This is a genomic window from Marinobacterium marinum, assembly GCF_013868415.1.
In the GTDB taxonomy this organism is placed as follows: Bacteria; Pseudomonadota; Gammaproteobacteria; order Pseudomonadales; family Balneatricaceae; genus Marinobacterium; species Marinobacterium marinum.
The window spans coordinates 115,344-230,686 of sequence record NZ_JACEMT010000049.1 but is presented as its reverse complement, the minus strand read 5'-3'; the positions used below and the strand labels follow the sequence as shown (position 1 = coordinate 230,686).

The 115,343-nt window shown below is 56.4% G+C and carries 97 protein-coding genes and 1 tRNA gene (2 of these 98 cut by a window edge); 37 read left to right on the top strand and 61 right to left on the bottom strand.

The window, feature by feature from the left end:
* Window positions 1-865 carry the 5' portion of a CoA-acylating methylmalonate-semialdehyde dehydrogenase gene (locus H1S06_RS10160; protein WP_181739800.1) on the bottom strand. It extends 629 nt beyond the left edge of the window, so the window shows 865 of its 1,494 coding nt (coding positions 1-865); its start codon is at window positions 863-865; its stop codon lies beyond the left edge, outside the window.
* Window positions 866-1,070: 205 nt separating this feature from the next.
* Here H1S06_RS10160 and H1S06_RS10155 point away from each other — a divergent pair, with 205 nt between their 5' ends.
* On the top strand, window positions 1,071-1,979 hold the full coding sequence (locus H1S06_RS10155) for an AraC family transcriptional regulator (RefSeq protein WP_181739798.1): 909 nt from the start codon (window positions 1,071-1,073) through the stop codon (window positions 1,977-1,979).
* Here H1S06_RS10155 and H1S06_RS10150 read toward each other — a convergent pair.
* From H1S06_RS10150 to H1S06_RS10120, 7 genes are all read right to left on the bottom strand, one after another.
* Window positions 1,964-3,247 carry a sensor domain-containing diguanylate cyclase gene (locus H1S06_RS10150; protein WP_181739796.1) on the bottom strand — a complete coding sequence of 428 codons (1,284 nt, stop codon included), beginning with the start codon at window positions 3,245-3,247 and terminating at the stop codon, window positions 1,964-1,966. The genes H1S06_RS10155 and H1S06_RS10150 overlap by 16 nt on opposite strands.
* Window positions 3,248-3,335: 88 nt before the next feature.
* Window positions 3,336-4,421: a ferrochelatase gene (gene hemH / locus H1S06_RS10145; RefSeq protein WP_181739794.1), complete on the bottom strand. Its 1,086-nt coding sequence runs from the start codon at window positions 4,419-4,421 to the stop codon at window positions 3,336-3,338.
* 145 nt (window positions 4,422-4,566) lie between these two features.
* Entirely contained in the window at window positions 4,567-5,493 is a 927-nt protein-coding gene (locus H1S06_RS10140; RefSeq protein ID WP_181739792.1) for a branched-chain amino acid ABC transporter permease, read from the bottom strand.
* A gap of 10 nt (window positions 5,494-5,503) precedes the next feature.
* Window positions 5,504-6,391, bottom strand: coding sequence for a branched-chain amino acid ABC transporter permease (locus H1S06_RS10135; protein WP_181739789.1), 888 nt, complete (start codon window positions 6,389-6,391; stop codon window positions 5,504-5,506).
* A 107-nt stretch (window positions 6,392-6,498) separates the two neighbouring features.
* The gene (locus tag H1S06_RS10130) at window positions 6,499-7,698 is read right to left on the bottom strand and encodes an ABC transporter substrate-binding protein (RefSeq protein WP_181739787.1); all 1,200 of its coding nucleotides are present in this window, start codon (window positions 7,696-7,698) and stop codon (window positions 6,499-6,501) included.
* Window positions 7,699-7,747: 49 nt separating this feature from the next.
* Window positions 7,748-8,458, bottom strand: a complete 711-nt coding sequence (locus H1S06_RS10125) for an ABC transporter ATP-binding protein (protein ID WP_181739785.1) — start codon at window positions 8,456-8,458, stop codon at window positions 7,748-7,750.
* Window positions 8,455-9,273 carry an ABC transporter ATP-binding protein gene (locus H1S06_RS10120; protein ID WP_181739783.1) on the bottom strand — a complete coding sequence of 273 codons (819 nt, stop codon included), beginning with the start codon at window positions 9,271-9,273 and terminating at the stop codon, window positions 8,455-8,457. The genes H1S06_RS10125 and H1S06_RS10120 overlap by 4 nt, the downstream gene beginning before the upstream one ends.
* A gap of 296 nt (window positions 9,274-9,569) precedes the next feature.
* Between H1S06_RS10120 and H1S06_RS10115 the strand changes: the two genes are divergently transcribed.
* The 12 genes from H1S06_RS10115 to H1S06_RS10065 all read left to right on the top strand — a co-directional run bounded on the left by H1S06_RS10115 (window position 9,570) and on the right by H1S06_RS10065 (window position 21,087).
* Window positions 9,570-9,974 (top strand): MerR family transcriptional regulator, encoded by a 405-nt coding sequence (locus H1S06_RS10115; RefSeq protein ID WP_181739865.1) that lies wholly within the window; start codon window positions 9,570-9,572, stop codon window positions 9,972-9,974.
* Window positions 9,975-10,016: 42 nt separating this feature from the next.
* Entirely contained in the window at window positions 10,017-11,183 is a 1,167-nt protein-coding gene (locus H1S06_RS10110) for an isovaleryl-CoA dehydrogenase (RefSeq protein ID WP_181739781.1), read from the top strand.
* 52 nt (window positions 11,184-11,235) lie between these two features.
* Window positions 11,236-12,846, top strand: coding sequence for a carboxyl transferase domain-containing protein (locus H1S06_RS10105; protein ID WP_181739779.1), 1,611 nt, complete (start codon window positions 11,236-11,238; stop codon window positions 12,844-12,846).
* A gap of 39 nt (window positions 12,847-12,885) precedes the next feature.
* A complete protein-coding gene (locus H1S06_RS10100; RefSeq protein WP_181739777.1) occupies window positions 12,886-13,686 on the top strand; it encodes an enoyl-CoA hydratase/isomerase family protein in 801 nt (266 codons plus the stop codon).
* A gap of 6 nt (window positions 13,687-13,692) precedes the next feature.
* Complete coding sequence (locus tag H1S06_RS15585; protein ID WP_255482999.1) at window positions 13,693-13,821, top strand: hypothetical protein; 129 nt, start codon at window positions 13,693-13,695, stop codon at window positions 13,819-13,821.
* Window positions 13,814-15,808, top strand: a complete 1,995-nt coding sequence (locus H1S06_RS10095; RefSeq protein ID WP_181739775.1) for an acetyl/propionyl/methylcrotonyl-CoA carboxylase subunit alpha — start codon at window positions 13,814-13,816, stop codon at window positions 15,806-15,808. The genes H1S06_RS15585 and H1S06_RS10095 overlap by 8 nt, the downstream gene beginning before the upstream one ends.
* Window positions 15,808-16,719: a hydroxymethylglutaryl-CoA lyase gene (locus H1S06_RS10090; RefSeq protein WP_181739773.1), complete on the top strand. Its 912-nt coding sequence runs from the start codon at window positions 15,808-15,810 to the stop codon at window positions 16,717-16,719. Before H1S06_RS10095 ends, H1S06_RS10090 begins: the two co-directional genes overlap by 1 nt.
* 22 nt (window positions 16,720-16,741) lie before the next feature.
* Window positions 16,742-17,320, top strand: a complete 579-nt coding sequence (locus tag H1S06_RS10085; protein WP_181739771.1) for a peroxidase-related enzyme — start codon at window positions 16,742-16,744, stop codon at window positions 17,318-17,320.
* 58 nt (window positions 17,321-17,378) lie between these two features.
* Window positions 17,379-19,067, top strand: a complete 1,689-nt coding sequence (locus H1S06_RS10080) for an AMP-binding protein (RefSeq protein WP_181739769.1) — start codon at window positions 17,379-17,381, stop codon at window positions 19,065-19,067.
* Window positions 19,068-19,120: 53 nt separating this feature from the next.
* Window positions 19,121-19,939, top strand: coding sequence for a class I SAM-dependent methyltransferase (locus tag H1S06_RS10075; RefSeq protein ID WP_181739767.1), 819 nt, complete (start codon window positions 19,121-19,123; stop codon window positions 19,937-19,939).
* A gap of 99 nt (window positions 19,940-20,038) precedes the next feature.
* Window positions 20,039-20,362: a potassium channel family protein gene (locus H1S06_RS10070; RefSeq protein WP_181739765.1), complete on the top strand. Its 324-nt coding sequence runs from the start codon at window positions 20,039-20,041 to the stop codon at window positions 20,360-20,362.
* A gap of 197 nt (window positions 20,363-20,559) precedes the next feature.
* Complete coding sequence (locus H1S06_RS10065; protein ID WP_181739763.1) at window positions 20,560-21,087, top strand: hypothetical protein; 528 nt, start codon at window positions 20,560-20,562, stop codon at window positions 21,085-21,087.
* Window positions 21,088-21,156: 69 nt separating this feature from the next.
* On the opposite strand, the gene H1S06_RS10060 is transcribed toward H1S06_RS10065, so the two are convergent.
* Both H1S06_RS10060 and H1S06_RS10055 read right to left on the bottom strand, forming a co-directional pair.
* On the bottom strand, window positions 21,157-22,137 hold the full coding sequence (locus tag H1S06_RS10060; RefSeq protein WP_181739761.1) for an OmpA family protein: 981 nt from the start codon (window positions 22,135-22,137) through the stop codon (window positions 21,157-21,159).
* A 260-nt stretch (window positions 22,138-22,397) separates the two neighbouring features.
* On the bottom strand, window positions 22,398-23,198 hold the full coding sequence (locus H1S06_RS10055; protein WP_181739759.1) for a sulfite exporter TauE/SafE family protein: 801 nt from the start codon (window positions 23,196-23,198) through the stop codon (window positions 22,398-22,400).
* Between the two features lie 426 nt (window positions 23,199-23,624).
* Here H1S06_RS10055 and H1S06_RS10050 point away from each other — a divergent pair, with 426 nt between their 5' ends.
* A complete protein-coding gene (locus H1S06_RS10050) occupies window positions 23,625-24,602 on the top strand; it encodes a DUF1852 domain-containing protein (protein WP_181739757.1) in 978 nt (325 codons plus the stop codon).
* A 27-nt stretch (window positions 24,603-24,629) separates the two neighbouring features.
* On the top strand, window positions 24,630-25,664 hold the full coding sequence (locus H1S06_RS10045; RefSeq protein ID WP_181739755.1) for a methionine synthase: 1,035 nt from the start codon (window positions 24,630-24,632) through the stop codon (window positions 25,662-25,664).
* A 186-nt stretch (window positions 25,665-25,850) separates the two neighbouring features.
* Here H1S06_RS10045 and fabV read toward each other — a convergent pair whose 3' ends face one another.
* Complete coding sequence (gene fabV / locus H1S06_RS10040; protein WP_181739753.1) at window positions 25,851-27,047, bottom strand: enoyl-ACP reductase FabV; 1,197 nt, start codon at window positions 27,045-27,047, stop codon at window positions 25,851-25,853.
* A gap of 85 nt (window positions 27,048-27,132) precedes the next feature.
* Window positions 27,133-27,777 carry a TetR/AcrR family transcriptional regulator gene (locus H1S06_RS10035; protein ID WP_181739751.1) on the bottom strand — a complete coding sequence of 215 codons (645 nt, stop codon included), beginning with the start codon at window positions 27,775-27,777 and terminating at the stop codon, window positions 27,133-27,135.
* Window positions 27,778-27,992: 215 nt separating this feature from the next.
* On the opposite strand from H1S06_RS10035, the gene H1S06_RS10030 reads away from it, so the two are divergent.
* Window positions 27,993-29,207 carry a multidrug effflux MFS transporter gene (locus H1S06_RS10030; protein ID WP_181739749.1) on the top strand — a complete coding sequence of 405 codons (1,215 nt, stop codon included), beginning with the start codon at window positions 27,993-27,995 and terminating at the stop codon, window positions 29,205-29,207.
* On the opposite strand, the gene pbpC is transcribed toward H1S06_RS10030, so the two are convergent.
* The 5 genes from pbpC to H1S06_RS10005 form a co-directional block, all read right to left on the bottom strand.
* Entirely contained in the window at window positions 29,176-31,506 is a 2,331-nt protein-coding gene (pbpC, locus tag H1S06_RS10025) for a penicillin-binding protein 1C (RefSeq protein ID WP_181739747.1), read from the bottom strand. The genes H1S06_RS10030 and pbpC overlap by 32 nt on opposite strands.
* 6 nt (window positions 31,507-31,512) lie before the next feature.
* Window positions 31,513-36,405 carry an alpha-2-macroglobulin family protein gene (locus tag H1S06_RS10020; protein WP_181739745.1) on the bottom strand — a complete coding sequence of 1,631 codons (4,893 nt, stop codon included), beginning with the start codon at window positions 36,403-36,405 and terminating at the stop codon, window positions 31,513-31,515.
* Between the two features lie 88 nt (window positions 36,406-36,493).
* Entirely contained in the window at window positions 36,494-37,708 is a 1,215-nt protein-coding gene (locus H1S06_RS10015) for a YbfB/YjiJ family MFS transporter (RefSeq protein ID WP_181739743.1), read from the bottom strand.
* 100 nt (window positions 37,709-37,808) lie between these two features.
* Window positions 37,809-38,216, bottom strand: a complete 408-nt coding sequence (locus H1S06_RS10010) for a MarR family winged helix-turn-helix transcriptional regulator (RefSeq protein WP_181739741.1) — start codon at window positions 38,214-38,216, stop codon at window positions 37,809-37,811.
* An 81-nt stretch (window positions 38,217-38,297) separates the two neighbouring features.
* Complete coding sequence (locus H1S06_RS10005) at window positions 38,298-40,076, bottom strand: acyl-CoA dehydrogenase C-terminal domain-containing protein (protein WP_181739739.1); 1,779 nt, start codon at window positions 40,074-40,076, stop codon at window positions 38,298-38,300.
* A gap of 194 nt (window positions 40,077-40,270) precedes the next feature.
* Here H1S06_RS10005 and H1S06_RS10000 point away from each other — a divergent pair, with 194 nt between their 5' ends.
* Window positions 40,271-40,702 (top strand): MaoC family dehydratase, encoded by a 432-nt coding sequence (locus tag H1S06_RS10000; protein WP_181739737.1) that lies wholly within the window; start codon window positions 40,271-40,273, stop codon window positions 40,700-40,702.
* Between the two features lie 50 nt (window positions 40,703-40,752).
* On the opposite strand, the gene H1S06_RS09995 is transcribed toward H1S06_RS10000, so the two are convergent.
* The gene (locus H1S06_RS09995; RefSeq protein WP_181739735.1) at window positions 40,753-42,699 is read right to left on the bottom strand and encodes an FAD-dependent monooxygenase; all 1,947 of its coding nucleotides are present in this window, start codon (window positions 42,697-42,699) and stop codon (window positions 40,753-40,755) included.
* Window positions 42,700-42,941: 242 nt separating this feature from the next.
* On the opposite strand from H1S06_RS09995, the gene ypfH reads away from it, so the two are divergent.
* Window positions 42,942-43,583 (top strand): esterase, encoded by a 642-nt coding sequence (gene ypfH / locus H1S06_RS09990; protein WP_181739733.1) that lies wholly within the window; start codon window positions 42,942-42,944, stop codon window positions 43,581-43,583.
* Between the two features lie 550 nt (window positions 43,584-44,133).
* On the top strand, window positions 44,134-44,562 hold the full coding sequence (locus H1S06_RS09985; RefSeq protein WP_181739731.1) for an N-acetyltransferase: 429 nt from the start codon (window positions 44,134-44,136) through the stop codon (window positions 44,560-44,562).
* A 315-nt stretch (window positions 44,563-44,877) separates the two neighbouring features.
* Here the strand turns inward: H1S06_RS09985 and H1S06_RS09980 are convergent.
* Window positions 44,878-44,965 (bottom strand) — tRNA-Ser (locus H1S06_RS09980).
* A 201-nt stretch (window positions 44,966-45,166) separates the two neighbouring features.
* Between H1S06_RS09980 and H1S06_RS09975 the strand changes: the two genes are divergently transcribed.
* Window positions 45,167-46,141 carry a calcium/sodium antiporter gene (locus H1S06_RS09975; protein WP_181739729.1) on the top strand — a complete coding sequence of 325 codons (975 nt, stop codon included), beginning with the start codon at window positions 45,167-45,169 and terminating at the stop codon, window positions 46,139-46,141.
* A 22-nt stretch (window positions 46,142-46,163) separates the two neighbouring features.
* On the top strand, window positions 46,164-47,114 hold the full coding sequence (gene corA / locus H1S06_RS09970; protein ID WP_181739727.1) for a magnesium/cobalt transporter CorA: 951 nt from the start codon (window positions 46,164-46,166) through the stop codon (window positions 47,112-47,114).
* 19 nt (window positions 47,115-47,133) lie between these two features.
* Here corA and H1S06_RS09965 read toward each other — a convergent pair whose 3' ends face one another.
* Together H1S06_RS09965 and H1S06_RS09960 are read right to left on the bottom strand one after the other, a co-directional pair.
* On the bottom strand, window positions 47,134-49,986 hold the full coding sequence (locus tag H1S06_RS09965) for a bifunctional diguanylate cyclase/phosphodiesterase (RefSeq protein ID WP_181739725.1): 2,853 nt from the start codon (window positions 49,984-49,986) through the stop codon (window positions 47,134-47,136).
* A gap of 122 nt (window positions 49,987-50,108) precedes the next feature.
* Window positions 50,109-50,576, bottom strand: a complete 468-nt coding sequence (locus H1S06_RS09960; RefSeq protein WP_181739723.1) for an Lrp/AsnC family transcriptional regulator — start codon at window positions 50,574-50,576, stop codon at window positions 50,109-50,111.
* A 212-nt stretch (window positions 50,577-50,788) separates the two neighbouring features.
* On the opposite strand from H1S06_RS09960, the gene H1S06_RS09955 reads away from it, so the two are divergent.
* The 4 genes from H1S06_RS09955 to H1S06_RS09940 all read left to right on the top strand — a co-directional run bounded on the left by H1S06_RS09955 (window position 50,789) and on the right by H1S06_RS09940 (window position 58,509).
* Window positions 50,789-54,322 (top strand): indolepyruvate ferredoxin oxidoreductase family protein, encoded by a 3,534-nt coding sequence (locus H1S06_RS09955; RefSeq protein WP_181739721.1) that lies wholly within the window; start codon window positions 50,789-50,791, stop codon window positions 54,320-54,322.
* The gene (locus H1S06_RS09950; protein ID WP_181739719.1) at window positions 54,315-55,508 is read left to right on the top strand and encodes an amino acid aminotransferase; all 1,194 of its coding nucleotides are present in this window, start codon (window positions 54,315-54,317) and stop codon (window positions 55,506-55,508) included. The genes H1S06_RS09955 and H1S06_RS09950 overlap by 8 nt, the downstream gene beginning before the upstream one ends.
* 89 nt (window positions 55,509-55,597) lie before the next feature.
* On the top strand, window positions 55,598-56,983 hold the full coding sequence (locus tag H1S06_RS09945; protein ID WP_181739717.1) for a sodium-dependent transporter: 1,386 nt from the start codon (window positions 55,598-55,600) through the stop codon (window positions 56,981-56,983).
* 116 nt (window positions 56,984-57,099) lie between these two features.
* Entirely contained in the window at window positions 57,100-58,509 is a 1,410-nt protein-coding gene (locus H1S06_RS09940) for an MFS transporter (RefSeq protein WP_181739715.1), read from the top strand.
* Window positions 58,510-58,599: 90 nt separating this feature from the next.
* On the opposite strand, the gene H1S06_RS09935 is transcribed toward H1S06_RS09940, so the two are convergent.
* Window positions 58,600-60,015, bottom strand: a complete 1,416-nt coding sequence (locus H1S06_RS09935; RefSeq protein ID WP_181739714.1) for an aldehyde dehydrogenase family protein — start codon at window positions 60,013-60,015, stop codon at window positions 58,600-58,602.
* A gap of 69 nt (window positions 60,016-60,084) precedes the next feature.
* Complete coding sequence (locus H1S06_RS09930) at window positions 60,085-61,410, bottom strand: alginate export family protein (protein WP_181739712.1); 1,326 nt, start codon at window positions 61,408-61,410, stop codon at window positions 60,085-60,087.
* Window positions 61,411-61,641: 231 nt separating this feature from the next.
* Here H1S06_RS09930 and H1S06_RS09925 point away from each other — a divergent pair, with 231 nt between their 5' ends.
* Window positions 61,642-62,160, top strand: coding sequence for a Slp family lipoprotein (locus H1S06_RS09925; RefSeq protein ID WP_181739709.1), 519 nt, complete (start codon window positions 61,642-61,644; stop codon window positions 62,158-62,160).
* A gap of 33 nt (window positions 62,161-62,193) precedes the next feature.
* Here the strand turns inward: H1S06_RS09925 and H1S06_RS09920 are convergent, their stop codons facing one another.
* The 8 genes from H1S06_RS09920 to H1S06_RS09885 form a co-directional block, all read right to left on the bottom strand.
* The gene (locus tag H1S06_RS09920; RefSeq protein ID WP_181739708.1) at window positions 62,194-62,901 is read right to left on the bottom strand and encodes a GNAT family N-acetyltransferase; all 708 of its coding nucleotides are present in this window, start codon (window positions 62,899-62,901) and stop codon (window positions 62,194-62,196) included.
* 18 nt (window positions 62,902-62,919) lie between these two features.
* Window positions 62,920-63,363, bottom strand: a complete 444-nt coding sequence (locus H1S06_RS09915) for a DMT family transporter (RefSeq protein ID WP_181739705.1) — start codon at window positions 63,361-63,363, stop codon at window positions 62,920-62,922.
* Complete coding sequence (locus H1S06_RS09910) at window positions 63,360-63,989, bottom strand: NAD(P)H-dependent oxidoreductase (protein WP_181739703.1); 630 nt, start codon at window positions 63,987-63,989, stop codon at window positions 63,360-63,362. The genes H1S06_RS09915 and H1S06_RS09910 overlap by 4 nt, the downstream gene beginning before the upstream one ends.
* 98 nt (window positions 63,990-64,087) lie before the next feature.
* Window positions 64,088-64,675, bottom strand: coding sequence for a Crp/Fnr family transcriptional regulator (locus H1S06_RS09905; protein WP_181739701.1), 588 nt, complete (start codon window positions 64,673-64,675; stop codon window positions 64,088-64,090).
* Window positions 64,676-64,729: 54 nt separating this feature from the next.
* A complete protein-coding gene (locus H1S06_RS09900) occupies window positions 64,730-66,391 on the bottom strand; it encodes a sensor domain-containing diguanylate cyclase (protein ID WP_181739699.1) in 1,662 nt (553 codons plus the stop codon).
* Between the two features lie 13 nt (window positions 66,392-66,404).
* On the bottom strand, window positions 66,405-67,424 hold the full coding sequence (locus H1S06_RS09895; RefSeq protein ID WP_255482992.1) for an amino acid ABC transporter substrate-binding protein: 1,020 nt from the start codon (window positions 67,422-67,424) through the stop codon (window positions 66,405-66,407).
* Between the two features lie 116 nt (window positions 67,425-67,540).
* Window positions 67,541-68,173: a LysE family translocator gene (locus H1S06_RS09890; RefSeq protein ID WP_181739696.1), complete on the bottom strand. Its 633-nt coding sequence runs from the start codon at window positions 68,171-68,173 to the stop codon at window positions 67,541-67,543.
* 16 nt (window positions 68,174-68,189) lie between these two features.
* On the bottom strand, window positions 68,190-69,194 hold the full coding sequence (locus tag H1S06_RS09885) for a GlxA family transcriptional regulator (RefSeq protein WP_181739694.1): 1,005 nt from the start codon (window positions 69,192-69,194) through the stop codon (window positions 68,190-68,192).
* 93 nt (window positions 69,195-69,287) lie between these two features.
* On the opposite strand from H1S06_RS09885, the gene H1S06_RS09880 reads away from it, so the two are divergent.
* Complete coding sequence (locus tag H1S06_RS09880; protein WP_181739692.1) at window positions 69,288-69,839, top strand: cysteine hydrolase family protein; 552 nt, start codon at window positions 69,288-69,290, stop codon at window positions 69,837-69,839.
* 42 nt (window positions 69,840-69,881) lie between these two features.
* Here the strand turns inward: H1S06_RS09880 and H1S06_RS09875 are convergent, their stop codons facing one another.
* The 7 genes from H1S06_RS09875 to H1S06_RS09845 form a co-directional block, all read right to left on the bottom strand.
* Window positions 69,882-71,024, bottom strand: a complete 1,143-nt coding sequence (locus H1S06_RS09875) for a sterol desaturase family protein (protein WP_181739690.1) — start codon at window positions 71,022-71,024, stop codon at window positions 69,882-69,884.
* Between the two features lie 101 nt (window positions 71,025-71,125).
* A complete protein-coding gene (gene map, locus H1S06_RS09870) occupies window positions 71,126-71,902 on the bottom strand; it encodes a type I methionyl aminopeptidase (RefSeq protein ID WP_181739688.1) in 777 nt (258 codons plus the stop codon).
* Window positions 71,890-72,102, bottom strand: coding sequence for a ParD-like family protein (locus H1S06_RS09865; RefSeq protein WP_181739686.1), 213 nt, complete (start codon window positions 72,100-72,102; stop codon window positions 71,890-71,892). Before H1S06_RS09865 ends, map begins: the two co-directional genes overlap by 13 nt.
* Window positions 72,103-72,177: 75 nt before the next feature.
* Complete coding sequence (gene sfsA, locus H1S06_RS09860) at window positions 72,178-72,900, bottom strand: DNA/RNA nuclease SfsA (RefSeq protein WP_181739684.1); 723 nt, start codon at window positions 72,898-72,900, stop codon at window positions 72,178-72,180.
* A gap of 1 nt (window position 72,901) precedes the next feature.
* The gene (locus H1S06_RS09855; RefSeq protein WP_181739682.1) at window positions 72,902-73,333 is read right to left on the bottom strand and encodes a hypothetical protein; all 432 of its coding nucleotides are present in this window, start codon (window positions 73,331-73,333) and stop codon (window positions 72,902-72,904) included.
* Between the two features lie 12 nt (window positions 73,334-73,345).
* Window positions 73,346-73,792: a hypothetical protein gene (locus tag H1S06_RS09850; RefSeq protein WP_181739680.1), complete on the bottom strand. Its 447-nt coding sequence runs from the start codon at window positions 73,790-73,792 to the stop codon at window positions 73,346-73,348.
* A gap of 111 nt (window positions 73,793-73,903) precedes the next feature.
* Window positions 73,904-74,473: a TetR/AcrR family transcriptional regulator gene (locus H1S06_RS09845; RefSeq protein ID WP_181739678.1), complete on the bottom strand. Its 570-nt coding sequence runs from the start codon at window positions 74,471-74,473 to the stop codon at window positions 73,904-73,906.
* A gap of 96 nt (window positions 74,474-74,569) precedes the next feature.
* On the opposite strand from H1S06_RS09845, the gene H1S06_RS09840 reads away from it, so the two are divergent.
* The gene (locus H1S06_RS09840) at window positions 74,570-75,052 is read left to right on the top strand and encodes an HPP family protein (protein ID WP_181739676.1); all 483 of its coding nucleotides are present in this window, start codon (window positions 74,570-74,572) and stop codon (window positions 75,050-75,052) included.
* Window positions 75,053-75,054: 2 nt separating this feature from the next.
* On the opposite strand, the gene qhpG is transcribed toward H1S06_RS09840, so the two are convergent.
* The 7 genes from qhpG to peaA form a co-directional block, all read right to left on the bottom strand.
* A complete protein-coding gene (gene qhpG / locus H1S06_RS09835) occupies window positions 75,055-76,383 on the bottom strand; it encodes a flavin-dependent monooxygenase QhpG (protein ID WP_181739675.1) in 1,329 nt (442 codons plus the stop codon).
* Window positions 76,376-77,062, bottom strand: a complete 687-nt coding sequence (qhpE, locus tag H1S06_RS09830; protein ID WP_181739673.1) for a subtilisin-like serine protease QhpE — start codon at window positions 77,060-77,062, stop codon at window positions 76,376-76,378. The genes qhpG and qhpE overlap by 8 nt, the downstream gene beginning before the upstream one ends.
* Window positions 77,052-78,779 carry an ABC transporter ATP-binding protein gene (locus tag H1S06_RS09825; protein WP_181739671.1) on the bottom strand — a complete coding sequence of 576 codons (1,728 nt, stop codon included), beginning with the start codon at window positions 78,777-78,779 and terminating at the stop codon, window positions 77,052-77,054. The genes qhpE and H1S06_RS09825 overlap by 11 nt, the downstream gene beginning before the upstream one ends.
* Window positions 78,780-78,895: 116 nt before the next feature.
* A complete protein-coding gene (gene peaD, locus H1S06_RS09820) occupies window positions 78,896-80,014 on the bottom strand; it encodes a quinohemoprotein amine dehydrogenase subunit beta (RefSeq protein ID WP_181739669.1) in 1,119 nt (372 codons plus the stop codon).
* A gap of 13 nt (window positions 80,015-80,027) precedes the next feature.
* Window positions 80,028-80,351, bottom strand: a complete 324-nt coding sequence (qhpC, locus tag H1S06_RS09815) for a quinohemoprotein amine dehydrogenase subunit gamma (RefSeq protein ID WP_181739667.1) — start codon at window positions 80,349-80,351, stop codon at window positions 80,028-80,030.
* On the bottom strand, window positions 80,348-81,781 hold the full coding sequence (gene peaB, locus H1S06_RS09810) for a quinohemoprotein amine dehydrogenase maturation protein (RefSeq protein ID WP_181739665.1): 1,434 nt from the start codon (window positions 81,779-81,781) through the stop codon (window positions 80,348-80,350). The genes qhpC and peaB overlap by 4 nt, the downstream gene beginning before the upstream one ends.
* A 53-nt stretch (window positions 81,782-81,834) precedes the next feature.
* Window positions 81,835-83,439, bottom strand: a complete 1,605-nt coding sequence (gene peaA, locus H1S06_RS09805; RefSeq protein WP_181739663.1) for a quinohemoprotein amine dehydrogenase subunit alpha — start codon at window positions 83,437-83,439, stop codon at window positions 81,835-81,837.
* Between the two features lie 247 nt (window positions 83,440-83,686).
* Between peaA and H1S06_RS09800 the strand changes: the two genes are divergently transcribed.
* Window positions 83,687-84,421 (top strand): response regulator, encoded by a 735-nt coding sequence (locus tag H1S06_RS09800; RefSeq protein WP_181739661.1) that lies wholly within the window; start codon window positions 83,687-83,689, stop codon window positions 84,419-84,421.
* On the top strand, window positions 84,418-90,771 hold the full coding sequence (locus H1S06_RS09795) for an AAA family ATPase (RefSeq protein ID WP_181739659.1): 6,354 nt from the start codon (window positions 84,418-84,420) through the stop codon (window positions 90,769-90,771). Before H1S06_RS09800 ends, H1S06_RS09795 begins: the two co-directional genes overlap by 4 nt.
* Here the strand turns inward: H1S06_RS09795 and H1S06_RS09790 are convergent.
* The 3 genes from H1S06_RS09790 to H1S06_RS09780 all read right to left on the bottom strand — a co-directional run bounded on the left by H1S06_RS09790 (window position 90,729) and on the right by H1S06_RS09780 (window position 94,264).
* Window positions 90,729-93,050, bottom strand: coding sequence for a putative bifunctional diguanylate cyclase/phosphodiesterase (locus H1S06_RS09790; RefSeq protein WP_181739657.1), 2,322 nt, complete (start codon window positions 93,048-93,050; stop codon window positions 90,729-90,731). The genes H1S06_RS09795 and H1S06_RS09790 overlap by 43 nt on opposite strands.
* A gap of 148 nt (window positions 93,051-93,198) precedes the next feature.
* Window positions 93,199-93,621 (bottom strand): hypothetical protein, encoded by a 423-nt coding sequence (locus H1S06_RS09785; RefSeq protein WP_181739655.1) that lies wholly within the window; start codon window positions 93,619-93,621, stop codon window positions 93,199-93,201.
* Between the two features lie 85 nt (window positions 93,622-93,706).
* A complete protein-coding gene (locus tag H1S06_RS09780) occupies window positions 93,707-94,264 on the bottom strand; it encodes a TMEM165/GDT1 family protein (RefSeq protein WP_181739653.1) in 558 nt (185 codons plus the stop codon).
* Between the two features lie 302 nt (window positions 94,265-94,566).
* Between H1S06_RS09780 and H1S06_RS09775 the strand changes: the two genes are divergently transcribed.
* A complete protein-coding gene (locus H1S06_RS09775) occupies window positions 94,567-95,112 on the top strand; it encodes a hypothetical protein (protein ID WP_181739651.1) in 546 nt (181 codons plus the stop codon).
* A 111-nt stretch (window positions 95,113-95,223) separates the two neighbouring features.
* On the opposite strand, the gene H1S06_RS09770 is transcribed toward H1S06_RS09775, so the two are convergent.
* Entirely contained in the window at window positions 95,224-96,528 is a 1,305-nt protein-coding gene (locus H1S06_RS09770) for a DUF2252 domain-containing protein (RefSeq protein WP_181739649.1), read from the bottom strand.
* Window positions 96,529-96,682: 154 nt separating this feature from the next.
* Between H1S06_RS09770 and H1S06_RS09765 the strand changes: the two genes are divergently transcribed.
* A complete protein-coding gene (locus H1S06_RS09765; protein ID WP_181739647.1) occupies window positions 96,683-97,822 on the top strand; it encodes a cytochrome-c peroxidase in 1,140 nt (379 codons plus the stop codon).
* Window positions 97,823-97,933: 111 nt separating this feature from the next.
* A complete protein-coding gene (locus H1S06_RS09760) occupies window positions 97,934-99,037 on the top strand; it encodes a phosphoribosylaminoimidazolesuccinocarboxamide synthase (protein WP_181739645.1) in 1,104 nt (367 codons plus the stop codon).
* Window positions 99,038-99,097: 60 nt separating this feature from the next.
* On the opposite strand, the gene H1S06_RS09755 is transcribed toward H1S06_RS09760, so the two are convergent.
* Window positions 99,098-99,919: a M48 family metallopeptidase gene (locus H1S06_RS09755; RefSeq protein ID WP_181739643.1), complete on the bottom strand. Its 822-nt coding sequence runs from the start codon at window positions 99,917-99,919 to the stop codon at window positions 99,098-99,100.
* A 107-nt stretch (window positions 99,920-100,026) separates the two neighbouring features.
* Here H1S06_RS09755 and H1S06_RS09750 point away from each other — a divergent pair, with 107 nt between their 5' ends.
* Entirely contained in the window at window positions 100,027-100,338 is a 312-nt protein-coding gene (locus H1S06_RS09750; protein ID WP_181739641.1) for a monooxygenase, read from the top strand.
* 96 nt (window positions 100,339-100,434) lie between these two features.
* On the opposite strand, the gene H1S06_RS09745 is transcribed toward H1S06_RS09750, so the two are convergent.
* From H1S06_RS09745 to H1S06_RS09735, 3 genes are all read right to left on the bottom strand, one after another.
* Window positions 100,435-101,364, bottom strand: a complete 930-nt coding sequence (locus tag H1S06_RS09745) for an electron transfer flavoprotein subunit alpha/FixB family protein (RefSeq protein ID WP_181739639.1) — start codon at window positions 101,362-101,364, stop codon at window positions 100,435-100,437.
* Window positions 101,361-102,113 (bottom strand): electron transfer flavoprotein subunit beta/FixA family protein, encoded by a 753-nt coding sequence (locus H1S06_RS09740; RefSeq protein WP_181739637.1) that lies wholly within the window; start codon window positions 102,111-102,113, stop codon window positions 101,361-101,363. Before H1S06_RS09740 ends, H1S06_RS09745 begins: the two co-directional genes overlap by 4 nt.
* Window positions 102,114-102,203: 90 nt before the next feature.
* On the bottom strand, window positions 102,204-103,856 hold the full coding sequence (locus H1S06_RS09735; RefSeq protein WP_181739635.1) for an AMP-binding protein: 1,653 nt from the start codon (window positions 103,854-103,856) through the stop codon (window positions 102,204-102,206).
* A gap of 241 nt (window positions 103,857-104,097) precedes the next feature.
* On the opposite strand from H1S06_RS09735, the gene H1S06_RS09730 reads away from it, so the two are divergent.
* Window positions 104,098-105,102, top strand: a complete 1,005-nt coding sequence (locus tag H1S06_RS09730; RefSeq protein WP_181739633.1) for an AraC family transcriptional regulator — start codon at window positions 104,098-104,100, stop codon at window positions 105,100-105,102.
* A gap of 6 nt (window positions 105,103-105,108) precedes the next feature.
* Here the strand turns inward: H1S06_RS09730 and H1S06_RS09725 are convergent, their stop codons facing one another.
* Entirely contained in the window at window positions 105,109-105,873 is a 765-nt protein-coding gene (locus H1S06_RS09725; protein ID WP_181739631.1) for a nucleotidyltransferase domain-containing protein, read from the bottom strand.
* Between the two features lie 161 nt (window positions 105,874-106,034).
* On the opposite strand from H1S06_RS09725, the gene H1S06_RS09720 reads away from it, so the two are divergent.
* Entirely contained in the window at window positions 106,035-108,323 is a 2,289-nt protein-coding gene (locus tag H1S06_RS09720; protein WP_181739630.1) for an EAL domain-containing protein, read from the top strand.
* Window positions 108,324-108,332: 9 nt separating this feature from the next.
* Here H1S06_RS09720 and H1S06_RS09715 read toward each other — a convergent pair whose 3' ends face one another.
* The 6 genes from H1S06_RS09715 to H1S06_RS09690 are packed head-to-tail and all read right to left on the bottom strand — an operon-like array spanning window position 108,333 to window position 114,106.
* Complete coding sequence (locus H1S06_RS09715; protein ID WP_181739628.1) at window positions 108,333-108,788, bottom strand: phosphatase domain-containing protein; 456 nt, start codon at window positions 108,786-108,788, stop codon at window positions 108,333-108,335.
* A complete protein-coding gene (locus tag H1S06_RS09710; RefSeq protein WP_181739626.1) occupies window positions 108,775-109,344 on the bottom strand; it encodes a histidine phosphatase family protein in 570 nt (189 codons plus the stop codon). Before H1S06_RS09710 ends, H1S06_RS09715 begins: the two co-directional genes overlap by 14 nt.
* Window positions 109,345-109,351: 7 nt before the next feature.
* Window positions 109,352-110,407 (bottom strand): MBL fold metallo-hydrolase, encoded by a 1,056-nt coding sequence (locus H1S06_RS09705; RefSeq protein ID WP_181739624.1) that lies wholly within the window; start codon window positions 110,405-110,407, stop codon window positions 109,352-109,354.
* Entirely contained in the window at window positions 110,404-111,432 is a 1,029-nt protein-coding gene (locus H1S06_RS09700) for an ABC transporter ATP-binding protein (RefSeq protein ID WP_181739622.1), read from the bottom strand. Before H1S06_RS09700 ends, H1S06_RS09705 begins: the two co-directional genes overlap by 4 nt.
* Window positions 111,420-113,123 carry an ABC transporter permease gene (locus H1S06_RS09695; RefSeq protein WP_181739621.1) on the bottom strand — a complete coding sequence of 568 codons (1,704 nt, stop codon included), beginning with the start codon at window positions 113,121-113,123 and terminating at the stop codon, window positions 111,420-111,422. The genes H1S06_RS09700 and H1S06_RS09695 overlap by 13 nt, the downstream gene beginning before the upstream one ends.
* 2 nt (window positions 113,124-113,125) lie before the next feature.
* Complete coding sequence (locus tag H1S06_RS09690; RefSeq protein ID WP_181739619.1) at window positions 113,126-114,106, bottom strand: ABC transporter substrate-binding protein; 981 nt, start codon at window positions 114,104-114,106, stop codon at window positions 113,126-113,128.
* Window positions 114,107-114,250: 144 nt separating this feature from the next.
* On the opposite strand from H1S06_RS09690, the gene H1S06_RS09685 reads away from it, so the two are divergent.
* Entirely contained in the window at window positions 114,251-115,000 is a 750-nt protein-coding gene (locus tag H1S06_RS09685) for a DeoR/GlpR family DNA-binding transcription regulator (protein ID WP_181739617.1), read from the top strand.
* 46 nt (window positions 115,001-115,046) lie between these two features.
* Here the strand turns inward: H1S06_RS09685 and H1S06_RS09680 are convergent, their stop codons facing one another.
* On the bottom strand, window positions 115,047-115,343 hold the 3' portion of the coding sequence (locus tag H1S06_RS09680; RefSeq protein ID WP_181739615.1) for a cupin domain-containing protein. Its footprint extends 54 nt past the window's final position; the window shows 297 of its 351 coding nt (coding positions 55-351); its start codon lies beyond the right edge, outside the window; the stop codon is at window positions 115,047-115,049.

Sequence of the window (115,343 nt, the reverse complement as noted above, 5' to 3'; positions counted from 1 at the left end):
CGGCAACCGAAATCGCCATGCAACGCTGACCACCGGCCCCCACAGACGCACCGGCAATGTTGTTGATAACCTGGTTTTTCGACGCATCCGGCATGACAACCATATGGTTCTTGGCGCCGGCAAAAGCCTGAACACGCTTCATATGATCGGTACCGGTGCGGTAGATGTGCTCACCCACGTTAACGGAACCGACGAATGAAATAGCCGGTGTATCCTTGTGCGTCAGCAGCTGATTGACGACATCCTTGGTACCGTGAAGCACCTGAAGTACACCATCGGGAGCGCCCGCTTCCTTGAACAGTTCAGCCAGACGCATGGGTGTCAGAGGGTCTTGTTCGGAAGGTTTCAGGACAAAGGTGTTGCCGCAGGCAATAGCCATCGGGAACATCCACAGCGGAATCATGGCCGGGAAGTTGAACGGCGTAATACCGACACATACACCCAGTGGCTGGGTGATGCTGTAGCAGTCGATTTTGCGGGCCACATTCTCGACCGTTTCCCCCATACTCAGGGAGGCGATATTACAGGCATGCTCCACCACCTCAATACCGCGCCATACATCACCTTTGGCATCATCGAAAGTCTTGCCGGTTTCCTGCGCCAGCAGTTCAGCCAGCTCGTCATGATGCTCCTTCAGCAACGCCTGGTAACGCAGCATCAAACGCGCACGGTCACCAACAGACGTTTCCTTCCAGGTTTCGAATGCCGCTTTGGCGGATTCCACCGCACGCTCGACCTCTTCCTCCGTGGCACAGGGCACCTGGGCCAGTACATCCTGGGTCGCGGGATTGGTCACCGGCAACCACTGAGCGGTTTCACTCTGGACAAATTCGCCACCGATCATGAGTGGTACATGCTGAGTCATTCGTTTCACCTTCACTGTCGTCAATTTTTGTTGTTATGCGTATCAGCCCTAATGGCTATTCGTTTACGTCAACGTCATCTGTATGACCATTTTGTAACACAGCCCCCGTATACTCAGGATTGATAATGTTGCTCAGATGATGGACTATATTGCTTAACACTAAGGGTTTTCACTGAAACATCTACCACCAAGGTCTGAGTGACATATGAGCTCCCCCTCCAGCTGGCCACTCCTGCCCGAAAGCATCCGCTTCGTGCTGCCACGACGTATGGTCTCCCGGCTCGCCGAGCACCCGCTGAGTGAGCAGCTGTATCCATTGGGAATCGGTTATTACCAGTTGGCCCGAGGCCATGAGATGGAGCGGGAGCAGCACGACGATTTCCTGCTGATCTATTGTCTGGAAGGCAGCGGGCGGGTGGAATTTGGCGCACGCAATAAACGCCGCATAATAAGGCCTGGTGACCTGCTGGTATTACCGAGAGGAACGCCTCATCATTACTGGACTGAGCAGAAGAACCCCTGGAGCATTTACTGGATTCATTTTGACGGTTCACTCAGCCAGAACTTCGTCGACCAGCTGAATCTGGCACCCCAGTCGCCGCTGTTACGCCTGGGAATTCACTCTCGCCTGGTAGCGGATTTCGAGGCTTTGCTGGACACCCGACAGGCACGTCATCATCTTGAGTCCTACCTCCACAGCGCCAACCAGCTGCGACAATTAATGACACATATTGCGCTGCTTCGACCTTTGGCCAGCCTACAGCAGGATGACACCCTGGATCTGGAAAAAATACACAGCCTGATGCAGGCACGCCTGCATGAACAGATTGACGTCGACACACTGGCTGCAGCCGTGAGCCTGTCAAAATTCCACTTCATCAAGAAATACAAGGCATTGACCGGCAGTACTCCGATCAACCACTTCATCCAAATGAAGATCGAGCGGGCCTGCCATCTGCTGGATGTCACGAACAAGGGCGTAAAGGAAATTGCCTGGGCCGTGGGCTATGAAGATGCCTACTATTTTTCACGCATCTTCCGTAAAACGATGGGGATTTCACCCAGCCAATACCGCGCCATTAGGATGGGGCGCTCATCCTATACGGCCGACTGAGTTCCTGACAGCGGGGCCTCATGCAACACCATCCGGTTTTTGCCCTGTTGTTTGGCCTGATACAGTGCCGAATCGGCACGAGCCGTCAGATTGACCAAGTCTTCGGCATGATCGGGGAAAACGGCAACGCCTGCGCTAATGGTCAATCGATAACCTGCCAAACGGCCTTCAAACGTCAGGCACGCGATGCCACGACAAAGCTTGGTAACCAGCTCCTGCATCCCTTCGATACCTGTATCCGGACAGGCCAGCACAAACTCTTCGCCGCCCCAGCGAAACAGCAGATCGGAGCGACGCACAAAATTCACGATATAATCCGCCACTCGGCGCAAGGCCTGGTCACCCGCCAGATGACCGTGCATGTCATTGATCTGTTTGAAGTCGTCAAGATCAATCACACATAACCCGAGCTGCCCCCCCTGGCGCCGCATCAGCGCTAATTGATGCTCGACACAGGCTTCACCCCGACGCCTGTTCATCAGGCCGGTCAGTACATCGAAATCCGCCTGCCGCTGAAGCTCCTGCTCCATCAGCTTCAAATCGGTGATATTGTTGACCAGGCCAACCATCTGCAACGGTTGCTGATCGGACGAGCGTATGCGCACCTGGCCACGGTCACGAATCCAGAGATAATGACCATTGCGGTTGCGCAAACGGTACTCAGCTTCATACAGATGCCGCACACCTCTGAGATGCTCATCCAGCACCCGAAGCACCCGCGGCGTGTCTTCGGGATGAATAATGTCCTTCCAGCTCTCCATGCAGGGCCGCATTTCCTCGGGCCCATATCCCAACAGGCGCTTGAGGCCCTTGCTGAAATACAGCATCCCCGTGGCCAGTTCCCACTCCCATACACCCTCGGCAATATCGTGCAGACCCTGCCACTCCTCAGCCTCATAGCTCCGACGACGATTCATCCCGTCAAAACGACTGCTGATGTCTCGGGCCACTGAAATCAGGTATTCTCGGCCACTGTTCACCAGCAGATTGGAGCTTACTTCAACCGGATAAAGGCTATTGTCCGGGCGTCGGTGGTGACCGGTAAACAAATAGCCCGGCTGCCGGCGCACAGTGTCCAGCAGCGAACGCCAATGCTCAAGATCTTCCACATCCTCCTGAATCTGCACCACCGTCATGGCCGTCAGCTCGGCACGCGACACCCGCATATCCTCACAGGCACGCTCATTCGCATCAATGATGGCGGCCGTTTCGGGGTCAATCACCAAAACGGCGTCGGGAAGATAAAACAGCTGTCGCGCCAAATCCATTTACACAGGGCTCCTTGCCTGACATTCACTCAGCAGTGGTTCACCGCAGTTTAATCCCTCGCTGGCAGATGGGAAGACAATTGTGCGACTATTGCGTGGCCCCTTGAGCCTGAGCAAGGCTTTGACGTACCTTGCCATCGACGACCTCATCCAGCAACCAGCCCTGTAAATGGGTCATGATCAGCTGCTCCAGCGCATCAATATGCAGGGGCTCCGCATTCAGTGCCGGAATATACTCGTAACGCTCCCCTCCGGATTCGAGGAAATAGTCACGATTTTCCTCACCGATTTCCTCAATGGTTTCCAGACAATCCGCCGAAAACCCGGGGCATATCATCTGCACCGACTTCACTCCCTGACCAGGCAGCGATTTGAGGGTTGCATCCGTGTAGGGTTTCAACCATTCCTCCCGACCAAATCGAGACTGGAATGTGGTCAACCACTCATCATCGGCCAACCCCAGACGCTCGGCCAGCAAGCGGCTGGTTTTGTGGCATTCACAGAAATACGGGTCCCCCTTGCGCAGGTAGCGTTCGGGCACGCCATGATATGACATGAGCAACCTGTCCGCTCGTCCACTGTGCTGCCAGTGTGCCTCTACGGAGGCGGCCAGGGCCTCAATATATGCCGGAAAGTCATGATAGTGGTTTACCATGCGCAACTCGGGCAACCAGCGACGTTGCCGGAAATCTTCCGCCACCGCATCAAATGTGGAAGCCGTTGTGGCGCCAGAGTACTGGGGGTATAAGGGCACCACCAGCAAGCGTCGCACACCGGCCTGCTGCAAGCGCTCAATGGCACTGCCGATGGAGGGATTGCCATAACGCATGGCGAACTCGACTCGCACCTGCCCCCCGAACCGCTGCTGCAGCCGATCATCGAGCTGACGCGCCTGCTCCCGGGTGTGAAACATCAACGGAGAGCCCGCTTCGGTCCAGATGCCGCGATAGGCAGCAGCAGAGCGGCGCGGGCGGATATTCAAAATGACACCATTGAGAATGCACCACCAGATGGGGCGCGGGACTTCAACTACTCGTGGGTCCCAGAGAAACTCTTTCAGATAACGCCGCAATGCCGATGTTGTCGGAGCATCCGGTGTTCCCAGATTCGTTACCAGTACACCGGTCAAATCCTGCTGACTGTGATTAAAATCCTCGACCCCGCGAAATGCCATTATCACTCCTCATCCGAATCAGACACTATTATCCCTGTGGCGCATCCTAGTTGATCCCACAACGGGGGCCAAGCCTTCATGAAAAACAAACAAAAAACGCCCGCCGGGGGCATCTCCGGCAGGCGAATGGCTCGACGATAAATCCTTAGCCGAAATTGCGTTTCCAGACCTTCTGCAACTCTCCCACGATCCCGCTGCGGAAGGCCAGCACGCAGATCACGAAAATCAGCCCCATAATAATGTGCAGATAGTTGCCCAGCTCACCACTGGACAGGTAATTCTGCATCGTAACGATCACCCCCGCCCCAACAACAGGTCCCAGGATGGTACCGACCCCTCCGACCAGCGTCATCAACACCACTTCACCGGACATGTGCCAATGAACATCCGTCAGCGATGCCAGCTGGAACACCAGCGTCTTGGTGGAACCGGCCAGCCCTGCCAGCGCAGCTGAAATGGTAAAGGCCACCCACTTATAGTCGTTGACGTTATAACCCAGCGAGGTCGCCCGTGGCTCATTTTCACGAATGGCTTTCAGCACCTGTCCAAAGGGAGAATGAACCGTGCGATGAATCAGCCAAAACCCGAACAGGAAGATCGCCAGCACGAAATAGTACATGCTGATGTTGTCGGACAGATCGATAACACCAAACAACTTGCCACGCGGCACGCCCTGCATACCATCCTCACCACCGGTGAAGGGAGCCTGCAGATAGATGAAAAACACCAACTGAGACAGAGCCAGGGTCACCATCGCGAAATAAATGCCTTCACGCTTGACCGACAGCTTACCGTACAGTGCCCCCAGTGCCCCGGCTGTCAAGGTGCCCAACAAAATCGCCAGCTCGGGCGTCAGCCCCGAATTCATCATCAGCCAGCCCGTGACATAACCGCCGGTTCCCAAAAAGGCGGCATGTCCAAATGACAACAGCCCGACGTAGCCCAGCATCAAGTTGAATGCACAGGCAAAGAGCGCAAAGCACAGCAGTTTGGCCAGAAACACCGGGTACAAGAAAAAGGGAGCAACCAGAGCCAACAATAGCAAAACCAGATAAAGTTTATTGATTTTCATACTTTTCTCCTCAGGCTTCCTTGCCGAACAGACCGGCTGGCTTAAGCAGCAACACGATCACCATGACCAGAAAGATCACCGTATTGGAAGCCTCTGGGTAAAAATACTTGGTCAGCCCTTCAATGACGCCCATCCCCAGCCCGGTAAGAATGGCACCGCCGATCGACCCCATGCCACCGATCACCACAATGGCGAACACCACGATCAACAGGTTAGATCCCATATCGGGTGATACCGAATAGATGGGGGCCGCCATAACACCAGCCAGCCCGGCCAGCCCGACGCCAAAACCGAATGTCAGCGTCACGATCAGAGGCACGTTAATGCCGAAGGCCTGCATCAACTGGGGATTCTCGGTACCCGCACGCAAGTAAGCGCCCAGCTTGGTTTTTTCGATCATCCACCAGGTCAGGCCACAGACCACCACGGATGCCAGGATAATCCAGGCACGGTAGTCCGGCAGATACATGAACGGTAACTTGGTACCGCCACGTAAGGCCTCGGGAATGGCATAGGATTGGCCGGATGAACCATACACATGCGTAAAGAACCCCTGCACCATCAGCGCCAGACCAAAGGTCAGCAACAGGCTGTACAAGTGATCCTCGTTGGCGATCGGGCGAATCAGAAAGCGCTCCATCAGTACGCCGACAAAACCTACCGCCAAGGGCACCAGTATCAGCGCCGCCCAGTAGTTGATCCCCAGATAACTCAGTGCCAGCCAGGCCGAGAAGGCCCCCAGCATATACATAGCTCCTTGCGCAAAGTTGATAATCTTCAGCAAGCCGAAAATGATCGCCAGGCCCAAACTGAGCAATGCATAAAAAGATCCGTTAATCAGCCCGACCAGTAGCTGGCCGAACAAGCCAAACAGGTTAATGCCTAGAAATGTCGCCATAGCCTTGTCCCACTCCCCCGCCTGCCGCCCCTTTCGGACGGCGGTTCCCGCACCGCTGTCATACCTCGACAGCGGCGGGACCCGTCACAGCGGTTTAACGCTTATTGTTATTTGAAGTTGCACTCGGGCAGGATCGGCGCGTACGCCTTGTCGCCCGGAATAACGCTGAGGACTTTGAAGATGTCATCGCCGTCACGACGTTCTTCCGGCTTTTTGATCTCAACATAATACATGTCGTGTACCATTCGGCCGTCCGCACGCAGCGTCGCGTTGCGGGAGAAGAAATCATCCGGTTTCATTTCCTTCATTTTCTTGATGACTGCATCCGAGTCATCCGTACCGGCCGCTTCAACCGCTTTCAGGTAATGCATAGTCATGGAGTAAGCACCAGCATGCCCCATAGCCGGGATGGAACCGTGACGTTCCATGAAACGCTTGCTCCACTCACGAGTCTGCTCATCCAGGTCCCAGTAAAAACCGGTAGTGGTACGCATGCCACCCGCTACATTCGGATCCATCGCCTGCGCGTTCGGCGTAAACACCAGCAGGCCGGCCACACTCATCATCTCCGTCAGCCCGAACTCGGAAGCCGCCTTCAGTGCATTCACGGTATCATTACCGGCATTCGCCAAAGCCACTACATCCGCACCGGACGACTGCGCCTGAAGAATATAGGATGAGAAGTCAGTGGTACTCAGTGGGGCTCGGGCAACGCCGACAACCTCACCACCGTTTTCCTTGATTACCTTGGTCGCGACATCTTCCAGCGCATGACCAAAAGCGTAGTCCGCCGTAATGAAGAACCATTTTTTATTACCGGCATCCACCATGGGCTGAACCGTACCGTTCGCCAGGGCCGCCACGTTATAGGTCCAGTGAACATTGTACGGCGAGCATTGCTTGGTCGTGAACGCGTTGGAAGCCGCTGTCGAAATCAGCGCGATTTTCTTGGCATCAGTCAGTACCTTGGTCGCTGCACCGACAACCGCCGAAGACACCAGCCCTCCGACCACATCCACCTGCTCATCTTCCACCCATTTGCGGACGATGGCAGATCCCACATCCGGCTTCAGCTGGTCATCGGCACTGATCACCTCAATCGGCATCCCCAGCACCTTGCCACCAAAGTCCTCGACCGCCATTTCCGTTGCCGTCACACAGCCCTGGCCACAGATATCGGCATACACACCGCCCATATCCGCCAGCACGCCAATTTTGAGCTTGCCGTCCGATATATCGGCCATAGCAGCGGAAGAAGCGAGAGCGGCCACGGATGCAGCCAGCAGGGTTTTCTTCATCATTTTCATCAGTACTCTCCTGTCGAGCATTTTTATTTTTATTTCTCACACACAGACGTCAGACGCCCAGATAGGTATTCAGGAGCTCTGTCTTGGTTTCAAGCTCGTGGGCTTGAACCTCCTCGACAATATGACCGTGCTCCATAACATAGTGACGGTCGGCAATCGGGGCAGCAAAACGGAAATTCTGCTCCACCAGCAGGATGGTCAAACCACGCTCCTTCAGTTTGACCAGCACTTCACCCAGTTTCTGTACGATCACCGGCGCCAATCCTTCGGTGATTTCATCCAGCAGCAGAATATTGGCGCCCGATCTCAGAATACGGGCCAGCGCCAGCATCTGTTGTTCGCCGCCTGACAACCGCGTGCCTTGGCTATAACGGCGCTCGTACAGATTGGGGAACATTTCATACAATTCCTCGACACTCATGCCATCAGAGCGTACCGAAGGCGGTAGCAGCAGGTTTTCTTCCACATTCAGGCTGGAAAAAATCCCTCGCTCTTCCGGGCAATATCCCAGCCCCAAATGCGCGATTTTGTGCGCCGGCATGCCAATGGTCTCAGTCCCATTGATATTGATCGAACCGGTGCGGCGCCCCACCATATTCATGATGGCCCTCAGTGTCGTGCTGCGACCGGCACCGTTGCGTCCCAGCAACGTCACCAGTTCACCCTGCCTGACATGCATGTCGATACCATGCAAAATGTGGGACTCGCCATAAAACGCATGCAAGTCATCAATACGCAATTTTTCGCGATGGGTACTCATGCGTCCACTTCCTCCTGCCGCTCGGCCTGGGCCGCTTCCGCGTTGATACGGTCCTGCTCTGCACTGGCTGCTGTCCCCATATAGGCCTCACGGACACGCGGATCAGCCGATACGGTAGCGTAGTCCCCCTCCGTCAATATGGCGCCACGCTGTAATACCGTAATACGGTCGGCCAGCTTGGACACGACATGAAGGTTATGCTCAACCATCAGAATGGTACGGCCGACCGACACCTTTTTGATCAGGTCGGCCACCAGCCCCACATCTTCATGCCCCATCCCCTGCGTCGGCTCGTCAAGCAGCATCAACTCAGGTTCCAAAGCAAGAGTGGTCGCAATCTCCAACGCTCGCTTGCGACCATATGACAGGTCAACCGTCTGCGCCGAGGCAAACTCAGCCAGCCCTACGGCATCAAGCAGCTCAATTGCACGATCATTCAGCTTGTTCAGCACGGATTGAGGGCGCCAGAAGTGGAAGCTGTTGCCTTCCTTGCGTTGCAGCGCGATACGCACATTCTCCAGCACCGTCAGATGCGGAAAAACAGCGGATATCTGGAAAGAACGCACCACTCCCGCACGGGCGATGGCAGCTGGCTTCATGGCCGTTATATCGGTGCCATTGAATAGGATCCGACCTTCGGTGGGGGTCAGAAATTTGGTTAGCAGGTTGAATACGGTTGTCTTGCCGGCCCCGTTCGGACCGATCAAGGCGTGTATATGGCCGCGTGTCACCTGGAGATTGACATCGTCGACCGCAGTGAAACCCTTGAACGCTTTGATAAGGTTACGGGTTTCGAGAACATAGTCTGCACTCATGTGTAAACCAAGCCTCTTGTTGTTTTTATGCTGGCTTTTCGCACTTGGCGTCGAATGGTGACCTTGGCGTAAGGTACGGGAAAAAACTAGCAATTTACCTTACGGGAATACAATTACTACTTTAGTCTAATGCAACACTATGTTGCCAAAAACATAGCCAAAAACACCAACCCAATCATGGCCTTATAAATTTTATTGAACTTTTGGCTTAGGCAAAAAGAAATATTTTACCCTTTACGTAAACGTCAACTTGTTTTAGCCTCGATGGAAAGTGGCTATCGGAACACACCGTGACAATGTGCAAAAATTTTTCAATCAGCGAATTATCGGCCGAGTTTGACGTAACGACGCGCAGCATCCGTTTCTATGAAGACCAGGGGCTGCTGCACCCCTCTCGTCGCGGTCAGACACGTATCTACAGCACCAAGGATCGGGTTCGGCTAAAACTGATCCTGCGTGGCAAACGGCTCGGTTTTTCTCTGGCTGAAACCCGAGAGCTGTTCGACCTTTGGGATGAAACCCTGAGCGGCAGTGAAAAGCAGCTGAAGCTGCTGCTGAAAACCATTGCCGGCAAACGTGCCGAGTTGGAACAGCAACTACAAGATATCGCAATGGTTCAGCTGGAACTGGACAACGCCGAGACGCGCTGTCTGGAAACACTGAACGAACTCGAACAGAAAAAGATGACGGCTGTCGACTAAGCCCCCACGGCGATCGGCACAATAACAATAAAGGTGGACTAGATGATCTCTGCATATTCTGAACTGAACTTTGGACTGGGCGACACCCTCGACATGCTGCGCGATCAGATCAACAGTTTCGCAGCTCAGGAGATTGCCCCTCGTGCGGAAGCGATCGACCGGGACAATGCTTTTCCCAACGATCTCTGGCGCAAATTTGGTGACATGGGCCTGCTTGGCATTACCGTCAAGGAACAGTGGGGCGGTGTCGAAATGGGCTATCTGGCCCATGTCATCGCCATGGAAGAGATCAGCCGAGCCTCCGCGTCGGTTGGCCTCTCCTACGGTGCGCATTCCAACCTGTGCGTCAACCAGATTCATCGCAACGGTAACGACGAACAGCGTGCCAAGTACCTGCCCAAGCTGATCAGCGGCGAACATATCGGCGCACTGGCCATGTCCGAACCCAATGCCGGTTCCGACGTAGTGTCCATGAAGCTGACCGCCCGCGATGCCGGGGATCATTATGTGCTGAACGGCAACAAAATGTGGATCACCAACGGCCCGGACGCCAACGTCTATGTCATTTACGCCAAGACCAATCCGGCGGCCGGCCCCAAAGGCATCACTGCCTTTATCGTCGAGCGTGACACCGAGGGCTTCACTCAGGCGCAGAAGCTGGACAAGCTGGGCATGCGCGGCTCCAACACCTGTGAACTGGTGTTCCAGGATGCCAAGGTACCCAAGGAAAACATTCTGGGCGAGCTGAATGGCGGCGTGAAGGTCCTGATGAGCGGTCTGGACTACGAACGCCTGGTCCTGTCCGGTGGACCTCTGGGTATTATGCAGGCCGCCATGGATATCGTGGTGCCCTACATCCGTGACCGCAAACAGTTCGGCCAGGCCATCGGCGAGTTCGAACTGGTACAGGGCAAGGTTGCCGACATGTACACCCAGATGAACGCTGCCAAGTCTTACGTCTATATGGCTGCCATGGCGGCTGACCGAGGCGAAACGTCGCGCAAGGATGCCGCCGGTGCCATCCTCTACTCTGCCGAAATGGCCACCAAAGTGGCGCTGGATGCCATCCAACTGCTGGGCGGCAATGGCTATATCAACGAATTCCCCACCGGTCGTCTGCTGCGTGATGCCAAGCTGTACGAGATCGGTGCAGGTACTTCCGAGATCCGCCGCATGCTGATCGGCCGCGAGCTGTTCCTCAATAAATAAGAATAATCGAACGCTCCCGGGCAGTCTGCCCGGTGCAGCGAGGAGCCTTTCGATGACTCAACTGCATAGCAAAGTAAATCCGCGTTCTGACGAATTCCGCGCCAACCAGGACGCCATGGAAGCCGCTGTCGGCGACCTGCGTGACAAGGTCGCCCAGATCGAACAGGGCGGTGGCACCAAATACCAGGAACGTCACCTGTCTCGTGGCAAACTGCTGCCGCGTGATCGTATCAACACCCTGATCGATGAAGGCTCTCCTTTCCTCGAGCTGTCACAGATGGCTGCATACAACGTGTACGGCGAAGATGTACCCGCTGCCGGCATCATCACCGGCATTGGGCGAATCAACGGCGTTGAGTGCATGATTGTGGCCAACGACGCCACCGTAAAGGGCGGCTCCTACTACCCGATTACCGTCAAAAAGCACCTCCGTGCCCAGGAGATCGCCGAGCAGAACCACCTGCCCTGTATCTACCTGGTGGACTCCGGCGGCGCCAACCTGCCGCGTCAGGATGATGTTTTCCCGGACCGCGACCACTTCGGTCGTATCTTCTTCAACCAGGCCCGCATGTCCTCCAAGGGCATCCCGCAGATCGCCGTGGTCATGGGTCTGTGTACGGCCGGTGGTGCCTATGTTCCCGCCATGGCCGACGAATCGATCATCGTGCGCAACCAGGGCACCATCTTCCTGGCCGGCCCGCCGCTGGTGAAAGCCGCCACCGGAGAGGTGGTCAGCGCCGAAGACCTGGGTGGCGCCGATGTGCACTGCAAAATATCCGGCGTCGCCGACCACTATGCCGAGAACGATCAGCATGCACTGCAGATCGCCCGCGACTGCGTGAAAAACCTGAACCACCGCAAGCAGCTGACCGATCTCAACCTGCGCAAGCCCGAAGCCCCGCTCTACTCCGCCGACGAGCTGTACGGCATCGTCGGTACCGACCTGCGCAAGCCGTTCGACGTGCGCGAAGTGATCGCCCGTATCGTTGACGGTTCCGAGTTCGACGAGTTCAAGAAGTACTACGGCACCACCCTGGTCACCGGCTTTGCCCATATCCACGGCTACCCGGTCGGCATCGTCGCCAATAACGGCATTCTGTTTGCCGATTCCGCGCAGAAAGGTGCCCACTTCATCGAGCTGTGCTGTCAGCGCAAAATCCCGCTGCTGTTCCTGCAAAACATCACCGGCTTCATGGTAGGCCAGAAGGCCGAATCCGAAGGGATCGCCAAGCACGGTGCCAAAATGGTAACCGCCGTGGCCTGTGCCAACGTCCCCAAGCTGACCGTCCTGATCGGCGGCAGCTTCGGCGCCGGCAACTACGGCATGTGCGGCCGCGCCTACAGCCCCAATTTCCTGTGGATGTGGCCCAATGCCCGCATCTCAGTGATGGGTGGCGAACAGGCCGCCGGCGTACTGGCCACGGTCAAGCGTGACGGTATGGAGCGCGCGGGCGAGGAATGGCCGGCCGACGAAGAGAAAGCCTTCAAACAGCCGATCATCGACACCTATGAGCATCAGGGCCACCCGTACTACGCCAGTGCCCGCCTGTGGGATGACGGCGTCATCGACCCGGCCCAGACTCGCGATGTGATCGGCATGGGCCTGTCGGCCGCGCTGAACAAGCCGATCGACGAAACCCGCTTCGGCGTCTTCCGCATGTAAGCCCACGTTGGCCAAGACAGGTATATAAAGGAAAGCGCTATGGACAATAACAATAACACCGTGCTGCTGGAGATCTCCGCCGAGGGTGTTGCTACGCTGACGCTGAATCGACCGGAGGTCCACAACGCCTTTGACGACAGCATCATCGCAGCACTGATCGAGGCCTTGGAAGCCACCGACCACAACCCCGAAGCACGGGTGCTGGTACTGCGCTCCAACGGTCGCAACTTTTCTGCCGGTGCCGATCTGGGCTGGATGAAGCGGATGGCGCAGAACAGCCATCAGGAAAACCTCGAAGATGCCGGCCAGCTGGCGCGCCTGATGGAGGCACTCAACACCCTCAGCAAGCCGACCATCGGTCTGATACAGGGTGCCGCCTATGGCGGTGCTGTTGGCCTGGCGGCCTGCTGCGATATTGTCATCGCTACCGAACAGAGCCAGTTCTGCCTCAGTGAAGTCAAAATTGGCCTGATTCCGGCCGTGATCAGCCCTTACGTGGTACGAGCCATCGGCGAGCGTCTGTCCCGCCGCTACTTCCTGACCGCCGAGCCGTTCAGCGCCAAAATTGCTGCGGATGCCGGCCTGGTGCATGAAGTGGTACCACATGCGGAACTGCTTGATGAGGCCTGTAACCGCTTTATCAAAGCCTTGCGTCGCAACAGCCCCCAGGCGATGAACGCCGCCAAGGCGCTGATCTTCGCCGTCAGCCAGAAACCCATTGACCCGTCGGTCATCGATGACACGGCTCACCGTATTGCCGATATCCGTGTCAGCGAAGAAGGTCAGGAAGGGCTCAGCGCCTTCCTAGGCAAGCGCACACCGAACTGGATCGAGGAATAATTTGCCATGTTTAACAAAATTCTGATTGCGAACCAGGGCGACCAGTTGCATCAGCAACTGGCGGCGAAGCCAAATTGCATGCCGATGCGCGCAGCGCATGCAGGCGATCTCGACACGGAGACCTCCCATGTTTAATAAAATCCTTATTGCGAACCGTGGCGAGATCGCCTGCCGAGTGATCCAGACTGCTCACCGTCTGGGCATCCGCTGTGTCGCCGTCTATTCTGAAGCCGACCGTCACTCCCGACATGTTGCCATGGCCGATGAAGCCTTCCTGTTGGGCCCGGCGCCGAGCAGCGAAAGCTACCTGCGTGCCGACAAGATCATCGAGGTGGCCAAGGCCAGTGGCGCCCAGGCGATCCACCCGGGTTACGGCTTCCTGTCCGAGAACACCGATTTCGCAAAGGCGTGTGAAGCCAACGACATCGTGTTCATCGGCCCGCCCGCCTCGGCCATTGCCTCCATGGGCTCCAAGTCTGCCGCCAAGGCGATCATGCAGGATGCCGGCGTACCGCTGGTGCCGGGTTACCACGGTGACGACCAGTCCCCCGACCTACTGCGCGCCGAAGCCGAGAAGTGCGGTTTCCCGCTGCTGCTCAAGGCGGTGGCCGGTGGTGGCGGTAAGGGCATGCGCGTCGTTGAAGCCATGTCTGAATTTGACGAAGCCTTGGCTGCCGCCCAGCGTGAAGCCAAAAACGCTTTCGGCAACCCGGACATGCTGATCGAGAAATACCTGACTCAGCCGCGTCATGTGGAGATTCAGGTGTTCTGTGACAGCAAGGGTAACGGCGTTTACCTCGCTGAGCGTGACTGCTCGGTCCAGCGCCGTCACCAAAAGGTCATCGAGGAAGCCCCGGCACCGGGGCTGAGCGATGAAACCCGCAAGGCGATGGGTGAATCCGCGGTGCGTGCCGCCCAGGCGATCGACTACGTCGGTGCCGGTACCGTCGAGTTCCTCTACGACGTGGATGGCTCCTTCTACTTCATGGAGATGAACACCCGCCTGCAGGTGGAGCACCCGGTCACCGAAATGATCACCGGCCAGGATCTGGTCGAATGGCAGCTGCGCATCGCCAACGGCGAAGCCCTGCCGCTGCAGCAGGATCAGATCCGTCTGCGTGGTCATGCACTGGAAGCCCGTATCTACGCGGAAGATCCTGACAACGACTTCCTGCCCGCTACCGGCACCCTGCGCTACCTGCGTACGCCGGACGAAAACGCTCATGTGCGTGTCGACACTGGCGTGGTCGAGGGTGACGAGGTCAGCATCCATTACGACCCGATGATCGCCAAGCTGATCGTCTGGGACGACAACCGCGAGCGTGCCATCAACCGCATGGTGCAGGCGCTTGAGGAATACCGCATCAGCGGCGTGAAGACCAACATCCGCTTCCTGCATGCGCTGGCCGATGCCGCGCCCTTCCGCAACGAGGAGCTGGACACCGGTTTCATCAGCAAGCATGAAGACCTGCTGTTCCCGCCCGCTCAGCTGGACGAGAACCTGGGCCTGGTACTGAGCGCCTGCTTCTTCCTGCTGCGCAGCAAGGCGGAACAGACATTGCCGGCCGATCCGTTCTCACCCTTCGCACGTCAGAACAGCTGGCGCCTGAATTCGCAGTACGCCCGCCCGATGACCCTGCTCAGCGATGATGTACAGCATCAGCTCAGCATTCTGGAGCAGGATGATCGCTATGAAATCCGCATCGGTGACAGTTGCTACGACGTTCGCGCCAACCTGAATGACGACCGTCTGCAGGCTACCGTCAATGGCCACCGCTTCAGCATCTGTGGCGACCTGCATCAGGACCAGGTGGTGCTGTTCCATGAAGGCGAAACTTTCCACTGTGCCCAGCACCGCGAGCAGTACGGCATGGAAGACCAGGCCAGCGAAGGCGGTCTGCAGGCACCGATGAACGGCTCAGTAGTGGCGGTACTGGTCAAGCCCGGTGATACCGTCGAAGCCGGTCAAACACTGCTCATCATGGAAGCAATGAAGATGGAACACTCCATCAAGGCCCCAGCCGCCGGTACCGTCAGCGAGATTTTCTTCGCCGAAGGTGATCTGGTGTCCGAAGGCGCCGAACTGATTTCGGTCGAGCTGGATTCAGAGGAGGCTGCCTGATGGCTTTTCCGCAACAGGTACGCATCGTCGAAGTCGGCCCTCGTGATGGTTTGCAGAATGAGCCGGGGCCGATCATTCCGACCGAAATCAAGGTTGAACTGATCGACCGCCTGGCAGCAGCCGGTCTGCAACATATCGAGGCTGCCAGCTTTGTATCACCGAAATGGGTACCACAAATGGGCGATGCCGCCGCCGTCATGGCCGGCATCCAGCGCCGCCCCGGCGTAACCTACTCGGCTCTAACCCCCAACCTGAAGGGGCTGGAAGGCGCCATTGCCGCCAACACGCCCGAAGTCGCGGTGTTTGCTGCAGCCTCGGAAGCGTTTTCGCAGAAGAACATCAACTGCTCCATTGCCGAGAGTCTGGAGCGCTTTCAGCCTCTGATGGAACAGGCTCAGGCCGCCGGCATTCGCGTGCGTGGTTATGTCTCCACGGTGCTCGGCTGCCCCTATCAGGGCGAGATCGATCCGGCCCAGGTAGCCGCCGTCAGTCGCGCCTTACTGGACATGGGCTGCTACGAGATTTCGCTGGGCGACACTATTGGCAAAGGCACGCCATTGCAAGCCAAGAAGATGCTGGAAGCCGTGGCCAGAGAAGTCCCGATGTCGCAGCTGGCCGCACACTTCCACGATACTTACGGCCAGGCGCTGGCGAACCTCTACGCAGTACTGGAGGAAGGGCTAGCCGTCATCGACAGTTCCACAGCCGGACTGGGCGGTTGCCCCTATGCCAAGGGCGCCTCCGGCAATGTGGCTACCGAAGATGTCCTCTATCTGCTGGAAGGGCTGAATATCAGTACCGGTGTCGACCTCCGAGCAGTCGTCAAAACCGGCCACTGGATCACCCGCGAGCTGGGACGACACAACGGCTCCAAAGTGGCTCAGGCCATAGGCCCTTGCGGTTCAGACTAACGTTTATCGAGGAGTAATCAGGATGTCTCAGCCAACACACATCACGGCACTGGGTCTGCCGATTCCGGACCGTCATCAGTTGCCGGAAGAGGTACAAAAGTACTTCGGAAAATGCGACAAAAAACTGGGCATGGTCCCCAACGTACTGACCGCTTACAGCCAGAACATGGCCCAATTCGAGGTTTTTACCCGTTTTTACAACGAGCTCATGTTCGGCGATAGCGAACTGACGCCTCTGGAGCGCGAGATGATCGCCGTGGTCGTTTCTTCAGAGAATCATTGCTATTACTGCTTGACCGCTCACGGTGCCGCCGTACGCGAATACTCCGAAAATCCGGTACTGGGCGAGCTAATGGTGATGAATTATCGCGTCGCCGAGCTGGACGGACGCCAGCGCGCCATGCTCGACTTCGCTCATAAACTGACGGTCACGCCTGCCGAAATTGGAGAGTCCGATCGCCAGACTTTACGTGATGCCGGTTTCAGTGAGCGCGGCATCTGGGATATTGCCAACATTGCCGGGTTCTACAACATGACCAACCGTGTGGCCAGCGCGGTAGACATGCAACCCAACCCGGAATACCACGGACGTTTTCGTTAAGGCCAGCTGAGCACACATTTCATCTGACCGGATAACAACAAAAATCGGAGTCATAACGATGAGCAAACCCCTACCAAGCTACACCAGCAGCACCGCCGACAAGCCGCTGATCGGCATGACCATCGGCGACAAGTTCGACGAAATCGCCAACCGCTACCCGGACAACGATGCCCTGATCGTTCTGCATCAGGACATCCACTGGACCTACCTTGAATTACAGCAACAGGTCAACCAGTGCGCCCGCGCCCTGTTGGCACTGGGTGTACGCAAGGGTGACCGTATCGGCGTCTGGTCACCTAACTGTTCGGAGTGGACTGTCAGCCAGTTCGCGACCGCCAAGATCGGTGCCATTCTGGTCAATATCAACCCGGCCTATCGTACCCATGAACTGGAATACGCTCTGAACCAGTCCGGCGCCCGGTTCCTGATCACTGCTGACAGCTTCAAGACCTCAGACTACCGCGGCATGCTGTACGAACTGGCACCTGAACTGAAAGCGTCTGCCGAAGGCAAGCTCAAATCACAAAAACTGCCGGAGCTGGAGTGCGTCATCAATCTGGACAGCGAGAAGCATCCGGGCATGTGGCGCTGGTCCGACATGCTGGAACAGGCAGAACAAACCAGTGAGCAAGACCTGATCGACCTGCAATCAACACTTCAGTTCGATGAAGCGATCAATATTCAGTACACTTCGGGCACAACCGGGTTCCCCAAAGGCGCTACCCTGTCACACCACAACATTCTCAATAACGGCTTCTTTGTTGCCGAAAGCATGGGCTTTACCAGCGAAGACCGTCTGGTGATTCCGGTACCACTGTACCACTGCTTCGGCATGGTGATGGGGAATTTGGGCTGTGTTACCCACGGCGCAACCATGATTTATCCGGATGAAGGCTTTGAACCAACATCGGTACTCAAGGCCGTCCATTCGCAGAAAGCCACGGCGTTGTACGGTGTTCCCACCATGTTCATCGCCGAACTGGATCATCCGGACTTTGCCAGCTTCGATCTCTCGACACTGCGTACCGGCATTATGGCTGGCTCCATCTGCCCCACCGAAGTGATGAAGCAGGTGATCAACAAAATGAACATGTCGGAAGTACAGATCGCCTACGGCATGACCGAGACCAGCCCTGTTTCCACTCAGACCGGTGCCAATGACAGCATCGAAAAACGGGTCTCCACGGTCGGGCGTACCCAGCCTCATCTGGAAAGCAAAATTGTCGATCCGGGTACTGGTCGTATCGTGCCTCGCGGTGAAATCGGCGAACTCTGCACCCGCGGCTATAGCGTGATGATGAAGTACTGGAACAACGAACACGCCACAGCCGAAGCCATCGACAATGCAGGATGGATGCATACCGGTGACCTGGCCACCATGGACGACGAGGGATATATCCAGATCGTCGGCCGCATCAAGGACATGGTGATCCGTGGCGGCGAGAACGTCTACCCGAAAGAAATCGAGGAGTTCCTGTACACCCACCCGGCGGTGTCTGAGGTTCAGGTCACCGGTGTACCGGACAAGAAATACGGCGAGGAACTGATCGCATGGATCAAGCTCCACCCTCATGCCGACAACGTGACTGACGACGACTTGCGTACCTTCTGTAAAGGCAAAATCACACACTTCAAGATTCCACGATACTTCAAGTTTGTCGACGCCTTCCCGATGACGGTGACCGGCAAAATCCAGAAGTTTAAAATGCGTGAAATTTCAATAGAAGAGCTCGGGCTGGATGACTGATCCTGACCCGGCCTGGAGCCTGCAACGCCGGCCTCGCGTCGGCGTTTTTCACTATGACAATTGATCTGCACTATCAACAACAGTTGGACACTCCCTCTCTGCTGGAACAGGTGCGCACATGCTACCCCAGCGGGGCCGATCTATATCAACTGGCCCCGCTGGATCAACTGCATATCGGAGGCATCAAGGCTTCTGAACGCCTGCTGCGCCACCTGGATCACGCACACCACCAGTACGTACTGGATGTCGGCTCGGGTGCCGGCGGCCTGATGCGCCAGGCCTCGGCTCGCGGCGTCAACATGATCGGACTGGATATTACCCATGACCTCAACCGCCTCAACAAAGGCCTGAACCGCCTCTACTCCGAACCGGTCGACAACCCGATTCTGACCGGTGACGCACACCACCTTCCTTTCTCCCGCCACAGTCTCGACCTGATTCTGTTCCAACACAGTTTTCTCAACATGCCTGATGCCCTTCAGGTACTCAGAGAATGCCACCGGGTACTGAAGCCGGACGGGCAGCTGATCATGCATGAGGTGGTACTTGGCAGCCATGCTGACGCCATGCGCTTCCCCGTCCCCTGGGCTGATGATCCTCAACATTCGCACCTGTTGTCGAAACAGGCTCTGGTCAGGCTTCTTCAGGAAGCCGGTTTTTCCTCGGTGCAGACCGATGACTGGAGTGATGAAGCACAGGCCTGGCGCCGCCGACAACACGCCAAAGAGACAGCCGGTGCCCCCGCACAAGCTCCCCTATCTCCCGCCATGATACTCGGCAACCGCTTTCGCACCATGGGCAGCAATGTCATGCTAAATCTGGAAGCCGATGCCATCCGCGTACTCGAAGTCCTCGCCACCCCTGTCTCCTGAGCGCTGAGGTCGGTCATGGGGCTGCCCATGACCGGCACTTCGCGATAACATACCGGCCCTATTTACAGCCTATCCAGACGTCACCCTATACGGACTACCATGGAATACACCTTTACCTTTCTGGCCAATTTTTCCAATGGCCTGGCACTGATTTCCCCGCTTATCCTGTTCCTTCTGATGGTGATCGCCGGCCTGGCGACACTAGTGGGCAAGCTGGAACAGTGGAGTCTGCTTGATGCCCTTTACTGGGGCTTCATTACCGCACTGACAGTGGGCTACGGTGATATGAAACCGACCCGAAAGCCCGCCAAGTTACTGGCAATTCTGATCGCGATGCACGGCATCATCATGACCGGCATCATCGGAGCCCTGTCGGTAGAAGCCACCATAAGAGCCTTCGGCAACCACTTCCCCCACGCCTGATCACGCGGTCGGCATAGGGTATATATCCGCAATAGTGTGTTTGGTACAGCAGGTACATGATCACGCTTTTGATATGCCATACTGCTCCCGACAACATGCGTTGGTCACGCCAAACCGCTACAACTTGGCCGCCTGCAACACGCATGCGTGTTTCTGAGCACGCCGCCCATAATAAAGATCAAGATCAGGAGGAAGTCATGGCAAGGACGTTGTTCTCAGACAATATCAGTCTGTTTTACGGTCAGTTCTATATCGATATTCTGGATATGGACGATAGTGACCATTTTGACATGGACTCGGCCTTCAAATATCAGGCCAATGGTTTATGCGGCACGGCACATGAGGGAAAACTGTTTTTTGTGGCCGGTCCGCAGGACGGCACCGCCAAGATCACCATCGAGCTGCATGACTCCGAGCCGGTACTGAACTCGGACTGTCAGAATGTTGTGGAGGGCAACTTTTCGGCACTCTCCGACAGGCTTTACCTGTGCGAATGGGCCCATGAAAACACCTTTCTACTGAACCTGCCCTGCGATCACTACATCGTGCGATACAGTATCAGGCACATGGATCGTGACTACGATGAACAGGACGACTGGGACCTCCCTGTCGATGGACAGGAATACATCATTCAGTTCTGGCCCGGTCACCTGGACACCGATCGTATCGTCCGGGCCGACAGCGACATGGGCCAATATTGGCACCGGGAGCTGGGCAAGATCTAACACATCCTCCCGGCTGCACCTGAGAAGGGTGCAGGGGGGCCCATACCACGACCTCACCCTGCACACCTGTCAGTCGGCAAGCACCAGCTCGACACGTCGGTTGTTACTACGGCCAGCATCAGTGCCATTGCTCGACACCGGGCTGACCGGTCCGACACCAATCGGCGTCAAACGCCCCGTATCAATACCATGCTCCTGCTGCAAGGCCTGAGCCACGGTTGTCGCTCGATCCTTGCTCAATTTCATATTGAAATTGAAGTCACCCTGGCTGTCGGTGTGACCTACCACGTAGAAGGACTGCGCCTCATTCTGCTGCAGATAATCAGCAATGATTGCTACGGCTTCGGCAGATTCGGTTTTCAGGGTTGCCTTGGCAGTATCAAAGAACACACCTTCGAGTTCAACCTTACCGGTTTCTGCCAGCGCCTTACTCATGCCATCCAAATCGATACTGATGCGATCATCATCCAAAGATTCGATTTCACCGATATCAAGAACCGCTATGGTTGGTGAATCGCCGCCGCTGTATTGAGAGACCAACAAGGTTGCATACACCTCTTTACCCTGCACATCAGCCTTGCCACTCCAGTAGAAATACTTATATCGACTGCCATGCAAATTTGGAGCATTGAGCCCTCTATCACGACCTTGGCGAGCCGAGTTGCCATACCAGTAGAGCTTGTTTACAAAGAAAGGGCCACATTCATCATCGCTGCGGCAGGTGAAAATCGGCGTAAATCCGGCCTTGGCAAAGGCTTTTTCATAATTCCGGTATATTTGCAGCGCTGAATATTTAAGTTCATTCGCTTCATAACCCAGTGTCGTGACCTTACCCTCAAGGCGCAACACTGGCGGCAGCTCCTGATCGGTACGAGGGCCTGTCGCAACAAGAAACTCATTATATTCGCTGGTGTAATAACTGTTGATATGAGTATCAGGGAAGCGGGAAAGCAGTGGATGATCTTCAGATCCTTTAACGTCTCCTTTAGCGGCCAAAACAGGTATTGCAACCAGGAAACTCAGGACCAGGGCGGGCAATTGCTTGAGCATTCAGTAAAACTCCATTATCTATCTGATGCGGGAAGAGGAACAACATTATTGTCATTTCATGCAGTGACAACACCAAAAAATTGCCTCCCTGACAATTTTATTGCTCCCGGAGTCTAATCAGATTCCAGGGTGCCCATACTGAATTAAGTACAGATAAAACCCTGTATAAGCCATTCAAGATCACCCGCCAGCCTTCATTTTCTATGCCGATAACCAGGTCACGGATACTCACCATGACCATAGACCTGCCATCGGCACCCTTATCCCAGATTGGAGAAAATGAAACGCCCCGCTACCACAACCAGAAATACGGCAAAGACCTTTTTCAACACCGGCTGCGATAACCTGTGGGCTAACTTCGCCCCTAAAGGGGCTGTGAACGCACTGGTCAAAACGATACCGGCAAAGGCCGGCAAGTAAACATATCCCAGGCTCCACTGCGGCAATTCAGGCTCACCCCAACCCATCCAGATATTGGTCAAGGCCCCCATAATAGCAATGGGAAGACCACAGGCCGCCGAGGTAGCTACTGCCTGCTGCATCACCACCCGACGCCAGCTAAGATAGGGCACACTGAGGCTACCGCCACCGATCCCGAAAATGGATGAAGCCCAGCCGATGAGCCCGCCTGCAATTCCCAGCTCCACTTTTGACGCAACCTGCTCCCCCGCCCCAGGCTTCAGGTTGAGAGCCATCTGTACTGCTACCATCAGGGCAAACACCCCAAGCGCAACCTGCAGCACTCCACCCGGTAGCTGCACAGCCGTGTTCACACCGAGTACAGCACCCAACAGAATCCCGGCCGCCAGCGGCTTGAACAGCTCCCAGCGCACGGCTCCGTGCTGATGGTGCGCCCGCACAGAACTGACCGAAGTCACCACGATGGTCGCCAACGAAGTGGCCACCGCCATATGTGTCAGCACCTCAGGCGATACGCCCTGCAGCTGGAAAGAAAAAATCAATACCGGCACGATCAGCAACCCGCCGCCAATGCCGAAAAGACCTGCCGCCACGCCCGCAAACGCGCCCAACACCATATAGAGAAGCAGAGTTGTTAACATTCCACATTCACTCGCAAAGAAAAGCGAACCATCTTAGAGCCTCAACTCGATAATTGAAACAACATCCGTCTGACCGCTGTTTTCCTCGGAGGGCCAAACATACGAGTCTTGATCCCCCTGATACCGTCAACCTCCCAAGGCGCGCCGGCTTCAACCTGATCCACAACCCCAAACCTCAAGACTCATGAGTAAAAATCATATATCAACCAAATAAAATCAATATAGTTCATTACTTAGATCGCGTATAAAACCCTCTGTGCTCTTAACGCTAGACAACCTTGCAGTTGGTTCATACTTGGCCCTTGCCCAGCAATCAGGAAGTTGCGAAGCGATAGACCGGATAAGTCAGAATATAAAATTGGCAAGCCCATAAAGAGCAGGCTAAAGATTAAATTCCAAATTTAGATAAAAGAATATCCAGCTACCATGAATAAAGACTTCACATTTACCCTTAAGAGCATTTGTTTCGATGAAAATTATCGACCATCGGACAATACACGTATCACGACAAATTTTGCCAACTTGGCGCGAGGAAAAAGGCGCCAAGAAAATCTACGCGATACTTTAAGCATGATTAATAATCGTTTTAATGACCTGGCCTCCTGGGACAACCCTAATGGAGATCGATACTCGGTCCAACTTGAGATTGTCTCCGTTGACCTGGATATTAAAGGTGACGGTCATAAATTTCCGACGATTGAAATACTGAAAACGAACATTTTTGATAACAAAACCAAAAAACATGTAGAAGGCATGGTAGGAAATAATTTCTCCTCCTATGTACGAGATTATGATTTTAGCGTATTGCTGCTGGATCATAACAAGGGAAAAGATAACTTTACTGTCCCCGAAAATTTTGGCGACCTACACGGAAAACTATTCAAATATTTCGTAAGCTCGAACATATATAAAAATAATTTCAATAAACTTCCAGTCATATGTCTGAGCGTTTCAGATAATAAAATATATTATCGAACGGAAAATCAACACCCGGTATTGGGCTTTGAATACGAGCCTAATGAACCTTCATTGACCGAACAATATTTCAAGAAAATGGGCCTGCAGGTTCGCTATTTCATGCCCCGTAACAGTGCCGCGCCTTTGGCCTTTTATTTCTTTGGCGATCTACTCAACGATTACACGAGCCTCGAGCTTATCAGTACCATTAGCACCATGGAAACTTTCCAGAAAATTTACCGGCCCGAGATTTACAATGCCAATACAGTGGCAGGAAAGTGCTATCAACCGAGTCTCCAGCATCAGGACCACTCATTAACCCGAATTGATTACGATAGAGAAGAACGTGGTCAGTTGGCTATCAAGCAGGGCCACTTTACTAAAGAGCATTTCATCAAGCCCTATCAGAAAATGCTTGAACAATGGTCTGCCAATTACACTCTATAACCCAACAAAGCATACGAAGTTGTGATCATGAAAAAACTGTTACCCACATCAACAGCTGGCAGCCTGCCAAAACCCTCTTGGCTGGCAGAGCCGGAGACTCTCTGGTCACCCTGGAAACTACAGGATGAACAGTTGATTGAAGGCAAACAGGATGCCTTGCGCGTGTCGTTGCAAGAGCAACTACACGCCAGTATCGACATCATCAGCGATGGCGAGCAAACGCGCCAGCATTTTGTTACGACATTTATTGAACACTTGAGTGGCGTTGACTTTGAAAATCGCAAGACCGTCAAGATTCGTGATCGCTATGACGCAAGCGTACCGACGGTTGTTGATGCTGTAGCCCGACAAAAGCCCGTGTTTGTAAAAGATGCCCAGTTTCTGCGTCAGCAAACCAGCCAGCCTATCAAGTGGGCTCTGCCCGGCCCCATGACTATGATCGATACGCTGTATGACGATCATTATAAAAGTCGTGAAAAACTGGCCTGGGAATTCGCCAAAATACTCAACCAGGAAGCCAGAGAACTGGAGGCCGCCGGGGTTGATATTATCCAGTTCGACGAGCCTGCGTTTAACGTCTTCTTTGACGAAGTCAATGATTGGGGCATCGCGGCTCTGGAAAAGGCCGTTGAAGGGCTCAAGTGTGAAACGGCCGTACATATTTGTTATGGCTACGGCATCAAGGCCAATACGGACTGGAAAAAAACACTGGGGAGCGAGTGGAGACAATACGAAGAGGTGTTTCCCAGACTTCAGAAGTCCAGTCTCGACATGATATCACTGGAATGCCACAACTCTCGCGTGCCCATGGAGTTGATCGAACTCATTCGAGGCAAAAAAGTCATGGTCGGCGCCATTGATGTCGCCACCAACACCATCGAGACACCGGAGGAGGTCGCCAGCACTCTGCGCAAGGCCCTGCAGTTTGTTGATGCCGATAAACTCTATCCTTGCACCAACTGCGGCATGGCTCCTCTGTCTCGTCCAGTGGCAAGGGGCAAGTTGAATGCCTTGAGTGCAGGCGCGGAGATTGTCCGCAAAGAACTCTCGGCATCAAACTGAGCTGTCAAAGCACCGTACACCCGAGTGACCTTTTCAGGTTTGATCGAACGCATCCCCCAAGATCAAACCGGGTCACCAGCCTCGTATTATTCCCCTCGTTGTCATTGACAAAAGCACAGTTTCCGAATCGAAAAGGCCCCGCACGGTTCAACACCGAGCAGGGCCTTGCCAACATCGATCTGATCGTCAGATATCGATCACATCAAACTGTACATCCGGGTTCACGTCTGCTTCGTAATCAACGCCGTCAATGCCAAAACCAAACAGTTTCAGGAATTCATCCTTGTACAGCTGGTAGTCGGTGACGTCGAACAGGTTCTCACTGGTTACCTGGGGCCAAAGCTCACGACAGGCTTTCTGCACATCATCACGCAGCTCCCAATCATCCATACGGAAACGGTTGCCATCATCCATCTCGGCAGTAGTGCCATACAGGCCAGTCTTGAACAGGCGATGTACCTGCTCCATGCAACCTTCGTGAATACCCTGCTCGCGCATCACCTTGAATACCATGGACAGGTACAAAGGCATCACCGGAATGGCAGAGCTGGCCTGAGTTACGACAGACTTGAGAACAGCCACGTTAGCCTGGCCGTTATGCGCACCGGACAGCTTGTCATTCAAATCGCCCGCTGCGCGGTCCAGATCCTGCTTGGCCTTGCCCAATGCACCGTGCCAGTAGATTGGCCAAGTGATATCGGTACCAATATAACTGTAGGCCACGGTCTTGCAGTCGTCGGCCAGCACACCGGCGTCTTCCAGCGCGTTGATCCAGAGTTCCCAGTCTTCACCGCCCATAACGGTAACGGTGTTGGCCACTTCTTCTTCCGTCGCCGGTTCGATCTCGGCTTCGGTAATCACGTCCTTGTTGGTATCAATCGCAGTTGAACGGTAGGGTTCGCCGATCGGTTTCAGTGCTGACCGCACGACTTCACCCGTATCCGGCATTTTGCGCACGGGAGAAGCAAGCGAGTACACGACCAGATCAATCTGGCCCAGATCTTCTTGGATCAGCTCGATAGTTTTCTGCTTGGCATCATGGGAAAAGGCATCCCCGTTCAGACTCTTGGCGTACAGCCCGGCTTCCTTGGCACACTTGTCAAAGGCAGCAGCGTTATACCATCCGGCCGTGCCCGGCTTACGCTCAGTGCCCGGCTTTTCGAAAAAGACACCGATGGTGGCAGCATCACTGCCGAAAGCGGCGGCGATGCGTGAAGACAGACCGTAACCGCTGGATGCGCCGATCACCAGCACACGTTTGGGGCCGTTTTCAATCTTGCCCTGGGCCTGGGTGTAGGCGATCTGTTCACGGACATTCGCTTCACAACCTACGGGGTGCGTGGTCGTACAGATAAAGCCACGAATTTTCGGTTTGATAATCATATTCGATTCGGTGCCATTCTATTCAGGTACAAAGCCGCCTAAGATACCGTATTTGAAGCGCTGACAACAGCGCGCCAAGCAGTGCCTAACGCCGAGTTGCACCATACAGAAAAAGTTCGACGGCCTGCTCGACCGCCCGCTCACGTTCACTCTCGGGAATTTCCATGCCCATCATGGCACGCAACTGAAAATTGCCCTTGACCATTTCCAGAAACTGAAAGGCCGCCAACTCCGTATCCTGAATCTGCATGCCGCCCTGCTCAACCTGAGTCTGCAGATAAGCGCTCAGTTTGCCGTTGAGGCGCTTGGGCCCCTGTTCGTAAAACAGAGCCTGAATACGATCTCTTTCACTGCTGCAATCCGTTGTCACCAGACGGTATAAACCAACGGCCTCCTGGCTTAAAACCCGCTCCAGCATCAGGCGACCATAATGTTTCAATGCCTGTTCAGGGGAGTCTCCCCGCCGGGCGGCACACTCTACTGCTTCGAAGGCGGCAAACACCCGGTTGGAGGTTTGCGTCATCATCGCCTCGAACAGCCCCAATTTGTTACCGAACAGACGGTACAGCGTACTGAGCGAGCCGCCGGCACGACACATGATTTCGTTGATACTGGCGTTATCGTAACCCTGTTCCAGAAACACATCACGGGCAGCATCCAGAATTCGCTTCTGTCGCTCCAGCCCCTTTGGGGTCAGGCCACAGGGTTTGGCATTCGGTTCAGGTTGCACGTTACTCTTCAACTTAATTTACAGACTCGACTGCTACCATTATATCAGCGCCATTGGGCGATGATATCGGCTTGCATCAATGGAATACTCATATTAATGTAACGTATGTTACATTACACTATTGTTTATCTTCAGCTTCCCTTCCGCAACATAATCAACACTGAATGTTACTCGGGCAGCCTGCTGCAATTCCACCGGCCAGACGAGGCGCAACCATGACCGCTAAGCAGATTCCCATACCCGGCCTGATTCTGATGTTGGCCGGCCTGACGGCGCTGGGCCCACTTTCTACCGATGCCTATCTGCCGGCCATCCCTACAATAGCCGGTGAGCTTGGTATCTCCATCCACCAGGTTGAACTGTCGGTCAGTCTGTTCCTGGCCGGCTTCGCTCTAGGCCAGCTGACGGGAGGCCCTTTTTCCGACCGTTTCGGTCGCCGCCGTGCTATTTTCAGCGGTCTTGGCCTGTTCCTGCTGGGAGCCATCGGCGCCATGTTGGCCAACTCGATCGACACCCTGCTGGCCGCCCGTATTCTGCAGGGGTTCGGCGGCGGCATGAGCGTAGTCAACTCGGCAGCCGTCATTCGCGACCGTTTCACCGGACGTGACAGTGCCCAAGCCATGAGCCGCATGGCCAGCATCCTGATGACCGCCCCACTACTGGCCCCCGTACTCGGTACAGTCCTGCTTGAAGTCGCCAACTGGAGAGCCATTTTTCTGTTTCTCGGTGTCTACACCCTGCTGATCATGCTGATACTTTTCTGGCGTCTGCCCGAAACACATACGCGACCGGAAGGCCCCATGCCCAACCCCCTGCGCAGCTACGCATCCGTTCTGAAACACCGTACGGCACTGGGCTATCTGTTCTCTATTGCAGCCAGCTATGCCGGCATGTTTGCCTTCATTACCGGTTCCGCCGGCAGCTACATTCACTACTATGGTGCTTCACCCAGTCTGTACACGATCCTGTTTGGTCTGAATATTCTAACCCTGCTGGCCTGTAACCGGATCAATATCCGCCTGCTGCACCGATTCAGCTCTCGACAACTGCTACAAAGCGCGCAACGTGTGCAATTGCTGACCGCCGGAATCCTGATACTGACATTCATACTCGCCCAGCCGCCGCTCTGGCTGGTTGTCGGGCTGATCATGTGCTACATCGGAGTACAGGGCTTTATCATTTCAAACGGAATGGCAGGTACCTGCGAACTCTTTCCCCATATGGCCGCCACCGCCACCGCCCTGATTGGTGCCTGCGGTTTTGCGTCCGGAGCCCTGGGCGGCTCTCTGGTCGGTCTGTTGGGTGATGGAACGCCTTTCCCAATGCTGGCCATCATGTTTGGCGCCAGCGTCCTGGGCAACCTGCTGGGCCTGTGGCTACTGCCAAAGTCCGAAACCGTTAACCACCCGTGTCCGAGCGTTGAAAGCTGAACTCGATGGAATCGGTACTGCCGCTGCTGTCTACCACACTAAGCCGATAGCGGCCACTGGCGGACAGCGTCAAGGCCAGCCGATACCCGGCTTCAGTCGGCAGAGGTTCACCATTCAAATACCAGTTCAAGTCACCCGAGGCTCCTCGTACACGCAAATCAATCACCAGCTCCGCACGGCCAGGCGGCAGCCGCAAGTGGCTCCCGGCTTCAATGCCGATGATACGGATGGGGGCATGTAGAAACTGTAACCGCGTACAGCTGTCAGCGACCGAAGGCAACCGCTGACTGCGCCGCCATTCGGGCTTGAGCCAGGGTTCCGCCGGCAGCGGCCAAAGTGCAATCTTGCGCACGCTCAAAGGCCCCCGAATGTCATTGACACATCCGGGCGCTACCGCCTGTTCACTTGCTATATCCACTACAACCGAACGCAACAAAGACGGCTGCAGCAGATCAGGCACCTGGGGCAATGTCGGCGGCGCCGTCTCGTTCAGCAACCAGGCCTCGTGCTGCTGCAAACAATTCCTCTCCTGATTATCAGGATGCTCCCGGACCGTACCGAGCGGCCAGCAGATATGGTGCTGGCTCACGCTGTCGGGGCGAGGCAGGGACTCTCTGCTGTCAGGTAACAGCTCATGCACCCTGAACAACAGCGGCGCGGCCGCTTGACGTCCATAGCGCCCGGGACTGGGGCTGCCATCAGGACGCCCGACCCAAACACCGATTGTCCATTGCGGCGACACGCCAATCGCCCAGGCATCTCGATACCCATAACTGGTACCGGTTTTCCAGGCCAGATTCCAGGGCGTCTGACCAATATGCCCTAACGCTCGCCAGGGGTTGTGCGCCAGCATGCGCCAACTGATCCAGGCGGCTCCCGGGCTCATCAGCCAGCGTCCACGTTCAGGTTCCGCTGGCTGTAAACGCACGGAACCGGCCTGCCCATCACGCGCCAAAGCGGTGTATATCCCGACCAGCGACTCCAGGCTTGTTCCAACCCCCCCCAGGACAACCGACGCATTGGGCTGTCGCACGCCCGCCCCACGCAATTCCAGTCCTGCATTCAGCAAACCCGATACAAAACGCTCTGGCCCCAGATGGTCAACCAGCTGCACCACCGGTAAATTCAGTGAACGCTGCAATGATTCGATGGCCGTGACCGGGCCGCTGAAACCGCCCGTGAAATTATGCGGCCGATACCGCAAGCCATAGCGAGGGGTATCCAGTAACAGTGAATGGGAATGAATCAGGCCACGGTCCAGCGCCATGCCATAGGCAAAAGGCTTCAGGGTTGATCCCGGTGAGCGTATGGCGCGTGTCATATCAACATGCCCCTGGCTCAGCGCATCACCGAAATGCGCACTGCCGACGTATCCTCGGACAGCCCGATCGGCATTACGCACGACCAGGACTGCCACCGATTGACGTTCCCCCAAACGGGCCGTGTAACTGCCAACCAAGGCCTGCAACTGACGCTGCAAACCGGCATCGATAAACGTGGGCAATTCCGTACAGGTCGGACATGACTGACGCAAGCGCCGTGCCGCCAGAGGCGCCAATAGCGGGGGTTCAGGAGGCAACGCGGAAACCGGTTCGCGTAGTGCCGCTGCTACCCGGTGTTCAGACCAGACGCCGAGTGACTGCATTCGCCGCAACACCTTGTCACGGGCCTGACGCGCACGTCCCGGATAGCGATCAGGCCGCCAGTCACTCGGACGCTGTGGCAAAACGGCCAACAACGCAGCTTCGGCATCACTGAGCCGGGCGGCCGGTTTGCCAAAGTAGTGGCGTGACGCAGATTCGACCCCCGACAACATACCGCCGAAGGGCGCATGGTTCAGATACAACGTCAGGATTTCGTCCTTGCTGTAGTACCACTCCAGCTGCAGCGTCCGCAGGGCCTGGCGTATCTTGCCTTTGAGCGTGCGGGGATAAGGATCCAGCATGCCCGCCACCTGCATGCTCAACGTTGAACCACCCGACACGACCGTCCCCGTCTTCAGGTTCTGCCAGCCGGCGCGGACGATCGCCAGAGGGTTAATGCCTGGATGGTAATAAAACGCCCGATCTTCATAGGCCAGCAGGATTTCCTTATAGACTGGCGCCACCTGATCGGAGGCCACGGGGTAACGCCAGGTCTGGTCCGGAGCGGGGAAGGCGCGCAACACCTCTCCGCCATCCGCCAGGATCCGTATTGCAGGACCGGCAGGCGCCGGTAGCGGAAAGGTTCGATCCAACCCCCACGACAATACTATCAGCAGGGGCAGGATCCAGAGCCCTGCTCGACGTTTGACACGCATGCAGTATCAGCGCGCCCGAATACTCAGGGTACCGCTATCTCCCCCCAGATGACGCAAGGCCGGTCGGTACATGGATTCGGCAAAACTTGGCGGCACACGATACTCACCCGGTGTGACGGCCCGTGCCAGATAAAACAGTCGCGCCCGTCCCCAGTCCAGCTTCACCGCAGCCACATAGCGGTCATCCCGGAATTCCTGATGACGCAGATCGATCAACGCCATCAAATCGGCAACGCGTTCGTCACCCACTTTCAGTTCGGACATGGAAACACTGGTGGCCAGATTCTGGTTTTCCAGCTCCAGCCCCGCCGGGAGCAGATCCACAATCAGTGCGTCCGGTATCGACTCTTCACTGTGAACATCCAGCTCAACCAGCACCTGATCACCGGTTTTCAGCTGCTCAAGCTTGAGCGGCTGACCATTCCCATCATAATAGCGGCGTTCAACCTTAAGCCCTCGGCTGTAAGCAGCCGGGGCCTGATCCGTATACCCCTGCAAGCGCAAGTTAAGCCAAGCTTGCCGCTCGCCCCTGTTGTGCACACGGAGTCCCTCGGTCAGTGGTGCCCCCTCCAAGCTGAAACGCGCATCATCCACGTTTACGGCCTGCTCCAAAGCACCACCCAGCTGCAAACGCATGGCATCACCGCCCTGTAGGCTCAATGCCTGCCCTGCCAGGAAGAGTGCATTACGCTCTTGTGTGCTGAACCAGCTGCGATCTGCAATCGCCGCCTGCAAAGGCTCCAGCAACATCAGCCACTCGGACTTCGGCCGCTCCGACTCCAGTAGCCAGAACAGTGCCAGGGCACGATCCCGTACGAGACTTCCGTAGTCCGTGCGCAAGAAGCTGTCCTTATACAGCCCGCTCAACCCACGCTGCAGCGCCTTTTCGGCTCGTGGTGCATCACCGGCAGCATTCAACGCCAATCCCAACTGAACCATGGACAAGGCTGTTGATTCTTCGGCGCGGTGGTCAAGCAGGTTGCGCAATTCAGCCAAAGGCGCCTGCCCCTGACGCGCCAGTACCTGAGCCGCATAAGCCCGCACGGCAAAACGCGAACGGCTGTCATGCAACAGTTCACCATTTATCAGATTCGGGTTGCGCAGGTAGCGACTGACCTGTTCCAGCGCCTGCTTCAAGGCAGGTTCAGATACGGCATAACCGGCTTCACGCGCTCGCAACAAGAAATCGGTGATATACACAGTCAGCCAAGGCTCTTCAGGGCTGCTGTTGTTCCACAGGCCGAAGCTGCCATTGTTGCGTTGCATGCCAAACAGACGCCGGATCGCCAGCTCAAGCGCTGCTCGACGTTCAGCCGGAGCCTCACCGGCAAGCCCAAGTGTTGCCAGCACATCGCCGGTCACATACAGCTGGGCAAATACGCCACTGGTCGTCTGCTCGGAACACCCGTACGGGTAAGCTTTCAACTCACTGAAATGGCGTGCCACATTAATCGGGGGATAACTGGACAGGCTCAACTGTGCATTCAATGTCGACGGCAATAATCCCTGTAGAGCTCGCCCCTTGAAGGCAAAGGTTTCACCAGGCTGGATCGGCTGCTGCCAACTCAACGACTGCGCCGGCCAAGCCGGTCGCACCCCCAGAGTCCACTCTCGCTGGATATCCGGTTCGCCCTTGATACCTCTGACGTTAAGCTCTAACGGCGCCGCACCAAAGCGGGCCCCGGCCACGGCTTCCAGCGCCAATGTTGTGCGAGCACCTGCCGCCAGCTCAACCTTCTGTTGCCATTGTTCATGACCATCAAGCCGCATCCCCAGCCCTGCCGATAGATCAACCGTCAGCGTCTGTGCATGTTCGGTACGGTTATGCAAATCCAGCGTCAGGCGCGCACGATCACCCGGCGCCAGGAAGCGGGGTCGATTCAGCTCAGCCACGACCGGTGCTACAACCTGCAACTCCTGCTCACCCGCTCCCAGGCTGTCGTCAGAAAAAGCCACCGCCATCAAACGCACCCTGCCGTTAAAAGCCGGCAGATCCAGTGGAATGCTGACATGTCCTTCGCGGTCCACACTCACGGCACCCGAAAACAGCGACAGTATCTGCACATCCGTTGGTGGTTGTGCGCCACCACGGCTGAGATCGGCATCCCCACCGAATCTCAACCGTGCCATCTCACCCGCTTCCGCATCAATCAGGTCGGAGTAGTTATCTCTGACTTCGACTGCATACGCGCCTGGATCAAAGAACCAGGCCAAGGGGTCCGGTGTATCGAACCCGGTGATCGACAGAACGCCCATATCGACAGCGGCCAGCGTCACTCGTACCTGATCCGGCAATGGCTGCCCGTTACGGCGCGAGACTTGAAGGGGGACCTGGATGGTCTGTTCGGGCCGCACCTGCGGTGGCACCCCCTCGAACTCGACCTGCAGCGCATGGTCTTCAGTTGCCAGTGGTACCGGCTCAATCCCCAGCATACGAACCGGAAGGGCTCCCGTATCCGCACTGCCCGGCTTCAACAGCAGTACACTCAAATACAGGTTGTGATGCATCCATTCCGGCTTCAGCGTCAACGAAAGCTCGCCGCCTTCGGCCGGGATCTCCACGGCTTCACGGTGCAGCAGACGATCCGATTCCAGCAGAAGATAGCCCTTGCCTGCTGCAGGCGGGCGCACCTGTACCTTTATTTCATCTCCCGCTACATATGCCTGTTGATTCAGGCTCAACCCGATGCGATCCGGGCGCCCCGCCATGACCTGGGCATCCGGGTCCCAGCCCGCACGGAAACGGTATGCCGAAACCTGTCCGGTCTGCATATCCTTGAGTTCAACGCGGTAATAGCCCCACTCAACCGGGACACTGACTTCCAGTCGTTCATTTTCGTGCAGGCTTAGCTCTCTCTGCTCGACTGTGTAATGGCGCTCGGTAAATTGACTCTGCCAACCGTCGGTGTCACTCCAGCTCCAGTGATAGTCACGCCGCTCACGCACGAGGCTAAACTGCAACAGCTCCGCCGCCAAACGGGCTTCGCCATCGGTCAGTACCACTTCAAAAGCGGCACTGCTTTCGTAATCCACCTGATCATCCGCAAACAACGGACGAATACCCGGCAACCGCTCCCCCGGAAGTACTACGGATGCCGCTCGGCGCGTTACCGGGCGCCCCCCCGAATCCAACAGGCTGGCATAGGTCTGCAGGCGCAACGGGCTGGTGAGTGCCTGCCAGTAAGACTCAACCTGCAACTCGCCGCGGCCTTCTGTATCCAGCTGGATTTCATCCAGCTCCTCGCGCCGTTCCAGCGCGGTATCATCGGGATGACCAAACCAGAAATCCTTGAACGCGGGGAAAGGATGGGGCTCAAGCCGCGCCAGCAGCTGCGCCTGCAGGCGAGCATCGGCCGCAGGCGCACCGTACAGATAGTCACCCTGAACCCGCACCCGGAAATCCTCATTGGGTGCCAGTGTCGTTGCCGCTTCCATATTCAAGGCCATGCGTTCAGGCAGGAAAGACTCCACTTGGACGGCATATTCCCTCTGACTGCCATCCGGCAATTCCAGCTGCCAACGCCACTCGCCGGTTGGTGCATCGGCCGACAGGGGCAGCTCTGCCTCATAGTAGTTCAGTTCCTGAGGCTCAAGACGCTGACTGAGCACAACTCGTCCATCCGGCTGCAGCAACTGTGATTTGAGTGCAATACCGGGTACCGCTTCGCCACGATCAGACCGCAACAGAGCGCTGAACAGCAGCGTTTCTCCCGGTCGATAGAGGTCCCGAGGGCTATAAATGAAAATTTCCTGCGGCCGTCGGCCAGGCCCCGTTACCGGAAATTCAGCCAGATCCAGCGAAGGCCCGGACAGGCGCAACAGCGACGTTTCCGGCCCCTTGCGCAGCAACAACAGCGGCGCAGCCTGCAAAACACCGGGCGCGAGCTGTTCCGCCTTGAAGTTGGCCTGACCATTACGATCAGTGGCACCTTCCAGCAAGGTCCGCCCCTCATCATTCAACAGGGTCAGTTTTACGCCTGCCAGAGGGTCTGCACCCGACAGGGTATTCACCTGAACCTGCAGCTGATCCTTGTACAGTCGTACTTGAGCCCCAAGGTCCGTCACTGCAAACCAGGTCGCCGGGTAGTAATAACTGATATCCCCGGCTTCCCGCATGACCGCCAGATAGACACCACTCTTGTTCAGGGCCGTGATGTCATGCACCGGCAGGTAACGTGACGCCCGAGTATTGTCATCCAGCTTCAGGTCGAAGCGCCCGGACCAGGACAATTCAACCTTGTCCAGATAGCGCTCCGCATCCCAGCCACTCAGTTGAGTGCTTTGGCCGAAATTGGCCAGGAAATCGACCAGTGCTTCCTCAGGTATGCGGTAAAAATCCACATCGACCTGATCCACATTGACTGCCATGACAGGCAGGCCCTGACGCAGGCGGTGCGCCAACAGATTTCCGCGCCCGGCGAATCCCAGCGCCGACTGGAGGGCAGGCGTTTCAACCACCACACTGGACAGGTTGGCAAGCGTGCTGCCATTGGCTGCAATCAGGCCCGGCCGCACACGAACACGGTAGGTGTGCTCAGGTTCCAACCCCGTAAAGTACAGCACCTTGCCACGCTTATCGGCCACCCAGCTGCCCGGAAGAAGCTCACCGGATTCGGTTTCAATCATGAGCCAGGGATCAAAGGGCTGGTCCAGCGCCACCGGCGTCGACAGTGTCACAGCAGCGGCCTGACGTCCCTGCCAGGTCTGTACACTGATGTCCTGCACCCGCAGTGTCACTTCAGCTGAGGCGTTACGACTCACCTGTTCCGTTGCCGCCTTATCCGCCACCACATCGGCGGACTTCTGCGTCGAGGCCCCGGGAGATGGATCATCGGAACACCCCGCCAGTAGAACTCCCAGCAGCAGCGGCAAAATAAACGAACGCTTGAACGATGGCATAGTCGACTCCCGTGCCGGAATGACGGGCCAGCATACCGGCTGACTACAGGCCCGACCCTATCCTTGAAACTTTCGTATCATGATGCCGTCACGGACGCCCGGACACAAGCCGGTTGCTTTGATCCAACTCGGTTACCGTTACATCAGTCACCTTAAGAATCAGGATCAACAACGCGCCCAGCAGTACGAAGCCTCCGGCCAGCCAGAGCCCCATATCGTAGTTACCGTTCTGCTCCGCCATCATACCGGTCAGCGCCGGTGCCACTATCTGAGCCACGCCATAGGACAGTGTCATCTTGCCCATCAGTTTGGCGGGCTTGGTCGGGTATAGCCGCCCTGCCATGGTCAAGACCAGACTGACGCAGCCAATAAACGTACCGCCATACAATACCGCACTGATCAAAATGGCGGCCAGGCTATCACTGACGGTAGGCATAATGATCCCGACAACCTGAATCAGGTAGGCCAAAAACAGAGCACTAAGATATCCCAGCCGGCGCGCCACCAGATCCCATACCATAACGGCAGGCGCCGCCGCGACGCCGACTATCAGGAAGACCAGCTGACCCATGCCGACCAGCGCCGGTTCACGCTCGACGATGGTGACAATAAAGGTTGCACTAATCACGTACCCGTATCCGGCACAGAAATACGCCGCCATCATCAGCCACATGAAACGGGCACCAGGCGGTTGATCCACCATGGCTTGCCCACTTTTGGTCAGGGATGCCGCGCCCGGAGACGGAAGCCAGCGCCAGGCCGGCACGGCCAACAGTGCTCCCATGGCACCAAACCAGAGCCACTGGTCTGCCCAATTCAGGCTCAGCCGCAGCATAACCTCGACGACAATGGCGGCAAACATGATACCCAGCCCGACACCGGCAAAGTGAATGCCCAGCTCGCTACGATGATGATGCCGAATCAACCAGTTCAATATCAGCCCGGACGCAATCAGCATGGACCCTGCACTACTGAGACCCGATAAAAAACGCAGTCCTGACCACAACAACAGATTATCGGTAGCCGCCATTCCGGCCGTAGTCACTACGGCCATGACCAGACCGATACGGTACAACCGGTCCTTGAGCTGCAAGTCGCTGATCGATGCCGCTACCAGTGCACCGCACATGTATCCGGCATAGTTGATTGCCGCCAGCCATCCACCTTCGGCATCACCAAGCCAGGTCTGGTCCTGCATGACGGGCAATAAAGGCGTGTAGGAAAATCGGGCAATCCCGATACAAAGAATCTGACTGAAGATACCGGCAAAGAGCACCTTCAGACGCTGTGCCTGATCTGACATTGTGGGTTCCTTATCATTATTAATCCACTCTTGGATGATCCAAGCAGATTTCAAAGGTACCCGAAAATTTGTCTTGCATACAAGATTTGCTGCAGATGCGTTATTGCAATTTCGTCAACAGTCGCTGCAACTGCCGCAACTCGGCGGTTGACAGTCGTTCGCTGTATGTGCTGTTGGCTTCTTCCATGCGTGTATGGACTCTGGCCGCCAATTCACGCCCTTCGGGCGTCAGGGATACCCGAATGGCCCGCCCATCCTCGCTGCATGGCGCACGCTGCAACAACCGATCACGTTCCAGCCGATCCAGCACACCACTCAGAGTGGCACTGTCCAGACAGGCTTTTTTCCCCAGGCTGGCAGCAGAAACACCCTCCTGTTCGTGCAGCACATTAAGCACCATGGCCTGTACGCCCGTGATGCCAAAATCGCATACCGCCTGTTTCCAGTATCTGGATGCACAGCGCGCCGCCGTCGTTAAATGAAAAAAGAGGCAATCGTCGAATTGCATAAAAAATGCCCGATAACAATCATGTCACCGGGCATTGTGCATCAGCCCCCGCTGGGGTTCCAGCCAGGAAATGTGCGGAGATTACTGCCAGGCGCTAGCGAACAGTGCTTCAGGCAGAGCCATCGTCGTCAAACTACCGTCTTCAAGCGTGTCGGCCAGGCCTTTCCAGCGAGGCAGAATCTGTGCCATATAGAAACGGGCACTTTCCTGTTTGGCCTGCAGATAAGGGTCATCATCCCCTTCCGCCATCAAACGCACCGCAGCATCCGCCTGACGCAGCAACTGCCAGCCGCCACAGACATAACCAGCCAACATCATGAAATTATAGGCAACGGCACCCGGCAACAGTTCATCCTCGGCCGCACCCGTCAACAATACATCACGCGCCGTCTCCAGGCCGGCAACCGCTGCCTCGACCGCCTTGGTCTGCGACGTCAAGGACGCATCACAGGCTTTCAGCGACTCACGCATCTCGGCAATCAGCGCGGTCAAGGCCTCACCCTTATCCATCAAGGTCTTGCGACCCACCAGGTCCAGCGCCTGAATACCGTTGGTACCTTCATAAATCGGCAGAATACGTGCATCACGGTAGTGCTGGGCCGCGCCGGTTTCCTCGATATAGCCCATACCACCATGTACCTGAACCCCCAGAGACGTCACTTCCTGCGCTACCTCCGTACACCAGCCCTTGACGATCGGCGTCAACAAAGCGGCACGCGCTCGCTCGACGACCTGCTCTTCCGGCGCTTCCGCCTTGACGGCAAAATCCAGACTGCCACAGGCATCATAAGCAATGGCACGACCCGCTTCCGTCAGAGCCTTCATGGTCAACAACATACGCCGCACATCCGCATGACGAATGATCGGTCCCGCCTCTTTGGTACCCACAGCCGGCCCTTGAATACGTTCAAAAGCGTACTCCAGCGCCTGCTGATAGGCGCGTTCCGAAATCGATACCCCCTGCAGCCCCACACTTAAGCGTGCGTTGTTCATCATGGTGAACATGCAAGCCAAGCCACGGTTGGGCTCACCCACCAGGTAGCCAACAGCATTATCAAACCCCATCACACAGGTGGCCGAGGCATGAATACCCATTTTATGCTCCAGCGACAGCGGACCGGCCGTGTTGCGCTCCCCCAATGATCCATCACCATTCACCATGAACTTGGGCACCAGGAACAGGGAAATGCCCCGCACCCCCGGAGGGGCATCCGGCAAACGCGCCAGTACCAGATGGATGATGTTCTCGGCCATCTCATGATCACCCCAGGTGATGAAGATCTTCTCACCGCTGATGCGGTAGTGATCACCCTCAGGCTCTGCCTTGGCACGCACCACAGACAGGTCGGAACCCGCATTGGACTCGGTCAGGTTCATGGTACCGGTCCACTCACCGCTGACCAGTTTGGGCAGATACTTGGCCTTCAGCTCATCACTGCCGTTCAGATCCAGACACTCAACTGCGCCCTGGCTCAGCATAGGGCACAACCCCCAAGCCATGTTGGCCGAATGCCACATTTCCATGACCGGGATGGACAGCAGGAACGGCAGGCCCTGACCGCCGTACTCGGGATCGAACTGCAGTGAACCCCAGCCACCTTCGGCATACTGCTGGTAGGCATCCTTGAAGGATTCCGGACAAACAACCGTGCCGTCCTTTAACTGTACGCCCTGTTGATCGCCTTCCACATTGGTCGGCCCCACCACATCACGGGCAACCCGAGCCGCCTCTTCCAGAATCGCGTCCACCATATCGGCGGATGCATCTTCGAATCCCGGCTTTTCAGCCAGCTCCGGCATCCGAGCCACATGATTCAGAGCCAGCTTCATGTCCTTCAGAGGAGCGTTGTAATCTGCCATACAATACCTTCCTGACGATCAGTGTTCATGGATGAGGCCAGCAGCGTCCAGACTGGCGCTCATAAAAATAAGGGAATACACTTATATTAACACGCCAATTGCATTTGATAAGCAGGGAAACGGGCATTCATTCGATTTACCGTCCCCTACTTTGGTTATACTCCCACTAAATCTGATGACAAGAGAGTGATTCAATGCAGGACATGCACGGTTACTACCTGGAAGATCTGGACGTTGGCATGCACGCATCCTACGCCAAAACCATTACCGACGCGGATGTCGTTCTGTTTGCAGGACTGTCCGGAGACAACAATCCGATCCATATCAATGACGAATACGCCAAAACGACACCATTCAAGCAGCGTATCGTCCACGGCATGTTCAGCGCCGCGCTGATCTCGACCGTCGCCGGTACGCGCCTGCCGGGTCCCGGTGCCATCTACGTGGATCAGCAACTGAAATTCAAGGCCCCCGTTCACATTGGCGACACAGCTACCGCCACCCTGACCGTCACCGAAATCGATGAGCGCCGCCGCCGAGTGAAGTGCCGCACCGACGTTCACGTCGGCGACAAGCTGGTCGCTACCGGTGAAGGCACCTTTATGGTGGATCGGCGCGAAGCCTGATTAGACAAGCGCCAAAACACAAAAGGCCGGTGCATCCACCGGCCTTTACTTCATGCCATCCGATGTCCCGGTACCCGCATGAATGCATCAAAGAAGGCACCCAACTCTTGATGAGCATGCAACGGCAGGATGTTGGCAATATGCTGGTCAGGACGCACAACCACCATGCAGCCATGCCCGCGATCAATGCCACGCTGCTCGAAAACATCCTCAACACCACCCGCGTAAAACACTTTCTCATAATCACGCAGACCGTACTTGCCCTTCGCTGGCCAGAGGTAATCCGGCATTTCTTCGATGGCCAATCCCTGCTGTTGAAACACGGCATACACATCGATTACGGAGTCGATATCCGCCCCTGACGGGGTATATTTCTTCACCGGTGAAGCCTCGTCGCTGCCCAAAAACGCAATCAGCTTACGCACATCCGAATCACCATCAAGCGGGTTCTGCCGATTGCCAAACACAAAGATACGCCAACGGCCATCGGCCTTGAGCAGATGCCCCAAGTGCATGGGACACCCATCCGCCAGACGCAGCGCCTCGGCTGAATGAAAACGCTGACCGATGGGACAACCTGTCGCCAGCGCCTGGTGTGCCTGCCCGGTGACAATGCAGGACGCATCGTAACCAATGGAGGTACCGGCAATAAAACCATTTTGACGGGCGATGAACTTCTCGATATCCGCCGTGGTGGTTTTCGGCTTGCCGTCACCCTTGCTGGCAGTCGGTCGGGTGGCCACCAGCGCCGACATCTGACGATCCGCATCAATCAGCATCTGAGCCACCTTGCGACGCTCGGCTGCGTAGGTCTGCAGCAATGCGGGATGACTCTTGCCCTGCAGGACTGCTGCCAGCTTCCATCCCAGGTTAAAGGTATCAGGCAGTGAAGTATTCAGTCCCCAACCACCCTTGGGGCTGTGTGTATGACAGGCATCACCGGCCACAAAGGCACGCGGAACCAGACCATCCGGGTTACCCACAGGAGTATCATCAAACCGCTCGGCCACACGCTGCCCCACCTCATAGATGGACCACCAAGCGACCTCTTTCACCTCCAATTTATAGGGATGCATGATCAGCTGCGCCTTGGCAATGATGTCATCGGCAGTCAGCCCAAGGCTGGATGCCCGCTGATCCTTACCCAGCAGGTCCAGTTCAACGTACAGACGCACCAGATACCCCCCTTCGCGCGGGATCAGCATCACTGCTCCATTCTCTCTGGACTGGATAAAGCTCTTCACGCGAATATCGGGATAGTCGGTCACCAACAGCACATCCATCACGCCCCAGGCCTTGTTGGCAGAGTCACCTTGCAGCGGAATGGACAGATTCCTGCGCACCGCGCTGCGGGCACCGTCACAACCCACCACATAGCGCGCCCTGATCATTTCAACCTTGGCAGACGACTCAACATCAGTGCGCTCAAACGTCGCTGTGATCGGATATGCAGCCAGGTTCTGCGTCAGGCCAGAGTCAACATTCAGCGTCAGCAAACGACGGCTATAATGCGGCACCAGATGCGTCACCGAATTCGCCATGCCATCCAGCAGAATTTCATGCAGACGCGCCTGATTCACCACGCCATGCACAAACTCGGACAGACCCAGTCGTGCATCGGCCACCTTATGCGTCCGCTTGATGTTGGCAGGATTATTGATATCCGGTTCCCAGAAAGCATTTTGATGCAATTGGTAGCACTCTTTCACCAGCATGTCGCTGCTGTTAAAGGCTTCCATAATCTCCAAAGTACGACAGGAAATGCCATCAGCCTGGCCAAACAGCATGGGACCGGATTTCTGTTCGACTATACAGGTTTTGATATCCGCAAATTCCGCCAGTTGTCGCGCCAGCGCCAATCCCGCCGGGCCACAGCCCACAATCAGTACATCGACCTCTTTGGGCAGATCCACTATCGGAGGTGCCTTGGCAGGCTCGCGAGCTGCATCTGGAATTTCGTAATTACCGGGTTTGAAGCCATTGAGATGATATTGCATCACCCTATCCTCTTATCATTATTGGCAGGCCTGCCCATTGATTAATAGTACGCCCTGCGCCTGTATTGCTCAGATAGAGCTTAAGCGAAGCTCGGAAAGCATTTGTCACCTGAAAATGGGGACAACCTTCCAGTTACGCCCCTTGCAGTCTTCTCCTGTGCCTTTGGCAGCGGTGCGCGTATGATTTCCCGACACGGTCTCCCTCTTCCACACACAAGGGCCTGACACCATCAGGAGTGAATATGACATTACCAGACATGATCGAATTTCCGGCGCGAGGCGATACAGAATACCTGTTCATTGTTGCCCACGGCGTTGGCAGCAACAAGGAAGACTTGGCACCACTGGGAGAAGCCTTTAACCACGCAATTCCCGGCGCTTGCTGCCTGGTCGTCGACGGTTTTGATCCCTTCGATGGCCCTTTCGGTGGACGCCAGTGGTTTTCGTTGCAAAACATCACCGAAGAAAACCGCCCTCAACGTGTAAGCGAATCTCTGCCCCGTTTTATCGAGATGGTAGAAGCACTACAGACACGCGAAGCGGTTGCGCCCGAAAATACCGTGCTGGTGGGCTTTTCACAGGGCACCATCATGTCATTGGAAGCAATCAAGGCGAAAGACGGCCTCGTTGGACAGGTATTAGGCTTTTCCGGCCGCTATGCCGTCCTGCCGGAACAGGCTCCGACCGGAACTGCCATTCACCTGCTGCACGGTGAAGACGATGATGTCATCCCGGTTGATCACGCACGTGCGGCCTTTAAACAACTGACGAAGCTGGGGGCCACAGTCACACTTGATACCGAACCCGGCGTGGCACACCAGATCACGCAGCAACTGCTGCAACGCGCTGCAGAGCGTGTAGCGGCAAGCTTGGGGATTGCTTGAAAGAAACAAAGGCACCTGACGGGTATCGACGCCGCCGCTCATGACGGTTGTCGATACCGGCACCTCACTCACGCCTACCACCCTGACCGTGGTCAAGCTCAGAAAACAGATAGCTGTCGACGCCAAGCACTGCCGTCATGCACACAGCCAAACACAAGCAAGCCATCCATAATAGAGGGATTTTGCCTGTACCACTGGGCCGAACACCCCTTGCCAGAAGATACAGACTTATCATCAGCACCGGTACACTGAAAAGTGCCATAGCCTGCTCATAATCGGTCACATGCCCATCAGGAAAGCCAATATCGTAGATATAGGCGAGATAGAGATAGCCCCCGACCAGTAAATATAAGACACTCAAACCAAGCTTTTAATGCGCCTATTAACCATGGTCATCACCAAACCAAAGGGACTTGTTCATATCAAAACTCCTGACATGACGCCATGTCTTTACGTCAGGCCTTGTGTATTTTCATAGCCTGATCGCAGACAGGCTCTCAGACCCCTTTGACAAACAACCGCTCAATGGCCAACACACTGGAAAAAACCAATGATCAGACCCTGCAAGGATAGCGATATTGAATCCATACTGGATATTTGGCTACAGGCCTCCATCCAGGCACACGACTTTATAGCGCCAACGTTTTGGCAATCGCAAGTCGATAACATGCGCACCCTCTACCTGCCCGCATCGGAAACGTATGTGCTTGAACGGAATTCGGAGGTGGTCGGTTTTTACGCACTGCACGACAACACCCTGGCCGCCATTTTTGTTCGTCCCGAACTGCAGAGGCAAGGCATTGGCAAATTGTTGCTGGACCATGCCAAAACGAAAAGACCTGCCCTCACCCTCTCGGTCTATACGGAAAACGATGCCAGTTACAGGTTTTATCTCGCCCAGGGGTTTACGGTTGTCAGCCAGCAGACTGAAACACACACGGGACACCTGGAATACACCATGGTATCCAACACCGCCTGAAGATCATGGGCAACAAACCGAAAAAAGACTGTATACAACGGACCGGCTGCCAAAGTGTAGCCGCCTGACAGGAACGAATAGCGGAATAGCGGAATAGCGGAATAGCGGAATAGCGGAATAGCGGAATAGCGGAATAGCGGAAATATATCCCCAAGCATGGGATATGTATTCAGCACGATAGTAATATTATTAAAATATTCAGAACAGACGTTCTTTCGACTGGGAAATGCCTGACGATACTTTAACGGACATTTCCACTTTTGCTTCGGAATGTATGAAACACCCCATGCGGCTTGCATTTACCTTAACAGTAAATGGCGGTCAGGGAGGGATTCGAACCCTCGATGCCTTTCGACATACACACTTTCCAGGCGTGCTCCTTCGGCCACTCGGACACCTGACCACTCGTTTCATTTTACAAGTCACTTGCCGTTAGTGGCTGTGTCTCATCAAATGATGGCGCGTATTATAGATCGTTGTTTTCAAAGCACAACCCCCTTTTTTCATTTTTTTTCACTTTCGTCATAACCAAGACGCAAAGCCTGTGTCAGAGTATGATGCACGCCTGCATAGACGACGCGAACAACGAGGAGTTTTGATTCAAATGTTGATGGCAATTTTAGCCGTGGTGGGTGGACTCGCGGTACTGGTCTGGAGCGCCGACCGTTTCATTGATGGCGCCGCTGCAACAGCCCGGCATGTTGGCATGCCACCCCTGCTGATCGGCATGGTCATTATCGGTTTCGGCACCTCCGCACCGGAAATGGTGGTATCGGCATTTGCCTCTATCCAGGGCAACCCCAACTTGGCCCTGGGTAACGGCTACGGCTCCAACATCACAAACATCGCTCTTATCCTGGGCATTACGGCCCTGCTCAGCCCCATTGCCGTACATTCACAGATTTTGCGCAAGGAACTTCCCCTGCTGGCTATCGTTACCCTGCTGGCCGGATATCAACTGATGGATGGTGAAATAAGCAGCACGGATGCTTTGATATTGCTGGGCGTATTCTTCCTTATAATGGGTTGGTCTATTACCCAGGGCATGCGCCAGCGCGGTGACGCACTGGGCATCGACGTGGAACAGGATATGGGCGATGAAGAGAGCATGCCGCTGAACAAGGCCATTTTCTGGCTGCTGCTGGGTCTGGTACTGCTTGTCGGTAGCTCTCGCGTACTGGTCTGGGGGGCTGTCGATATCGCCAGCGCCATGGGCATCAGTGATCTTATCATCGGCCTGACAGTTGTCGCCATCGGCACATCTCTGCCGGAACTGGCCTCATCCATTATTGCCGTGCGCAAGAACGAGCATGATCTGGCTCTGGGCAACGTCATCGGCTCCAACATGTTCAATACTCTGGCTGTCGTCGGTATCGCGGGCGCTATTCACCCCATGACGGTCAGCCCCGAAGTATTGACCCGCGACTGGATCGTCATGGCAGGTCTCACCCTGTCACTGTTTATTTTTGGTTATGGGTTCCGCGGCCCCGGCCGCATCAGCCGTCTTGAAGGCGGCTTGCTGGTCGCTACTTTTATCGCCTACACCAGCTATCTGGTATATGGCGTCATAAACGCTTAAACAAGACAGGGGGGAGACGCCTTTGATTCGTACTTTCGCACTGGAAGCCGGCAAACTGCGCGAACGCGAGGTTGCTGACCCTACAGCTATCGACCTTGAAGGTGCCAGCTGGATTGACCTGCAGGACGCAGATGCAGAGGAACGGCAGACGGTTGAGCAACTCTTCTCGCAAAACCTGCCCGATGCCGATGAGGTAGAGGAAATCGAGTCCAGCTCTCGCTATTTTGTCGAGGGCGAAGACCTGCATATACACTCGCTGTTTCTATATCAAAGCGAGGGCCGTTTTCGTACGGCCAGTGTCGCCTTCACGCTCAATCCTCAGCGCCTGATCAGTAGCCGCGATGTTGAGCTGCCCGACTTCCGCCTGACGCGGCTGCGAGCCCGTCGGGGCTGGATCGAAGCCAACTCCCCGTTACAGGTCATGATTTCGCTGTTCGAGCAAAAAGTCGACAACCTGGCCGACCAGCTGGAGGACCTGCACCGCAGTCTGGAACAGGTCAGCAATGAGGTTCTGGAAGATCGCGAAGCCGATTTGGGCGAGCAACTGGATCGGCTGGCCAAGCTGGAAGACAGTAACGGTCAGATTCGTCTGTGTCTGATGGATACTCAACGTTCCACGTCATTTCTGCTGCGACATATCCGTCAGGAAACGGCCAGCGTGGAGACCTGTCGCGAAATTTTACGCGATCTGGATACTCTAATGGCCCACGCCACTTTCGTATTTGAAAAGATCAACTTCCTGCTCAATGCGGCGCAGGGGTTCATCAACATCCGCCAGAACCAGATCATCAAGATCTTCTCAATCGCGGCTGTCGTCTTTCTGCCACCCACACTGGTCGGCACTATCTACGGCATGAACTTCAACACCATACCCGAACTGGACTGGGCCTTCGGCTATCCAATGGCACTGATCCTGATGGTGACCTCGGCTATCTCACCTTATATGTTCTTCAAGCACAAGGGCTGGTTGTAAACCGGCCCCGCCTTTTCCTTCAGGTCAGCCGGCGGCCAAACTGCTCCGCCGGCAGCGGCCTGTCGAAATAGTACCCCTGTGCGATGTTACAGCCTGCCGTACGCAGAAACTCGCAATGAGCCTCGGTTTCCACCCCTTCGGCCACCGTCATGATATTCAGATGTCGGGCAATATCGATAATGGATGAGGTAATAGCAACATCATCCTTGTCTTCCGGTATACCCATAATAAAGGTGCGGTCGATTTTCAGTTTATCCAGCACGAAACGTTTGAGGTAAGCCAGACTGGCATAACCCGTACCAAAATCATCCAATGCGATACGAATACCCAGCTCTCGCAGCTGCTCCAACAGTCGTACAGAACTGTCCACATCGCTCATCAGCACACTTTCTGTCACTTCCAGCACCAACTGGCGGGGATCAAACCCTGTACTTTCCAGCGCCCCCTTCACCTCTTCCACCAGCGCCGGACGAAATTGGACCGCCGAGACGTTCACAGCTATCGAAATGGGTTCGACCAACTCCCGGTTCCAAATTTCACCCTGACGACAGGCCTGCTCCAGCACCCAGGCGCCAATAGGGATAATCAGCCCCGTCTCCTCCGCCAGCGGGATAAACCTGTCAGGCATTACCAGACCTTGCGGGCTATTCCAACGGATCAGGGCCTCACAGCCTGACAGTCGGTTCCGACCGAAATCGTACTGCGGTTGATAATACAACTCGAACTCTTCGTGCTTGAGCGCATCTCTCAAACCGCTTTCCAGCAACAGGCGTTCCGACACTCTCTCGTTCATGGATGAGGTGAAACACTGGAAGTTATTACGCCCCTGTGCCTTGGCATAATAAAGCGCGGTGTCCGCATTTTTCAGCAACGTATCAAAATCCTGACCATCTGCAGGAAACACCGCCACGCCGGCACTTGCCGTCACGACCAGTTCATGATCATCCAGGTTCAACGGCCGCGTCACCTGCATCAAACAGTGAGCTACCAGCGCCTCCAAATTATCCTGAGGTTCGGCACTGGGTAACAATGCCACAAACTCATCGCCGCCGATTCGGCTCAGAATTGCGCCGCCGCGCATTTCGGATGACAACCGCTGGGCCATTCTCTGCAGCAGGGTGTCTCCCGCGCCATGGCCCAGCGTATCATTGACGTTCTTGAAACGATCCAAGTCGATGATCACCAGCGCCACTTTTTCGTTTCTCTGACGAGCCCGACTGATGGCCTGCTTTGTGCGCTCACGAATCAGGCGTCGGTTGGGCAAGTCGGTCAAGGCATCAAAATCCGATAAATAGCGCACCTGGTCTTCGGCAGCCTTGCGTTCGGAAATATCATTCAGCATGGCAACATAGTTGAGCGGTCGCCCCTGATCATCACTGACCATGGTGATCGAGAGCCACTGGGGATAAATATCTCCGTTACGGCGACGATTCCAGACCTCGCCCTGCCAACGCTGCTCGGCATGCAACACTTTCCACATTTGACGAAAAAATGCCTGACTGTGACGCCCCGAGGACAGCAGCGCCGGCGATTTGCCTACCACTTCGCTTGCGCTATAACCGGTTATACGACAAAACGCCGGGTTGACCGCCATGATGCGATTTTTGGCATCACTGATCATGGCACCCTCACCAGAGGCCTCGAATACCTTACCGGCCAGCTGCAGCTCTCGTGAACGAGTTTCCAATTCGTCTCTCTGGCTATCAATTTCGCTCTGATAACGTTGCATCAGTACCCGTAGCCAGCGCGTGATCATCAAGGCGCCTCCCATGGCAACAACCAGCGCCAGGGCAAGCAGCATCAGCAAGGCCACCAGGTCTTTGTACAGCCCGGCTTCCAGCTGTTCACGCTGCTGGTTCAGGCTGGCAATCAGTTCATCCTGATAAATACCGGCCACCAGCACCCAGTCCCATTCAGGTACTCGCTGCACCAACGCCAGCTTTTCCTGTTTTTCCTGACTACCTTCACGGTACCATTCATAATTGACGAAGCGCCCTTCCGGCGTAGCCTGCTCGACCAGCCAGCGCGCGATATCGCGATGCTCCCCTTCCAGCGCCTGCACTGAGCGCCCTTCATGCCCGGGACTGGACGGCCATAGCAAAATGCGCCCTTCCGGCTGGAGAACCGCCATATAGCCATGATTTTCCAGCCGGATGGTTTGCAGTCTCTTTAAGGTCTGCTGTTGCAGGTCCTGCTCGACCTGATACAGGTAGTCGCCACTGCCGATAATCCAGCCCAAAGGCTCGAAGGACTCGACATAGGCAATTTTTTCCCGCATCTCGTCGGGATAGTCGGGCGCATACCAGCGATAATGGGAAAATCCCATACCGCGCGGTTCTCGCGAGGCGTCCAGCAGTCCGCGCATGATGTAGTGCCCGGTATCGTCCCGGTTGTCATACAGGGAGCGCCCTTCGGCCTCGGGCATAATCGGTAGCAGGACGCACTCTCCGTCCACCGTATCAATAAAAATGTAACCACGCCCATCAAAGAAACGTAGATCCCGCAGCGCCTCACGTATCAGTTGCGCGGCAGCCTGGGGGTTATTCGGATTACGCACCTGCTCTTCGGCATAGATGGCACGCGCCACACTGACCGCCTGACTCACTTCATCCCTGACCTGTGTTTTCAACACGGTCTCGGTTTGCTGACGAACAAAATCGATATAACTCAGTGTCGAGTCCACATGATCGCGCAGCTTCTGATGACTACGTTCCAGCTGAACCTGCCATTGCTGCCGAATATACTCTTTGCCGGCACTGTATGCGTTAAAGATGAAAAAGGCGGACACGGCCAGCATCAACACCCCGACCATGCCGAGGATGACCCGTGTCTGGTAACGCGGCAAAGTGTCTGCATTAATGGTCAGTGACATTAATTGGTCTCTGCAGAATTGTAACAGCTCTCGTCCGGCCACTATCCATGCCACCCCGAACGAAGATACAAATCACAGACTTATAACACCACGCCAAGGTTAATCGCAAACACCAACTGCATTCACAGAGGCAAATGCTGAGTATTTTTGATTTCACGCAGGGCAAAATTGGAATGTACCTGTGCGATACCCTGCAGGGTAAATATTTTCTCATTCAAGAAGCGGTCATAGGATGACATATCCGGCACCACGACACGGAGCACGAAGTCGGCATTACCGGTAACAGCAAAGCATTGCAAAACCTCGGGATACGCACTGACCTGCTGCTCAAACTCCGCCGTACTGTCTATATGATGTCGCTGTAATGAAACAAGCACAAATACGCTCATCGCCTGCCCCAGTACTTCGGGGCTAAGCAATGCGCTGTATCCCGCAATCGCGCCCTGCTCTTCCAACGCACGCACACGCCGCCAGCAGGCAGCTGGCGACAGACCTACATTATCGGCCAGTTGCTGGTTGCTGATACGCCCATCCTGCTGCAGGTGATGCAGGATTTTACGGTCATACGTGTCCATCTCGAACTGTTTCATTTGGTAACACTCTTATTTTATCGAATATTTTTTCTTATATTTATCAAAATCAAAAGATTCTTGCAAAAAAATGGCATTCTTGCCAGCAAATAACAAGCACCTTTATCTGTCATCTCCCTACAATTTAGCTCCAAGACCATGAGAGGAATTGTCACTCTGCCATCCGGTGCCACCTCTCGATAACAACAAGATCCAACAAAAGGAGTCCGGGTATGACCGTCAATGCCAATACCCCCGCACTCGACGACTATCGTCTCGAGGATCGTTACTTGCGCGATACGGGTCGCGTGTTCCTGACCGGCACCCAGGCGCTGGTACGCATCCCCCTTATGCAGGCTCGTCTCGACAAGCAGAACGGCCTCAACACCGCCGGTCTGATCAGCGGCTACCGTGGCTCCCCCCTCGGCGCCTACGACCAGGCGCTCTGGCAATCCAAGAAACTGCTTGATGACCACAAGATCGACTTCGTGCCGGCCATCAACGAAGACCTGGGCGCAACCATTATTCTGGGCAGCCAGCAGGTCGAAACGGATGAAGACAAGCAGGTCGACGGTGTATTCGGCCTCTGGTACGGCAAGGGCCCCGGCGTGGACCGCGCCGGCGATGCGCTCAAGCACGGCACCACCTACGGCAGCTCCCCGCACGGCGGCGTGCTGGTTGTGGCCGGTGACGACCACGGCTGTGTATCATCTTCCATGCCGCACCAGTCCGACGTGGCCTTCATGGCCTGGTTCATGCCGACCATCAACCCGGCCAGCCTGTCCGAGTACATGGACTTTGGCCTCTGGGGCTATGCCCTGTCGCGTTTCAGCGGCTGCTGGGTCGGCTTCAAGGCGATCTCCGAGACCGTCGAAAGTGCCTCCTCTATCGAGTTGAAGCCGCTGCCGACCTTTGTTACCCCGACCGATTTCACCCCGCCAGCCGACGGTCTGCACTACCGTTGGCCGGATCTGCCTGGCCCTCAGCTGGAAACGCGTATCGAGCACAAGCTCGCCGCCGTCCAGGCCTTTGCCCGTGCCAACCCGATCGATCGCTGCCTCTTTAACAACAAAGACGCACGTTTCGGTATTGTCAGCACCGGCAAGGGTCATCTGGATCTGCTGGAAGCGCTGGAACTGCTGGGCATTGATGAAGCACGTGCACAGGAACTTGGCATCGACATCTATAAAGTCGGTATGGTCTGGCCGCTTGAGCGCCAGGGCATCATGGACTTTGTCCGTGGCAAGGACGAGATCCTCGTGATCGAGGAGAAGCGCGGTATCATCGAAAGTCAGATCAAGGAGTACCTGTCTGAACCGGATCGCCCTGGCGAAGTGCTGATTACCGGTAAGCAGGATCAGAATGGCGAGCCGCTGATTCCCTACGTGGGCGAACTGAGCCCGAAACTGCTGGCCGGTTACCTGGCGGCACGTCTGGACCGCTTCTTCGGGGTGAAATTCAGCAACAGCATGGAGCAGATCAACTGCTCACTGGGCATCACCGATCCGGGTGGCGTGCGCCGCATGCCGTACTTCTGCTCCGGCTGCCCGCACAACTCTTCCACCAAGGTCCCCGAGGGCAGCAAGGCGCTGGCCGGTATCGGCTGTCATTTCATGGCTTCCTGGATGGGGCGTGATACCGAGTCCCTGATTCAGATGGGTGGCGAGGGTGTCAACTGGATCGGCAAGAGCCGTTACACCGGCAACCCGCACATCTTCCAGAACCTGGGTGAAGGCACCTACTTCCACTCCGGTTCCATGGCGATCCGTCAGGCGATTGCGGCCGGGATCAACATCACCTACAAGATCCTGTTCAACGACGCCGTGGCCATGACCGGCGGCCAGCCGGTAGACGGCCAGATCACCGTGGATGCCATCGCCAAGCAGGTATCCGCCGAAGGCGCCAAGCGCGTAGTGGTGCTGAGCGACGAGCCGGAAAAATACAAGGGCAACGAATCCCTGTTCCCGCAGGGCGTGACCTTCCACGACCGCTCCGAACTGGATGCCGTGCAGCGCGAACTGCGCGACATCGAAGGCTGCACCGTGCTGATCTACGACCAGACCTGTGCCGCCGAGAAGCGCCGTCGCCGCAAGCGCGGCCAGTTCCCGGACCCGGCCAAGCGCGCCTTTATCAACCATCACGTGTGTGAAGGCTGTGGCGACTGCTCCACCCAGTCCAACTGCCTGTCCGTGGTACCGCGCGACACCGCACTGGGCCGCAAGCGCAAGATCGACCAGTCCTCCTGCAACAAGGACTTCTCCTGCGTCAACGGCTTCTGCCCGAGCTTCGTCACCATTGAAGGTGGCCAGTTGCGCAAGTCCAAGGGCATGGATCTGGGTGCCGAGCTGGAACAGCGTCTGAACCAGCTGTCGCTGCCCAACATTCCGACCCTGCAGGGCAGCTATGACCTGCTGGTGGGTGGTGTCGGCGGTACCGGTGTTGTCACCGTCGGCCAGCTGATCACCATGGCGGCACATCTGGAATCCAAGGGTGCGTCCGTACTGGACTTCATGGGCTTCGCCCAGAAAGGCGGTACCGTACTGAGCTACGTGCGTCTGGCCGGCTCGCCGAGCAAGCTGCACCAGGTCCGCATCGAGAACGGTCAGGCCGACGCCATGGTCGCCTGTGACATGGTCGTTGCGACCTCGCAGAAGGCCCTGAACGTGTTGCGCCCGAACCACACTCGCATCGTCGCCAACGAAGCCGAGCTGGCGACCGCCGACTACGTGATGTTCCGTGACGCCGACATGCAGGCCGAGAAACGCCTGAAGCTGCTCCAGGACGCCGTGGGCGAAAACGCCTTCGATCAGCTGGATGCCAACCTGATCGCGGAAAAACTGCTGGGCGACACCGTATTCTCCAACGTCATGATGCTCGGTTTCGCCTGGCAGAAAGGTCTGGTACCGGTATCTCTTGAAGCGCTGATGCGTGCCATCGAACTGAACGGCGTCGCCATCGACCGCAACAAGCAGGCATTCGGCTGGGGCCGACTGGCGGCGGACGATCGCAACTGGGTCGAGTCACAGCTCAGTGAAGAAGCCCGCACCAAACCGGTCACACCGGAGAACGAAACACTTGAACAGCTGATCGAGCGTCGCAGCGCGCACCTGACCGAGTATCAGGATGCCGCCTGGGCCGCTCAGTACAAACAGCTGGTAGAGCAGATCCGTACCGCTGAAACCTCTCTGGACAAGAACGAACAGAAACTGACACGTGCCGTGGCACAGCAGCTGTTCCGCCTGATGTCCTATAAAGATGAGTATGAAGTGGCGCGTCTGTTTACCCAGACCGACTTCCTGAAAGAGGTCGAACAGACCTTCGAAGGCGACTACCACATCAACTTCAACCTGGCACCGCCCGTCTTGTCTGGAGTATTGGGTGGCAAAAAGGATGCGAAAGGTCGCCCGCTGAAGCGTCAGTTCGGTCCCTGGATGCTGAAGGCTTTGAAAGTTCTGGCACCTTTGAAGGGGCTCCGTAACACTGCGTTCGACCCCTTCCGTTTTTCCGCCGATCGCAAGCTGGATCGTGCCCTGCTGGCGGAATACCAGGAACTGCTGAACCGTATTGCCCACGAGCTGAACGCCGGCAACTACGAGTTCGCCGTCGACCTGGCAGAACTGCCGTCCGAAATCCGTGGCTACGGCCCGGTACGTGAACAGGCTGCCGAAGGTGTTGCCGAGAAGCGCAAGCATCTCATCAAGGCATTCGAAACCGGCCAGCCGACCCTGATCAAGGTCGCTCAGGCGGAGGAGAAAGCACATGTTTGAACAACTCAAAACCCTTCCTCAGGATCCGATTCTGAGTTTGATGAAAACCTTTCGCGAAGATCCGCGTACCGACAAGGTGGATCTGGGTGTCGGCGTCTACCGTGACGAAGCCGGTAATACACCCATCATGGCAGCCGTACAGGCTGCCCAGGAACGCCTGCTGGCCACCGAGACCACCAAGGCCTATATCGGCCCGGCCGGTACGGAAGGATTCAATCACCTGATCGGTCAACTGATTCTGGGCCAGGATCACCCTGCACTACGGGATGATCGCGTCAACGTGGTGCAGACACCAGGCGGTTGCGGTGCATTGCGTATGGCCGCCGAATTTCTCAATCTCTGCCAAGCAGGGACCACCGTCTGGGTCAGCGCCCCAACCTGGGCCAACCATATTCCATTGTTGACCGGGGCGGGACTGGACATCCGCGAATACCCCTATCTGGACAAGGCCACCCTGAGCGTCGATTTCGACGCCATGACGGCCTGCCTGGAACAGGCAGCAGCCGGTGATGTGGTACTCCTGCACGGCTGCTGTCATAATCCGTCCGGCGCAGATCTGAACGCCGACCAATGGTCCGCTATCACGGACCTGGTCGAGCGCAAGGGATTGCTGCCGTTTATCGATATTGCCTATCAGGGCCTGGGCGAAGGCCTGGACCGGGATGCACAGGGGGTGCGCTTGATGGCGCAGCGTCTGCCGGAAGTGATCGTCGCGTCCTCCTGCTCCAAAAACTTCGGCCTCTACCGGGAACGTACCGGTGCCCTGATGCTGATTTCAGCCAACGCCCAACAGGGCAAGGCCGCCACCAGCCAGCTGCTGAGTGCGATCCGGTCGCACTATTCCATGCCTCCCGCTCATGGCGCAGCGGTGGTCGAGATGATCCTCGACACCCCCGAGCTGATGCAACAATGGCAACATGAACTCAACGGGATGTGTTCCCGCATTCTTGAGCTTCGTGCCGGTTTAAGTCAGGCACTGACTCCAGCCGGTGATTTCAGCTTTATCGAACGACAGCGCGGGATGTTCTCGTTTTTGGGCATCTCACCACAACAGGTACAGACACTGCGCGACGAGTTCGGCATCTACATGCTGGATTCCAGTCGGATCAATATCGCTGGTCTTTCCACTGAGACATTGCCCCGCGTTGCCGAGGCTCTGAGGGAGGTGGTTGAGCATACTGAATAGCCAGAATCCAGGCCCCTGTCGCTTCACGGCAGGGGCTTTTCAGTACCGGCACTGACCGATAACAATAACGATACCGGAGAACTCTCATAATGAGTCAAGCAACCCCTAAAGCGCACCAGCAGGCTGGTAACCTCTGGTCCTCACGCATGGCCTTCATCTTGGCAGCCGTTGGCTCTGCCGTAGGCCTGGGCAACATCTGGAAGTTTCCCTACATTACCGGCGAAAACGGTGGCGGCGCCTTTGTTCTGGTCTACCTTGCCTGCATCGCCGTCGTTGGCATTCCCGTACTGATCGCCGAAGTAATGGTCGGACGTCGCGGCGGCCAGAGTCCCGTGGCCAGTATGCGCGAACTCACAACAGTGGAAGGCACCCGCAAAGGCTGGCGCCTGATCGGCTGGAACGGCATCATTGCGTCATTTCTTGTCCTTTCCTTTTACTCCGTCATCGGCGGCTGGGCGCTGTCCTATGTAGGCAAAGCGGCCTCAGGCATGTTTGCCGGCGCTGATGCGGATACCATCGGTAACACCTTTGGCGGCATGCTGGCCAGCACCGGCGACCTGATGCTGTGGCATAGCATATTCATGGCCATTGTTATCCTGATTGTGGGTCGCGGCATCCGCTCCGGCATGGAAAAAGCGATCAACACCCTGATGCCTTTGCTGTTCATATTGCTGTTCATCATGGTCGGTTACGCAACCACTACCGGAAAATTTGGTGAAGCCGTCAGTTTCATGTTCTCACCGGACTTCAGCAAACTGACCACTGAAGGTGTCTTGACTGCACTGGGCCATGCCGCCTTTACCCTGAGTATCGGCATCGGCGTGATGATGGCCTACGGCTCCTACCTGCCGCAAAACGTCAACATCGCCCGTACGGCCATGACGATTGCTGTCATGGACACTGGCGTAGCACTGCTGGCCGGTTTGGCTATCTTTCCGCTGGTATTTGCCAATGGGTTGGAGCCGGGCTCCGGGCCTGGCCTGATTTTTGTGACCCTGCCACTGGCATTCGGTCAAATGACCGGCGGACTGATCTTCGGCACTCTGTTTTTTGCTCTGCTGCTGGTCGCAGCTTTGACCTCCGCCATTTCCATGCTGGAGCCGGTAGTAGAATGGCTGGAAGAACACAAGGGTATCAGCCGTGCCAAAAGCGCACTGTTCGGCGGCCTGGCGATCTGGCTGGTGGGTATCGGTACCGTGCTGTCGTTCAACAACTGGGCTGACTTCCACCCATTGGCCTTTATCCCCTTCTTTGAAGGCAAGACCGTGTTCGATCTGCTCGACTTCCTGGTCTCCAACCTGATGATGCCACTGGGCGGTCTGGCCATTGCACTCTTTGCCGGCTGGGCCATGAAGCGTCAGGGACTGGATGACGAGATCGGCCTGAAAGGCGCTGCCTACAGCGCATTCATGTTCGTACTCCGCTTCCTGACACCGGCCGGTATTGTGGTGGTATTCCTATACAACCTGCTGTAATCCCCTCTCGTTTTAAAAGCCGGCCCAGCGCCGGCTTTTTTTATCGAGCAAACACTCTGTCCTTTTACCTGATTACCGCTAGAATGTAATACCAATTATCGTTAACAAGGCCCTCCATGAGCACACTCCAGGATACGCCTTACGCCTCAGCTTCCGTGCGCTGGCTGACACTTCTGAGCATCTGTGTCGCCACCTTCCTGATGCCGATGAGCATGTCAGCCGTCAACGTGGCACTGCCGGCCATCGCGGCAGACCTGAATGCAGATGCAGTGCTGGTCAGTTGGATTCCAACCATGAATTTGCTGGGCGCCATTGCCCTGCAACTGCCGGCCGGACGCATTGCCGACATGATCGGAAGGAAAAAAGTTTTTCTGGCAGGCGTGTTGTTATTTTCACTCAGTTCGTTTGCCATCACTCTGGTTGATCACATCGGCTGGCTGCTGCTGATGCGACTGCTGCAGGGGATTTCCGGTGCCATGATTTTTGGCACCGGCATGGCGATCGTGTCTCAGGTTTTTGCAGATCACGGACGCGGTATGGCGCTGGGCCTGACATCCACATCCGTGTATCTGGGTCTGACCTGTGGCCCGCCTATTGGCGGCTGGTTAACAGAATGGTGGGACTGGCACGCCGTATTTCTCGCACCGTTGCCACTGGCAGTCATCTGTGCAGTGCTGGTTTGGATACATGTACAGGAAACCGAGCGCAAACTGGACGAACGGTTGGACTGGGTTGGCAGTCTGTTATTTATTGTCGCATCGAGCCTGTTTTTTATCGGCCTGTCCGAACTTCCCGACTGGACCGGAATAATTCTGGGCAGCCTTGGGCTTGCGCTATTGGGACTATTTGTCTATCAGCAGGAGCATACTCCATACCCCCTGATCAGACTGCGCCGCATGGTTAAAAACACGGTGTTCTTTCGCTCTATTCAGGCCAGTTTTTTCATGTATGCCGCCAACTACCCCCTACAGTTCCTGCTCAGCCTTTACCTGCAATATATTCGCGGGTTGTCGCCCGCAGAAGCAGGACAACTGATGTTGCTGCAAGCCATGATGATGGCAATACTGGCTCCTATTGCCGGACGCCTGTCAGACCGATTCGAGCCTCGCATCCCCGCCACCCTTGGCAGCCTGCTGTTCGGTGTCGGCTTCCTGATTCTGGCCATGCTCAATCAGGATAGCGGCCTGGAGCAGGTGGTCCTGGCACTTCTGGTCATGGGAACCGGGTTTGGTCTTTTTTCTTCTCCTAACAACAACGGTGCCTTAAGTGTCATTCCGACTGATAAACTGAGTATCGGCTCATCCCTGCTGAACATTTCCAGAACCCTTGGCAACATGTTGGGCATGGCTGTTGTAGTCTTCCTGTTTAACCTGATGATTGGCAACGCACAGCTGGTACCCGAGCAATACCCGGCCCTGATGGATCTGTTGGAACTGGCCTTCCTGCTTTGCTGCGGTTATTGCCTGCTGGCAGCCTGGCGTTCCTGGTCGCGGGGGAAAGTACATGTATACGTAGAGACGAAGTAGCAAGGATTACAAAAGCACCTAAAAAAAGCCGGGGATGAACCCCGGCAAGCACTTTCGTAGCATTAACGAGAAAGTGAGATGATTACGTCATCAGTTGCGCTTGATGCTGAGTAGCTGTGGCTGGGTGTACTCAAGCAAACCTTCTTCCCCAAACTCAATACCGATACCTGACATTTTGCTGCCACCGAAGGGGCAGTGGGGCAAAACTTCAGCATGGTTGTTGATCCAGGCAGTACCGCTTTCCAGGCGCATCGCCACTGAGCGCGCCTGCTCAATATCCGTGCCCCATACCGAGCCACCGAGCCCGTTGACATTGTCATTCGCCATGGCGATCGCCTCTTCAACGTCGCTATACGGAATCACCGGCAGTACAGGGCCAAACTGCTCTTCATCCACCAGACGCACACCATTACGGACATCCGCCACAATGGTTGGTGGATAAAAATAGCCGTTACCCGGTTGCACACTGCCACCACTCAGCACACGTGCTCCATGTGCCTTCGCATCCTCGACCAGTTCAACTACCAAGTCCAACTGGGCCTTGTTCTGTACCGGGCCGAAGTTCACACCCTCATCCAGGCCGTTACCCACGACCTGTTCAGACGCAATATCCGCCAGTCGCTGACAGACTTCGTCATATTGTGATTCGTGCACGTACAAGCGCTTCAACGCCGCGCAAGTCTGCCCCATATTGATAAAGGCCGTCTGGAATATCCCCGGCACCAGCGCATCCAGATCTTCACCCGGCAACAGGATACCGGCATCGTTGCCCCCCAGTTCCAGTGTCAGGCGTTTCAGGTTGTCCGCCGCCTTGCGCATAATGTCTTGCCCTGTGGGGGTAGAACCGGTAAAGACAATTTTATTGATCTCGGGATGCTGAGTCATGGCACGGCCAATGCCGCCTTCTCCCGTCACGATATTGATCACCCCCGCCGGTACAACCTGGTTGATCAGTTCAACCAGTTTCAGGGTGCTGAACGGTGTCATTGAAGACGGTTTTGATACCACACTATTGCCGGTACGCAGCGCGGGCATAATGTGCCAGACCGCAATCAGCAGCGGCCAGTTCCAGGGGGTGATTGACCCTACAACGCCCAAAGGTTTGTGATGCAGTTCGGCCAAACGCTCCTCGCTGTCTTCGATCACTTTAACCGGTACTTGCAGCTCAGCGGTATATCGCGTCCACCCGACAGCGCCGGCAACTTCCATATGCGCCACGGACAATGGCTTGCCCTGTTCCAGGGTCACGACTCGAGCCAGCTCATCAGCATTAGCTTCTATCAGATCGGCCACACGGTGCAGCATGGCCTGCAGCTCAGCATCCGGCGTGTGCTGAAATGTTCTGAACGCGGACTGGGCCGCCGCCACGGCAGCATCCACCTGTTCCGGCGAAGCGGCCGGGCACTGTGCGAACGCTTCACCCGTAGCCGGGTTGATCACGGGAAACGCTTCGCGCTCACCGGCAACCGCCTGACCATTAATAAAAAGAGTCGATACCGTTTGCATCTCGGAGTCCTTATTCAATTGGCCTGCCGACAGCCTTGGCCGACAGGTCCGGGTTAACGCTTGGTCAAATCAAAATGGAACAATGGCAATCATTTGAGCGTAGACATTGGTGTCGTCATTGCCAATCTGAGAGCCGCCCTGTGCATCGCTGTTATCCGGCGTATAAAAACCGATCAAGGGGCTGACAATCAGGTTCGGTGTCACGACCCATTCGGCATACAGGTCTATTTCCTGTCCATCCAGTGCTCCGCTGCCACCTGCGGTATCACGGAAATCGAAGAACAACGCTCCGATACTCAGACTCTCGCTCGGAGAGGCTTTCACACCTATATGATGTACATCAGCATCGGAGTTAAATGGCCCAGCATAGTTGGCCGCCACTTCACCCTGGAACCAGGTGCCATAACCACGGTTAAAACCGAAAAACAGCGGATCAAAGCCTTCATCAAAGGTCGAGTAACGATAGTTCACACTCGGCGACCAAGGCACGTCGGCAAAGGTCCACCCGGCTTCCATATACCAGGCATCCGCGTCGGAGACCGTATTATCCCCCTGATCCTGAGTCACGAATTCACCGGACAGGAACAGGTTATCGATCCCTGCACTACCCTGGTAGCGCAGGCTCAGCGTCTGCTGGCCATCACGATGCGAAGCACCACCTTCCATCACATCCAGGCCTTCGAGATACGCCAGGCCGAAGGTGCCTTCCGGGAGAATGTACTCGGCGTTAATCCCTGCCAGCTCCATTTTGGACTGGGCAACATTATCCGATTCCAGCCAGAACAGATCGGCGCGCAAGCCTTCGGCGTCACCGATACGCACAATGGCAGTACGGTCAAAAGCCTTGCGTGCGGCCAGCCAGTAGGCTCCGCCACGATCCAGCTCGCCTCCCAGGGCATCCCCAAAGTTCAACGCATCGCTATTGATCAGGAAGCCATCCCCAATGGCAAACTGCTGACGGCCAAAGGAGATATCCAGACCATCCTGCCCCAGTGCCGGCAACATGCTCCCCGAACGCCAACCCAAGTACGCGTCTTCCAGGTCCGTCTCGGATTCGTTACCGGAAGTAAAGCCGCCCGCATCCCCGTCACCCCAGGTCGCAGAACTCAACAAATTGACGCCTGCATACACGCTGGCACCTTTGCTGCCATAGACATGACTGCCCGACAGGCCATATTTGATGTAGCCCTCTCGCCAGTTGGCACCGCCACGGTCATTATCGTACAGATAGTTTTCGTTACTGGAGAAAACACCGAAAACGGCTTCGATGTCCAAGTTCAGTTCGGAGCCGTTTTCATTGTAAAGGTTATACGCAGACGCAGGAGCAGCAAGGGTAGCCGCCACGGCTGCGCTCAATGCATAGCCGGAAGCACGGCGAACAATCTGTTTTTTCATGGGGATGAGCCCTCGATAATGGCGACGCCGAACGGCGCATGCCTGACTGCTGTTTTTGTAATTGAGTACAGCCTAGAGCACCTCTGTAAACCTGATGCGCAATAAATGTGCAAATTTGTGGTGCTTTGTAACAAATTGTAACACCCTCCTGCCGTGCCCCTGGCCTGATGGAACAAGACCCCTCTTTGTGGTAAAAATGATTCTCAGTCACAAATACCGAGGAATCCGTCAATGAAGTTTGCTTTCATGCTACTCGGCGTCCTGATACTGTCCGGCTGCGCAGCGCTGCCCGATGACCTGTCTGTCCCCAAAGGAGAAACACTACTGCCTTTCGCAGAAACAAGCGAAACCGAAGCCATGCATCAGGTGGCACTGTGGGGAGGAGAAATCGTTTCGGTCACGAACCTGGCTCATGGCAGCCGTCTCGAAGTGGTGCAGTTCAGCCTGAGTGGAAACGGCCGCCCGGTCAAAAGTGACAGCAGCGAGGGCCGTTTTCACATTGAAGTCAGTGACTTCATTGACCCTGCCATTTATGCGCCAGGACGTCAGGTGACGGCACTGGGTGCCTTTTCTCGCATGCAGGACGGTGTCGTGGGTCAACACCCCTATACCTTCCCTGTACTGAAGGCCGAACAAGTACACCTTTGGCCTGAGATACAGCAGGTACGAGAGCGCTGTGACTGTGATCCGTTTTTCTACAGTCCTTTCATGATGCGTCCGATCATTGTTGTGCCGAACAAGACCGAGTAATACATCTGAGCAGCGCCCCGCTACTTGCAGGATTCAAATACGCCGGTAACTGCGCATCAGAAACTGCGGTTTAAACCCCATGTTAAGATAGAGCGGCTCACCAGCAGCTGAAGCCTGAAGGCATAGAGATTCAACGGCTGTCGTCTTCAACCGGGCAACCAATTGCCACATCAGCTCACGGGCAATTCCCTGCCCCTGAAGCTCCGGCGGTACTCCAACCTGATGAACCCCCGTTACCGCCCCGCTGTGATACAGGATTGCCGTCGCGACAACAGCACCTTCGCGCGTCGCCCACAGAACCTCCACCTCTGGCAGATTACGCAACCGGTCGATCACGCCGACATCAATGTGATAACCAAAGGCCCGCCCACACACCTCCGCCCAAATGGCCGCATCCTGTTCGCTGCCAATGGCACTCAGGTTCAAGGTCAACGTACTCTCAATCGGCTCGACTTCATGCAATGGCAGGACCATGGCCCGCTGCTGCAGACCCATTTCGAACCCGCCAGCTAATAGATCGTTTTCCACATCGGCTGTTTCGACACCAACGTCCCAAATCGGACAAAGATAGCCGACCGGTGCCTCGCGGAGCAGCGCTTGTCCGGTACTGTTCAGACCGTCTTCCCACCCCCCCCAACATCGGCGCGGCCAGCATTCCGATTGCCACAGTCCGGATGACAGCCTGTCAGCTCTCATTAAACGCCAGAGTCCGGTCAGATTATCAATATTGGCTTTATGCATTAGAGGATCCATGCCATTTCACTCCCAGTAAATAAGACTCACACCCGCAACCAGCACCAGCAGGCCCATCACTCGCGTCAGATTCATCGACTTCACCGGCTGATCAAACCAGCCGAAATGACTGGCAATCACGGCCAGCACAATTTGTCCGGCCAGGGCGAACGACATCATCGGACCTACGCCCATACGCGGGATCAAAAAATAGAACATGCCCACACCAAAGGCACTGATGATACCGCCACCCCAAAGATACCAAGGGACCGCCTGCAGACGGTCCACACCGGGCATACCTGCACGCTGCAGCGCAACTACCAGCAGAGATGCCAAACAGGCCACTGCAAAAGCGACCCCTGCCCCCAGCATGGTACTGCCCAACTCCACCCCAAGTCGGGCGTTCATGCCCGCCTGGACAGCAATGGCAGCACCGGCAGACAGCGCCAGCCAGGGAAGCAGGCTGCTCATACCAACACCCGGGTCAAGACCTGCGCCGGCAAGCGCACCTTCGGCAGATCGGCGGCGGCATCCTCGGCATGACGCTCACCCAGGGCACAGGTGGCAACACTCCTCAGACCCTGTTCGGCAAGTCCCAGAACCTGATCATAGCCCTCAGGGTTAAACCCGGTCATAGGGCAGCTATCAATGCCCAGCAGCGCCGCACTGGTCAGGCAGTTACCCAACGCCAGAAACACCTGCTGATCAGCCCAGCGCACTTTTTCCTGATCGCTCATGTTCCTGAAATAGCCATTCAGATGCGCTTCAAGGCCCTGATATTCCTCAGCAGTACCGCCCCTCTGTTGGGTCATACATTCAATATGATCAGCAACAAAGGCCTCATCAATTTGTTGCACCGCTGCAAACACCAACAGATGCGAAGCTTTGGTGACTTTATTCTGTCCCATGGAGTGGAGCAGCAGATTACTACGCAGCTCAGGATTGCTGATCAGCAGCAGACGATAGGGCTGCAGACCAAAAGCCCCCGGGCTCAGGCGTATCGCTTCCAGCAGTGGTTCCAGCTGTTGCGGGTGCAAAGTGGTATTGGCGAATTGCTTAACGGCATAGCGCCAGTTCAGGGCGTTCAAGGGGGACATAATCGACTCCAGTGTTGGGACTCACACAGCGGAATACCCGCTGACTGGATGCAGATTACGTACGCAGGCACTGAAGCTCATTTACATAGGTTGATGACTCAGGATTTTTTTCTGATCCGACTCAGCTGCGTAGGAGTCACGCCCAGATGCGAGGCAATATGATATTGCGGCAAGCGGGCCAGCAGTTCCGGATGCTCCTGCTGAAATGCTTGATACCGTTCGGCAGCGCCCTGCTGCACCAGGCGCACCTCGCGGGTATCCTTGTCCAGTAGCCAGTGCGCCTCAAGATAGTGAATCTGAAACAGTTTGAGGTCTTCGCTGCGATACAGCAGATCACGAAAGGCCTGAAAGTCGATTTCGATGATGACCGAGTCTTCCAGTGCCTGGATTGAATGCAGTGACACTTCTTGGCGTAACAAGGCTGTCATGGAACCGGGAAATCGTCCTTCCTGAAAAAAGTTTTTGTTGAATTCATTCCCCTTTTCATCCAGTACAAAAACCCGAAACAGGCCCTGACAGACAAAAGCAAAGGAACGCGGCACCTCACCCACCCGACAAATCAGATTCTGTCTGGCAACCTGCCGATACTGACAAATGGCCCTGAGCGCCTGCCAAGTCACATCCGACAATGGATAGTAGCCTGACATCACCTGACGTAACCGGATAAATGCCTGTTCCTGATTCATCTCGACCTCATTTGCTGACACAATTGGCGGCCAAATTGGATGACCTGACCACTATCAGTCGGCAACCTGAACGGTATTGCGACCGGCGGCCTTGGCGGCGTAGAGGGCGCTGTCTGCCAAGCCGACCAGGCCATCCGGGTGCAAGCTGGAATTCGGCGACAGGGAAGCGACCCCCAGACTCAACGTCACCACACCCGCCTCGGCCCCGTCATGCTCAATACCCAGGGCACGCACAACCGTCAACAGCTTCCATGCCAACCGTTCAGCTTGTCTGCCATCCAGCCCCGGCAGCAGCATGACGAATTCCTCGCCACCATAACGAGCCACCACATCACTACTGCGCTGCAGGCAGGCGGACATGGCCCGAGCAACCCGGTGCAGACATTCATCACCCTGCTGGTGGCCATAGGTATCATTATACGCCTTGAAGCAGTCCACATCCGCCATGATAACCGCCAGCATGTTACCGTCGCGCTCTGCCCGCTGCCACTCCTGAACCAGCTGCTGATCAAAGCAGCGTCGATTGGCAAGCCCGGTCAGAGCATCGGTTACACTTAATCGTTCCAACTCGGCATTCATTTGCTGCAAATGCCGATTGGCCTCCTCCAGCTGCTGTTCGGCCCGACAACGTGCCTCCACAAACACGGAAAAACTGGCTCCCATACCGCTGATTTCGTCATTCCCCTCCTGTGGGATGGGCACAGACAGGCCCTGCAAGTGGGAATGCATGGCGCCGCTGAGCTGATTCAGCCGTTGTACAATACTGCGACGGATATGAACAACCGCACCCAATGTCACCGTAGCCAAAACCAGCGAGGCCAACAGAAGCCCCAACAACGAACGACTAATCAACCGCTGATGGTCAGCGATTGCCTTCTGTGCCGTGGCTTTCAACTGCAAATGATAGCTGTATGTTGCACTGGTCAATTTTTGTGCCAGTACGCGTGTGCGCCGCGCCGTCGCCAGTGTTGCCCGAGCATTTTTCAGCAATGCGGGGCGGCTGTGAAAGGCCTCGGGCAAAACCATTTCCAGCTTGGCGCGCAGTCTCAGCAGTTGCGGCGCCGTCAGTGGTAGTGTTGCCAAACGCTTCATGGCCTGTCGGTAATTGTCTTCCAGTTGCGCAATATGTCCAGGACGCTCGGCATTGAGTACCGAAGCCGTCGAGACCAGCGCCACCAGAGCCTGGCTGACAAAACGCTGCTCATCCGGAGTCAGGCTTTCGGACTCCACTGCCGGCAATTGCTGCAACAGCAGAAAAAACGCGTCGAAATGTCTCAAGTGCGCCGCCTTGAGCGTTTCTTCCCGCGCCAGCTGAGTTCCCAACAGATCCAGACTGCTGAAAAACGGCTCCTGCCATCGATTCAGCTCTTCATGCAGCACTCCACCGATCTCGCCAGCCCCTCCCAATTGTTCCAGACGCTCGCGCGCTCGCTGGTACAACCGTGTCAAATTCTCGGCTCGCTGATTACCGGCACTGTTGGAGCGCCGGTTTCCCACCATAATTTCGAAAACTTCGGCTGCAATGATTTCCGCATCCCGTGTCAGTTCGGCCGCAGCAAGCGCACGTCCGAACTGACTGCTGGCCAATTCACTGAAGCCTCGGTATTGCTGGTAGATGACATAGCCCACCGCCAGGACGACCGCCAGATACAGACTGAAGGTCAACCCGATAATCAGGCTGAGACGGGTGCCGATACTATGACGAATTGACTGCATTCAACGTGCCCGATCAACGAAACAGGGGCGCAAACAACAACCCGCCCCGTGACCAGGGCTGATTGGGTCCGGCATCAACATTAATGGGGGTCCCCGGCCCGAAGTGACGCTGATAGATCTCGCTGTAATTACCTACCGCCAGGATCATGTGATAAGCCCAGTCGTCCGGCAGCCCTAATCGAGATCCCAGATCACCGCTGACACCCAGCAGGTTGCGCACCTCAACACTGCGCCCTGATGTGCGATCAGCCTGCACGCCGGCCTGTGTAATGCCTTTTTCATCAGCCAGAATCAGACCGTCCACCACAGCGCGGACAACTCTGATCCAGCGCGCATCGTCATTACGCACCATAGGCCCTATGGGCTCACGGGACAGGCTCTCCGGCAAAATGTAATATTCGCTTGGGTTATCGGCTCGATGAGCTCGGTTGGTCGCAAGATTCATGCGATCGGCACTATAGGCATCACAGTGTCCGCGAAAGAAACTGTCACCATTACTGAACTGGATACTGGCTTCAATCCGGTGACGCGCCAGAACATCCACCAGATTCTGGTGGGTCGACGTGTTTTCCGTGACACATAGTGTTTTGCCCTGCAGGTCAGCCAGGCTTTCAACCCCGGCACCGGTTCTCACCATCACACCCTGGCCGTCAAACAGGTAAACGGCAGGGAAAGCGACCTGGTAACGATTTTCTCGCCCCAGCGTCCAGGTCGTACTGTACATCACCACATCGGTCTGACGCTGCTGCAAGGTTGTGAAGCGCGTCGTTGCATCCACTTCGATATACTGCACCCGGTCGGGATTACCGAATAGCGCAGCCGCCGTGGCCCGGCAAAAATCCACGTAGAAGCCCTGCCAATCCCCCTCCGGACCAATGGCGCTGCGACCGGGGTCGTCGGGAAAAACACCACAGCGAATATCACCATGGTTCAACACATCCTCCAGCGTATCGGCACCGGCTCTGCCCCCGTACACAAAAGGGAGCACAATCATCAGCATCCACAGCAAAGAATGGCGAGAAGATATCAACATGGGCGAGTGTCCTGCGTACTGCTTTTCTCGGTCAGTCTCTTCGTATTGTACCGAGAAATTCAGGCCACTCTATGACATATGCCAGATAAAGTTGTTCGCACGCCCGACCTCATCGACTAGCGTTTGACTTCTGAAAACAGCAGCCCGACTCCGAAAGCCACCATCACCGCTCCCAGTGAACGATCGATCCAGTGCGCCACGCGCTGAACCTTCTGCCGAACACTGGGACGCGACAGCAGAAAAGCGACCAGACTGAACCAGCCAAACTGCAACAGCATCATCCACCCTCCCAAGACCACAATTTGCCACAGCGGCGACTCGGGCGAGATCACCAGGGTAAACAGGGACATAAAGTACAACGGCGCCTTGGGATTCAGGGCATTACAGACAAACCCCATGGCAATCAGTCTGGATTCAGATCGTGGTTGAACCGACGGGGAAACATCCACGCCAGGCTCGGCCGCCCGGCTGCGCAAGCCCTTAACACCCAGCCAGATGAGGTAAGCTGCGGCCAGATACTTCAGCACGGTCAAAATTTCCACAGAATGGCTCACCATTGCGGCCAGCCCCAGTGACGAATAGATGATATGTACTGACAACCCAAGTGCAATCCCCAGGCTGCACAACACCCCGGCCCTGCGACCCTGAGTCAACGATTGCTGGCTGACCATGACAAAGTCCGGCCCCGGCGACGCCGCCGCCAACAGATGCACCAACGTTACGGTCATCAATGCGGACAACAGATCCATAGTTTTTCCTTCTCGGTTAATCCAATTCGACAGTCGCGACTTCAGCCCGCTCCCGGTTGACGGCCTGCCCACTATTGCTGAAACGCTCCCGGTACTGGCTCGGGGTCAACCCCGTCTGTTTCTGAAACATGCGTCGAAAGGCACTGATATCCTCATAGCCCACCAGCCAGGCAACACGCTCCACCGTAGTCGCGGTATTTTCCAGCAACTCGCGCGCCTTGTGTACCCTTTGCTGCTGAAGATATTCCGCAGGCCGGAGCCCCGTAGCCTTGAGGAAACGACGACTGAAGGTGCGCTCGGTCAGACTGGCCATCGAGGCCATCTGCCTGACACTCCAGGCCTGCGCATACTCACGATGCAACCGGTGCTGAAGAGCCAGAATAGCGCGGTCGTTATGATCCAGAACAGGCAAAAAACTGCGGTAATAGCTTTGTTGTCGCGCCCCCGTATCCACCACCAGAAAGCGCCCCAGCGCCTGTACCACCGTCGGCGGGACATAACGACCAATCAGATGCAGTCCCAAATCCACCCAAGACATCACGCCTCCAGCCGTCACCAGGTCCGAGTCCGTCAACAACAGCGCATCCGTATCCAGCTCGATATCCGGATACTGATAACGAAAGGCCCCTTCCAGCTGCCAGTGCGTGGTTGCCTTGCGGCCGGTCAGCAAACCTGCCTGTGCCAGCAGAAAGGAGCCCGCACAGGCTGAACTGACCACCGCGCCCTGCTGGTGCCAAGTCTTCAGCCAGGCACACACATCAGGCTGCGGCTCCAAATACGCCTGCCCGTTCAATACCGGTGGCACGATCACCACGGCAGGCGCACCGTCGCTTCCCGTCGGCGACGGCACCAGCCGCCCGCCTTCGAGGTTCCAGCAGCTTTCCTGGAAGCGAAGTGCCGGTGCCTGCTGTAATTCGGCAAGTACGCGATTGGCCGTCTGAAACAGATCGATCAAACCGTGGACCGCCGACAAGGCTGCACCGGGAATGACCAAAATCGCAATATGGACCGTCTGGCTCATGTCTGTTTTTGCCGTGTTATTGTCAGTTATGCCACCCGCCTAGCCTAACAGGGCACATTAGGATGAGCTACACACATTCAACAGGAGAACCCCATGAGCAAAACGGCTCTGATCATCATCGACATGCAGAACGATTATTTTCCCGGTGGCCGGTGGACGCTGAGCGGCATTGAAGCGGCCGCAGCCAATACCGCACGTGTGCTGGCGGACTTCCGTGAGCGTGGCTGGCCAGTCATCCATGTACGCCATGAATTTCCTTCGGCCGAAGCCCCGTTTTTCACACCCAATAGCGAAGGCGCCACCATTCATAACAGCCTGCAACCGGCTGATGGCGAATTCCAGATCCTGAAAAACGAAGTCAACAGTTTCAAGGGCACTGACTTGCAGGCTTTGCTGCAGCGAGAAGGCATCGACAGCCTGATCATCGCTGGCGCCATGAGCCATATCTGCATCGATGCCGTTACCCGGGCTGCTGCCGACCTGGGTTATGCCAATACGCTGCTGCACGATGCCTGTGCGACACTGGATGTCGAGTTCAACGGTATCCAGGTTCCGGCCGAACAGGTTCACGCCGCTTTCATGGCCGCACTGGCCTTCGCCTATGCCGAGGTCATCAGCACCGACGAACTGCTGTCTCGTCACTGACCCCGGCGGCAGCGCAGGCGTTCGCCCCGCGCTGCCATTCGACTATTTACGTGCCAGCCAGCGTCTGAAGGGATACACAATCTGCGCCAGATACCCCCTGGGCAGGCGCACCGTCGTGCCATATTCGACCGGCCAGTGCTCGGCCGGCATGTGATAACTGCCAAACAGGCGGTCAAACAATACGGTGTGGGCGCCGTAGTTGGTATCGATGGCAGGCTTTTCGGAACCATGATGCCAATGGTGAAACTGAGGCGTAACCAGTACATATTTCAGTGGCCCGAACGGCAACCGCGTATTGCAATGAATCAGTACCGCCTGCAAGGCTGCGAAAGTAACATAGATATTCAGCGCCGTCGCATCGGCTCCCAACAGGTAGAGCGGTATCATCACCAGCGCTCGCTCCGAAAAAACCTGAATGAAGTGTCCCCGCGAACCGGCCAGCCAGTCGAGTTCTTCCACCGAGTGATGGACCGCATGTATCGACCATAGAGGCTGCACCTCATGGTAGAGTCGGTGCTCCCAATAAAGCACGAAGTCGGCACAGAGAACAATCAGGACAACTTGCAGCCAGATCGGGGCGGCCTGCACGACAGCCTGCACACTGGCACTGACCGCCCAGTCAAAATGGCCGGCATGATAATTGGCATAAATCAGAATCGCCGAGATCATCAAGTGATTGAAACAGAAATACACCAGATCCACGCCCCACTCGGGCCTCAGGATCACCTGGTTCCGGTACTTGGGCAACAGCTTTTCCAGCGTCATGAACACCAGCACCGATCCCAGAAAGGCCAGAATCAGCCAGTCGACCCCCAGAGATAACCGCACCGGCTCCACCGGACCCACGGGAATACTGTAGCCTCCCAACGCAAAGGCGAGCAGGGTCAAACCGATCCCCCCTGCGCCCATTCGCTTGTAGCGATTGAAGTAAAATGTCAGGACGCCAAACATGAGCGAGAAATACATGCCGTACTTCAACAGCTTTTGCAGCTGTTCGGCATCATAGGCTCGACGCAGCTCAATGGTCGTCAAGTAGGCGGGATAGAGATAGGCCAGCACCGCCAGCAGACTCAGCGCTCCCAGAAACAGTGAGCAATAACCACTGATTTTGCCATCACCCAGACGAAATGCCCGTCGAGCATCCAGGTCCACCTGTCGTTCACGATATTGATAATCCAGTTGCATCAATCGGCAGCCTCACCCTTCCATAGTTGATCAGCTGCCATCATAATCAGCCCGACGGCCAAATCGAAGTCCCGATGACGTGAAACCGTGATGCCGACGTTTCAGGACTGGCGTTCTTCCGGCCTTAACGTCAGCACTTCATAGCCTGTCTCGGTCACCAGTACCGTGTGCTCCGTTTGCGCCGACAATTTCCTGTCCAGCGTTACCACAGTCCAGCCATCCTTGCGCGTCCGGGTTCTGGCGGTGCCCTGATTGATCATCGGCTCAATCGTGAAGGTCATACCTTCCTGCAATACCATCCCGGCCCCGGGGCGACCATAATGCAACACATCCGGCGCTTCGTGCATGTCACGGCCGATACCGTGGCCGCAGTATTCACGCACGACCGAGTAGCCTTTGCTCTCCGCCATACTTTGTACGGCATGACCAACATCGCCCAGCGTTGCCCCCGGACGCACGGTGCGAATACCCGCCCACATGGCCCGGTACGCGGTTTGTACCAGTCGACGCGCCGCTGCGGACGCTTCAGGCATGACATACATCTTGCTGGAGTCCGCGATAAAACCATCCTTTTCCAGCGTAATATCCAGGTTGATAATGTCCTGTGGCCGTACAATATCCCGCTCACTGGGCATGCCATGACATACTACTTCATTGGGCGAGGTATTCAGACAGAATGGAAAATCATACTGTCCCTTGCTGGCCGGGCGCGCCTTAAGCTCTTGGGTAATGAACTCTTCCACTCGCGCATCAATATCCAGCGTGGAAACACCGGGCTTCACGAAGTCGTCCAGCATGACAAACACCTGAGCCAGCAGACGCCCGGATTCACGCATCAGGGCAATTTCCTCTGCTGTTTTAATCATCACTTTTGACATGTTTCACCCTCCGGCACACCGATATTTTCACTGCGAAACCATGCCTGAATCAGCTCCTGAAACGTCAGCTGAGGATTCAATTCCGCCTGCATACCGATCTTGATCCAGAATTCGGCCTGTGAATTGATTGAACGCGACATCACGCCACTGGCCTTACGGACCTCTTCATGCAGCTCATCGGAAATTTTGACAATGCCCAAACCTTACACTCCATATATAAAACATATACGAAGCATATAATACCGACAGTGCCTGCCTATGTCTGTATTATCCGTTCACAGATGGACCGGCAAGGGTTCCAGCAACGTACATTCCTGCGGTGACAGGACCGTTTTCCAGGCCAGCACCCGCACCCCTTGACCCACCGCCTGACGCAAGAGCTCACCATAGCGCCGATCGATCTCGTCGGCCGGGCGGACCACCTGGGCCCCGGAGTGCTGCACACAAAACAGCAACACCGCCTGCTTGCCTTCCGCCGCCACCTGCATCAGGGTCTGCAAATGCTTTTGGCCGCGCTCGGTTATCGAATCGGGAAAGGCGATAATGCCGTCATCTTCCTGATCAGGCCCCGGCCCCAGCGTCACATTTTTAACCTCTATATAGGTATGGGGAGCCTGCCGCTCACCCAATGCCAAATCAAACCGGCTGTCGCCATACTTCACCTCACGCTCAACACCGCTCTTCGGCGCCAGTTCAGTAATGCGCCCGGAACGCACGGCTTCTTCAACCAGAGCATTGGTACGGCTGGTATTGACGCCGACCCAGTGCCCGTGAGCCACTTGCAAGGCCTCAAGGGTATAGCGATATTTACGCTTGAGATTGGCACTGTCCGATATCAAGGCCCGCTGCTCAACGCCTGGCAGCACACAGTTGCGCATGGAGCCGGTATTCGGACAGTGAACCGTCATTTCACTGCCGTCCGCACGGCGCACATCGGCCAGAAAGCGTTTGTACCGACGCAACAGCGTGACAGCCTCCAACGGGGGATCAAAATGCACATTAACCTCCGGACGATTCGGGATTGGATACGCGCGCATAAGCAAAAATCTGCGCGACACAGAGCAAGGGCCACACCAACAGGGCAAGCAGTACACCCCGGTATTCGGACGGCGGCCCCATCAACAGACCGTAGCACAACCAACCGCTCAGACCGCTGCCGACCAGCAGTGCCGGCACATATCCCAGGCGCATAACGGGCCGCCCCTGCAGATGCCGGCACAGCAAGCTTGCAAAGCTCAACGTGACATACACGCTGCTCCAGTACACCAGCGGGAGCGCCATCCCTGCCAGCTCATCCAGCGAGACGGGGTCACTCCACAACCACTCGACCAGCCCCCAGAGCCACAACAGGCCTGCCGGCAGGAACACGATCAGAAGTGACAACAACGCCAGCAGAATCACACACCCTTGCAAACTGATGAACTGCTTCACCCCCGACTCCTGTTACACCAGTCGAGCCCGATCCCGGTCCGTATCCGTAAACATGGCCACCAGTGAAAAGTCCATGAAGCCCGGCACCAATGACAAATAATCCTTGATCCAAAACTTCATCAGCTCGACAAATTCGACCTGAGCAGCACGCTCGGCATCGACCGCCGCAAAACGACAAACAGGTATTGTCTGAGCCTGACAGACCTTATCTGTCCCGGTGACCAGCATTTTCAACACGGACTGGGCCGGATGCCACTCAACGAAGAAATACAGCGACTCATTTCGGACATTGGCATTCAACAAGGACACCGCCTTATCCAGACAAGCCTCTACATCCTGCTTCAGCGCTTCATCGTCTGCCGACGACGACTCGGTCGCATGAAAGGTGCAACCGTCTTCATCAGAGGAAAGTGCCATAAAAGGATTGGTTTCGACCGTTTCATTCCAGATCAGGCTCATCATCTACTCGCTTGTCATCCGATTGTCTGACGCCCCGATAACCGGGGCGAAACGGCGGAGTATACCGCCACCGACCGCCACTGGCTTCCCTTACGGACAGGATGATGTGATTCAGAACTCGGGCAGCAATTGTTCCACGACCTGCCAGGCCTTGGCCGCAGCGTCGCTGTCACCTGTCACATGGGCCTGCACGATCGCCCCCTCCTGAAGCAGGGCAATCGCCTCCTGCAAATACCCCACCCTGTCGGCGTCAGCAATGAACAGGGCCAGATGCTGGCCGATCAGCGCTTTCAGCTCCGTCTTGTGAGCAGCGCACTGTCGATGTAGCGGGTGCCCCTGCGCACCAAATTCAGCACTTACGTTGATGAAGTAGCAGCCGTGGAACACCGGCATCGCCGGATCATTCAGGTTGAACCAGGCATCCAGGGCAGAAAACATGGCCTGCAGCGCCATACGTCCAGGGGCAGCACGCGCCAGATGTTCACCCAGCCATGCCATATAGTATTGATGCCGATACAAAACCGTCGCCGCGACCAACTCTTCCTTGCCGGCAAAATGATGATACAGCGTTTTCTTCGCGACCCCCGACTCGCTCAAGACACGGTTGATCCCCACCGCATGCACACCCTCGCGGTAGAAGAGTTCAAAGGCGCTGACAACCAGCTGTTCTCGCTTATCCATTCAGACTCTCCCGCTTCAAAGTAAAGACATATTGACATGAGTAGACAACCCTGTCTACCATGCAGACCAATCTGTCTACCTTGATGAGAAACCACCATGAACAGTACCAACTCACCGCGGATCCTTTATAAAAACGCCCTGCTGGCCGGTTTCGGTGCCTGCCTGTGCATTACCGTCCTGGGATTGCTGGGAACCCTTCACCATGTCCTGTGGCTGATGGCGCCCTTCGGTGCGACCATGGTGATCTTGTTTGCGCTGCCCGGCAGCCCTTTGGCACAGCCGCGCAACATCATTGCCGGGCATCTGTTGACCGCACTGGTCGGTCTGCTGATGGCGACTCTCTGGGGGGTGAATGCCTGGTCACTGGGCGCGGCCGTCGGCCTCTCGGTCATGCTGATGATGCTGACCCATACCATTCACCCTCCGGCCGGCGCCAACCCCCTGCTGATCATGTTGGCCGGTGAGCACTGGACTTTCCTGTTCAACCCGGTGGCAGCGGGAACGCTGGTAATTGTGCTATTCGGCTACCTGTATCACCGCTTCGTGTCCGGCCATCCTTACCCGGTTCGCTGGTTCTGAACTCAGCTTGCCAGCCAGCCCTGCTGCCGCATCCAGCGCGTCATCAGCACAGCTTTTTCTTCTCCCAGCAGGTGCGACAGAACCTGCTCCGGGGGCAGCGCCGGCGCAGCCCGTATGGCATCCAACAGCGGTGCCAAACGCACACCATTCAGATGCCAGACTCCCAACGGCTGATCAGGCGTTACGACCACATGTGCTTGCTCAATCAACCCCTCCCGCACCACCGGGCGCCACTCCGTTGTTACCTGCTCCGGCGTAATCGCCTCATGCATGGGACATGTATCCGGCCACTGGCTGCGCGCCCGCCAAAACGGCGTTTGCGGCCATTGTTGTTCTTGCGCATAGAAATCACGTCCGATACGGGCGAAACGATAAAACAGGCCTTCCATCCGGGCTTCATGAAATGCCTGAGCCAACGCCGCTCGTTCAGGGTGACGCATCAAAGTATTCACGACTGCGGGAGCCTGCAATGCCGAGGACAGGGCCTGAAAAATGCCGTTCCCGGACAACGGGTCTACAGCCATGGCAGCATCACCGACCCGAATCCAGTTCGCCCCGGCACTCTGCTCACAGAGTACCGGAGCACTGGTCCTGGCATAGACCTCACCCACCGGCTCGGATGCGTGCATGAAAGGTTCAGCCTGTTCCAGTTGCGCAAACCGTTCCCGACACCAGTCACTCAGCCCTTGCTTGGGCGGCAGTTGAGTGCCGGCCACATCCAGCGTCAGCTGCAGGTAACGACGACCATTCTTGCGCCGGGCCAACCAGGCCCATCCATCTGCAAAGCTTTGTATCGCCGTACAAGGCATAGCCTCGGGCCCCTGCCAGTATTGCAACAAGGACACCGTGTGCGTGCCTTTGACTCGAGGAATACCGGCTGCCGGAGCAGCCCGACCTCGCGCTTCCACCAGAAAGGCTGCCGACACGACCTGCTCGCCTCCGGCTTCCAGCCGAACCTGAGCCTGATGCCCCATCTCAGTGACGCGACAACTCAACACCCGCCCTCGAAGCACCCTCACCCCCTGCTGTGCCAGGTCCTGCAGCAAAGCCTGGTCAAAGGCCTGTCGGGGCACCAGGTGTTCAGTATTCGCCGCATTCGTAGACCCGCTCCAGGTCACCTGACGCGGCGAAGCCCCCCCGACCACCTCCAGTGCACGTTCAAAGCCCGCACTTTTCATCCCCTGAATAACCCGCTCGGAAACCCCTTCCACCGCATCAAACGGTCGAGGCTCGCCCACCAGTGTCACGGCATACCCCATCCGACTCAACCCTATCGCGACGGCACTGCCGGCGGGACCGCCTCCCAATACCAGAATATGTTCTTCAGGCATTTGTCTGTCCTCGGCGCTCAGGCCCTCGATAACATGCTTGTTGAATGAGCCAGTCTCGTGCATTGCTCAAACCGGGGGACTGCCTGCTTCGCACATACTTCGCCAGGTGAGCGCTCAAATGCGCACACCCCAGACTGGCCCCCGATTGTCCCGGACTGTCATCAAGCGGGCGCACACAGGCACCAAAGTCGGCAAACTCGGTTTCCAGGTGTGAAATTTCATCATGGGAGCAGCGTGCGTCCCCGGTCATGCGAAATACGCCCGGATAGGCTGCGGGGTACACCGGCACGCCCCGAGCCGGGCTCGATGCACACAGGATAACGCCCCGCTTGAGGGCCCGGTTGCAGGCCTGCCGCAAGGATTCTCGGTCTTGCCGCAACCCCAGACTCAAGTTAATGATGTCGACACCTTCATCAACCAGCCAATCAATGGCAGCTGCTACCTGTGCGGCCGTTGTAGTGAAGCGGTCATGAAACACCTGAGCCGATATCACCGCCGCTTCAGGTGCCAGCGCCTGAATCACCTCTATAATTCGACTGCCATGTCCCAACACATCCCGATCGGCTTCCGTCATCCACAGCTGTTGATCTACCAGCCGAAACGCGGCGTCGGCCACTACTGGCTGCTGGTCTGCGTGTCCCGAATCCACCACTCCAATACGCACGGTTTCAGCTGACATCACACACCACCTCCCTCGGGAACACACGCCCCTGCCGCAACTGCAGGTGCAGATCGGCCCCCTCCAGTGTTGAAGGACGATGACTGATCAGAATGCGGGTACGGTCGGCAAACAGACGATCCACTGCAGCAATCACATGACGCTCAGTCGCCTCATCCACCGCCGATGTTGCCTCATCCAGTACCAGCACAACCGGTTGCTGCAATAGAGCCCGAGCAATGGCAATACGCTGTTTTTGCCCCCCTGACAGCTGCTGCCCCCGCTCACCCAGCGGGGTATCCAGCCCTTGGGGCAACTGTTCAATCAAACCATCCAACTGCGCCTCCCGCGCAGCCTGCCGAACCTGTTCATCACTGGCGTCAGGGCAGGCGTACCTCAGGTTGTCCGCCAGGGAACCCCGAAACAGCGTAATGTCCTGGGATACCACCGCAACACAGCGGCGCAGATCGGACAGTTCCAGCGTGCGGATATCCATGCCATCCAGCAAGATCTGCCCCCGGTCAGGATCATAATGGCGCTGCAACAGATCAATCAGTGTTGACTTACCGGCTCCCGAAGCCCCCGATAACGCCACCTTCCGGCCCGCCGGCAACCAGGCATCAACACCCTCCAGTACCGGTGCACGATCGGCATAAGCGAAACCGACACCCTGCAGGCGAATATCACCGCTCAACCGCGTCGGCAAGGGTCGCGGAGCCACCGGAGAATCAATATCGGCAGCAGACTGGCGCAACTCATTCACCCGGTCCAGACTGACGCTCATGCGCTGAATCGCCACATACAGCCCCAGCAGGCTGTTGACCGGCCCTGTGGCCATGCCAAGGTAGGTGGAAAAGGCGATTAGCGACCCCAGCTGCCATTGCCCCTGAATCACCCACCAACCCCCGATCAGAAAGGCCGCCGCACGAGTGATAGACGTCAGAGTGCCGGGGATTGCATGCGTAAAGAATTCAGTCACCTGCAACTGCAGCAGCTTATCCAGATAATTATCATTCAACCCCCCCAGTCGGGTGCGTTCGCGGGCTTCCTGGCCACTGGACTGGATAAATTTCATCGCCGGCAGGGTTTCGACCAGAAAGCTGGACAGGTCCGCTGATCGTTCACGCATTTCCCGGGTGCGTACCTCGACCTTGCGGCGCATCCAGCGCAACCAGATCACCTCCAGCGGAATCAGCACCAGCACCAGCAGCGACAACTGCCAGGACAATGCGACCAGCAGCACCAACGCACCGACCAGTCCGATGATGCTGCTCACGGCCGAAAACAGACTATCCACGGCAAAGCGCTGGATTGCCGCCACGTCACCGTCGATACGCGACAACAGGTCTCCAACCCGACGCTGGCCGAAAAAGCCCGGCGACAGTCGCTGCAAGTGCGCATACAGATCCGTGCGCAGAGCAAACAAAATGCGGCCGGACAAACGAGTATGCAGGTAACGATTGATCCCTGACAGGGCCGTGCTGAAAATACCGACCAGTATCATGGCAATCGCCAACTGAACCAGCACGCCATAATCACGGGCCAACAGCCCCTCATCGATCAGCAGCTTGGTCAACCAGGGTTGCAACAGCACCAGCATAGAGCCGATAAACGACAGCCCCAACAAACCCACAATGGACCGTCTCTGCGGTTTGACAAAGCTGTAGAGCCAACGAAAGCCCTGCTCCAGGCGGCTTCGATCAGGTGCATGAATCGCACGCACCAGCCAGTTCAGCATACTGTGTTCCTTCCTGTCATTTTGCGCGTCAAGCCGAAAGGCACGGCAACAAAAACGGGAGGCCCGTTACCGGCACCTCCCGCTGACTATACCCGATTCAAACCCAGTTACCGGCATCAATCCTTGATGGTGGCAACACGCAGGTCAGATGTCGACATGTCCCCGGTCAACTGGATAGAACCGATTTTTTCCAGCGTATCGCTGTCATGAACCGAAATATCGCTGCTGGTGCCCCCCACATAAAGGGTTTTGCCATCACCGGAGATATTCAGGTCATAGTAGGAATGCTCCATCTCATGTACCAACAGCGTCTTCTTCTGACTGATATCGTGCTTGGACAGCGTATTAAAGCTGCCATACAGGATATTGGAGTCACGCGGATCGGTAATGAAGTTGAAGATCACGAACTCGAACGGGAATATTTCCATGCGCTCAGCCTGGCCGGTTGCCAGATCAACACGACTCATGCCCCACCACCATTCGGCCGTTTCCATGTCCATGCTTTCATCGGTGAATTTGGCGGTTGAGTACGGCATGATGTACTCGTTCGCCTGCTCACCCTGAGAATGCATGGCAAATGCATCCGGCGGCAACCACAGCGGTCCGCGCTCCCAACTGGCCAGTTTGCTGACCATGCGGATCTCGCCGGTTCTCGGGTTGATCGCTTTCAGGTCACCGCCTCCCAAAATCACTTCATTCTGGGCCGTGGTGGCAATTTTGGTAATACGACGATCCACCGGGTAAGTACGCACCGCTTTGGCGTTCATCCCGTCTGCAATATTGAAAACGGCCAGTCGCGGCTGCTTCACTTCATAACGGTCACGCAGCTTTGTGATCGGGTTCTGGACCGTGTACAGCTCAGTGCCATCCGCACTGACCGTGATCGACTGCATGGTGATCACCTGCTCAGTGCGCGAAGACTGCTCCGCCTTGAACGTGATCTCGCAGTTGCGGATATCAAACCCGTACACATCCTTGGTGCCGTTACTAAGCACGTAGGCATGCGTATTGTCCGGCGACAACGCAATGGAGCCGGTACCGAAAGGTCCCGGAATATCACAGGTCCGTGCGATCGTGTTGGTACTCATGTCCACAACATGCAACTGGTTGGGACGCGTCACGGTCAGCAGATATTCCTGATCCGCCATTGCTGCCGGCGCCACCGCCGACAGGATACCGCCCAGCGCCAGAGAACCGGTCAGGCCCGCTGATTTAAACGTATTGTTCAATTTCATCACTCGGCTCCCGTTACTCTGCATCCTCGAAAATACCGTCCAGCTTGCGCCAGTCCTTATCGGCTTTCGCCACACCCTCACCCCATTCCTGGTAGGTGTGCATGGTGTCCGGTACCTGCGCCGGCCACCAGCAGGCATCGGCACAGCCGTACAGGTCGGACTCCATCGGCTGACAGAGCGAGCCCAGGCCACCAAAGGGATCCAGTTCCCAACCCGGGTCGGTTGTAGCGGTACAGCCCACAACAACCTGCATGGCAACAACGTCTTCCACTTCTTCAGAGCTGACCGCCTTGTTGATCAGCTGGGCTTTTTTGTTCATAGACTTGAGATGTTTCATTTGGCACTCCTCCTCGGAGAGACATGTGCTGCAAAGAACGCGGGGTTCTCGAGCATGATCCGCGAATACACTTCCACACCGAAATCGATCCAATCGCGCATCAGATCGCAATAGTGGTAGGAAGGATGCGTCGGATCTCCATATTTGGCATAACTTTCGTGGTAACAACCACCCGAACAGAGGTTTCGAATACGGCAGGTTTCACAACCGGTGTTGCTGCGATCCAGGCGCTTTTCAACAAACTGGCCCAAACTGGCCTTATCGATGCCCGCATCAACATTACCGAAAGTGGGTAGATCAGAACCGGTAAAGCGATGGCACAGGTTAAGCCCGCCATCCTTGTCCACGGCAAGCAGCCCAAGGCCCGCACCGCAGGGCACCAGTTTCTTGTTGCCCTCGTACATATCGGTAATCAGCTGATGCATGTTGCCGTAGCCGAAGTTTTCGTTGCGCAATGCCGCTGCCAGGTAACGTCGTCCCAGACGTTTCATTCCCGCAAACACCTCGACCAGCTCCTCTCCGGTCAGGTTGAATTCGGCAATATCACCCGAGGTCACAGGACCGAAACCCACTTCGAAAAAGCCCAGCTCGTTATAGAGATGGTCGAAAATGGTTTCGACATCCGTAACGCCACGCGTCAGCGTGACTCGGCAGCCCACCGGACGAGCGGTATAACGCTCGAGCAGCATGTCCACCTTACGCTTGACCACATCATAGGTCCCCTGGCCACCAACGGTAATGCGGTTCTTGTCATGCATCGCCTTGGGGCCATCCATGGAAATGGTCAGACCAAAACGATGGGCATTGAACCAGTCCACCAGTTCTTCATTGAGCAGGGTGGCATTGGTGGTCATGGTGAAATCCACGGTCGCGTCCAGCTCGGCAAAACGCTGTTCGCAGTAGGCCACGACTTCACGGATCAACGGCATGTTGGACAACGGTTCACCACCGAAGAACACCACGTTGTAGGCCTCCTGGCCCGGCGACTCCCGCAGCAGCATTTCGACCGACTTGATCGCCGTATCGTAGGCCATTTTTTCGCCTTTCGACGGTGTGGTCAGATCTTCCTTGTAGCAGTAGGTACAACTCAGGTTGCATCCCGTGTTGACATTCAACACCACGGTATTAAGGGGAAATTGTTCTACCTTCTGCGGCTCGGGATTGATCCGCACCGCCACACCGCTCTCGGAGATCACCTCCAGGCTGCGCAGCTCGTCCAGCACTTCATTGACGGCATCCGGCGAATAGCGTGCCCGGAGCTCAGCCAGATGGCCGGGCTCCACCTGCTCGTGGCGATCAAACACCTGCAGCAGCTCGCGCCCCAACTCGTCCAGCTCGAAGATACTGCTACTGGGTATATGAAACAGCATCTGCCGCGCATCGACATCGACCCGATGCAGATTCGGTTTCACTAGTGTCATGGCGCCCATGTTCACCTCTTTATTGTTCTAGTGGGTGGCTACGTGTTCGGGTTACAACGGGCTCAATCAAGCACTCGGCGGACGAAGTCCTGCACCGATACCAGCATATTACCCTCGCCCTCAACACGGGCATCACCGTCGGCCACACTGGCCACGACCTTCAAACGACCGACATTATTGGCCGAGCGCTTGCGTTCGGGGTTCAAACCGGCATCGCCCGGTGTGAAGATACCCGAGGCATCGATGCTGCCCGCATACCGGTCGTCCTTCTCGTGAGCCGCGACCTCGTCAGCCGGCTTGATGCTCCAGCTGGCCGGCATGTAACCCAGACGCAGATCATCTTCGGTCCCCGGCTTGCCATCGGCACCAACGCTATATCCCACGGCACGATAGGCTGCACGCACCTTCGGCATATTGCCGCCGGCACCGCCAATACGGGTCACGGCATCGGTCGGCAACACTTCCACCCGTGCCAGGGTGTTATAAACCGTCAGTGCCGACAGCTGTTTACTGGTGCCGACGCGCGCCATCCGTACACCCTCTGCACCTTCGGCTCGAGCCTGCAGAGTGATACGGTCGGCATTTCGAGACAGCACTTTTTCAACCACAACACCGTCGCCCAGGTCGATATCACCTGCCAGGTTCTGCCCAATCAGCGTCAATTCGGTGCTCTCGCCCGCACGCAGATAGGCTGGCTGAATCGCCACCAGTTCCGTCTTGCCCTGATCACGCACAGCGCGCATGTCACCGCCAATCTCTCGCTCGGCCGCCAGGAACATACGACCATCCAGAGCAGTACCCTGCTCGTTGGCCGCCATCACCTGACGCATTTTGACACCATCAATAGTCAAGCCTGCGCGCCATTCATAACCGGTGTAAAGGGTCGCCTTACCCTCGCCAGCCAAGGCAGCTCCATCGGCATACCGGCCGGTCAGCGTCACGTCGTAACGTCCTTCGGCTGTTTTGGCCGCACTCATCCAGCCTGCAAATTCGCCCTTACCCGGTACGAAACCGGTTACGCGCCAACGTCCCATCAGGTCATTTCTGGCCGCAGCCTGCCAGTTGCTCCATTCCTTACTGTGCAACGGGAAGCGCTGGCCCAATTCAACTGCCGTTTCGTTGAAAGCAATCTGATACCAGGGACGGTCACGGGACATGGAATGGAATTCAGTGCTCGGGAACTGTCCCATGTGGAAGTTGACAAGATATTTCCATTCGTCTTCACTCCGGCGCTGCAGGGCAAAGCGCGCTTCGGAGTGACAGCGGCCACAGGTTTCGGTCAAGCCCTGATTGATACCACTTTCGATAATGTTGGTATTCTGCTCCAGCAGATAGCGATAACCCTCGGTCTCCTCGGGCGCAAGCCCTTGCCGATCGGCCAGCACCTTTACCAGTGCACGCTTATCCTCGGACGTCAGTTCCAGACCTCGCAAGTGAGTCATCCGATTGATGGTCATCAACCAGCCTTCAGGGCTTTTGCGCTGTTCGCTGATGCGGGAAAAACTCGGTGCAGCCGTCGTACCGCTTTCGGTATGACAGCCCACACAGTTGTCCCGGATAAGCTGATGCGCATCCTGAGCCAGCAGCGGCGTGCTGACCAACCCGGCCACGGCGATAGCGCCCAGGCCAAGTGTTGCACGTTTCGAATTATTATTACTCAATGCCATCACTCCCTCACTGATGAGATGGATCTTGTTATTCGCCCGAGCGGGAAAAAGGCGGCACTGGCCCGACCCCGCTTCAGTGCTCGTGCCTAAGCTAAACCCGGCATGTAAATTAATTTTCCCCCTTTTGTGCTAAGTTGTGTGCAGATGTAACAAAATGTAAAAATGACTTTCACTTTACTGTCACTCGGTTGATATTGCCCACCTCACACACCAACCCCATCGTGCCTGACAGCCAAGAGGCCCCTCGATGAAACATACACCTGCCGACATTCACATTCTGATCGTTGAAGATGACCTGGCCTCCCGCTCCCTGCTGGTCAGCTATTTCGAACAGGCCGGTTACCGGGTTTCGGAAGCTGACAATGCCGATCAACTGAATAAGCGTATCAGTCAGGAATCGGTCGATCTGGTGCTGCTCGACATTAATCTGCCCGGCAAGGACGGTCTGACCGTAACACGGGAGTTGCGCGCCAACTCGCCCGTCGGCATTATTCTGGTGACCAGCAAGGGGGATGAGATCGACCGCATCGTGGGCCTGGAGCTGGGTGCCGACGACTATGTCACCAAGCCATTCAATCCACGCGAGCTGCTGGTACGGGCCAAGAATCTGCTTTGGCGCATGTTCAGCCCCGATGCCCGTGATCCCGGTGATAACCGACGCCAGCACAACGGCTACGCCTTCGAGGGCTGGCAGCTGGACCCTCACAAGCGGCAACTGGTCAGCCCCGATGGCCGACCGGAGCGTCTGCCCGAGGGCGAGTTTAAACTGCTGCAGACCCTGATTCACCACTCCGGCCAGGTGCTTTCGCGCGACCAACTCATGGATGCAATCCATGATCGCGAGTGGACACCCAATGATCGCTCCGTTGATGTATTGATCGGGCGCCTGCGCCGCAAGCTGGGCGACAACCCGTCCAATCCCCAGCTCATTCTGACGGCACATGGTGCCGGCTACATGTTTGCCGGCAGCAGCACCTCATGAAAACGCCCGATGGCTACCGCGTTTACCGGCAACTGCACGCCACCGAAGATTGCCGTGTCAGCCGAGCCGTGCAACTGCAGGACAATCGGGATGTGGTGATCAAGCAGCTGGATCGCAACCACTGTAACCGTGATCGGCTGAGCCGTTTTCAGCATGAATATGACATCCTGTCACGACTCAGTATCAGCGGCCTGATCAAGCCTCTGACATGGCTACAGCTGGAGTCGGGACCCGCAATCGTATATCTCGACTCGGGCTCACGCTCGCTCCGCCAACTGCTCAGCGAACAACGGCTGACCTGGTCCGAATGGCTGACCGTAGCGATTAGAATCAGCGAGTTGCTGGGTCGCCTGCACGAAGCGGGCATCACTCACAAACAGATCACCCCGGACCACCTGCTGCTGAATCCCGAGACAGGCATGGTCGAGCTGATCGGCTTTTCTCGCAGCACCTCATTAAGCCGTGAACAGGCCAACTGGCACACACCGCATCTTGACCAGGCCGGGCTGGCCTACATCGCCCCGGAACAGACCGGGCGCATCAACCGCAGCATCGACTACCGCAGCGACTACTACAGTCTGGGTGCTACACTGTACGAGCTGATGACCGGACGTCCCCCTTTCGCCAGCGACGACGGCACGACCCTGGTACATGACCAGATCGCCAAGCAGCCGCGTACCCCGCATCAGATCAACCCCCAGCTGCCCGAAATGCTGTCCCAGGTTATCCTGAAGCTGCTGTCCAAGGATGCCGCCCAGCGCTACCAGTCCAGCGTGGGCCTGATCCATGACCTCAAGCGCTGTCTGCAGGCGCATCAGTGCCAGGAATACGACCTGCGCTTCCAGCCTGGTACACACGACCTGTCGGCCCGCTTCCAGATTCCGCAACGCCTGTATGGCCGCCAGCCGCTGCTGGCCCAACTGCGCGAGCAATACGACAGCTGTCGTCGCGGAGGCCACCCCTTTGTATTGATCACCGGCTACGCAGGTGTCGGCAAAACCAGTCTGGTCAACGAACTACGGCAGTACGTGAACGAACAGGGCGGCAGTTTCAACGCCGGAAAATTCGACCAATTCCGACGCAACCGCCCCTACTACGCCATCGTTCAGGCTCTGCAAGGACTGGTACGTCGACTGCTGACCGAACCGGAAGAACGCATCGCCCGCTGGCGCAAACGCCTGCATGACGGTATCGGCACTCATGCGCAGGTACTGATCAAACTGATTCCCGAACTGGAACTGATCATCGGCAACCAGCCTGTTCTGCCTCCCCTGCCATCTCTGGAAGAACAGAACCGGTTTTCTCATATTTTCATCCAGATGCTGCGCCTTCTGGCTACCCCCGAGCAGCCTCTGGTGCTGTTTCTGGATGACCTGCACTGGGCTGACCTGGCCTCGCTGCACCTGATCGAAAAACTGGTCAGTGTCACGCCTCCGCCCGGCCTGATGCTGATCGGCAGTTATCGTGATCACAAGCTGAGCCCTTCACACCCCCTATTGACCCTGCTGGCTCAATTACACAAGACCAAACGCCCGCCACTGGAAATGGCCCTGCACCCCCTGCAACTGAACGAGATCAACCAACTGGTGGCCGATACCTTGCGTGTCGAACCGGCCAGCTGCCGCTCTCTGGCACAGGCTTGCCTGGCAAAAACGCAGGGCAACCCGTTTTTTCTTGGCCAGTTCCTGCACGCGCTGCACCAGGACGGACTGATCAGCTTTCGCGAGCAGCGCTGGCAATGGAACGAAGGTGCCATCCGCGCCCAAGAGATGACCGACAACGTCATCGAACTCATGGTCAGCAAAATCCAGCGTCTGCCTGAAACCAGTCAGATGATACTGCCACTGGCAGCCTGCATCGGCGGCAGCTTCAATCTGCATACGCTGTCGGTTGTCAGCGGGCTGCAGCCGCGAGACGCTTCGACACGGCTCTGGCCCGCCCTCGCCGAGGGGCTGATCATCCCTCAGGACGACAGCTACCGTCTGTTCCAGAACCTGGAACCCGAACGCACCCGGTTCCGATTCGTCCATGACCGGGTCCAACAAGCGGCCTACTCCCTGATTGATCATGCCGCACTGGAGCAGCTACACCTCCAGATTGGGCGCCAGCTGCAACACAGTCTCTCGCCCGACGAAATCGACAGTCGTATTTTCGAAATCAGCAATCATCTGAATCTGGCACAGCAGCATCTAGCGTCCGACGATGAACGTCTGCAACTGGCCCGCCTGAATCTGCGGGCTGGCCTCAAAGCCAAAGAATCGGCAGCATTCGATTCGGCCATGGACTATCTGAATACCGGCCTGTCCCTGCTGCCAGACAACAGTTGGCAAAACGACTATGCCCTCACTCTGGAGTTGCACACGGCCGCTGCCGCACTGGCCAATATCAAGGGACAGCTGGATCGTATGCTGGAGCTTGTGCGCACGGTTGAAGCCCATGCGGTTCGACTGCTGGACCGTATCCGAGTGTACGAGATCCAGATCCAGTTTCAGGTTGCCAACAACGAATTCCATCAGGCCCTGCAAACCGCCCGGATGGCCCTGCAACAACTGGGCGTCACTATCCCGGAGAAGCCCCGCGACAAACAATTGGCATTTGCACTGGGACGCACGCAGTGGCTGCTGCGCCGCACACCTGAAGACAAGATTTTGCAACTGCCCAACATGACCAGTCCCGAGCTGCTGGCCGCCATGCCGATCTTGGCCTGCATGTTTGGTGCAATCAAGTTTTCCAGTTCAGAACTGCGCCCCCTGGTCATGGCGCGACAGGTGGAACTCACCCTCAAGTACGGCTTGAACCCGGCTGCCGGCCTGGCATTCGCAGGCTACGGCGGTGTTTTGTGTGGTCAGTTCAACGCCATCGAACAGGGTTACCGACTGGGCAAGTTGGCACTGCAGCTGGACCGGCAGCAGCCGTCGATGCTCACACACCATCGCACGCTTTCGTTGTTCAACAGTTATATTCGCCACTATCGCGAACCCCTGCGAAATTGCATGGAATCACTGCTCAATGCGCACCAGCTGGCACTTGACTGTGGCGATCTGGAATGGAGTGCCTATGCACTGGCAGCCTATATTCAGTATGCCTTTCCACTCTGCCGCAACTTGGACGAGCTACAGCCACGCCTGGAACAGTATGCGGCACAACTGAAACTGTCGCGCCAGCAACAGTCCCTGCAGTATTCACGCTTCGTCCTGCAAACGATGGAGAACCTGCGTGGCAAATGCACGGACCCGACCCGCTTCGACGGCCGTTTTTACCACCAGGAACGTGATCTGGCCGAACTGAAACGGGAAGATCACCGTACCGCTATCAGCCTGCACCACTTTTACAAGAGCCTGCTCTGCCACCTGTTCGGTGATCACACCAGCGCCTACCGCCACAGCGAAGCCGGCCTGGAACTGCGCGCCTCGATCAGTGGCACATTGACGGTTTCCTGGCTACTGCTGATCAACGCGCTGAGCATCCTTGCCCTGCTGCCCGAAACCAGCATTCTGCAGCAGCCCGGCCGGTTGAAAAAGGTTCGGCAAACATTGCGCTACCTGCGCAAGCTGGCACGCTTTTCACCGGAAAACCAGCGTCACTATGCCGACCTGCTGGAAGCCGAAATCTATCGCAGCCAGAATCGTCACACCAAGGCCATGGACCTGTACGAACAGGCGATCGAGCAGGCTCGCCTGCAGGGATTCGTGCTGGCCGAGGCCATGGCTACCGAGCTGGCCGGGCAGTTTTATCTGGCCTGGGGCAAACCCAGCATCGCCCGCACCTATCTGCAGGACGCTTATGAACGCTACGCAGACTGGGGCGGTCGCGCCAAGCTCGAACAGATGCAGACCTGCTACCCCTTCACGCTGGAGCGCCCCTTACGGTACCTGGATGACCCTCGCCCTTCGTCCCCTTCGACCGTCAGGCCAATGCTGGATAACCAGGCCATCGACATCAACTCGGTAATCCACGCTTCCCAAGCAATTTCGGATGAAATTGTACTGGAACGACTGCTGCAGCGGTTGATGCAACTGGCCCTGCAGAATGCAGGTGCCCAACGGGCCATCCTGGTCTTGCGCCGTCACAAGGGACTGTTTCTGGAAGCGGAAATCTGTCTGAACCAGACTCCGCGCCTGTTTCACTCTCAGCCCCTGGAACAGAGCGGTGCCCTGTTGCCGCTGAGCATCGTCCATTACGTAGCCCGCACCAAGGATGCAGTGGTCCTGGGTAACGCTATCGAACACCCGACCTTTCAGCAAGATGCGTATATCCGCCAACACGAGCCCCGCTCCCTGCTGTCCATCCCCATTCTCTACCATGGAGCGCTCACCGCGATTCTCTACCTGGAGCACTCGGAAAGCCGCAACATTTTCAATCCGGACCGATTGAAAACCCTGCAGATTCTTGCATCTCAGGCAGCCATATCCATCGAGAACGCCAAGCTGTACCAAAGCCTTGAACAATCCGAACAGGAATACCGCTCCCTGTTTGAAAACTCCAGCGAAGGCATCTTCCGTATCAATCGACGAGGTCGCTTTCTGTCGGCCAACCCGGCACTGGTCAAGCTGCTCGGCTACCCCAGCGCCGAGGCCTTCTTGAGTACCGTAACCTATGTCAGTCGGGACTGTTTCATTGACCGCCAGGAGTGCCGCCAGTTTCTCGCCCGGCTCAACCGTGACGAGCGGGTCCTGAACTTTGAAACCCGCTGGCGGCGCAGCAATGGCAGTGAAGCCTTTATCTCCATCTCGGCCCACCGTATTACCGACGAGCAGCAAAACCTGAGGTACTACGAAGGCTCACTGACCGATATCAGTGAACGCAAGGCCAAGGAGCAGGCCGAACTGGCACGGGAAAAGGCCGAAGCGGCCAGTGAAGCCAAAAGCCATTTTCTGGCGACCATGAGTCATGAAATCCGCACCCCTATGAACGGCATTCTCGGCATGGCGCAGCTATTGATGCGCTCAACGCTCAGCCCCGAACAACAGCAGCAGGTGGATTCCATTTACCGCTCCGGTCAATCACTGCTGAGCATCCTGAACGATATCCTCGACTTCACCAAGATTGAAGCGGGACAAATGGAGCTGGAGCAGGTGACGTTCAGCCTGCACGAACTGCTGGAACGGCTGCGCCTGCTGCTGCACCCCATGGCCCAAGACAAACGCCTGGAGCTGATCATGCGCCTGGACCCTGACCTGCCCGACAGACTTCTTGGCGACCCGCGTGCACTGAACCAGATCCTCTTGAATTTCTGCACCAATGCACTGAAATTCACCCAATCCGGTTATGTTCTGATCAAGGTACGACCGCTGCCCGCTCATAACGCGGCACACTGTCGCCTGCAGTTTGCCGTGGAAGACAGCGGCATTGGTATCCCCCCGGCGGCACATTCACGCATCTTCATGCACTTCAGTCAGGCCGACAGCTCCATCACCCGCCGCTTCGGCGGCACGGGCCTGGGCCTGTCCATTTGTAAACGATTGGCAGAACTGCAGGGCGGAAGCATCGGCTTTGACAGTCAGCCCGACAGCGGCAGCCGCTTCTGGGTAGAGCTTGAGTATCTCCAGGCCACAGACGCCCCCCGCGCGCCCGGACTGCCTGATGCCCCGCCCGCCCCTGCCAAGTCTTGTCTGGACATCTTGCTGGTGGAAGATACTCCGATCAATCAGCAGGTAACACGGGGGCTGCTGGAGGCCGAGGGACACAGCGTCAGCATCGCCGACGACGGCTACACCGCACTGTCGATGCATAACGACCATCATTACGACCTTGTGCTGATGGATATTCATTTGCCGGATATGGATGGGATAGAGACTACACGCCGTCTGCGACAGCATCCCGACCCTGCCCGCGCCGGCATCCGAATTATTGCGCTGACCGCATCAGTGACACCCACCGAGGTACGCCGTTATCAGCAGGCCGGCATGGATGCTGTGGTCAGCAAACCACTGCAGTTCGATGAGCTGAACCGACTGCTGCTGCCCGCCTGCCATACAATTGATGCGAAGCAACAGCCTGAGCCACACTCCTTGCCGCTCGACCACAGCCTCCTCGATCAGCATCTGAAAATGTTGGGTCGCACCCGCTTCAACCAGCTCTGCCTGCAGATGCGATCCCAGTGCCAGGAACTGCTGCAGCAACTGTCTCGGGCCAAACCGCCCGAACAGTCGGCACTGCTGCACAAGCTGGCTGGAACACTGGGCAATTTCGGCTTGAGTCAGGCCTCCGCCCTGAGCCGCCAACTGGAGCGCGTCACGGCCTCACCCACAGATCTGAACGAATTGCAGCAGTTGTGTCAGTACAGCCTCACCACCTTGTGGACGCACTACAGCATTCCGCCGGATACACCGGATACCGGTTCGGTCTGACGCCGATACGTGCGCACTTCACTGGCACTCAATGCCCGACTGAGCAAGTGGCCCTGCACCTCATCACACCCCGCCAGCTTCAAGTAAACCAACTGATCCGGGGTTTCCAGGCACTTGGCTGTTACCTTGAGGCCCAGCCGCTGAGCCAGTGAAATCGTAGCTGACAACAGCACATTATCGTCATAGCTGTTGTAAATATCACGAATAAACGACTGCGCCAGCTTGATACGATTGAACGGCAGTCGGCGCAGCTGCTCGGGACTCAGACCGCAGCTGCCGAAATCATCGATATTCAGACCAATACCCAGCTGGCGCAGTGCTCGTAGCTGATCCAGCTGTTCCGGCTGCAACTGTTTCAGGTCGGCCTCGTTCACATCCAACTCCAGCCAGGCATACTCAACACCGTAGTCATCCAGAAGACCGATGATCCGTTGTGGCAAATCCGCATCCTGCAACTGCGACAGACCGAGATTGACCGCGACCGGCACAACCGTCGTACCTTCCTGCCGCCACAGCTGCCATTGTTCGCACACCTTGCGAATCACCTGACACGTCACCTCCGCCATCAACCCCTGTGCTTCCGCCAACGGCAGCAGCTGCGCCGGCGGCAACAAACCAAAGTCAGGGTGTTCCCATCGAACCAGCGCTTCAAACCCCGCCAGCCGGTAATCCGGCAACAGCAGGCGAGGCTGCAAATGAATCTCCAGCTGCCGGGTGATCGCACTCGGCAGCTGTTCTGCCAATCCAACCGTATTCAGGTCTCGCGCACTCGGCGCCGTATCGAAAAGGGCATACCGCCCTCGCCCCCCACGCTTGGCCGTATACATCGCCATATCGGCATGCTTGACCAGTGTTTCGATATCCATGCCATCCTGAGGCGACAACGCAATACCGATACTGGGGCTTGTCGATAGACCCGACCCTTCCAGTTCGGCATAAGGCGCGGCCAGGATATCTACCAGCTGCTGCACTCGAGGCGCAATGTCATCTCGGCGTTTAACACCGGTCAGCATCACCACAAATTCGTCGCCGCCAAAACGACTGACGATATCACTTTCGCGCAAGCAGCTATTCAAACGCCCGGCAACCGCCTGCAGCAACAGATCGCCCACCTTGTGACCGAGGCTATCGTTAATCGCCTTGAACCGGTCCAGATCAATAAACAGAACTGCAGCAAAACGCCCTTGCCGCTTGGCCCCCAACAAATGAGAGTACGCCAGCTCCATAAACAGCCGCCGGTTGTACAAACCGGTCAAGGCATCACGTGACGCTGCTTCCAGCGTTTGTCGATGTTCTTTCTGCAAACGCTCCAACAATGCCAGATTGCGCTGCTCGGAACGCTCCAGTGCCCACAGGTGAGCATCTCGCCCATGCATCGTTCTCAGCAGCCAGGCTACCCCGGCCAAAACGACCCCACTGAGCAGCAAAACCGTCAGGATATAGCGGGAGCGCTGCGCCTGATGGTGAGCCAAAAGGTCGCTTTCCAATTGGCGGATAACCACTGCAAACGGAAAGGATTCAAGACGCTGAAAATAACCGACCAGCGTTGCGCCGCCCGCCTCGCCCCGATTTATGAACCGGCCCGACTGCAGCCGGGAGTTTGTAATCAGGCTGTTGTCCAAATCCCCGCCCTCCACCACCAACCCTCCGGCATCCACCTGTGCCAGGGTCTGGCCAGAGGCAGACAACAACTGGATACTGGCTTGAGCACCAAAATCCAGCTTTTGATACAGTTTGAGGAAATAACCCAGATCCAGCTCAAGCAGGAGAAAGCTGCTCTCCCCTCCAGACTGATCCGGCAATAACAGGGGCAGGGAATCCTGTTGTTGCCAGGCCGCTGACGGCAACACCCGGATATCAGCCGTATCCTGATCAGGTGCGACACGCCATGCCGCATCCAGCTGTTCCGGCGCGCCTGCAGAGGAGCTGTAATTCAACGCCCCCCGAGCATCATATAAACTGAGGCGGGTAAAAACCGGATCAGACAGAATCAGAGCCGCAATACCGGCATCGCCACCACTGATATGCCCTTCCCGGACATCGCATACCAGCATGCGCAGGGTCCTGGCACGGTCCAGCAGCTGCCCCAGATTTTCGGCAACAATAAAAGACAAGTTTGCCAGCGTCGCCGTCTGGCGGGCTTCGACCTGTTCACGGTTATCCTTCAGTTGGTATGCCATAAACAGCCATACCGCACCCAGTACCAACAAGGCAAACAACGCCACACCCCATTGCGGGGGCGTCATCGATACCGGATCACGTTCCAAGGGGGGGCTCAAGCAGACATCCTGTTCACCTCTGGTCAAAAAAATCACTTTGTATTAATAAAGCGACACCGAGGCGAAAACTAGCACATAAAGGTGAAGGACTGATGACAAAAAACGCGACCCGAAGGCCGCGTTACAGAGACTATCCGGAGAAGGGAAATTACAGTGTGTTTTCCGCTTCGTCATCCTTCTGCATGGAATCGATTTTTTCGCGTGCCTGCTGCTCCAGGTCAGCCGCCTTATCCGCTGCCTTTTCACCCAGATCACGTACATCCTGCTCAGCCTGGTCATAAGCCTGTGCGGCATCTTCCTTGAGTTTTTCACCCATCTCAGAAGCCTTTTCGCTCATTTCACCCGCCATTTCACGTGCGTCTGCGTCCGCTTCCTTAACGACTTCACCTGCAGCATCCAGGGTTTCACCCGCTTCTTTTTTCAACGTATCCATGGCAGATGGCGCAACCGCCTCCTGCTCGACGACGGGAGCTTCCGGCTGTTTCTCGGCCGCTTTCTGCTCATCGCCACATCCAACCAACAACACTGAAGATGCCAGCACAGCTGATCCCAATACTGTAAACATTTTCATTTTATATACTCCTATATCAGGCACTCAGTTGATGATCAGCAGTATAAACGTCATAACTGAGCGTTGTATGAATGGATGCACACCATCAAATCGCAACAATGGACAGTACACCCAGGCCGACAAACAGAATGCAAGCCGACCACCGAGCCAAATCCAGCGGAATCTTCTGCATCAACCAATTACCGGCATAGGCAACCGGCACATTGGCCAGCATCATCCCGACCGTTGTACCCATGATAACCCAGAACAGGTTGTCATAACGGGCCGCAAGAATCACGGTTGCAACCTGAGTTTTGTCTCCCATCTCGGCAATAAAAAACAGAATGCAGGTCGCGATGAAAGCACCGTATTGCAAAACACCGGTTTCATCATCATCGTCCTTATCCGGAATCAATACCCACAAGCCAACGGCAATAAAGCTGAGTCCGATAATCCAGGGCGCCCAGTTTTCCGGTATCCACTGCACCAGCCAGGCTCCAAACCAGGCCGACAAGGCATGATTCAGCAACGTGGCAACCAGGATACCCAGAATGATGGCATTGCGCTGAGTAAAACGAGCAGCCAGAAACAGCGTCAGAAGTTGAGTTTTATCGCCAATCTCGGCGATGGCAACCGCAAGGGTTGAAGACAGGAATGCGTCCATTGAAACAGATCCGGGTGGGCTTATTGATTCCATAAGACATAACACACCGGCCCACCAGGTCAGCGCGTCATGTCTCAGGTCTCATCAATCCCGGTAGCAGGACGTGACTGCCATGAGCATGAGGCTCAATTATGTTGACAGACACTCCGCCGACTGATCGTCGGACAGAAGATTACTCCCCCAAGAGCAGGCGCGATACTAGCAGCTCAAAATCCTGCTGGCAAATAGCCCTAAGCGCTGGCCTGCAGCTCTGGCTCGGGTAAAATGGCAGGCCAGCCACTTTCTCGATTTAAGGATTACCAATGACTGTACGACAGGGATCAGCTGCTGCCTGCCTCATGTTCAGCCTCACTCTGGCCGGGTGCCAAACACTGTCGCTGCCTTTTGGCGACTCCGCTCCCAAGGCCGAGCCCGAGGTTGCCGTTTCGGCAGCTCCCGAAAGCCGACCCCAGGCACGCCTGACCAAGGCTACCCTGCCGGCCAGTGCCGACCTGAACTGGGAACCCAAACTGGACCAGCCAATCGCCCAACTGGAAGCACAAATGGCGCTGGAAGAAACCCAGAAAGCCAAGAACCATACCCTGTCCAGTATTGCCTACCTGTGGGATACACAACTGTATCTGCTGTTTAAGGATACGCTGGACTACCTGCCGGAAGCAGCCCAGCGTCGCGAGGTAGAAAAGCAGAACCTCTGGCTGGATCAGCGCGCCGAAGCAATGACCCGCGCCTTTCTGAATGACAAGGATGGCGAAGTTGCCCGCTTCGCCGCCGGTCAGGCTTTTATCGATGAAACCCGCAAGCGAATCGAGGAGCTGGAAAAACTGCGCGAACTGGTCGTCATCCAGTAAGGTTGCAGCGCTGCCACCCAGTCAACAGCAGACGTCCGGGAACGGGAGCCAAGAAGCTCCCGCAGCGCGTATCCAGGGCATCCCGGTTGAACAAACACACCAGGCTCTGGATCAGCGCCCCAGATACCGGCAATAGCTTGCGTAGTCGTTTTGCACACAATCGGCATAGGCCTGTGCCATGCTCAGCAACAGCGCGGTAAAGGCCTCACGCCGTGGCAGGCTGAGCTGCAAAACCGCATTCGCAAACACCTCAGCACCTTGTTCACCCAGGGCAGCGGCCCCGCGCAGGTGGGATGCTGCCAGGATGCGCCCCCATATTTCAGCCTGATGGTGCCAGTGCTTGGGCTTATGCAGCTTATCAACGGGGTAGTCCGCCTTGAACGGTGAACGTTCCCGCACCGAAAACACCTGCTCCCCCAGCTGCAACCAGCCTACATAAGGGTCCGGGTGACGCGCCATTGCCTGAAATGCCAGCGCATGACGCTCGCCTTCATGGCAAAACATCTGCTCGTACTCGGCCCGCTCGGTGGCACTCATCACCCGCCAGGCGGCCGGAGGCTGCTGCGCCTTGATGTCAAGGATCACATCATCATGATCGGCTTCCCCCTGCCCTTCCACCAGAGCATAAAACCGATCACTGCCCAGCGACCCAGTCCCTGCGTTCAAGCGCCGCGCCAGATCCTTCACCTTGAAATGCTGATGACTGTGTCCCGGTACCTGATCCCCCAGGGTTGCCTGATACTCGATCAGCGCCTGACTCAGGGCCGTTCTCTCAGACTCCGACAATGGTGCCAGCTTGGGATGGTCGGTAATAAAACGGCGCGGCTCACCTGCGTCAAGGCAAGTCCACTTCTGCAGCATGCGCTTGCGCCCTTTCTTTTCCGCGACCCGAATCAAGAATGCCTGCAGCCGCCCATCCGTCGTTTGCGCAGTGGCGACCCAGTCTGAGGCCTCTGCCACATCCTGCTGCAACGTCTGTAAATAACTGTCGATCAGCGTTTTCAAAACTTCAGGTTGCACCGCCGGCTTGAACGCACCGTTTTCTCGCAGAGCTAGCACCAGACTGACCAGCAAACGCCAGAGGTCATATTGATAATCCCCTACAATGCCGTCATCAAAATCATCCAGCCCAAAGCGCACACAATCATCGTGACTGCCATACGCGCCAAAGTTGTGCAGATGGGCGTCTCCCTGCAGCCAGGTCTGCGTTTCGGTCGTACCGCCGAACAAAGAGAAATGCCAATCCCGGTACAGGTCCTGCCAATAAAGATGATTGCTGCCACGGAAAAAACTGAACGCCGACTCTGCCATGCGCTCGTACTTCTGGCGCTTATCGACTTCATTCAGGCCAGCATTGAATCCTTCCAACGCCTCAATCACTTGCTGTTCACGGTTGTGTGCGGTTGCAGCACGCATTAACGGTCTCCGGCTGTACTTATGAAAAGGCCACACCTTAACGCAGCCGTGTGACGGATCAAACCGCCAACATCTTATCAATGCGTATCGATAGCCAGCATGGTACCATTAGCATCACTAATGAGAATGATTTTGATAATCAGGTTTTATCATCATGAAGGCAAAACACCTGCCATTACTGCTCGCCCTGGGCCTGACAGCCCTCACCGCTCATGCGAAGGATCCAGCGTTTGAAGAACGCCAGGCTCAACTGGGACAGCAACTGTTCTTCGACGTCAGCCTGTCCCAAAATCGCAGTCAATCCTGCGCCAGCTGCCATTCACCGGCCCAGGGGTTCAGTGACAATCGACCCGGTACCGAGCTGGGTGCCTCGCTTGGCGATGACGGACATTCACTGGGCGACCGCAATGCCCCCACCGCCAGTTATGCCGGTTTCAGCCCGACCTTCCACCGCAAGGCCAATGGCGAATGGGTGGGAGGGCAATTCTGGGATGGTCGTGCCGCGACCCTGTCCGAGCAGGCCGGGGGGCCGCCTTTGAACCCGATCGAGATGGGCATGCCCGACAAGGCCAGCGTCATCGCCCGACTGAAGGAAAACCCCGAGTATGTTCGCCAGTTCAACGCGCTGTTCGGTGCCGGCATTCTGGACCGGACCGAACAGGCCTACACGGCCATGAGCGACAGCCTGGAGGCGTTCGAAAAGACCGCCCTGTTCGCGCCCTTCGATTCCAAATATGACCGTTTTCTGCGTGGCGAGGCCAAGCTCAGCGACCAGGAAGAGCTGGGACGCCTGCTGTTCTTCTCGCAGCAGTTCACCAACTGCAACCAATGCCACCAGCTTCGCACCAGCGCCCGCTCCCGTACCGAAACCTTCACCAATTACCAGTATCGCAACATCGGCACGCCCGCCAACAGGGCTCTGCGGACGGCCAATGGCACGGATACGGCACATGTCGATCGCGGGTTGCTGGACAACCCGGCCATTAACGACCCGGCCCAGGCCGGAAAATTCAAGACTCCAACCCTGCGCAATGTCGCTGTCACAGGGCCATACATGCACAATGGCGTGTTCAAGGATCTGCGCACAGTGGTACTGTTCTACGACAAGTACAACAATCCGACCCGCCGCCACAACCCGGAAACCGGCCGCGTCTGGCAAGCACCGGAAGTTGCCGACAATCTGGCGCTCACTGAGCTTGAGCAGGGTCCCGCCCTGACAGATGAACGCGTGGACGCCCTGGTCGCGTTTTTGAAAACGTTAACCGATCAGCGCTATGAGCACCTGCTGGAATAGTCTGTTTTGTGGCAGACGACAGGCGCGAATACAGCTGAGCTTGTGCTAGAATCGCGCCATTCATGTCTGCCTTGATGGCTGATCAAACCAAGCAACAGGACCTGTGACACCATGAGCCTTGCGCAATCCGTTCTGGCCGTGAACAACGACCTGCCGATCCGTACCGACCGCCCTGTCCACAGCGGCAAGGTACGCTCCGTCTACTGGCTGACCGAAGCGGACAGCCGCCGTCTGATCGAAGAAAAAGGCTACGATGTAGCTCCCGATGCACCACTGGCGATCATGGTCATCAGTGACCGCATTTCCGCCTTCGACTGTATCTGGCACGGCGAAGACGGGCTGAATGGCGTCCCCGGCAAAGGCGCGGCTCTGAACGCGATTTCCAATCACTGGTTCGGTCTGTTTCGAGAAAAGGGTCTGGCCGACAGCCATATCGTCGACATCCCGCACCCGTTCGTATGGATCGTGCAGAAAGCACGTCCGGTGATGATCGAAGCAATCTGCCGTCAGTACATCACCGGCTCCATGTGGCGTGCCTACAGCAAGGGCGAACGCGAGTTCTGTGGCATTACGCTGCCGGAAGGCCTGCAAAAGGACCAGAAGCTGGCCGAACTGCTGATGACACCGTCCACCAAGGGTATTTTGCGTGGCATCCCTGGTGTGCCGGAAGCGGATGACGTCAACATCACCCGTGACAACATCGTCGATAACTTCGCAGCCTTCGGTTTCCGTTCCGCCGATGACATTGCCCAGTACGAGAAACTCCTGAAGGAGGGTTTCAGTGTAATCAGCAATGCCCTGGCCGATCTGGATCAAGTGTTCGTCGACACCAAGTTCGAGTTCGGCTATGTCACCGATGCTTCCGGCAACGAAAAACTGATCTACATGGATGAAGTCGGTACACCGGACTCATCCCGCATCTGGGATGGCCCCGCCTACCGTGACGGTCAGGTTATCGAGCAATCGAAGGAAGGCTTCCGTCAGCTGTTGCTGAGCCACTTCCCTGATCCGGACATCCTGCTCAACAAGGAGCGCATGCCGGAACGCGAAGCTCTGGCCCGCGATAACGTTCTGCCGACTGAGGTACTGATGAACGTGTCACGTACCTATCTGGATATCGCCGCAAAGGTTGTCGGCCACAAGATCGAGCTGTCGGAGAATCCGAAAGCGGAGATTATCGACATCCTGCGCGAGCAGTACGGCCTGATCGACTGAGCCATCTCCGTGTTGAAAAAACCTCCCTGCCACCGCAGCGGAGGTTTTTTCATATCGGGTTCACTGCGGCTTCAAGCGATCACACTCCGGTCGGCGTCCCGCCTTACGCGCCTCCTCATACAACGGCATATAATAGTGCACCTGATCATCCAGTTGGCGAATACGGGTGCTGGGGGCCGGATGTGTTGATAACAGTTCAGGAGGCGTTTTTCCACCCTGCTCCGCCATGCTTTCCCACAAGCTGACCGCTTCACGGGGATCAAACCCAGCTTCCGCCATCAACTCCTGTCCCAACACATCAGCCTCGGACTCATGCTTGCGACTGTACGGCAACAGAATACCGTACTGCACCCCCAGTCCAAGCGCCATGACAGCTGCCTGCTGCTTGTTGGAATCAACCTTCTCAGCCAATGCCATACTGGTCACGGCCAGGCCCAGCTGCGTCACCTGCTGTTGGCTCATGCGGGCGTTGCTATGCTGGGCCAGTACATGCGCGACTTCATGGCCGATCACGGATGCCAGCTGATCCTGATTTTCGGTAACCTTCAGCAGGCCGGTATGTACTCCCACCTTGCCTCCGGGCAACGCGAACGCATTAACCGAGTCATCCTTGAATACTACCAGTTCCCAGTCCTGAGGCGCATATCCATACTCAACAGGTACCTGCATGACGATGGCATCCGCTACACATTGTACATACCGGTTGATGCGCGCATCCTGCTCGATGACCTGCTTTTTCTTAAGCTGTTCAAACGACTGGCTGCCCAGTGCATTCATCTGTGCCGGAGAGTTGAGCAGCAACGTTCTCTCACCGGTGGGGGATACGGCACAGCCAGCGGCCGCCAGTGACAGCAGGATCACCAGACCCACGCGCTTCAACATACCTCGCTCCTCTTTTTCTCCGACCCTGGCCGGAAATATTTCCCGTTCTTGTCGTAACAGCCGATGCACACTAAGCTGTGCGAAACCCTTATTTAGCAGGTACTGATATGGCTGTTATTGTGCAAATCGATTTTACCATGCCCGCCGAGATGCTGGGCGATAACCTGACTCAGGCTGCCGGAGAGCTGGCGGCATCCATCAATCAGGAACCAGGGTTCATATCCAAGATATGGACTGAAAATGCCGAAACCGGCGCAGCAGGCGGGATTTATCACTTTACCGATCGAACATCGGCACAGGCGTATCTGGAGATGCACTCAAAGCGGGTGGAGGCGATGGGCGCCGATAATATTCGTAGCCGTATTTTCGATATCAACGAGGCACTGACCGCAATCAACCATGGTCAGACCGGACACTAAAGCCCGGCCAAACCATGCAGCTGGTCCCCTACCCCTGGCGAGCGCTGCAAAGGCAAGACGCACCACCGGGCGCAGCCTCTGCAGCCCACATCAGGTTCAGAGACGGCCTTCCAGCTCGGGTACAGCCTCAAACAGATCGCCCACCAGGCCATAGTCGGCCACCTGGAAGATCGGCGCTTCCTCATCCTTGTTGATCGCGACAATCACTTTGGAATCTTTCATGCCGGCCAGGTGCTGGATGGCGCCCGAAATACCGACCGCGATATACAGCTCAGGCGCAACCATCTTGCCGGTCTGCCCCACCTGCATGTCGTTGGGGACAAAACCGGCATCCACGGCTGCACGCGAGGCACCAACAGCCGCACCCAACTTGTCGGCCACTTTGTTCAACAACTCGAAGTTGTCACCATTCCCCATGCCACGACCACCGGATATCACCACGGACGCAGCTGTCAGCTCAGGACGATCGGACTTGGCCAGCTCTTCACCCACAAAGCTGACATCGGCATGCTGATGTACGGCATCACAGCTTTCGACTGAGGCACTGCCGCCGGATGCTGCAGCCGCATCAAAAGCGGTACCGCGCACGGTCATCACTTTGACCGCATCGGTCGATTTTACGGTCGCAATGGCATTACCGGCGTAGATCGGGCGTTTAAAGGTATCCGCCGCTTCCACCGCAATGATATCGGACAACTGATTGACACCCAGCAGGGCCGCTACTCTCGGCGCAACGTTTTTGCCCGTCGTCGTACCCGGCGCCATAATATGACTGTAGCCATCAGCCAGCTCGACCATCAGCTTGCTGATATTCTCGGCCAACTGATGAGCATAGGCGGCGTTATCGGCCACAATGACCTTGCGCACTCCGGCAATAGCGGCTGCAGCTTCCGCTGCGCCCTGACAGTTTTCACCTGCAACCAGCAGATCAATCTCTCCGCCAATCTGCTGTGCGGCCGTTACCAGATTCAAGGTAACCGGCTTTACGGACTGGTTGTCATGTTCGGTAATGATCAAAATGCTCATGCGATCACCTTTGCTTCATTGCGCAGTTTTTCCACCAGCTCTTCAACCGAGCCAACCTTGATACCAGCCTGACGTTCGGCCGGCGGTTCAACACTGATCAGCTCAGCACCCGATGCCAGCTGTACACCCAGCTCATCGGGCGTTTTCACGTCCAGCGGTTTTTTCTTTGCTTTCATGATGTTGGGCAAGGACGCATAGCGCGGCTCATTCAAGCGCAGGTCGGTAGTCACCACCGCCGGCAGCTTCAGACTCAGAGTCTGCAAACCACCATCCACCTCACGGGTCACCTTCAGGCTGTCGCCCTCTACCACTACTTCTGAAGCAAAAGTCGCCTGCGGGCGATCCATCAATGCCGCCAACATCTGACCGGTCTGGTTATTGTCGGAATCGATAGCCTGTTTGCCCAGCAGAACCAGATCAGCCGACTCTTCCTCAGCCACTTTTTGCAGAATACGGGCAACAGACAAGGCATCAGGCTGATCCGCCGCTTCTACCTGAATCGCGCGATCCGCGCCCAGCGCCAGCGCCGTGCGCAACTGCTCCTGGCAGGCCTTGCTGCCGATCGACACCACCACCACTTCAGAAGCGGTGCCCGCTTCTTTCAAGCGTACCGCTTCTTCCACGGCAATTTCACAAAAGGGATTCAGGGCCATTTTGACATTGGCCAGATCGACATCGGAACGGTCGGACTTGACGCGAACCTTGACGTTGTAGTCGATCACTCGCTTAACAGCTACCAGTACTTTCATTCTTGTTACCTTTTCTTATTTGTACAGCTGCAAAAAGGAGGCCCTTGCAGGCCTCAAAGCTCACTCAGAGTGCGGATACTCCCCAACCAATCAGTTCGGGGTTGCTTCTTCAGCCGCCTGCTTACGCAGAAGGAAACGCTGAATCTTGCCACTCGAGGTTTTGGGCAGATCCGTTACAAATTCGATCTCTCGCGGGAATGCATGGGTCGACAGGCGCTGGCGCACATGCTGCTGCAGTGCCTCGGCCAGCTTTTCGTCGGCATCAAACTGAGGATGCGTTACCACATAAGCCTTGACGATGGCTCCACGCTTGTCATCCGGCTTCCCGACAACGGCACTTTCAACCACCGCCTCATGTTCCAGCAGAGTGCTTTCCACATCGGCGGGACCTATGCGATACCCGGCTGAGGCTATAATGTCGTCGTCACGCCCGGTATAGGAGTGAGACCCGTCACCATTGCTGATCACAACATCACCGGTGAGGTAGTACTTGCCATGATAGGGGCTCTTCTCGCCCCAGGTGTACCCCTGGAAGAAGTACAGCGGCGAGTTCTCCATATCGATAGCCAGCTCACCGCTTTCACCCGGCGCCACTTCGTTGAAGTCGGCATCCAGCGCCACCAGACGATAGCCCGGCAGCTGATACCCCATGCTGGCTTCACGGAACTGATGCTCCAGTTCATGAAAATTGGCCGACGTCATACCGGTCTCGGTCTGGCCATACTGGTCACACACCAGACAATCAAAGGCACGCTGCACCCAGGAAACGATCTCGGGGTTGAGCGGTTCACCGGCACTGTTCGCCACCCGCAGATCAATCTCCGGGTACTCTTTCAACAGCGCATCATGGGCTTTAAGCATGCGGTAGGCGGTCGGCGCAGCAGCCAGGTTGGTAATTCTGTACTTGCGCAGGAACTCGAAGGTGTTCTCGGCCGTAAAACCGGCTTCGTTAAAGTGCGTCGTACAACCCAGCAACAACGGACCGGTTACCGCGTAATACAGGCCATAGGCCCAGCCCGGATCGGCCACGTTCCAGAAGTTGTCCGTTTCGCGCAGGCCAATCGCATAGCGCATGTAAACATAAAAGGCTGCCAGCGCCTTGGCCGGCACGGCTACACCCTTGGATTTGCCGGTAGTGCCCGATGTGAACATCTGCAGGAAGGGATCTGCGCCGGTAATCTTCACCGGCTCGAACTGATCAGACTGCTGATCCAGTGTTGCATGGTACAGGAAGTCAGCTTCATCAGCCTGAGGAGCACTGGCGTCAGCCACCAGCATAGTGGCAGGCAAGGCCTTGATTTCTTTCAGTTTGGACCACTGATCCGTATTGGTGATGATCAGTTTGGTTTCAGCCTTTTCCAGTCGATATTCAATCGCGCCTGAGCCGAACGCCGTGAACAATGGCTGATATACGGCTCCGGCACGCATGGCACCCAGAACGGTGATCAGCAGTTCGGGGGTACGTGTCAGCAGGGCCGCTATACGATCGCCCTTGCCGATACCACGGGACTTGAGAAAGTTGGCGAACTGCGCGGAACGCTGCATCAGTTCTCTGAATGTCATTTCCCCGCCCGTACCGTCCGCCAGTTCATAGCGCAACGCTACCCTGGTCGGGTCATCCGCCCAGCGGTCGCAAATCTCTTCGCAGACATTAATGCCTTCGTTAAAATCACCCACGAAGTTCTGTATGATGGACTCCGGCGTGAAGTCCTGAATGAAGTCGTTGTAGCTGATTTTGTCCATACTGAAACCCGTTTATTGTTCTAATGGCGCTCGCCACCATCCAGATCTGTGGCATGCATTACAGCTGGTCAAGAAACAAGGGTAATCCCTTATTCATCGTGCATGGGTTCAGGTTAATGCAACTATCAGTAACAACAGAATGACAACTTCCAACAGATAAATTGACATTTTTTGCAACGCTGAATTGTCGACAAACTGGCGGACGGCTCACCACAATATTCCCGGCTCGGCAGTCAACATCATGAAAAACCTGACGTTTTCATCGCATTATGCCCGCGCAGTTCTATATGGCCCCATGGCTCAGGGCCTGGATATCCACGCCTTGCTGGCGGCCTGTCAGATCGACTCCGACCTGATCCAGCAGCCCAAGGCCCGTATTCGAACGGGTCAGTTCATCCGTCTGTTTCGCCTGGTCTGGCGTGAGCTGAATGACGAATTCATGGGGCGCACTTCTGCCCCCTGCCGCATCGGCCATTTTCACTTGATGGGTTCGTTGGTTGTCCATTGCGCCAACCTTGAAGAGGTGATTCAACAAAGTATCCGCTGCTACCAGCTGTTTTCAGACGATATCGAGATCAGCGTGAACAGGGAGGGCGATGAAGTCGAATTGAGCTTGATCCACCATCGCCCCGAACTGGACCCGGACAACTTTATGGCCGAATGGCTACTGATGGTCTGGCACCGACTGCTTGGCTGGCTCATCGGACGCAAGATCGTGCTGAGCCGGGCACATTTCAGTCACGCCCTGCCCGCTCACTTTGACGAATACCGCTTCATATACCCCTGTAAATGCCACTTTGAACAGCCGCGCAACAGCATTTTCTTCAGTCAGAACTATCTCAGCATGCCCGTTACCCGGACCTCAGACGAAGTCGATGAATTCATTCTCAGTTCGCCGCGTGATCTGCTGATCTGGACAGATGACGATAACAGTCAAACCACTCAAGTACGCGCGCTGCTGGAGAGCTTTGATGAGGGCGGATTACCCAACCTGGATTGGGTCTCCGAACAACTGCACACAACATCCTATACCCTGTCACGCAAGCTGAAAGCCGAGGGAACCTCCTACCAGGCCATCAAGGACAATCTGCGTCGAGACCAAGCCATAATCATGCTGACACGCCAAAACCTGAGCATCAGCGAAATCTCGAGCCAACTGGGCTTTGCAGAACCCGGCGCCTTCTCTCGTGCTTTCAAGCACTGGACCGGCGTCAGCCCGCTGGCATACCGCAAACAGGAAGGATAAGCACGCTCACGGCTTTTCTTCCAGCAGCGTTCGTTGCAGCAAGACATCAAAAGGCGCGATGCCCGGCTTTTCGATGGCGGCGGGAGCCGCGTGCTTCAGATCAATCAGAAGGCACGCAATGAATTCGTCCAGCACGGTCAGGCGTCCCACTGATTGGGCTGTTCCACCTGCCGACTTGCGCATCAACAATTCGCGAATCGCCGCGTTCACACGTTCACACTCAACCAGTGTTTTCACCAGTGTCGTGAACAGCGCCGGAGGGGGTGTCTTGTATCGGCTGACCCACAGTGCACACAGCAAGGGTCGCACAACATGCAGGTAGCGCTTCGCCGTCACCGTATCCGACTGGAGATGGCGCGCCGCTTGCCCAGCGGCCATAGACAGATAATGATGAAACAATGCCCCGGGCTGCAGTGCACGCTCAGCCAAATTGCGCAGTTCAGCCACAAAATTCACATCTGCGCGATAGACTCGAGAGGAATTCAGCCATTCATACAGCGTCGGATTGCTGTTTCTCAGCAAACCCAACGCCTTGGCCAGATCCCAGCCATGAAGGTCCAGATCCTGGACTATCAGCGGCCCAATCACATCACGCCGCTTCCCGATCGTCAGATAGTCTTCCATACGCCCGATATAAATGAAACGCACATCATAATCACTGCCTGGCGACGCCATCCCCCAAGCACGGCTACCGGCTTCGCAGGCGTAGAGAATCCTGACACCCTGTTCCTGCTCTACCCGATCCAAGGTAGCCTCTATTCTAGTTTCCATGTGCATCCCGCCATATTCCACCTTCCCTTTTACGACACGACATTCGACTGACCAAAATCATATTTCGGCAATAGTATTCTGTTACTTCTCAGGCATAATGAAACAATTCAATGGGATACTGTAGCTAAATTGATGCAGTCTGATGCAGGAGGCAGGTCGGCTTGACCCCAATTCGTAACACCCTGAATTCAAAACACCTTGTGCTGGTCAGCGCCATCCTGCTGGCAGTGTTCGCTTGGACTGTTTTATGGATTTACACCCGCGTTACCCTGGACACAACGGAGCAGGCCTTGGCCGGCCAGCTCCAGCAGCAAACACGTAATCATTTCAATATTGCGCTGCAAAACCTGAATGACCGCGCCCATGAAATCGAGTCTCTGGCCCACCTGATCAGTACCACGCCCAATACCGAGTCTCAACAGCGCAAACTGACGTTGGCACTGAACTGGACGCCGGGCCTGGCAGGTGCTGCCTTGTACCATAGCTGGCCACCACGACAGGCCGATCTGGTCCTGTATTCACAGAATCACCAGGCGCAAATTGCCACTGCCACTGACACGGCTCTTTCTTTCCCTTGGCAACATCGGCTCCCCCACTCGTGGAATAACCCGAACCAGATCGCTCCCTGGTGGAGCCCTGCATATCGCCACCCGATCAATCGGGAGCGCATTATTACATTGGCCTACCCGCTGACATCCAGTCAGGGGCACCCCATTGGCCTGCTCAGTCTGGACTGGAAAGTAACGGATATTCTGCAGCATATTACTGCTGCAGAAGCCACCCCCGGCACCTTGATCTGGCTTACCGACAGCCGCAATCTGCAGCTGTCGCCCGACTATCAGGATCGCCGTCAATACTACGCTCAATCCTTGATGGAACAAGCGCAGGCGCAAATCCCTCTGAACGCGTTCCTGACGGATGATGAGCACCACTTTCTGGATTACCCGGAGCAGCCAACTGAACTGTATTACGCCCCCTCACGAAGCGGCCTGCAACTGGTTGCGGCCTTTCCACGTGCCGAACTGGACACGCCCCTGGCCAACCTGCGCGCCCAAAGCCAGTCATATCTTTACATTCTGGGCAGTGTCATTTTAGGCCTGACGGTGATCGGACTGACCCTCGTAATCCCCATATTTCGCAACCTTCGCCTCTTCGATCAGGATAAGCTGACCGGTCTGCCCAACCGTGTCAGCCTATTACAGGACCTGGATAAAAACAGTTCAGTCAGCCTGATTCTGGTGAACCTGGATCGATTCCGCGAAATCAACAGCCTCTTTGGATATGAGTGTGGTAACCAGGTGCTGAAAGAGGTCGCCTTGCGGCTGGAAACCTTCATGTCCGAACCGGAAAACCGGGGCGGAAAACTCTACCGGGTCAGCGGCGATGAATTCGCTCTGGCACTGTCACGCCGCCGTCCCGAGCAGGTACAGGCCCAGATGGATCAGATTCTGTCTTGTGTCCGTCAGACGCCGGTCTACTGGCACAATCACGAGATCGGCCTGAGCGTCACACTGGGCGCAGCCGTACCCTGGTTTGATGCTCCAAAGGAATACAGCCTCTATATCCATGCCCGTGAAGCCCTGCGCGAAGCCCGCCAGTCTGGCCTCCACTGTCGTGTCTATGATGGCTCCGAAGCTCTGGAACAGGAATTTGAGCATAATCAGAAGTGGGCCGGAAAACTGCGCGACGCTCTGGACGACGAAGGCCTGATAGCCTGGTTTCAGCCCATTCTTAACAACACGACCGGCCATGTCGACAAGTATGAGTGCCTGGTTCGCATGGTGGATCAAAACGGTCAGATTATCAGCCCCGGCAAATTTCTCGATATTGCCGGCAAAATGCGGCTGGAAGGTCATATCACCCGTGTCATGATCGATACCTGTTTCCAACGGTTTGCACATTCGTCGCTGGAGTTTTCCATCAACCTGTCCTACACCGACCTGCAGCAACCCGATTTGACAGCATTTATTCTGCAGCGATTGGATGCCACCGGAGTCGGCCCCCGCGTGATATTTGAGCTGCTGGAATCGGCCAATATCGAAAACTACGAGCAAGTACGCGCTTTTATCGACGACGTAAAGCAGCGTGGCTGCCGCATCGCAATCGATGATTTTGGCACCGGATATTCCAATTTTGAGCACCTGCTGCAGCTGAAGGTCGACTTCATTAAAATCGACGGCAGCCTGATCCGCAATTTGGATACGGACCCCAACTCACGCCGCGTCACACGCGGTATCGTCGGACTGGCCCGCAGCATGAAGATCGAAACGGTCGCCGAGTATGTTCACTCGACCGCCGTCCAGATGGAAGTGCTGCGGCTCGGAATCAGCTTTTCTCAGGGAGAACTGATCGGCATGCCGGCCCCCGAACCTCAGATGCTGGCATCAGAAGAGTTCGCTCGCCTATCCTACTCGGGCCGCAGCAAGGCCAAAAATGTGGCGCCTGTGTAATTCCTGCCGTCAGAAGCCGCCCGGAGCACACTGCAGGCACGTCAGGCCCAACTCACGCCAGCGTGCCACAACGGCATCGCGGTCATCCAGTACCAGCCAAGGGCTGAAACCATCTGCACGAATCTGTTCCAGCAGCTTTTGCTTGACCGCTTCATCGTCTACCTGATCATCGCCGACGGCACGCAGGTATACGCCGTCGTAGGGTATTTCATGACGATCCAGCCATTCCAGCGTATGTCGGCGATGCGAATCCGGGCGCCCGCTGCAGATCACGATCTTCTGCTCTTGCGCCTTGAGCATTTTGACCAGCGAACTGACCGGCTGTATCACAGCCGCATCGCGCATGAATTCAAAAAAGGGATCCCACTGTTTTTCGCTTTTCAGCACCCACTGATTGACCGCTGCCGGGTCAAACTGAGCCAAGGTTCCATCCACGTCCACAATAACGGTATCACCGGTGTTCAAGCCAATTCTCCTCACATAAGGTTAATTCCCAACCCGACCGATGAGGCTTGACCAGTATCGGTTGGGCATTTTCAATACGCGGGCCATGGGGAGTGCCCGTCTGTAATTCACGAATCACGCGATATACCCCTGAATGCGCTACAAACAGAGGCCATTCGTGGCACTCAAGCACAGAGTTCAGTGCCGCCAGAACACGCTGCCTGAAAGCCGCCCAGGATTCCCCTCCCGGCGGCGTTACTTCATAGGGCGTCTGTTCCGCCAACGGTGCCAGTTCAAGCTGTCCCCAGTGACGTTCGTTCAGCCCCGGCAGCGCAATCACGGGATGCCCTCCTACTGCCAGGCGTGCCGTGTGCTGCGCCCGCTGCATGCCACTACTGGCAACACAGGACCAGGGGTAACGTCCCAGCCATGCAGCTCTGCGTGCCTGCTCCTCGCCTTCGGAACTGAGCGGCACATCAGTGGCACCGCATATCAGGCCTCGCGCGTTCATGGGCGTTTCGCCATGGCGCATAAAAACAAACGGACGCCGCAACAGCGCCGATTCAAGATCAATCATGAACGGTTCAACTCAATAGAATACTCGGGGTGTTTGGCATAAACAGACGGTCCCCCAACAGGGCCCGCCAAGGCTCATGCGCTTCCAAAGCTGTAAACAGGGGCACTACCCGCCGGGCTTTCAACTGATCGGCCAGCCGTACCAGATCAGAACAGCGCGGATGTACATTCCAGCGCAGCCAATCGGCATCGCCCCTTTCCACATCACCTCGTGCCTTGGGTGGCAGATAACCGGTATAGATCACCTGATGCTGCCCCTGAGTCATCAGCTCTTCAATCAAGGGGCCGATACCCTCCGGGCTGCCTACCAGGGCCACCTGAGCCTGTTCCAACTCAACCGGTGCCCCCAGACCTGCCAGGCGCCCAGCCACACCCGGTTGAAAGCATGCTTGCGGCAGCGTTTTCAGCCGTTCCAACTGACTACGGCAGGTGGCGTCCATGCTCCAGCGTATACCGGCCTCTTCCAGCCACAACGCCATTTCCAGCGCCCGACCGGATGCCGGAACCGGCAACAGGGTCGGCCTGTTCAGGCGTTCTAACAGCCCTGCTCGACATTGACTCTGCGGCTGGTCATACAGTCCATAGGACGCATCCAACAAGGCCAGCTCGGCAACCGGCGGGGCGTCAAATCGAAACAGGGTTGATTCGAGCGAAAAATCCCCGCTGTAAAACAGCCCGCCCCCGATATCAAAGTGTAGCCATACCCCTCCCAACGAATGCCCCGCCTGCCCCGTGCGAATACGCATCCCGGCCAGCTCGATTTCGCCGTTCAGCGGCAGCTCTCGATATGTGACGCCATCCGGCAAGGCTGCTCCAACGGGTGCCGTGGCATAGACCGGCGTACCGGCCGGTACCAAATCAATGGCACCGATATGATCGACATGGTCATGACTGATCACCACCGCGTCCACCGGACGATCACCGGGCCATAGCCAGCCCCGCTCTAGACCGGCCTCGAGCGGACCACCGACATCCAACAGCACTCGCCCCCGCTCGGTATCGAGCAACAACGCCGCTGGTGCCTTGCCGCCATAACCGCTGAGCATCGAAAGCTGCGCCCTCATGCGTCCGGCTCCAGAGCCCAGCCCCGTTCAATGAGAATATGCGCCCGGTCACCCGGCACCAAAGGCCGATGATGGAACACCATCAGTTCTGCTCCTGCGCTCAACTTCACCTTCAATTCGTAATGCGCCCCTCGATAAATTGAGGACAGCACTTCCACCCCGATACCCTGCTCGGTCATCCGAATATCTTCCGGCCTGACCAGCACGGGAGTCGTTCTGCCAAACGAGGTCTCCATGCCCTTGATCACCGCTTCCGACCCCACTTCCGTCCCCGGCGTGACGCCACCCAATGGCAAAATACCACCCTGGCCGATAAAACGTGCGACCCATTCGGTACGAGGACAGGCATAGAGATCCTGAGGCGTGCCCCATTGTTCCAGGCGCCCGCTGTTCATGACGGCTATTTTGCTGGCCAGCGACATCGCTTCGGACTGATCGTGCGTCACATAAATCATGGTAGCTCCGGTACGACGATGAAAGGCACGAAAGGTCTCTTCCATCGAGGCTCTCAGGTGCCGGTCCAAATTGGCCAGAGGCTCATCCAGCAACACCACATCAGGTTCCGTCACCAGACAGCGCGCCAATGCTACACGCTGACGCTGCCCGCCACTGAGATCCTTGGGCGCACGATCCGCCAGGTGAGTCAACTGCACCGCTTCCAGAGCTTCCCGAATACGTGCCTGCCGTTCGGATTCGGGCATTTTTTTCATCTTCAGCGGATAGCCGACATTCTGCTGCACCGTCATGTGCGGCCAGAGAGCGTAGGACTGAAACACCATGCCCATGCGCCGCTGTTCCGGCGGCAGGTGCACGTCCCGGTCGGCCAGAATGCCTCCCTGCAAACGGATACTGCCCTCCGATACCGACTCGAACCCCGCCAACATTCTCAACAAGGTGGTCTTGCCACAGCCACTGGGACCCAGCAACGCTACAAATTCGCCCTGCTCGATATGCAGGCTAATACGATCAACCGCAGGCTGTCCCGCAAAGGTTTTACTCAAGTTATCCAATATCAGGTTCGCCACGGTATTACTCCTTCCGGCAGCCAACGACCCATCAGGCTCAACAACGACATCAGCCCCACGACCATCACCACGATGACAACGGAAATGGCGGCTGCCAGAACGCTGTCGCCCCCTTCATCCAAGTTAAATACCAACACCCCCAGCGTTTCGTTACCGGCACTCCAAAGCAGTGCGGATACCGTTAGCTCATTGACGGCCGTCAGAAAAACCAACAGCCCACCAGCACACACCGCCGGTGCCACCAACGGCAGGACAATCTGGAGCAAACGCCTGAGCGGACCGGCACCCGCCAGCTGAGCGGCTTCCTCCAGCGAGCCATCAAGCTGACCGGCACTGGCCTGTACGGGTTTCAGTGCAATACTCATGAAGCGCGCCAAATAAGCCACGAACAGAATAGCCAGCGTGCCGTACAAGCTGATATCCAGCAGCGGCAGCGGTTGTACGAACAACAGAATGCAGGCAATCGCGAGCACTACTCCCGGCAAGGCATAGGGAATTTCAATCATGCTGGTGATGGCTGTACGCAGACGCGGATGCATGCGCAACAACAGCCAGGCCAACGGCAGACTCAACAGCATCAAGAACAGCGCACTGCCGCCAGCCAGCACCAGGCTGTTGCTCATGGCCCGTCCCGTCACGCCCTGACGCGTCAGCATTTCGACATAGGCATTCAGTGTGAAAGTATCAGCCGTCAGCCCAACGCCCAGCGCCGGCACCACGGAACTGACCACCAGCGCAACCAGCGGTGCTACCAGAATCAACGCCAGCAGCAGCCACAGAAAGACCTGCAATCCCAACCGATGCGCACGATCCAGCACAAAAGCCTGAGCGCGACCGGAATGACCGACCAACTCATACTGAGCCCGGCGTACAAAACGCTGCTGAATCAGCACACCCGCCAGCGCCAGCGCACCAATCATCATCGACAACACCGCCACTTCACTCAGCACGCCTTGCCCAAAGCCAGCCATGTGCTGATAAATCAGGGTCGGCAACACGTAGTAGGATGCGGGAATCCCCAACATTGCCGGAATACCGAAGTTGCCCAGTGCCGACACGAAGGCGATGGCAGCGGCCGCGACCAACCCGCTGCGACTGAGCGGAAAAATCACGTCCAGCCAGACACGTCCCTGACCCGCACCATTGATACGGGCAGCCTCGATCATTTCGGCCGGAAGATTGATCAGACTGGCACGCAGCGTCAGGAAAACCAGCGGAGCATGCTGTACCCCCATCAACAGGGCGATACCCTCGGCCGAATACAGCGGCTGAGGTGAACCCAACGCCGGAGCCAGCCCCAACGAATTCAGCAACGGACTGCTGGGACCAAAAAGCTGCAACCAGCTCAGTGCCGTAACCTGAGGCGGAATCATCATTGGCAGCATGAAACAGAACACCAGCCACTGCCGCCCGGATACATTGGTCAGTGACAGCGAGCAGGCAAACAGCGCTCCCAGCATCAGTGAAATGATTGTCGCCAGCGTCGAGGTGTACAGACTGTTGGACAGCGCCTGCCAGGTCGCGCCATCACGCAGCACCCGCATCAACGGTGAAGCGCTGCCCTGATCCAGCTGACTGAGCGCTTCCAGCAGCAAACGCAGGCTGGGCGTCAGACTCAGCAGGACAATCAACGCAAGAATAACGGCGACCAACCAGCGCGGCTGGTCGCCCGGAATGGCACGTGCAATCATGTTCAGCCGCCAAAGATCTCGTTAAAACGAGCCTTGTTGGCTTCGGCATCACGCAGTGCAGCGGCCGCATCGAACGGCATCAGACGAATTTCGCTACGATCGGGAAAACCTTCAGGGGAAGCAACCTGACTACTGGCCGGCAGGTAACCCTGTTGTTGCACCAGCTCCTGCCCCTCGCGCGACAACACGAAGTCGACAAACTTCTGCGCAGCAGCTACGTTTTTTGCCTCTTTCATAATGGCAACAGGCTCGGTCACCATACTGCCGCCTTCCTGCGGAAATACGAACTCAATAGGTGACCCCTTACGAGCCTCGCGGATCGCCAAAAAGTCCACAATCACGCCATACGGCTTGTTGCCGGATGCCACCGCCTTGAGTACGCCACCGTTTCCACCCTGTGCCTGGGTACCGTTTTCAGCCAGCCCACGGTAGTACTCCCAGCCCAGATCCGGGCTGGAGGTCAGAGTGGCCAGATGAATCAGCGCCGCGCCGGAGTACAGCGGACTCGGCATGGCCACCTGACCCTTGAAACCGGCGTCTGCCAAGTCCGACCAGCGGGTCGGTGTGGCGGCTGCCTTCACATGGCGCACTATCCCGGTCGTAATCAGCTTGGTGCCGTAATAATAGCCCTTGGGCTCATACAGAGCCGTATCATAATGCTCGCGTTCCGGGCTCAGATAAGGCTGCAGATGCCCCTCCGTCTTCAGGGACTCCATGGTGACACTGTCCGCTATCAGCAGCAGGTCCGCACGCGAAGCACCGCTCTGCAGCTCCGCACGCAAACGGGTCATCAGTTTGGTCGTGCCGTCACGCACCCACTTGACCTCGATATCCGGATGCACCGCAGTGAACGCATCGACGGTCGCCTGGGCATCCGCATTTGGCTGGCTGGTATACAGCACCAGCTCGCTTCCCGCCTGTGCCAGAGTTGATAGAGAACAACCGGCAATCGCGGCCAGTGTGCAGAGTGTTTTTCTAAGCATTTTGCCACCTCCTGAAATGAGTGGCTGCAAAGTTAATGTCACCTCCTTACACCAAAATGACAGATTGCTTTCGTTTAACTAAAAAATGCTTTCGTTTTAACAAGATTCACTAACACACCCGATTTTTCACTGACGAGCCAATACATGCACCGACGCAGACAGCAGATTACCGAGCTGGTGAATACAACCGGACGCACCAGTCTGAACCGCCTGGCCGAGCATTTCGGCGTGTCCGTACAAACCATCCGCAATGACGTGCGTGAACTGGTGCAGCAGGGATTGATATTGCGCAATCACGGTGAAGTCCTGCCCTTTCCGCATCGGGAAAACATCAGCTATGACCAGAGACGCATTCACAATAGCGCCGGCAAGGCGCGCATTGCCGACCTCTGTGCCCAGCAACTGGGCAGTTTCCAGACACTGTTCCTCGGCACGGGCTCCACGGTAGCAGCCTTGGCAGCGCGCCTGTCGCATCTGCAGGGCCTGAAAGTGCTGACCAACAACCTGCACGTGGTTCACCAGCTCGGAGATCATCCCGACTGTCGCCTGGCAATTGCCGGCGGACGCGTACGCCAGCGCGATCAAGATGTGATTGGCGGGGACGCCCTGCGCTTTTTTCAGCGCTACCAGGCCGACACCGCCATTACCTCGGTCGGCGCCATGAATACCAGTGGTCAGCTGTTCGACTATAACGATGATGAGGTGATGGCCCGGGAGGCCATGCTGGAACAGAGCCGTTTCCATGTCCTGTTGTTGGACAGCAGCAAATTCGATGGATACGCCGCCTGCCATGCCGGTCGTATAGAAGACTATGATCTGGTGGTGACCGATACCCCCCTGCCCACTGGCATCCACGCCCGACTGATGGCCAGAGGCAGGGAAGTGTTGAACTGAAAACCCGTGCATGCAGACCCGGCTGGCCTGCACGCCCCCCGACAGATCAAGCCATGCCGTGCAGCTCTTTCCAGTTGCCCGGGTATACCGCGTAGAAAATACGGGCATGGTCGCCTTCGTATTTCAACTCGGTACCTTCGGGTACCCAAATGATGTCACCGGCTTCACCTTCCAGTACCCCTTCGTTGGTGACCAGGCGGAACACCCCTTCAATCACGTAAATCACTTCATCGTACAGGACGGTCCAGCTGATCGAGCAGGCGTCGAAATGCGCCACACCCGCCCCCATGGTCGCACTCAAGTCCGTACTCACGGCACGCGCGACACCCGCGTCTCCCGGGGG

What these genes read in the sequence shown, in the direction of transcription:
- H1S06_RS10155 (WP_181739798.1), top strand. Translation starts at nt 1,071, where the DNA reads ATGAGCTCCCCCTCCAGCTGGCCACTCCTGCCCGAAAGCATCCGCTTC.
- H1S06_RS10150 (WP_181739796.1), bottom strand. Translation starts at nt 3,247, where the DNA reads ATGGATTTGGCGCGACAGCTGTTTTATCTTCCCGACGCCGTTTTGGTG.
- hemH (WP_181739794.1), bottom strand. Translation starts at nt 4,421, where the DNA reads ATGGCATTTCGCGGGGTCGAGGATTTTAATCACAGTCAGCAGGATTTG.
- H1S06_RS10140 (WP_181739792.1), bottom strand. Translation starts at nt 5,493, where the DNA reads ATGAAAATCAATAAACTTTATCTGGTTTTGCTATTGTTGGCTCTGGTT.
- H1S06_RS10135 (WP_181739789.1), bottom strand. Translation starts at nt 6,391, where the DNA reads ATGGCGACATTTCTAGGCATTAACCTGTTTGGCTTGTTCGGCCAGCTA.
- H1S06_RS10130 (WP_181739787.1), bottom strand. Translation starts at nt 7,698, where the DNA reads ATGAAAATGATGAAGAAAACCCTGCTGGCTGCATCCGTGGCCGCTCTC.
- H1S06_RS10125 (WP_181739785.1), bottom strand. Translation starts at nt 8,458, where the DNA reads ATGAGTACCCATCGCGAAAAATTGCGTATTGATGACTTGCATGCGTTT.
- H1S06_RS10120 (WP_181739783.1), bottom strand. Translation starts at nt 9,273, where the DNA reads ATGAGTGCAGACTATGTTCTCGAAACCCGTAACCTTATCAAAGCGTTC.
- H1S06_RS10115 (WP_181739865.1), top strand. Translation starts at nt 9,570, where the DNA reads ATGTGCAAAAATTTTTCAATCAGCGAATTATCGGCCGAGTTTGACGTA.
- H1S06_RS10110 (WP_181739781.1), top strand. Translation starts at nt 10,017, where the DNA reads ATGATCTCTGCATATTCTGAACTGAACTTTGGACTGGGCGACACCCTC.
- H1S06_RS10105 (WP_181739779.1), top strand. Translation starts at nt 11,236, where the DNA reads ATGACTCAACTGCATAGCAAAGTAAATCCGCGTTCTGACGAATTCCGC.
- H1S06_RS10100 (WP_181739777.1), top strand. Translation starts at nt 12,886, where the DNA reads ATGGACAATAACAATAACACCGTGCTGCTGGAGATCTCCGCCGAGGGT.
- H1S06_RS15585 (WP_255482999.1), top strand. Translation starts at nt 13,693, where the DNA reads ATGTTTAACAAAATTCTGATTGCGAACCAGGGCGACCAGTTGCATCAG.
- H1S06_RS10095 (WP_181739775.1), top strand. Translation starts at nt 13,814, where the DNA reads ATGTTTAATAAAATCCTTATTGCGAACCGTGGCGAGATCGCCTGCCGA.
- H1S06_RS10090 (WP_181739773.1), top strand. Translation starts at nt 15,808, where the DNA reads ATGGCTTTTCCGCAACAGGTACGCATCGTCGAAGTCGGCCCTCGTGAT.
- H1S06_RS10085 (WP_181739771.1), top strand. Translation starts at nt 16,742, where the DNA reads ATGTCTCAGCCAACACACATCACGGCACTGGGTCTGCCGATTCCGGAC.
- H1S06_RS10080 (WP_181739769.1), top strand. Translation starts at nt 17,379, where the DNA reads ATGAGCAAACCCCTACCAAGCTACACCAGCAGCACCGCCGACAAGCCG.
- H1S06_RS10075 (WP_181739767.1), top strand. Translation starts at nt 19,121, where the DNA reads ATGACAATTGATCTGCACTATCAACAACAGTTGGACACTCCCTCTCTG.
- H1S06_RS10070 (WP_181739765.1), top strand. Translation starts at nt 20,039, where the DNA reads ATGGAATACACCTTTACCTTTCTGGCCAATTTTTCCAATGGCCTGGCA.
- H1S06_RS10065 (WP_181739763.1), top strand. Translation starts at nt 20,560, where the DNA reads ATGGCAAGGACGTTGTTCTCAGACAATATCAGTCTGTTTTACGGTCAG.
- H1S06_RS10060 (WP_181739761.1), bottom strand. Translation starts at nt 22,137, where the DNA reads ATGCTCAAGCAATTGCCCGCCCTGGTCCTGAGTTTCCTGGTTGCAATA.
- H1S06_RS10055 (WP_181739759.1), bottom strand. Translation starts at nt 23,198, where the DNA reads ATGTTAACAACTCTGCTTCTCTATATGGTGTTGGGCGCGTTTGCGGGC.
- H1S06_RS10050 (WP_181739757.1), top strand. Translation starts at nt 23,625, where the DNA reads ATGAATAAAGACTTCACATTTACCCTTAAGAGCATTTGTTTCGATGAA.
- H1S06_RS10045 (WP_181739755.1), top strand. Translation starts at nt 24,630, where the DNA reads ATGAAAAAACTGTTACCCACATCAACAGCTGGCAGCCTGCCAAAACCC.
- fabV (WP_181739753.1), bottom strand. Translation starts at nt 27,047, where the DNA reads ATGATTATCAAACCGAAAATTCGTGGCTTTATCTGTACGACCACGCAC.
- H1S06_RS10030 (WP_181739749.1), top strand. Translation starts at nt 27,993, where the DNA reads ATGACCGCTAAGCAGATTCCCATACCCGGCCTGATTCTGATGTTGGCC.
- pbpC (WP_181739747.1), bottom strand. Translation starts at nt 31,506, where the DNA reads ATGCGTGTCAAACGTCGAGCAGGGCTCTGGATCCTGCCCCTGCTGATA.
- H1S06_RS10020 (WP_181739745.1), bottom strand. Translation starts at nt 36,405, where the DNA reads ATGCCATCGTTCAAGCGTTCGTTTATTTTGCCGCTGCTGCTGGGAGTT.
- H1S06_RS10015 (WP_181739743.1), bottom strand. Translation starts at nt 37,708, where the DNA reads ATGTCAGATCAGGCACAGCGTCTGAAGGTGCTCTTTGCCGGTATCTTC.
- H1S06_RS10010 (WP_181739741.1), bottom strand. Translation starts at nt 38,216, where the DNA reads ATGCAATTCGACGATTGCCTCTTTTTTCATTTAACGACGGCGGCGCGC.
- H1S06_RS10005 (WP_181739739.1), bottom strand. Translation starts at nt 40,076, where the DNA reads ATGGCAGATTACAACGCTCCTCTGAAGGACATGAAGCTGGCTCTGAAT.
- H1S06_RS10000 (WP_181739737.1), top strand. Translation starts at nt 40,271, where the DNA reads ATGCAGGACATGCACGGTTACTACCTGGAAGATCTGGACGTTGGCATG.
- H1S06_RS09995 (WP_181739735.1), bottom strand. Translation starts at nt 42,699, where the DNA reads ATGCAATATCATCTCAATGGCTTCAAACCCGGTAATTACGAAATTCCA.
- ypfH (WP_181739733.1), top strand. Translation starts at nt 42,942, where the DNA reads ATGACATTACCAGACATGATCGAATTTCCGGCGCGAGGCGATACAGAA.
- H1S06_RS09985 (WP_181739731.1), top strand. Translation starts at nt 44,134, where the DNA reads ATGATCAGACCCTGCAAGGATAGCGATATTGAATCCATACTGGATATT.
- H1S06_RS09975 (WP_181739729.1), top strand. Translation starts at nt 45,167, where the DNA reads ATGTTGATGGCAATTTTAGCCGTGGTGGGTGGACTCGCGGTACTGGTC.
- H1S06_RS09965 (WP_181739725.1), bottom strand. Translation starts at nt 49,986, where the DNA reads ATGTCACTGACCATTAATGCAGACACTTTGCCGCGTTACCAGACACGG.
- H1S06_RS09960 (WP_181739723.1), bottom strand. Translation starts at nt 50,576, where the DNA reads ATGAAACAGTTCGAGATGGACACGTATGACCGTAAAATCCTGCATCAC.
- H1S06_RS09955 (WP_181739721.1), top strand. Translation starts at nt 50,789, where the DNA reads ATGACCGTCAATGCCAATACCCCCGCACTCGACGACTATCGTCTCGAG.
- H1S06_RS09950 (WP_181739719.1), top strand. Translation starts at nt 54,315, where the DNA reads ATGTTTGAACAACTCAAAACCCTTCCTCAGGATCCGATTCTGAGTTTG.
- H1S06_RS09945 (WP_181739717.1), top strand. Translation starts at nt 55,598, where the DNA reads ATGAGTCAAGCAACCCCTAAAGCGCACCAGCAGGCTGGTAACCTCTGG.
- H1S06_RS09940 (WP_181739715.1), top strand. Translation starts at nt 57,100, where the DNA reads ATGAGCACACTCCAGGATACGCCTTACGCCTCAGCTTCCGTGCGCTGG.
- H1S06_RS09935 (WP_181739714.1), bottom strand. Translation starts at nt 60,015, where the DNA reads ATGCAAACGGTATCGACTCTTTTTATTAATGGTCAGGCGGTTGCCGGT.
- H1S06_RS09930 (WP_181739712.1), bottom strand. Translation starts at nt 61,410, where the DNA reads ATGAAAAAACAGATTGTTCGCCGTGCTTCCGGCTATGCATTGAGCGCA.
- H1S06_RS09925 (WP_181739709.1), top strand. Translation starts at nt 61,642, where the DNA reads ATGAAGTTTGCTTTCATGCTACTCGGCGTCCTGATACTGTCCGGCTGC.
- H1S06_RS09920 (WP_181739708.1), bottom strand. Translation starts at nt 62,901, where the DNA reads ATGCATAAAGCCAATATTGATAATCTGACCGGACTCTGGCGTTTAATG.
- H1S06_RS09915 (WP_181739705.1), bottom strand. Translation starts at nt 63,363, where the DNA reads ATGAGCAGCCTGCTTCCCTGGCTGGCGCTGTCTGCCGGTGCTGCCATT.
- H1S06_RS09910 (WP_181739703.1), bottom strand. Translation starts at nt 63,989, where the DNA reads ATGTCCCCCTTGAACGCCCTGAACTGGCGCTATGCCGTTAAGCAATTC.
- H1S06_RS09905 (WP_181739701.1), bottom strand. Translation starts at nt 64,675, where the DNA reads ATGAATCAGGAACAGGCATTTATCCGGTTACGTCAGGTGATGTCAGGC.
- H1S06_RS09900 (WP_181739699.1), bottom strand. Translation starts at nt 66,391, where the DNA reads ATGCAGTCAATTCGTCATAGTATCGGCACCCGTCTCAGCCTGATTATC.
- H1S06_RS09895 (WP_255482992.1), bottom strand. Translation starts at nt 67,424, where the DNA reads ATGTTGATATCTTCTCGCCATTCTTTGCTGTGGATGCTGATGATTGTG.
- H1S06_RS09890 (WP_181739696.1), bottom strand. Translation starts at nt 68,173, where the DNA reads ATGGATCTGTTGTCCGCATTGATGACCGTAACGTTGGTGCATCTGTTG.
- H1S06_RS09885 (WP_181739694.1), bottom strand. Translation starts at nt 69,194, where the DNA reads ATGAGCCAGACGGTCCATATTGCGATTTTGGTCATTCCCGGTGCAGCC.
- H1S06_RS09880 (WP_181739692.1), top strand. Translation starts at nt 69,288, where the DNA reads ATGAGCAAAACGGCTCTGATCATCATCGACATGCAGAACGATTATTTT.
- H1S06_RS09875 (WP_181739690.1), bottom strand. Translation starts at nt 71,024, where the DNA reads ATGCAACTGGATTATCAATATCGTGAACGACAGGTGGACCTGGATGCT.
- map (WP_181739688.1), bottom strand. Translation starts at nt 71,902, where the DNA reads ATGTCAAAAGTGATGATTAAAACAGCAGAGGAAATTGCCCTGATGCGT.
- H1S06_RS09850 (WP_181739680.1), bottom strand. Translation starts at nt 73,792, where the DNA reads ATGAGCCTGATCTGGAATGAAACGGTCGAAACCAATCCTTTTATGGCA.
- H1S06_RS09845 (WP_181739678.1), bottom strand. Translation starts at nt 74,473, where the DNA reads ATGGATAAGCGAGAACAGCTGGTTGTCAGCGCCTTTGAACTCTTCTAC.
- H1S06_RS09840 (WP_181739676.1), top strand. Translation starts at nt 74,570, where the DNA reads ATGAACAGTACCAACTCACCGCGGATCCTTTATAAAAACGCCCTGCTG.
- qhpG (WP_181739675.1), bottom strand. Translation starts at nt 76,383, where the DNA reads ATGCCTGAAGAACATATTCTGGTATTGGGAGGCGGTCCCGCCGGCAGT.
- qhpE (WP_181739673.1), bottom strand. Translation starts at nt 77,062, where the DNA reads ATGTCAGCTGAAACCGTGCGTATTGGAGTGGTGGATTCGGGACACGCA.
- H1S06_RS09825 (WP_181739671.1), bottom strand. Translation starts at nt 78,779, where the DNA reads ATGCTGAACTGGCTGGTGCGTGCGATTCATGCACCTGATCGAAGCCGC.
- peaD (WP_181739669.1), bottom strand. Translation starts at nt 80,014, where the DNA reads ATGAAATTGAACAATACGTTTAAATCAGCGGGCCTGACCGGTTCTCTG.
- qhpC (WP_181739667.1), bottom strand. Translation starts at nt 80,351, where the DNA reads ATGAAACATCTCAAGTCTATGAACAAAAAAGCCCAGCTGATCAACAAG.
- peaB (WP_181739665.1), bottom strand. Translation starts at nt 81,781, where the DNA reads ATGGGCGCCATGACACTAGTGAAACCGAATCTGCATCGGGTCGATGTC.
- peaA (WP_181739663.1), bottom strand. Translation starts at nt 83,439, where the DNA reads ATGGCATTGAGTAATAATAATTCGAAACGTGCAACACTTGGCCTGGGC.
- H1S06_RS09800 (WP_181739661.1), top strand. Translation starts at nt 83,687, where the DNA reads ATGAAACATACACCTGCCGACATTCACATTCTGATCGTTGAAGATGAC.
- H1S06_RS09795 (WP_181739659.1), top strand. Translation starts at nt 84,418, where the DNA reads ATGAAAACGCCCGATGGCTACCGCGTTTACCGGCAACTGCACGCCACC.
- H1S06_RS09785 (WP_181739655.1), bottom strand. Translation starts at nt 93,621, where the DNA reads ATGAAAATGTTTACAGTATTGGGATCAGCTGTGCTGGCATCTTCAGTG.
- H1S06_RS09780 (WP_181739653.1), bottom strand. Translation starts at nt 94,264, where the DNA reads ATGGACGCATTCCTGTCTTCAACCCTTGCGGTTGCCATCGCCGAGATT.
- H1S06_RS09775 (WP_181739651.1), top strand. Translation starts at nt 94,567, where the DNA reads ATGACTGTACGACAGGGATCAGCTGCTGCCTGCCTCATGTTCAGCCTC.
- H1S06_RS09770 (WP_181739649.1), bottom strand. Translation starts at nt 96,528, where the DNA reads ATGCGTGCTGCAACCGCACACAACCGTGAACAGCAAGTGATTGAGGCG.
- H1S06_RS09765 (WP_181739647.1), top strand. Translation starts at nt 96,683, where the DNA reads ATGAAGGCAAAACACCTGCCATTACTGCTCGCCCTGGGCCTGACAGCC.
- H1S06_RS09760 (WP_181739645.1), top strand. Translation starts at nt 97,934, where the DNA reads ATGAGCCTTGCGCAATCCGTTCTGGCCGTGAACAACGACCTGCCGATC.
- H1S06_RS09755 (WP_181739643.1), bottom strand. Translation starts at nt 99,919, where the DNA reads ATGTTGAAGCGCGTGGGTCTGGTGATCCTGCTGTCACTGGCGGCCGCT.
- H1S06_RS09750 (WP_181739641.1), top strand. Translation starts at nt 100,027, where the DNA reads ATGGCTGTTATTGTGCAAATCGATTTTACCATGCCCGCCGAGATGCTG.
- H1S06_RS09745 (WP_181739639.1), bottom strand. Translation starts at nt 101,364, where the DNA reads ATGAGCATTTTGATCATTACCGAACATGACAACCAGTCCGTAAAGCCG.
- H1S06_RS09740 (WP_181739637.1), bottom strand. Translation starts at nt 102,113, where the DNA reads ATGAAAGTACTGGTAGCTGTTAAGCGAGTGATCGACTACAACGTCAAG.
- H1S06_RS09735 (WP_181739635.1), bottom strand. Translation starts at nt 103,856, where the DNA reads ATGGACAAAATCAGCTACAACGACTTCATTCAGGACTTCACGCCGGAG.
- H1S06_RS09730 (WP_181739633.1), top strand. Translation starts at nt 104,098, where the DNA reads ATGAAAAACCTGACGTTTTCATCGCATTATGCCCGCGCAGTTCTATAT.
- H1S06_RS09725 (WP_181739631.1), bottom strand. Translation starts at nt 105,873, where the DNA reads ATGGAAACTAGAATAGAGGCTACCTTGGATCGGGTAGAGCAGGAACAG.
- H1S06_RS09710 (WP_181739626.1), bottom strand. Translation starts at nt 109,344, where the DNA reads ATGATTGATCTTGAATCGGCGCTGTTGCGGCGTCCGTTTGTTTTTATG.
- H1S06_RS09705 (WP_181739624.1), bottom strand. Translation starts at nt 110,407, where the DNA reads ATGAGGGCGCAGCTTTCGATGCTCAGCGGTTATGGCGGCAAGGCACCA.
- H1S06_RS09695 (WP_181739621.1), bottom strand. Translation starts at nt 113,123, where the DNA reads ATGATTGCACGTGCCATTCCGGGCGACCAGCCGCGCTGGTTGGTCGCC.
- H1S06_RS09690 (WP_181739619.1), bottom strand. Translation starts at nt 114,106, where the DNA reads ATGCTTAGAAAAACACTCTGCACACTGGCCGCGATTGCCGGTTGTTCT.
- H1S06_RS09685 (WP_181739617.1), top strand. Translation starts at nt 114,251, where the DNA reads ATGCACCGACGCAGACAGCAGATTACCGAGCTGGTGAATACAACCGGA.